This window comes from Pseudomonas sp. JAI111 (assembly GCF_024809425.1).
Classification (GTDB): domain Bacteria; phylum Pseudomonadota; class Gammaproteobacteria; order Pseudomonadales; family Pseudomonadaceae; genus Aquipseudomonas.
This window is the reverse complement of record NZ_JANUCB010000001.1, coordinates 114,859-230,201: the sequence shown is the minus strand read 5'-3', so window position 1 is coordinate 230,201 and position 115,343 is coordinate 114,859. Positions and strand designations below refer to the sequence as shown.

Below are 115,343 nucleotides of genomic sequence, written 5' to 3'. Positions count from 1 at the left end.
CGAGTTGTATTTTATTTTGTCATACGCACCGAGATCGGACTGACCCGCACCGACCAGATCATACAACACGACTTTGAAACGCCCCGTGAAGTGGTCTACGACATAGCGCCACATGGTTTGATCGCAGCCGAAGCCGTGTGAGAAGACCAGCGTTGCCGGCCCGTCGCCCATCACGCGTGTGTTGTTGCGATATTGAAGGTCCATGCGTGTTATCCCGAGCGTGCCGAAGGTGTTTTTGGCGTCTCAGGCAGTGTAGATAGTGAGGGGGTTGCGGTCACGTAGAATAGCCGGATGGGCATCGATAAAAGGCAGTGCCAGGCACTGTCATGTCCTTCGGTCTCTCTTTTACGGTGTCGCGTATTTGGGGGAGTTGGCGTCTAGATCGAGCCGGGCGGATGATTATGCCAATCTGTTGCGTCGACCGGTTGAATCCACAGCCGATTACGGTCAGTCGCAACGGGCAGCAAATGACCTGTTGCTGAGGTATACAACACAGTATCAAAGTAGAGGCTTAACAGGTCGGAGCATAAATTTTTTGGCTCAACACACTGGTTTTGTCGTGCCGAATGCATTGATCCGAATCGGAGGAACACCTACTGGGGGCATGCTGGATTGGTTTGAGCGCTGCCTAAGTCGGGGAGAACTTGAACAAGCTTGTCACTAGCGTCGATTTAATGCCTGTATTGCTGGCTTTATTCAGGTGCGGTGTTATCGCGTGAGTAAGGTCCCTTGGCTGACTGTTTATGCCACGCGTCCAATTCTAAGAGCCATTTTCCACGGCTACACTCCAGCCCATGAAACGCTATCTGCGGTTTTGCATGGTTTTCATGATTAGCCTGGCGCTTCCCCTCAGCGGGATGGCGGGCGTTCAGGCACCGGCAGAACCGTGCCCAACGAAGGCGATGGGCATGGCGCTGCCGTACGGCAGGCTCTAGGCTTTATCGCATTAGATGCCGTTATTTACTGTGAACCCAGATGCCCGTGGCTTGGTAGGACTGGATCCGACACTGCCATTCGACAATGGGCGGTCTTCACGGATAGTTTCCCTTCGGTGCCGAATCGGGGTTGACCGATCCGAGTCGGTACGTTCCGAGAGGCATGGCTGATCGGGCTTTACATGATGAGGTAGCTTTTTGGTAGAAACAGGAGAGGGCGCATAGTCGTGCGGATCATTTTTGAGGTCGTACAGTCAAGCCAGAAACGGCGGACTCGCGAATGACTAAAAGCACCCATGACCGGTTGGCGCAGATTGAAAGCTCACCCGGCAGCCTTTAATTGGGTCAGTTTACGGTCCGCGGCAACAATGTAAGTGGGCACTCTCACTTGGCTCGCTTGCCTGGCATTGAACCGAATTGGTCACCTGAGCGGTTGGTGTTGATTGAGGCCTTAAACATTAGGGGTCGGTAGTCGTATCGTGGACTGGCTTAACAGGCGACCACCTTCCTGATCGGCGAATATTTCACCGGAACCGACACCAACCCGATTTTCACCGTGACCGATGGCCTGATCTGGCTGCGCCAGAGCGTTCAGCGCAACTCCATGGTGCGTAAGATGGAAATCATGACGATGCGCGGTCAGCCGACGCTGCCCGGGAAGATATGTTTGCGCAACTCACAGCTCACCTAACTGCGGGGAGGAGGGAAAGTAGCTCTGGGTTCAAGCCTATAGAGCTTTGGATAGTGGTTTTTGAGTTTGCCCTATTCGGCCTCTGGTAGCAGGAGCCTGGTGTGTAATTGCAGACTTCCCTAAACATGACATTCCACCTGCCCAGTCATTTGCATCAGATTTGATCACCACACTTCGCGGACACGGGGGCAGAGAACGGCCGGTTTCATCCCTTCGCGACGGGCAGTAGTAGACCAATAATTACCATTTATGACAGCAACATCTCGCGATTTGAACAAATAGGCGCTTGGTATTTGATAATAATGATGAATAAGCCCCTAAAAAATCACTAACGCACATGCACGTCTAACATCTATAGACACACATCAGAATTTCTTGAGCCATGTCTAGGTTATGCTCAGATGAAAACGTCCCTCACGATTTTTATCGCGCTTTTGCTGCTGGCGCCGATTTACGCTTGGTCGCAGCTCTCTAGCAGCCCAATTCCAAACTTTACGGCGACTGTGCTGACAGGCGAAAAAGTCAGTTCCGCCCAGTTGATCGGCCAGCCGACGATACTGATAGTTACGCCAAGCACAGAGGCTGCAACGGACACCCGCCTATGGGCCGAGGCGCTGCGTAAAAATGTTAACCAGAGAGAGGTACGCATCATTGACGTGCTTGCGATCGACCTTCCGTTTTTCATGAGCGAGGAAGATGCCATTGGTCGGGCCAAAGAGAAAATCCCGGCGCGCTATCAGGACCAAACCTGGATTTTGAGTAAGTCAAACCTCGAGACCGCTTTGAACATCCCAAGTAGTAGCGCCAAAGCATTCGTATTTGTTCTGAACGCTCAAGGGAACATTCTTGCCCGCGTCGAGGGCAAGCCGGACAATGCCAAGCTCATGGATATAAAACAGGCTCTTCGCTCGATCAAGTAGGAAGAACTTTGTGGGATGCAGCATCACTCATTTGAGGTTGGCGAATTGGAGAGACGCTTTTGAAAACGTTGCTACTGAAGTACTGGTATCGTCTTCGGTCGAGTTTCTGGTTCGTACCAGCAACCATGGCATGCTTGGCCGTAGTTTTGGCTTTCTCCTGCGTCGCGCTCGACAAAACCGTTACTGACGGTTGGTTGCTGCTGGTTGGCTGGAGCTATTCAGGTGGGGCGGAGGGTGCAAGCCTGGTGCTGAGCACGGTTGCGGGCTCGATGATAGCCATAGCCGGCACTGTGTTCTCGATGACATTGGTGGCGCTGTCGCTTGCTTCGTCCCAGTTGGGTCCTCGTTTGATGCGCAATTTCATGCGCGACACCGCTAACCAAGTGGTGCTTGGCACCTTTGTTGCGACGTTTGTGTACTGTCTGCTCGTTCTGCGAACCATCCGTCGTGCCGACGAAGTGGCATTCGTACCTCATCTCTCCGTCAGCATAGGTGTTCTGCTGGCGATTATCAGTGTCGGGGTGTTGATCTATTTCATCCACCACATATCGGTCTCGATCCAGGCAGATCAGGTCGTGGCACGAGTCGGTCGCGAACTCGACGGCGGGATCGACAGTTTATTTCCCGGCGACTTTGGCAGCCCTGGATCCGCAGCCTTAAGATCCTTAAACGAAGCCACCCTGCCAGCGATGTTCGTGCGCGATGCATCTGTGGTGAACGCCCTTGAGGACGGTTATCTCCAACTGATCGATGCTGACGTCCTGATGGCGTTGGCCACCAAAGAAGATCTATTAATTCGGCTTGAGCGCCGGCCAGGGCATTACCTCATCAAAGGCCGGGCGATGCTAATGGTCTGGCCATCTGAGCGTGTTACCGAAACCTTGGCGGCTAAACTGAACGCCGCCTTTGTACTGGGTAATCAGCGAACTGCTGCACAGGATGTGGAGTTTTCCTTCCAGCAGTTGGTCGAGATTGCGTTGAGAGCGCTGTCCCCGGGCATCAATGACCCTTTCACAGCTGTCGCCTGCGTGGATCGCCTAGGGTCCGCCCTCTGTCGATTGGCCCGACGGGACATCCCGTCCCCCCTACGATTTGACAGCGAAGAGCGACTGCGGGTGATCGCGCCAGGATCCACGTTTACAGGCATCGTGGACACAGCGTTCAACCAGATCAGGCAAAGCGGGCGCTCGAACCCGGCGGTGGCTATCCGCATGCTCGATGCCATCGCCCAGATTGCTAACCATGTACATTGTTCGCAAGACGCGGACTGTCTCCAGCGTCACGTCAACATGATCGTCAAAGGGGCGCGAGAAGCAGTGCCGGATCCGGAGGACGTGAGCGCCGTCGAGACGCGTTATACAGCAACAACACTACGGTTGCGTGCGGTTCGGTGCTGACAAAACGATGCGTCTTGTCGTCAGATAGATCAGATGTGTTTCGAGTTTATGTTTCATTCCAGCGATGTCAGACCAACGGTTCAAATAACATGTTGCGATCGATGGCGACCAATTTGGTAGAACGCGAATCCATCCTGTTTTAATGAGCTGAGCATTCGATCAGCGTTCTGCTACATCGCAGGGAATCACCTTCTTTACCAATTTTCCAACCGATATACCCTGTACCAGAATAGAAAAAACCACTACCTGGTACGTCAGGGCCACCACAACATCGCGAGCTTCGCCTCGCGGCAGCGACAATGCCAGTGCCACTGATATTCCGCCGCGCAGCCCTCCCCAGGTCATTACACTCCAGGCGCCTTTGGGAAGCCTGAAGCGTCGACCTAAGACTGCAATCGGAGCCCCGACCGTCAGCAATCGAGACAGTAGAGTCAACGCTATGACCATCATGCCCGTATTGAGCAGTGGACTGGAAAACTGAATCAGAACCACCTCCAAGCCGATGAGCACAAACAACACGGCGTTCAGAATTTCATCGATCAACTCCCAAAACATGTCGAGATTTTTTTCGGTCTGTTCGGACATCGCGTGGGATCGCCCTTGATTACCTATGATCAGTCCCATTACCACCATCGCCAGCGGTCCGGAAACATGCAGGCGCGTCGCCAAGGCATAACCGCCGAGTACAGCAGCCAAGGTAATGAGGACTTCTTCCTGATAGCTGTCGATACTCTTGAGTAGGCGATAGGTGATGTACCCGAAGACGGCGCCTAAAAGGATGCCTCCCCCCGCTTCCGTCAATAAGAGTTGCGATGCGTTGCTGATCGACGGCACGTCCCCGCTTGCGATGATCGCCAGAATTAGTGAAAACAGCACGACGCTGACACCGTCATTGAACAAAGACTCCCCCGAAATCACTAGTTCAACACTATTTGGTGCGCCCGCTGACTTTAGAATGCCCATTACGGCAATTGGATCTGTAGGCGAGATCAACGCCCCAAACACCAGACAATAGGAAAGCGGCAACTCTAGGCTGGTCAGGGATAACAATCCCCAGAGCCCGAAGCCTATGAGCAGTGTCGATAAAGTGGTTCCGACCACTGCTAAGGATGCAATCTGCCATTTGTAAGCACGCAGCTCAGTCAAGTCGATGTGCAGCGCACCAGCAAATAGCAGCAGCGACAACATGCCTTGCATTAGCAACTCGGAAAAATCGATGGACTCAACTAGCGATTGCTCCAAAGTGTGTAACGCGTGGAAACCCAGCGAGTCGGATGCCATGTTTAATAATGACAGACTCAAGGCAATAGCCATTACCCCGATGGCGGAGGGTAGACCGACATAGCGGCGATTGAGATAGGCGAGCACTGCGGTGATACAGAAGAAAGCCGCAATAGTGTCCAGCATGGCCGGAAGTCTCCATTTGGAAGGGCAATTGTTTCGTTGAAAAGAAATTGCCAGCGAACAGACAGATCCTCTTGCGAAGGTAGCGTAGGCACGCAGCGTATTTCCACGTCGTTTTTAGCCTGACAGCCTGTGCTTTCATCGCCAATTCATCGATCAGGATGATTTTCTTTGTGAGATGCAAACACCACCGCTACGGCCTAAGCGTGAAGCCAATGACGCGGTGGTTAGCCGCTCACCTCGGTAATGACAACTACTTTGCGGTGAACGGTGACAACGTTGGCACTTTTCAGACAGGGCTGTTCTGCCGAGGATCACAATTCATCGATTACGAGTAACCCTCCACAAGGTGTTCGAAAGGTCGTCGGCGATGATGAGTGCACCGCGGGGGTCTACGGTTACGCCTACTGGCCGTCCGCGAGTCTTCCCGTCGGCATCACGAAAGCCCGTAGCGAAGTCAACCGGCTCACCATGAGGGTACCCGTTGCTGAACGGTACGAAGACTACTTTGTAACCCACCGGATTATCCCGATTCCAGCTCCCGTGTTCGCCAATGAATACACCTTCCGCGTAATTGTCCCCCATAGCAGGTACGGAAAAGTCTACGCCAAGCGCAGCAGCATGGGAGCCGAGGCTGTAATCAGGTTTGACGGCAGCAGCAACCATTTTGGGCTTCTGTGGTTGCACGCGAGTATCGACATTCTGACCCCAATAGCTGTAGGGCCAGCCGTAAAATGCGCCCTCGCGAACAGAGGTCAAGTAATCCGGTACCAGATCCGGGCCCAGTTCATCGCGCTCATTAACCACCGCCCATAACTGGCCGTTTTGCGGGTGAATGGCTAACGCCGTCGGATTACGAAGGCCGGTCGCATAAGGCTTGTGAGCACCCGTCTCGACGTCCACTTGCCAAACCCTCGCCCGGTCGAGCTCAACCTCCATCCCGCGCTCGGTAATATTGCTATTCGAACCGATGCCCACATAGAGAAAACGCCCATCGGCGCTGACGGTCAACGACTTGGTCCAGTGGTGGTTTATCTCGGAGGGAAGGTCAGTGACCTTGGTCGGAAGGCCGCTGGCTTTGGTCTGACCCTCTTCATAATCGAAGCGAACCAATTCGTCTTGATTTGCCACGTACAATTTGGCATTGGCCAAAGCCAGACCGTACGGCGCGTTGAGGTTTTCGGCGAATACAGTCCTCGTCTCGTAGACACCGTCACCGTCAGCATCTCGCAGCAGGGTCAAACGGTTGCCACCTTTGACCTTGGTGTTGCCTTGCGCCTTGATATAACCGGCGATCACATCCTTCGGTTTGAGTTCCGCGGCATTCCCGCCACGGCCTTCTGCGACGAGAATATCGCCATTGGGCAGCACGAGCGTCTGACGAGGGATTTTCAGGTCGACTGCGATCGCCCTCACGCTGTAACCCTGAGGCACAGTCGGCTTTTGATCGCCCCACATGACCGGTTCTGCAATCTTCATGTTGGGTAAGAGACCGCGCTGGGGAACAGGCATTTTGGGGTTAGGACCAAACGCCTGTGCGCCATCCCTTCCGTCACCGCAACCGCTTAACAATAACACCATGCTTAACGCCGTAACTTTAATCGAGTGTGTCATTGCCCATCTCCTCGACGTTCGCTTGTGAGTCCAAGCCATGCAGTAGAGCAAATCAACAGCGTGGTTAGTACTGAAAGAATGAGGCCCGATGGCATGGCGGCGAACGCGTCCTTGGCATGTTCGAAGGCGTTGACTAGTCCTGGCACCCAAGTAACCACTAGTAAGACGAAGTACATCAAGGGGCGCCCAACTTTGCGGTCAGCCCGGATCAGATTGGCGAGTGCGAACAACAGGGCGAGCCCGCAGAACACCAGCCCCCCAGCGATAAGCCAGGAAGAGAAGTTGCTCCACTGGATCTGGTACGTCTGAAAGTAGGCGATATCACTCAGCAAAGCGCCGAGAAACAGCGGGACGGTTCCGGCAAGCAATATCGAGTGCAGCGGGCTTGGCGGACTCCGATTGTTGGGATTGGCGGTAATGGTCACGGCGGCTCCGTATTATATTGCTGGGGCATATGCTGCGTGCGTATGAACTGGCCCATCAGGGCCGCGCAGAGTGCGCATAGGTTGGGATCAATTCGCCGGGAACATAGTTCACCGTATTTTCTCATCTAAATAGGCGCTTACGGCGCCACTTGCATCGTCCTCAGCACACAAACTAGTAGCTGCCCTGTGTGTGCGGCAGCGAACAGACGCTTGTGGCGTGCGGCCAGACAGTGCCTGAACCAGACCCATTGCCAGAACCGGTTAGCGTAGAAATCAATGTCGGTCTATGATCGTCGAGAAGACACAGTGTTCGTGCGGAGCCATCCAGCGGGAGCATCAAAATGCAAATTGGTATGACGAACCTTGGTCGTATGGGTGCCAGCATGGTCACCCGCTTGTTGCGCGGCTGCCACAGATGAACTCCGACGTTACCGATTCGCACGCGCAATCCGCCGACGCATTGGTCGTCTTTGGCGCCACCGGCAACCTGGCTTATAAGAAGATCTTTTCTGCGCTGTATGCAATGGCCCAAAACGGTGCGCTGAAGGTGCCGGTTATCGGAGTGGCCTCGTCAAAGTGGAGTGTCGAGCAATGGCGTACGCGAGCCCGTGAAAGCATCAAGCACATTGGCGGCGAAGTCGATCCGCATATGCTGGGTAACCTCCTGACTGCGCTGCAATACGACAGCGGAAACTACAAGGACGCTACCACCTTCGATGCGCTGCGACTCATCCTGCACGGCGCGCATGCCCAGCGTTCTACCTCGCGATCCCACCTGCACTGTTCCCCACGATCATCCGCGGCCTCAAGGCCGCCGGCCTGGCCGAAGGCGGGCGAGTCATCGTCGAAAAGCCGTTCGGCCGTGATTTGGCCTCGGCACGCGAACTCAACCAGGTCGCACTGGACGCCTTCTCCGAAGACGCCATCTTCCGCGTTGATCACTTCCTGGGCAAAGAAGCGATCATGAGCATTGTGTACTTTCGCTTCGCCAATTCCTTTCTTGAACCGATCTGGAATCGTAAACACATCGCGAGCGTGCAGATTACGCTGGCCGAGCAGTTCGGCGTTGAGGGACGCGGGGTATTCTACGAAAGCGCGGGCTGCCTTCGCGACATGATGCAAAACCACCAGTTCCAGATCGTCGCGCTACTGGCGATGGAACCGCCAGCGAGCCGCCATTTCGAAGCGGTGCACCGCCACAAAGCTGATGTCTTCGCTGCGATGCGGCCGCTGAGCGGTGATGACATCTTTCGCGGGCAAAACCTGGGCTATCGCGTCGAGCCGCAGGTCGCGAACGACTCCGATGTCGAAACCTTCTGCGTGCTGCGCCTGCATATCGATTCCTGGCGCGGGATCGGCCTGCCCTGGTGCTCGTGCTCAGGCAAGTGCCTGCCGACCAGCGCCTGTGAAGTGGTGGTACGCTTCAAGACGCCGCAGGATCTTTTTGGCCACGCGGCGGTGAGCGGGGGTGTCGACTATTTGCGCTTTCATTTGTCACCGCACTCGACGATCGCACTCGCCACCCGCGTCAGTCGGGCTGGCGAGAAATTCGTCGACGAGCAGCGCGAGTTCTTGCTGTTCGAAGAGGAGCCCGGCGAGCAATCTCCCTATGAACCTCTGCTGACTGACGCGATGGACCGTGACGGCACGCTATTTGCGCGTGAAGACGCCATCGAAACCGCGTGGACCGTGGTCGAAACCGTGCTCGTTGAGACCCCCGGTCCAGGTGTAAACCGCGGGCTCATGGGGACCGCCCGCCGCGGACCATTTCATGGCCGCCGATGGCGGCTGGCGCAATGCCGAAACGGGGAGCTGAATTGTGCCCCTGCCCATTGAAGACTATGCCTTGATCGGTGACGGCCACACCGCTGCACTGGTGGGCCGCGATGGTTCAATCGATTGGCTGTGCTTGCCCCGCTTCGATTCAGGCGCCTGCTTTGCCGCCCTGTTGGGTGGTCCAGAGCACGGGCGCTGGGCGATCGCACCACGCGGTGAAGTGACCGCGGTGAGTCGCCGCTATCGAGAAGGCACCCTGATCCTGGAAACAGACTTCGAGACCGCGTTGGGTACCGTGCGCGTGATCGACTGCATGCCGCTGTCAAACGAACGTTGGGACGTGTTACGCATCGTCGTGGGCCTGCGGGGTTGCGTGGCCATGAGCATGGAGCTCGTCATCCGTTTCGACTACGGCTCCATAGTCCCCTGGGTGTGCCGGCGCGACGGCACGCTGTTCGCGACCGCCGGGCCGGACACGCTCGAGTTGCACACACCGGTGCACGCGCGCGGCGAGCAGATGACCTCGCGGGCCGACTTTGAGATCGGCGCCGGTGAACGTGTGCCTTTCATACTCAACTACCGGCCGTCGCATGAGCCGGCGCAGCAGGCCATCGACGCCGAATGCACGCTGGCGCAGACCGAGTGTCACTGGCATGACTGGTCCCGACGCTGCCGCTTCGAGTGCCATTGGCAGGACGCGGTGCTGCGCTCCCTGCTGACGCTGAAAGCGCTCATCTATCAGCCCACAGGCGGCATCGTTGCAGCGCCAACCACCTCGCTGCCGGAGCACCCTGGCGGTGTGCGCAACTGGGACTACCGCTATTGCTGGCTGCGCGACGCGACCTTCACGCTGAACGCCTTGCTGCTCGCCGGCTACACCGAAGAGGCGGAGGCCTGGTGCGGCTGGCTTCTGCGTGCCGTGGCAGGCAGCCCGGCCGACATGCAGATTCTGTACAGCGTGACCGGCGAACGCCGGCTCGAAGAGACCGAAATCGCGTGGCTGCCTGGCTATCTGCAGGCCGCGCCGGTGCGCATCGGCAATGCAGCGGCCGAACAGTTCCAGCTCGACGTCTATGGTGAGGTGATGGACACCCTGCACCTGGCGCGCGCGGCGGGGCAGGTGCCACAGCCGCATGCTTGGGGCATCCAGTGTGCCTTGCTGGACTTCCTTGACAAGCATTGGCAAGAGCCGGATGAAGGCATTTGGGAAGTCCGTGGGCCGCGACGGCACTTCACCCACTCCAAGGTGATGGCCTGGGTCGCCTTCGACCGCGGGATCAAGGCTGTCGAACGCTATGGCCTGGAAGGCCCGGTCGAGGCCTGGCGTCGCACCCGCGATCAGATCCACGCGCAGGTCTGCGAAGCAGGCTTGGATGTGAAGCGCCAATGCTTCGTTCAGTACTATGGCAGCAAGGCGCTCGACGCCAGCCTGCTGCTGATCCCCTTGGTAGGCTTTCTGCCGCCGGACGATCCCCGTGTTCGGGCTACGATCACCGCGATCGAACGCGAACTGATCGTCGACGGCCTGGTACTGCGCTACCCGGTCGAGACCGCGACGTCTGTCGACGGCCTGCCGCCGGGCGAAGGAGTCTTTCTGCCCTGCAGCTTTTGGTTGGCCGATTGCCTTGCCGTGAGTGGCCGTCGCGCTGAGGCCGAAGCGCTGTTCGAGCGTCTACTCGCTTTGCGTAACGACGTCGGCCTGCTGGCGGAGGAGTTCGATCCCCGCAGTGGACACATGCAGGGTAACTTCCCGCAGGCCCTCAGCCACATGGCGTTGGTCAACACCGCACGGCTGCTTTCGCTGGCGCCGGATCAGATCGATGAATCGAGCCGCAAAGGCGAGCGACCGGTCACCGTTAAGGGGCGGCCATGAACACTCCGCGAAAGGCAGCGCAACCGAAGATCCTGGTCATCGACGTCGGCGGTTCACACGTCAAATGTCTGCTCAGTAGACGACTCGGCGCAAGTTCAAATCCGGGCCTTGGCTCACACCCAAGCAGATGGTTGACGGGGTGCTGGAGATGGCCGCCGACAGGTGCTTCGAGGTGATATCAATCGGTTACCCCGGCGTCGTCAATCAGGGCGCCCCGGCGCGAGAGCCCCATCATCTGGCGCCAGGTTGGATCGGCTTCGACTTCGAGGCGGCGTTTGGCCGACCGGTGCGCATCGCCAACGACGCGGCAATGCAGGCCCTCGGCAGCTATCGGGGCGGCAAGATGCTGTTCCTGGGCCTGGGCACCGGCCTGGGGTCCGCGCTGATCGTCGACGGGCAAATCGTGGTGATGGAACTCGGCCACCTACGGCGCAGCAAGCGGCACGATTACGAAGACCTGCTCGGCAAACGCGGCTACAAGCGCCTGGGCAAGAAGAAGTGGCGGCGCAAGGTGCACGCCGTCGTCGAGGGCTTCAGCGCGGCACTTTTGCCCGACGAGATCGTCATCGGCGGCGGACAGGCCGACCTCCTTAAAACACTTCCACCGCGCAGCCGGCTGGGCAACAACGCGGCAGCCTTTTTCGGCGGCTTTCGCCTGTGGGACGAGTCGCTGCTGGTCAAGTCACCGAACACCTACAAGGACCTTCCATGAACGCGACCTCGGCATTGCATCAACTCGGCCAACATTGTTTATGAGATGCAGCCCTTGATCGATGCCCTGCGTGACGTAGTGATCGGGCAGCAGGTCGTGCACGCGGTTGAAACACCCGTGCAAATGCTCGCTCCGGGCTCGAAGAAAACCCACCGTTCTTATGTTTGGGCTTACGCCACCAGCCAGTTCTGCGAAACAGCCGCTGTCGTCTACGACTTCAGCATTAGTCGCGCCGGTGAGCATGCTCGCAACTTCCTGCAGGGCTGGAAAAGTAAGTTGGTCTGCGACGATTTTGGTGGTTACAAGGCCAGCTTCGAACTCGGCGTGACCGAGATCGGTTGCATGGCCCATGCCCGGCGAAAATTCGTCGAACTGCCCGCTACTAACAAGAGCCAGATCATCGAGCAGGCCCTGCTCTACATCCAGTTGCTGTACGAAAATCGAGAGCGAAGTGCTTGATCTGGAGTCGGATTCACGGTGCCGAATACGGTAAGAAAAAGCCGTACCGGTGATAGATAGGCCGCATGCCTGGATGATCGCCCAACGTGATCTTGTGCCCGGAGGTTCGGCTATCAGCAGAGCTCTCGATTACAGACTTAAACGCTGGGCAGCGCTGTGCGCTACCTCGATGACGGGGCCGTACCATTGATAATAATTGGGCGGGGAACCATAGGCTCTTGCACGTGAAAACTGGCTCTATGCAGGGGCTCTACGCAGCGGAAAACGGGCTCTGGCGATAATGAGCTTGATCTATTCTACGCGGCTGAACGGTCGTGATCCTTATGCTTATTTGCAGGACGTTCTTACGCGCCTGCCGACACAACGGGCGAGTGAAATTGATCAGTGGCTGCCGCATCGGTGGCAGCCGATCTAATCACGCAAGACGTGATGCCCGGACGCATATCACGAATCTAACCGCTTCATCCGGTTTAGCCAGACCATGCATGTCCGAAAACTCACTGACCAAAGAGGGAGGGTTGCTAACTCCCGTCCGTCCTGACGCAGTCGTATACATGTCCCCCACGATAGTGGTTCCGTATTAGACCGGTGCCGAGGTCAGTTTCGCATCGGCGCTCCCAGGCAGCGGCCTTAGCTACCCAATGCAGGCCTTATGGCGCTGTCTCGGGGCCGCGCAAGTTGAACTAGTCCATTGATTTGACGCGTCAGTTGGTGGGGAGCTGCATATGATTAAGTCTGTAGGTTACATGGAGGTTTGTCTGCGCAGCGGATCGTATGCTCCCGATCCCCGATCCCTGTTTTTTCTCGGATTGAGCTGGCTATGGTCTATCGTTGAGGTGAGGGGCCAATCTACATATACCTGATTTCTCCGATGGCATAGAGGTATGCATCGTCGACTGCCAATCTTGAGCGATAGTCCTATGCGCAGAATAGTTCGCTACCTTTTTACCAGCCTGCTTGGGGTCGGGTTGAGTTTTACCATTCCTGTCGTTCAGGCAGTCAGTTCCAGTCTGCCGTTGCAACCTGTAGCCAGCATCGATCTGCCTCGATTCATGGGTACCTGGTACGAGATCGCCCGCACCCCCAACCGGTTTCAGAAAAGGTGCGCCGGTTTCACCCGCACCGATTTCCATCTACAGGTCGACGGTACGGTGCAAGCGGTCAACCGGTGTCGATTGCGCAATGGCCAATTGCATTTTGCGCTCGCCATTGGTCGGCAAGTGGGTGCTCCGAACTCTCCCAGGCTCAAGGTGCGTTTCGCACCAGCTTGGATGTCGTTCGTCCCGGCAGTGTGGGGGGACTACTGGATTATTGATCTTGACGAACAATATCAATTGGTCGCCGTCAGCGAGCCGACACGCAAATACTTGTGGATTTTGTCGCGAACAACTCTGGTAGAGCCGCAGGCTTACGCGGCACTACTGGAACGACTGAAAGACAAAGGCTTCATCGTGGAACAACTGCTGATGACACAGCAATAGCGTAAGCGTCCAGTCCTTGACGACTTAAATTCCAACGAAGGGTGTCTTTCGCCTCCGACACATACCACTTCCCCATGTGCCCTTCAAAACCACGGTCACTTGCAGGGCTTTGCACAAGTGCTGGCAGTAAAGGGCCAGGTCAGTTCGATTAGTGGCTGATGAGCGTTTCGATGGCATCCGGCTTGTCGTGAACACCGAATCGATCCACGAGTGTGGAGGTTGCCCGGCTCATACCGATAACATCGACCTGAACACCCTCACGACGAAGCTTAAGAACTACCTTATCCAACGCAGCGACTGCCGTAATGTCCCAGAAATGGGCGTCGCGAAGATCAATCGTGAGTGTCTCAAGTTTTTCATTGAGGTCGAAGGCGTTGGTGAATCGATCTGCTGAACCGAAGAATACCTGCCCGACCACGTAGTACGTGCGATGGCTATGTTCAGGATCATGTTTCGAGGCAATGTTCAGGTAATGGGCAATTTTGTTAGCGAAGAACATGGCAGCTAGCAATGTACCCGCTACGACGCCATATGCAAGATTGTGGGTAGCGACGACCACGACCACCGTCACGACCATCACAATATTCGTGGAGAGCGGGTACTCTTTGAGGCTGCGGATGGAACCCCAACTGAAGGTACTGATCGATACCATGATCATCACGGCGACTAGGGCGGCCATCGGAATACGGGCTAGCCAATCACCCAGGAAGATCATCATAATCAGTAACAGTACACCTGCGCTCAGCGTCGACAGGCGAGTTCGGCCACCAGACTTCACGTTGATCATCGACTGACCGATCATTGCACAGCCCCCCATACCACCGATGAGACCGCTCGCGATGTTGGCGATGCCCTGACCTTTGCACTCCCGACTCTTATCGCTGGACGTATCGGTCAGGTCATCGACGATGGTCGCAGTCATCATCGACTCCAGCAAACCCACCACCGCCATCGCAGCGGAGTACGGGAGCACGATAAGTAGAGTATTCAGGTTTAGCGGTACGTCAGGCCACATGAAGATCGGCAAGCTATCAGGCAGTGAACCCATATCCCCAACGGTACGGATATGAAGCCCCATATAAACCGAAATCGCGGTGAGCACCAAGATGCAAACCAGTGGCGAAGGGAGCAGCTTGCCCACCATCGGCAACCGTGGAAACAGATAGATGATTGCCAATCCCCCGGCAGTCATCGCGTAGACGGGCCAGGTGACGCCAGTGAGTTCTGGCAGCTGTGCCATGAAAATGAGGATCGCAAGCGCGTTGACGAACCCGGTCACAACCGAGCGTGAAACGAAGCGCATCAACTCCCCTAAGCGAAGGTAACTAGCGATGATCTGCAATGCGCCACAGAGTAGCGTGGCGGCCAACAAATATTGAAGGCCATGATCCTTGACCAGATTCACCATCAATAACGCCATGGCGCCTGTGGCTGCCGAGATCATCGCGGGGCGACCGCCAACGAAGGCGATAACGGTACAGATACAGAAGGAGGCATAGAGGCCAACCTTGGGGTCAACTTCGGCAATGATGGAGAACGCGATGGCTTCAGGAATGAGGGCCAGTGCAACGACGAGACCAGCGAGGACATCCGCCCGGACATTTGATAGCCAAGCGGCTTTGATCTTTGCAAGCATTGAATTTACCCATAGCAGGCACGGCATGACGCGCAGCGTCGAGCGCTGAGCCATGCAGGTGCGTCTGTATTCAGTTGAGTTTTGGGTTAGCCACGGCCAAAAATTGAGCGCAGCAAAGTGAGTCCGCAGCTAGGAGGCGGTCAGAGTGGAGCGAGGGGGCGTTGCGCTATGGCGGCGTAGGCAGCCAGTTGGTACGGAGCAAGGTATTTCCTTCGAGGTGTCGTAAATAGACGACGGAATGATAACCGGCTGCGGCGTGCTCGTACAACCGCAGGCGACAGGAGCGCGTTGTGCGCAACACGGGAACTCATCGGAGTAAGGCGAGCATCAGGATTTTATTCACTTAAACGGAGTACTCGTTGTGCGGTAGCAACTGGGAAATCTCACTCGCACGCTGCGTCGGCAGACGTGTGAGAACATTCTTGAAGTAAGCATACGGATCATTCCCGTTGAGGGCGTTGTAATCGGCGGTCATTTGTTGGAAACGGTTATGCAGTTCCAGCAGCTCTATGGCCGAAAGGATCCGGCTTCGTTCTGCCTCGTAGTCAGTAGGGATCAGAGGGGAGATATCGACCAGTTCCGTCGAATCGCCTTCGGTCAATAAGGCCCGCCAAGGTTGACGCTTTCTGCCCCAGCTGAACATCTGGGTGAGGTCGGCGAAAAAGCTGATGGCTTGGCGATGAGCACCACTGCTGACGACCACGCGGACTAAGGTCCGAACATCGTGCTCGGACACACAGCTGACCGATGTCTTGGCGAGCCGGGGACCAGGGGAGCCTTTGTCTGATTTAGCTCGGACGTATTGTGCGATCAGGCTGACTTGATACTTCGTCCTGAACCCCAGTCATGTACGGAAGTGAGATTGATACGGCCCTGGTGTTGTAAACCCACGAAGGGCCGGCTGATTGCCGCCTGTCTACTCGTTGCTACAGGGATTTAATCGCTCGGAGGCGTCAGTATTGCGAGTGTCATATTGATGAACTCTTCGTTCTTGCTGATTATCTCCAGCGCACCGCGAACGTTGCCGGCGACTTCAACGGCGCCGTGCTGCTCGACCCAAATCGTCAGTTCCATGATCGCAGCCTCAATGGCTAACTGGTTTTGATTGATCTTGAAAAGCAGGGATGGAAGCATGTCTGAATTTGGTGTTGCCGTTCCCCCGTAAAAAAGAACTGCGTAGCACTGAGGATTTTTAGGAATGGATGACCTTCCAGCAAGTCTATGTTCGCTGGCAATCCGCGTCACATGCCTTGTCGGAGGTCTGTCAACCATTTGCTGGCCGTTCGTGCTCTTCATCGGAAACTGCTGGTGTTCGCTTGCCGTGGTGGCTTTTAGCCGCTAATAGTGAGGGTATGTTGGAGAGGGCGTGAAGATGATTTCGAGATTTGTTGTTGTTCCTGCAGTCCCCACGGAAACTGGATCCACACGTAGCGGATCGCGCTTCTACTGCCAAACCGCACCCATAGGTTTTAACCTCTACGACAATGATGGAAAGCTGCGACTTCAGACTACCTATCAGTCCCGTGCAGAGGCTGAGAGCGAGTGCCAGCGGCTTAATTTGGGGCAGCTTGACACGATCTTCTCAGAACGGGAATCTACGCTCGTTCTATAGACATTAACTAATCACAGCTCAGTACGTGAGGCGTAGTATTGGAATATGGGCTCTAGGGGCGTTTACTCGTTTATCCCATTCAGTTTGCAATACTCCTTCCAGTCCATTTCTACCATTTCTGCGACTTCTCGATGGAACTCCAGGATCAGGTATTTCAGTTCTTCGGGAGATTCTGAAATCAGTGTCAGGGTTAGTTCCCACACCTCTATTCCCAGACGCGTAGCCTCTTGCTCAAAGGCTGACTCAATGCACAATTTTTTTTCGTCCTGACTCAGTCCCTGGACTGCATCGTTGAGCGATGAGTCGCCGCTGAAGAATTTCGAGAGCGCTAATTCTCTTCGTAAATCATCTGAGTTCATCAGCTGCTCCAGCCTTATGAGCCGTCTGGGAATTTTTGCCTTGGCGCGATATGGCATTTACCATCGTCAGGCAGTGTCAGTCTCATCGAACCAGCCGCGAACCATTTGGGTAAAAAACAGATGCGTCGTATCCCACCAACGTGTCCACCAACTGCCTTTTTCACCGTCCTCAAGTGCTATCAAGGGCCGGCTCCCCAGTTTTTGCCCAGCATCGTACAGTTCCAGTCTTCCTACGACGGTCCCAATTGCGATAGGCGCTTCGAGTGGCCCATCGATCTCCATGCGTGTCTCTAATTCCCGATTTTTATTCTTGGGCAAGGTGAGGGTCATATCGTCCAGTAATCCCAGAGCGATTGATCGATTTTTACCTTTCCACAGCGCAGACCACGTGAGTATTTCGCCGGCTTTTTTGTAGGTTTTGGTGTCGTAGAAACGAAAGCCGTAACCCATGAGCTTTTCCGTTTCTGCCGTGCGCTGATGTTCGCTGCTTGCACCAAAGATCACACTGATCAAACGCCGCCCGCTTCGGTGCGACGAAGCTACCATGCAATAGCCAGCCGCTTCGGTGTGGCCGGTCTTCAATCCGTCGAAGCTTGCGTCTCGCCACAATAGAAGGTTGCGGTTGGCTTGCCGTATTCCATTCCAGGTGAAGTGTTTCTTGGCGTATAGAGCGTAGGAGCCAGCACCTTCGCTGATGATCGCCCGAGCCAACGTTGCCATGTCTCGGGCCGATGAATAATGCTCGGGCTCAGGCAGCCCAGTGGAATTCATGAAGTGCGTGTTGCTCATCCCCAGTGTAGTAGCGGTCGAATTCATCATCCCAACGAAGACGCCTTCGCTTCCGGCTACATGTTCGGCGAGAGCAACGCTTGCGTCATTACCCGAGTCGATGATCACACCGCTGAGCAAGTCGTGAGCCGAAACCGAGCTACCGGGGTCAAGAAACATGCGTGAGCCGCCGGTACGCCAGGCATTTTCGCTGACAGTCACCCTGTCATCAGCTTTCATACGCCCGGCCTTGATTTCGCGACTGGTGACAAATGCCGTCATCATTTTCGTCAGGCTGGCTGGCGGTAGACGCCTATCACCGCTGTGGCTGGTAATAACGGTACCCGTTTCAGCGTCGATCAGTATCCAGGCTTTAGCGCCGAGCTTCGGCGCAGCAGGGATCATGGCCCCTCGAGTGTTATTGTCAGCCAGAGCAGGGTTAGCCCAGGCAAGAGGCGTTGTTACACAGAGAACGGTTAACAGGAGCCGGAACAACAGGTATTTCACAAGCAAGAGGCCTTGGGTCAGCAGAAAGTGCTGCCAAGCTAGCCTCCAGGGCAGGGGGGCTCAAATTAAGCTGGATTAAGTTAAATTTAATGTTCAGTCTCCGATGAATCCGTAGATCAGTCGGAAACCATCGGGCAGTGAATCAAAACACGGGTGCCACGACCGATGGCGGCGGGCTGGATATCCAGCGAATAACCGTGCAATTTTGCAATGGCAGAGACCAACGATAAGCCGAGGCCGTGGCCGGGTTGCCTACTGCTTGCCTCCCCTCTATAGAGCCTGCGTATGACATGTGCACGGTCCGCCTCGGGTATCCCGGCCCCATCGTCAGCGACTTCAATGATGACCGTTGAATCCTTGATGCTACCGCGCAATTTGATATGCCCGCCCTCCGGCGCAAACTTGATGGCGTTATCCAGTAAATTAACCAGCGCTTCGAACAGCAACGATGAGTCGCCATACAACCTGGGCAAATCACTGGTAATTTCCAGGGAAAGCGTCTGAGAGCGGTCGAGAGCCAGAGGTTCATAAAACTCATGTGCCTGTTGCAACAGCGCCATGATCGGAAAAGGAGTAAATGCCGAGCGGCGCCGAATATCGTCGAGTTCGGCAACCCGAAGCAGTCCTTGAAAGCGCACCATGATCGATTCGCTTTCTTCAAGGGCCTGATTCAATGTGTGCTGGTGATCACTGTTCAGAGGCAATTGTTGGAGCTGATAAAGCCTTGCACGCAACCGTGTCAGTGGCGTTCGTAGATCATGGGCGACCCCATCGCAGACGCTCTTGACCTCATGCATCAGTTGCTCGATATGATCGAGCATCGTATTCACGGCGCTTGCCAGCATATCCAATTCATCACGGCGGGCCGACAGGGGCAAACGTTCCGCCAGGTTGCCTGAAACGATACTTTCTGTACAAAGCTGCAGGCGTTTGACACGTCGCAACGGTCGGCGTCGCAATAACCGCCAGCCAATCAACCCGGGAATCAGTGTTAACGAAAAACCCCACAACAAGGCCTGTTCGATAATCCCGCCCACCGCAGAAATCGAGCCACCGTCACGCGCCAGAATAAGAATATGCCCGTTGGGGCGGCGTGCTAACAGCGCATAACTGCTTCTGGTTTCTTTCTCGGGTAACGCAATGCTCAGTCCGCGCTCAAGATAATAAACCTTGCCATCATCGGGCAGACTGGAGCGCAGTTTGAGCAGGTCTCCGGCAACGTGTTGTCCATCGGGTGCGAACAATCCGTAAGCATCGATCCCGGGCGTTGAATAGGCTTCACTGATAGCCAGTTCTTTCACCAGTTTTTTATCGTCGATCTTTTGATAGTAATGGGCACGCTGCAGTAATGTTCGCTCTGCAACGGTTCCCAGATAGTGGGAGATTTCCCAATACAACACGCCTGTAAAGAGTGCACCCCAGGCTACAAAAAACAGGGCGTAGAAACCGATCAATCGACTACCGGACGAGCGCCACTCCTCAGTCTTTGGCAGCAAGGACATAACCGGCACCGCGTATTGTATGAATGGCGGGAGTTCCTGCATTGCCTTCAAGCTTTTTGCGCAGCCGGCCGATGTGGACATCAATGATGTTCGTTCCCGGGTCGAATCGATAACCCCAGACTTCTTCAAAAAGCATAGTGCGGGTGACCAGTTGGCCGGCACTGCGCATTAGGTAATTGAGCAGTTTGAACTCGGTTGGCAACAGCAGGATGTGTTCGTCATTTCGAGTCAGTTTGTGCTCGACCAGATCCAGTCGAAGGTTTCCGCAACTGAGTTGCGGATGGCTTGCATCTGTACTGGTGCGCCGAAGCAACGCATCAAGACGGGCAACCATCTCGATGGCAGAAAAGGGTTTGGTCAGATAGTCGTCGCCGCCCGCGCGAAGCCCTTGGACGCGCTCATCTACATCGGAAAGCGCACTGATCATCAAGACGGGCGTCTGAATCCCCAGACTACGCAACGTACTGACAATCGTCAGCCCATCAAAGTCGGGAAGCATCCGATCCAGAGTAATGGCGTCGTAGCCTCCAGCAATCGCCAATGCCAATCCGTCCCGTCCGGTGGCAGCCCATTTGGAACTGAACCCATTGCGTTGGAGCGCAGCGATGATGACTTCTGCCGTCACTTCGTCATCCTCTATGACCAACGCGTAACTCATAATTTCCTCCGCTTGAATCTGTTTTCATTCCTCCCGACTCAATGTCGAAAGCCGATACGGCGTACCCTAGAGACCAACGCTGCGGCCGAAAATTAAATATTTCTTAACCTACCTTAACCTTGATGCCTGCCAAAGCACGGATATATTCGCCGAAACAGATGCTCACACGTACTGAGAGACGGAAGAACGTGACCCCATATTTGGCTTTCTTTTTGCTCGCGTTCGGCCTGGTGTGTACCTATGCGAATTGGATTACTGCGAAAAGCAAACCGGCGTAACTGTACCGGATCGATTGTGCTGATAGGCTAGGAGCTGAACGCATAGCGCAGACTTATGCCGTTTTTCTGATGGAGCGAACCATAATCGCTAGCCTTCGATATTCACCCCAAATTCAGTATTGGGAAGGCGGCAGCCGCCTGGAGTGTCACCTGTCATTTTCCAGCCGAGCATCCTAGGGAGTGTTCATCCCATCGCCACGGAGTCTCGGTAGTCTCCTTCCCAACGAGTCATTTTCAATGATTAGATTCACACCAGCATCAACTACGAAATCTACAGCTGAGCAGAGCGGTGCCGATCATGCGTTAGCCAATGCGGCTTGACGCGAACGTCAGGCGTGCTGAGGTATCAAAAAAGCTCATTGACGTGGTCAGGGCATTTTGTATGCTGCTAGTAGCAGAATTGATACTTGCTCAGTACTGACGACACCTGCCACCGGGACGTTGCAACTAATTATGCAGGTGTCGATCGTTTTATGTTTGCGAATCAATGCTCGGTTTTCGTCCCTGGAGAACCCTATGACTCGGCAGCAAGAATTTTTAGCAAAAGCGTTGGAAATACATCATGAATACGAACAGGCTACAGCTGCCATCCACGCCATGATGAGTAAAAACATTGCCGTAGGTCCTGAGTGGGATGCTGCTGTCGCGAGACACCTCGCAGCTCTTGACACCTGGATGGAACTGCCTCGTGGTTACGGCGACCTTCAGGCTGACGACTGACTTCCTTCCATTGATGCCAGATCGTGGGCATGTACAGCCGTCATGCAGAGCTCTACCCGAGCGCCGGCGCGCTTTCGTTCATTCTGTCGGATTCGGTGATCACCGTATGGTAGGACAAAAGCCAGTGGCGGCTTCGCAGATGGTTGAATCTGACAAATATCGATGGTGTGCTTCTAGCGCTAGCGCGTCTAGTTTTTTTGGTTCCTTGGATCGAATGCCTTTTCTTTCCTCGATTCATCTTTGGATGGAGCTAACATTCAGCCTGTTTCTCATGCCCAAATCTGCATAGACGGCTGACTATAAGTCGGTGCTCTGATCCACTTGCTCATGGCGTGACCTTGACCGTCAAAACACAGTTGGTTATCGCCAGCCTCAGGTGTTCGCCCCAGACTCAGTGTTTGTTGAGGCGGCAGCTAAGGGTCTACCCTGAATACACAGCCGGAGGGTGCAATCATGTGCGGACGCCTTTCCCAGTACCGGGGTGTTCACGACTTCGTCGCGGCGCCCAGCCTCCCTAACGCTTTGATCTACTATACCGGCGACCAGCGGTTCGAGCGCTACAACGTCGCCCCCGTCTACGCAACGCGTCCGCATGAATACCTTGACTCGACCAGGACGAGATTTTGTCTCGGGACCGAGTGCAGAATGCAGGTCATCTCGTGTCAAGGGTGGTGTCGGCCTCCAGCGCGCGGACAGCGTCTCCTGTGCACAGACAGTTGATTGCCCTCACTGGCGGTCTGTCTCGCGCCGCAGGCCGTTCAGCGTATGTAGATGCCTATCAGCATCCAGTCCCGCGAATGCTCCAGTCCCTGGCGATCCACGTCGGCAGGTCGGGCTCTGCCGCGTCGGTGGTCGCGAGGGCTTCGGCATAGCGTCTCCCTGTAGCACCTCATGCATCGGACAATTCACGCAGGCGATCGTCAGCCGCGAAGTCCCACAACCGGCTAAGGAGGATAGTCTGGGCCATGGTCAGCACGTCCCGGGTGTGCTGGTCGCGCAGGTAGCTTAGCGCGGCGTCCAGAGCATCGACCAGCTCGTGAGGTGTCGGCGCATACTGGATCGCATTTAAGTGTTTCCGCGATTCCGTGGCGAATGGTTCGGGGACCGGATCGAGCGCGAACGTGCTGGCCATGGTTGTTCCTTTTCGTCAATGGCGATCTGCGCATAAAACCACGCCCGGGTGCGATAGTAGACTAGCCCCCACCTTTCTGGCGTCCAGCCGGCAGCAAAAAGCCCGCCGGCGTGGGCTTAGATGCCGAGGTCATCGGAACGAATGTCCCGTTATGGGGAATACTTACCAGCTCTTCGACCGGCTCTTGCATGGACTCACTCCGGTTTTTCTAACGTATCCGACCGACTACTACTGGCCGATTTCTGACCCCGGCCACTATGCACACTTTCCTCCTCTGGTTTTATCAGTTTCCAACGCTTTTCCTCTTTTGACCTTTCGCGCGATCAGCGGACTTGTCTTTAGGCAAAGCTGGACGCTCGCTGCTGCTTGGCACTGGCTTATCAAAATCTTCCTCGCTCACCGAATTTTCTGCAGTGAACCAGTGCTCCAGATCTTGCCCCTGCGGCTTCCCTTGCTTTTCCCACAGTCGATACGCGGCTTCTCGGATTTTTTGCTCATCCATCTTCAATTCCTCTCATTGTTCGCTGAATGAATGGGTCAAAAAGGAAGTAGGCAGTGCCTTCTTCCTTCGTCAACCAGCATTAAGGATAGGTGGTATGGCTAGCTTGGCCATGGCTGTTGATCAGCCAAGGTATTAAAGTGAGGCGCGATACGGTCACCAAAACCACCGATCACGCAGACGAAGAATTCAACAGCGCTGCTTGCTACGAATACTGCGTCGGACTCCGTATCGAAAATCGCATCGTCCGTTAAAAACGGTATCGTCCCAAACGGCGTGTTTGGCTGCGTTGCAGAGTTGTCGCGTAAATCGGAGCGGTAGTAAGCGGTGAAAGAGTATTACCTCGAAGTGCCTGCTCCGTGGTGCATGCTAGGATCTGTCCTGCGCTCTTATGCGGATGAGATCCAATTGGAGACAAACAGTTGGCAATGCGTTCTCTCTGAAGAGGACTATTGAGATTGTTGGAGAGGCTCTTCGGTTGGAACTGGCGGGCGTGAGGTTACGGCGACCTTCAGGCTGATGGCTGACGTTCTGTCATTTCCATTGATACCAGATTGAGGGCATTTACAGCCTTCATGCATAGCTGTGCCTGAGCATCGACGCGCTTTCCTTCCGTCAGTCGACCCGGTGATCACAGGTTGCTTGGAGCGAAAGTCTCTTTCTTTCCTCGAGTCATCTTTGGATGGGGCTAACATTCAGCCTGTTTCGCATGCCCACATTTGGATGAAAGGTTGGCTGTTGGCTGGCGCTCCAATCCATTGGCTCATGGCGTGACATTGGCCGGAAAAACACAGCTGGTAATCGCCCGCCTCGGGTGTTCGCCCCAAGTTAAGTGGCTGCAGAGGTGGCAACTGACGTCGGTAGTGCCAACTGCCATTTTCCAGCCGAGCATCTTCCGGAATCTCCATCCCCGCACCGTTGCCACGCACACGAGCTTCTTCCAGTACCAGGCCTTGCTCGGTGATGCGGTAATCCTCCTCCCAGCGAATCTTTTCAATGGTGTGATTCAACGCCAGCGTGAAGTGCGAAATCGACAGCTGAGCCCACACGGCGCCGGTGAGGCCCAGACATAATCCGATCATGCGTTGGCGATCCCGGCCTGACGGGAGCGCCAGACGTGTTGGAGTATCATCAATGCCCCAAGAACGAAGCCCAGCTCATCGGTCAGTGGCAACGCCACCACCAGCAAGGCGCCTGCGCCCACGCACAACAGGCGTTCCCAGACAGGCATCTTGCGCTGCAAATAGCCGGTGGAGGCCATCCCCCAGAGCCCGACCGCCAACGTTGTCTTGATCAGCATGTAGGCGGTCATCCACACGTTGTCTCCTTGCAGCATGAGTGCCGGGTTGTAGACCGCCATAAACGGGATGACGAACCCCGCCAGTGCAATTCGCACCGCCCACAGGCTGATTTTGAATCCTGTCTCCTTGGCGATCGGTGCTGCCGCAAAGCAGGCGAGGGCAACCGGTGGCGTCAGGTCGGCGAGGATGCCGAAATAGAACACGAACATATGCGACACGATCAGAGGCACGCCCAGTTCCAAGAGGGCAGGGGCTGCGATCGAACTGGTGATGATGTAGTTGGGGATGGTCGGAATGCCCATGCCCAGTACCAGGCAGGTGATCATCGTCAGTATCAGCGACAGCAACAGGTTGTCCCGGCCAATGGCCAATATGTAACCCGCAAAGGTGGAGGCGACCCCTGTCAGCGACACCACGCCGATGATGATGCCCACCAGAGCACAGGCGATCCCTACCGGTACCGCGTGGCGTGCGCCTTCGACCAACGCATGCAAGCAGATAGTCAGTGTTTCTCGACCGCCCTTGATGAACCCGCACACCACCACCAGCACTGCGATGACCGCAAATATCACGGCGATCCCCAGCTGGAAAAAGCCGGTGCACAGGATGCCTAGCGCTACCCAAAAAGCGCAGCGCAGGCCAAAATTTTGCACTCGAAGAATGATCGCCGAGCCGAGAATCACGATGGCCGTCAGTGCCAGTCCGACCATGCCCGAGAATAGGGGCGTGCGTCCGGAAAACAGCAGATAGACCAATACCAACAGTGGAATCAACAGGTACCAGTTTTCCTTGACCGCGCCCAACGCGCTGGGGCATTGGTCCTTGGGTAACCCCATGAGGTTGGAGCGCTTGGCTTCCAGATGAACCATCCAGAACACAGAGCCGAAGTAAAGGATGGCAGGAATCAATGCCGCCTTGGCAATCTCCACGAACGGCACGTTGATGGTTTCGGCCATGATGAAAGCGACCGCGCCCATCACTGGCGGCATCAACTGACTGCCCATGCTGGAGGTCGCTTCCACCCCACCGGCAAACGCGGCCCGGTAGCCAAAGCGTTTCATCAGCGGAATGGTGAATTGCCCCGTGGTCACGACGTTGGCAATCCCCGAGCCGGTGATGGTCCCCATCAGTGCCGACGAGGCGACCGCGACCTTGGCCGGCCCGCCCAACTTGTGACCGAACAGACCCATGGCGAAGTCGGTGAACAGCTTGATCATCCCGGCCTGTTCGAGGAACGCGCCGAACAAGATAAACAGAAAGATGTAGGTGGCCGACACGTAAGTCGGTGTCCCGTACAGCCCCTCGGTGCCAAATGACAACTGGTTGATGATTTGATCGAAGCCATATCCGCGATGTGCCAGCTCGCCCGGCAGAAACTCGCCGAACAAGCCATAAGCCAGGAACAGGCCGCAGATGATTGGAAGCGCAATGCCCATTACCCGTCGGGCAGCTTCGAACACCAGGGCGACCAGCAGAATACCAATCATCGTGTCGGTAGAGGTCAGATCCCCCGAGCGCTGGATCAGGTCAGCCTCGAACACCCACTGATACATCGCCGTGGCAATGGCTGTGAGGCTAAGCAGCCAGGCCAGCGGCTGCCAAGGACGGTCCTTGCCGTAAGCGGGGTAACTTAAAAACACCACCCAAAGCAAGAAGCCGACGTGTACGGCACGCAGTACCTGACTTGAGAACGGTGCAAACGCCGCGGTGACGATCTGAAAAATCGAGAACAGTAACGCAACGTAAAACAAGGTTTTTGGCCAGTCTCGCGGATTCGCGGAGATGCCCTGATGATCTTCACTCATTAGCTGCCTGCCTCATGACTGCATTGAAAAAGGGCCGAACAGTTGGCGCAGCGATAACCCTGACCGCTGCGCCTGTCGCCGTTACAGCACGCCTTTTTCCTTGTAGTAGCGCTCGGCGCCTGGATGCAGTGCAATCGGCAGGTTCTTGGCAGCGTTCTCCAGCTTGATGTCCTTGGCCGCCGAATGAGAGTTGCCAAGACGTGTCAGGTTTTCGAACAGCAGTTTGGTCATCTGATAAGCCACTTCATCTGGCACATCGGCACGGGTGACCAGGATGTTGGTGATCGCGACAGTGGGCACCGCATCAGGTTGCCCATCATAGGTATTGGCCGGAATCATTGCGCCCTGATAGGCAGGGTTGCCGATTTTTTCGACCACATCAGTCGGAACGGAGACATAGTTCAATGGCATGACCGAGGACAGGTCGCGAATGGCCGCCATGCCCAGCCCGGAAGACTGTAGCGTGGCGTCCAGCTGCCGGTTTTTGATCAGCTCGACCGATTCGGCGAAGGGCAGATATTGCACTTTACCCATGTCTTCGTAAGTCAAACCCGCGGCTTTGAAGATTGCTCGTGCGTTGAGTTCTGTGCCTGATTTCGGTGCCCCGACCGAGATGGTCTTGCCTTTGAGGTCGGCCAGGGTCTTGATTCCCGACTCCTTGCTGGCCACGATTTGGATGTAGTTGGGGTAAGCACCGGCAATCGCGCGCAACTTGGTCAGCGGCGCGTTGAAGCCTGCATCGGCAACGCCATTCTTCGCATCGGCCACGGAGTCACCCAACGCCAGTGCCAGTTCACCTCGACCGGCCTGAAGCAGGTTCAAATTTTCCACCGACGCTTTGGTAGCTTGAACCGAGGTCTTCACGCCCGGGATGCCATTGCTGTAAATCTGCGATAGGCCGACGCCAATCGGGTAATAAACCCCGCTTGTACCCCCGGTCAGAATGTTGATGAATACCGGCGCGGCCTGAGTTGCGGTTGTGACTGCCAAGGTTGCAGCGGCGGCCAGCAGGGTAAAGCGGCTTTTTACTCGCATGGGAAACTCTCCGTCTTGTTATGGCTGTATGCAGAGTGACTCCACTGTAGTTGATAGCGACGCAAAGGTGGCGAGTTGCTGGCCAATCTCTGCACTGGAATACCTTGGCAAGCTGACGTGCACGGCGGACTGCGGGTGAATAGTTTTGTAGACATTTGGCCGGTGCTGGTTGGAGCTCATCTACCTATCCGGTTAGTCTTACTCTCACTACGGTGCTGAACCTCAACTGGAATCCACTCGGGTGATCAAACCGCTTTTATTGATACGCCGTCGTTTTGCCTCGATCCGTTGGCGCACACGAGTCACGCTTTGGGTAGCCGCTACTCTCGCGGGGCTGCTGGTGGTTATGTTCGCTCGACTGGCCGACCTCGCACTGACGCAATTTTCCCAACAGACGGCCGAACGGCCGTGGCTGCCCTTTGTGTACACACCTTTGGTGGGCATGCTGGTGGTGTGGCTGACCACTCGTTTTTTTGTTGGTTCACAGGGCAGTGGGATCCCTCAGGTGATCGCCGCCACCCGGCTGGCGCACCAAGGTAGACCAGTCGATAAACTGGTGTCGTTACGTATCGCCTTCGCCAAGATCGGCCTGGGCACCCTGGCACTCACCGGTGGTTTTTCGGCAGGGCGCGAGGGCCCTTCGGTTCAGGTCGCCGCCTCGATCATGCATTTCTTCCATCGCTACCTGCCCAACGCACGGATCATCCGCAGCGAAGACTTGATCCTCGCTGGTGGCGCAGCGGGCATTGCTGCAGCCTTCAACACGCCGCTGGCCGGTGTGGCCTTTGCGGTAGAGGAACTGGGGCGCAAGCTGGAAACCCGAACCAGCGGGGTCTTGCTCAGCACGATTATCTTGTCGGGGATGGTCGCGATTGCCTTGCAGGGCAACTACAACTATTTCGGCCACTTCGACGTTCAGGACATCCAGCTCGATATCGTTGTTCCGGTGCTGGCGATCGGTATTGGCTGCGGTCTTCTGGGTGGATTGTTCAGCCGGATGCTGCTGTGGCCGCAGCGGCATCATCGATTCATCGTCTGGGAATGGCGCCGTGTGCATCCTGTTTGGTTCGCCGGCATCTGTGGAATGATCGTGGCGATACTCGGGTGGCTCAGTGGCGGGATGTCATTCGGCAGTGGTTACGGGATCACATCTCAGATCATCACTTCCGATATCGGTCTGCCATGGCATGCACCAATTACGCGTTTTCTCGCGACCGTGGTGACTTACTTTTCCGGTATCCCCGGCGGTATATTTGCCCCTTCCCTGGCGGTAGGGGCGGCCATTGGAGCCAACGTCGCGGAGCTCTTCGGACTGGCTGCACAGCCGATGATTGCTTTGTGTATGGTCGGTTTTCTGTCTGCGGTAACGCAGTCGCCGATCACGTCCGCGATCATCGTGATGGAGATGATCGACAGTCATGGCATGGTCATCAGCCTCATGGCCGTGGCGCTGATTGCCAAAGCGGTCAGCGCCAGAATGGGGCCGGAGTTATATCAGCAGCTGGCTCGTGGTTTTCTGCATTCGACAGACAGTGGCGTAGGTCCACGAAAACCTGATTGATCTAACGCACCAGTTGTCGAGCCGCTGCACGGAGGTCGCAGCCGTAGAGCTGGATGTCAGCGCCTTCAGTCAGATTGTTGAGTAGTGATTGGCCGCGCACTTGGCTATCTTGAAGCATGATCTTCATCCTCCATTGCATGGAATCACTCGTTTGATCAATTTACCGATGGACATGCCTTGGATCAGGATAGAAAACACCACAACCAAATAGATCAGGCAAACTACTACATGGCGAGCCTCTCCCGGCGGCAGCGACAAAGCGAGCGCCACTGAAATTCCGCCGCGCAGTCCACCCCAAGGCATCACACTCCAAGAGGCTTTAGGCAGCCGAAAGCGCTGACCCAAGACTGCAATCGGAACCCCGCCGCCGGCAGACACGACAGCAAGTTCAGCACTATCACCATCAATCCCGTGGTGATCAAAGAGTTGGAGAAGTGGATCAAAACGACTTCCAAGGATGAGCACAACCAACATCGCGTTTAGAGTTCCGCTACGTGATGTCCCCGACCACAGTGCCTAGAAGGGCGCCGCCACCCGATACCCTTAGTAAGACCTGAGAGGCGTCGGTGACAGACGACGCTTCACCGCTCGCGATCATTGCCCGTATCAGCGAAAACAGAACGACGTTGACGGCATCTTTAAATAACGACTCGCACGAAATCACCACTTCGACACTATGGGGGGGCACCTGCTGAGTTCAGGATGCCCATCACCGCAATGGGCTGGGTGGGCGATATCAGAGCGCCGAACATCAGACAGTAGGAAAGTGCTAACTCAAGGTTGGTCAGGGACAGCTACTCCCAGAGCCCAAAGCCGATGATCGGCGTTGAACGGGTCGTCCCAACCACGGCCAGGGATGCAATTTGCCATTGATAGGCACGTAACTCCGACAAATTGACGTGCAACACCCCCGCGAACAACAGCGAGGACAACATGCCCTGCATCAACAATTCGGAAAAGTCGACGGACTTAATCAATGATTGCTCAATGGTGTGCAAAGTGTGAAAGCCAAGCGCATCGGATGCCATGTTTAACAACGACAGGGCCAACGCAATGTCCATCACGCCGATAGCGGATGGCAAGCCCACGTATCTGCGATTGAGAAAGGAGAGGGTCGCAGTGATGCAGAGTATTGCAATCATGTCCAGTTTTGGTCAGTTGGCTCCCCGGCGCAAAGCCTCCATGGGACGATAAAATGCCTCGCCAGTGCCACTTAATGTGGCGCAAATTTATCTGATGTCCATTTCGCCGCCTCGATTTCCAAAAAACAGGAGGATGCGGTCAAGGCTGCCGAATCATTGGCACAGACTCGTTTGGAGCAAAGGCTTTTTTCCAGGACATGGCTGTGTGGACACGATGGCATCTATTTTGACTACGCCTTGAACCATCAATAATGATGGCCGTAAATTCTTCTGAACCTTCTGAGATATCGATCGACTAATCCTTTGGATCGCTAAGTTCTGACAGAGCTGGCGGATTTTGTATTAGCTGCGAGTGTTTTTTGCCATTTTTCGTAAGGGGCTCTCGCCGGAGATCAGGTGGGAGTGGGAATGACACAGGAGATTATTAGTTTTTTTACGGAATATCTTTTCCTGGGGATAACCCTCGCAAACTGGGTACTTGCATTCAGTGCCACAACGCTGAGTTTCATACTGGCACGAAGCGCGATAGTTTTCGTTCTCAAAAGAAGTCGAGCGAAAGCATCAAATTCTGAGGCTCATCTGACCCAGATCATGGTCGAGGTGCTTTCAGGTACCAGCAACACCCTTCTGCTATTGGGCTCAATACTCATTGGGGTCGGCTTTCTTGACTTGCCTGAGCGCTGGCTGGGTCGAGTCAGCAGTCTCTGGTTTGTTGTAGTGGCCTTACAAGCCGGCCTGTGGGCTAACCGCGCTATTGCTCTAGCTCTGTCTCATTACTTTCTGCGTCACAGTGCCTCCGACACGTTCCAAGGCAGTGCCCTGGCAACCCTAAGCCTATGGGGAGCAAAGGTATTTCTGTGGATGGTTGTATTGTTGGCAATGCTGTCAAATGTCGGTGTCAACATCACCGCATTTGTGGCAAGCCTTGGCGTAGGGGGTATTGCCATAGCATTGGCAGTCCAGAATATATTGGGAGACGTTTTCGCTTCGCTTTCCATCGCCGTGGATAAGCCATTTGAGGTAGGTGATTTCATAGTTGTAGGTTCGATGTCAGGGACAGTCGAACATGTGGGCCTCAAAACGACGCGCATTCGCAGTTTGAGCGGCGAACAGATCGTCATGGCCAATGCCGAAATGATCGGCAGCACCATCCAGAACTATAAACGGCTTCAAGAGCGCCGAATCGTATTCGAGATCGGGTTGACATACGATTGCTCTACAGAACAGGTCAAACAAGTACCCAAAAAGATCGAGCAGATCATACGAGGTCAAGAAAAGGCCAGGTTCGACCGCTCTCATTTCAAAAGCTTTGGTGAAAGTGCCTTGGAATTTGAGACGGTGTACATCGTTTTGGATCCCAGCTACAACGTTTACATGGACGTCCAGCAGACAATCAATTTTGAGTTGATGGAAGCCTTTGCTGCACTGAATGTTAACTTCGCTTTCCCATCACGCACTGTTTATGTGGCCTCCCTGCCTATTGAAAACAGACCCGTTGCAAAAGATGAGTCACCGCCAGCGTCGGTTGAACTTGCTCCAACAAAAACGGACACCAACTCCCTGTTGAATTGATGTGCCCGACAAGCGCCTGGGCGCCCTCGCAGCAGGATCCAAAACCCGACGCGGTAAGCCGGGCGGCTTGATGCAGTGTTCAAGCAGAAGGCTGTGATCACGCATCGCGGGCAGCAACGGGTTACACGTGCGTGACGCAGCAATCCCTAGACACGATGGTAGCCATAGCTGGGTAACTCGCTGACCCGCTTTACCGGTCGCCCCCCTCCACAAGAGTGCGTGCACAATCCAATTTCTCGCCCGGGCGTTCAGATCCTCGTCGCCACCCTTCGCTGGGGTTATGATCAAGTGACATGAATCGGACTCCCAGACCTATGCCCATAGACCTGCAAGAGCTCTATCCCAAACTGATCCATCTGATGCTGGACACGGTCTTAGTGGTTGATAGGGACAACCAGATTGTATTTGTGAGCGATGCCTGTGAGGCATTGCTGGGTTACCGTGCCGACGAGATGACCGGCAGCGCGATCACCGACTATACGTATCGTGAGGACCTGGCCGCCACACGAGCCTCCATTGTCCGGGTCATGAATGGTCAGCCCCACGTCGATTTCCGCAACCGCTATATCCGCAAGGACGGAGGTGTCGTGTACATCCTCTGGGCTACTTTCTGGTCAGAGGAAGTGGGGGCGCGGATGGGTGTCGCGCGTGATGTGACGGCTCTCAGCTAGGCCGAGGAAGCATTACGTTTCCTCGGCCATCATGATCCGTTGACAGAACTGATCAACCGGTCGATTTTCAATGAGCGACTGGACTTGGCGCTGCAAGCGGCATACAGCAACAAGAGTACGCTGGCTTTGCTTTTTCTGGATATCTATGACTTCAAGGGTATCAATGACTCCCATGGACATGCCGTGGGTGATCGTGTGCTCTGTACCATTGCACAACGGCTGTAAGACTGCGTACGCGAGACGGATGCGGTGGCCCGTATGGTCGGTGATGAGTTCATTGTTTTGTTGACGGACATCGAGTCGCAGAGCGCCGTTTCCAAGAGGGTGGTGGAGATCTTCACGGCCATGGCTGAGCCGCTGGGCGCTGAATTTGGAGAGGTAATAATGCCGTCTTGCAGTATTGGCGTGGCCATTTATCCCGCTAACGGAGAGGATGCCGATACTCTACTCAGCCATGCGGATGGCGATAAGTACCACATGAAAAGGTGCCGCTCTGCGGCTGGATAACGAGCGCGGGTAGGCTTCAGCAGCCACAGCAGGTTTGAATTTATTCAAAAAATCCAATATTGGCGGGTTCCCGGCCATTCATGGGTACGGCGCGTGCTGGTCAAATTCGATGCAAAAGGAGGTCAGAACCGATGCCAATGGCAGGTCAGCTAAAAAGCAGTGCAAATTCGCCGCAGAGGGGCCAAGCGCCACACGCCCTGGTTCTCCTAAGCAATGAGGTATGGCTCGTCGACCGACGGTTTGAGCGATAGCGCTTTGCGCAAAACTCTTCACTACCAATCGATTTCCACCTGTAGGTAGACGGTACAGTGCAAGCGGTCAACCGCTGTCGATTGCACGATGGCCAAATGTATCGTGCTCTCGCCACCTGCCGGCAAGTGGGAGCTCCCGACTCTCCCAAGCTCAAGGTTCGATTCGCACCTGCGTGGTTGTCGTTCCTCTCAGCAGTGTGGGGGGACTACTGCTTTGCAGTGAACAGATGCTGATGACAAGGCAATAGCGTCGGGCGACGTATGTATTGGCGAACTGATGTGGGTTGGTCCCACGTCTCCTTGTCGGATTTCTGGACGGACTACAAAGCCGGAAGAGCGAAGGATATTCGTGGCGTTATCCAGCGCTTTTCGATTTGGCTGAAAGCGGGCATAAACTGGTGCCATAGAGGCTCGCAACTTTCAGATAATTGTCAAAAGTTTGCTAGAGTATGTGAGCAAATATCTCGTTTTTACCATAGGAACAGCGGGGCTATCAGACCAACGCACGCTAATGCGTGTCAATACAAGGAGATGATCGTGCAGAGAGACACTCTAGACGATTCACAAAAAAAACCTAATTCACCCAGCGGAGAAGGGATACCAGCTCCGAGCGGTGAGGCCAATCTGATTGACACCGATTACGTCATCGGTCAGGACAATATCAGAGGCGATTTTTCGTTCTCCTTAGATATTCATGGCAAAGTATTCATCATTTCTGCAGCCACAGTATTGCTTTTTGTCATTATGACGCTGGCTTTACAGAATGAAGTTGAACCTCTTTTCAGTTCAATCCGTAATTGGTTGACCGGCCACTTGGCCTGGTTTTTCATGAGCGTGGCCAACATCTTTGTAGTTCTATGTCTCGCGCTGATTGTTTCGCCTCTCGGAAAAGTTCGATTGGGCGGTAGGGATGCCAAACCGGATCACTCATACATCGGTTGGTTTTCTATGCTGTTCGCCGCAGGTATGGGCATCGGGCTTATGTTCTACGGTGTTGCGGAACCGATGTCTCATTATTCCGCCGCAATGGGAGGCGTCAGCCTCGATGCATCCGGAGCGCGTGTTGACTGGGCACCACTTGGAGGGGCCGCGGGTGATATGAAGGCCTCTGCCGACTTGGCAATGTCTGCGACCATCTTCCACTGGGGGCTCCACCCTTGGGCAATTTACGCAATTGTTGCGTTGTCCTTGGCATTGTTTTCTTATAACAAGGGCTTACCGCTTTCGATACGGTCCATTTTTTACCCATTGCTGGGCGAGCGCGTATGGGGATGGCCGGGTCACATCATCGATATCCTGGCGGTATTTGCCACCTTGTTCGGGTTGGCGACTTCTTTGGGTATCGGTGCAGAACAAGCGGCAGCGGGGATTGAATATCTATTTGGTATCAAGTCGACCAATGTCAGCAAAGTGGTGCTGATTATAGGCATCACGATGATTGCCCTTTGGTCAGTGCTTTCGGGCTTGGACAAGGGTGTAAAGATGCTGTCCCAGATCAATATGGGACTGGCTTTGCTCTTGCTGCTGTTCATTATTATTGTGGGTCCAACAGTGGCTATTTTCACTGGTTTCTTCAAGAACTTGGTGACCTATGTCGAATACCTGCCCGCACTTTCCAACCCTTTTGGTCGCTCGGATGCTGAGTTCACCCAAGGCTGGACCGCGTTCTACTGGGCGTGGTGGATCAGCTGGTCGCCGTTTGTAGGGATGTTCATCGCGCGGGTCAGTCGTGGCCGTACCGTCCGGGAATTCTTGATTTCGGTACTGTTGGTGCCTTCGCTGGTATCGGTATTGTGGATGACCACCTTTGGTGGGACTGCCATCGATCAGGCAACAGTTCAGGGGCTGGTAGGTGTCAAGGACGCCGTACTGGAGCTCAAGTTGTTCGCCATGCTGGAGGGGTTGCCGCTCAAGGAAATCACGTCACTGCTCGGGATTGTCCTGGTGATTGTCTTTTTCATCACCTCCTCGGACTCCGGTTCGCTTGTGATCGATACGATCACGGCGGGAGGGAAGGTCGATGCCCCCGTCCCGCAGCGCGTTTTTTGGGCCATCATCGAGGGCGTGATTGCCATCGCTCTACTGTTGGGAGGAGGCTTGGTCGCACTGCAAGCGATGGCGGTTTCCACGGGGCTGCCCTTCGCCATTGTGCTGATGGTCGGATGTATTTCGCTGGTCAAAGGGCTGATGTCTGAACCCCGATCCTGATCCGTTTTGAAAGGTAGAAAAAAGGTGCATCTGTGAAAATGCACCTTTTTTACAGGCTTTTTTTTGTGCGTCAGTCCCATAGCTCACCAACGGCGATAGAGGGGACGTAGTGGTTGGCAATTTGTGCCTGCAACAACTCCGCCGTGGCGAGGGCATCAGTCAGGGCATGATGAGCGTGATACTGCGGCAGGTTGTACCGCATACGGCTATCAGCCAGCCTGATCGATAGAAGAGGTCGGCGAAAAAGCCTGTCAATCCAACCGCGTTGCTTTCGATGCATTCGTGCCTCCAGTTGCATGGTGTCAATCACTGGGAACTGCAATCCTTCTCCAATGTGACGGCGCAGCGACTGATCTAGAAATCCCCGTTCGATGGCTCGGTAGTGAACGACAATCACTTTTCCAGCCATGGCCTCCAGAAGCGTCTCCAATACGTCGGGCAACTGCGGCGCATTCAAAATATCGCTGTGTGTAATGTGGTGGAAGGTGACTGATTCGCCGCGCAACTCTGACGGTGGATTGATTAGCCAATACAATGCTTCGCCACACCGTATTCGCTTCAGCGTGAAAGGCAGTAAACCAATACTGACAATGCCGTCAGCCTTCGCATTCAGTCCGGTGGTTTCAACATCCATTGCGAGCATTTCAACGTGCTCCAAGGGTGTTTCTGCGCCGACGACGCCGGCCTCATAAAAACGCTTAAGAAGCGGATGTTCAGCTTGCGCCGCGAGCGTATGGAACCGCGCATTCCAATCTATGCTTGCACTGCGTTTCTGAGAAGGTGCATTAGTCATCGAGAAGGCCTGACGCTGCCGGGATACCTGAAACGTAAAAACTTCTGTGCATTGCTCAGCACCCGGAACGCCTCCTTGAGATTGTGACGTTCGCTATTTGAAATACGTTCGGGCTCAATATAGTTATCTGGTATTTGCCCTTGCTCGATCGCATCGGCTTGGTGCCGAATCCGCACCATGGACAAAAATTCCAACGCGTAGCGTAAATGTTTGATGGCCTCCGGCTGCATGAGTTGTGTGGCGCTGATGGCATCCAGTCGATCAAAGGAGTTCTGCGCCGTACTGCCGCACGCCAGGGCATGAATCCGGATCACGTCGGTCAACGGGGCGGTGCCACGACCTTTGAGATTGATCAAATGCTTGTGTTGGCCATCCGTCTCCATAACAAATGTGCGGAAAAAGCCCAAGGGTGGCGTTCTGTTCAACGCGATACGTGCCATTGCGTTGAGAAAGGTCGGCGTAACACTCGACTTTGTCGCACACAGGTTCTTAAGCTGCTCGACCAATGCGAGTTCGCCGTAGACGCCGTCAAGATCGAAGAAGATGCAGCTTTTAAGCAAAGTGGCGGGGTTGGGGTTTTCGATCCACTGGGTGAAATACGATCGCCAGACGCGCAAAGGCTGACGCCATTGAGCATTGGTTGCCATGATGCCGCCCTTGCAATAGCTATAGCCGCAGGCAGCAAGGCCGTCACTCACGTATCCCGCCAGTTTTTTAAAGTACTCGTCGTGTTTTTCGGGATCAAAACGATCGTCCAGTACCAATGCGTTGTCCTGGTCGGTCAGGAGCAGTTGTTCGTCCCGCGCCATTGATCCAAGCACCATGAAGCAGTACGGAACCGGGGGCGGGCCCAACTCTCCCTCTGCCAACTCAAGCAAACGTTGGGTGAAGGCGCGTCCGATACCGGAAATTGCGTTACCGATCATCTGGGCCGTGGCGCCGTCGCGCACCATGCGGATATAGGTGCCACGCAAGTCCCGCAGCAGGGATCGCAAACCTGAGACAGAAGTCTGGTTGGAGATACTGTTGACCAGATACAAGCTGCTCTGCGATTCGTGCCGAATAATGTCAGACAGGTTGATCAGGCCTAAAGCGTGTCCTTTGTGAACGACCGGCAGATGATGGATGTTGCGCCTTAGCATGCACAGCATGGCTTCAAATACCGAGTCATCCGCCTGGATGACAATCGGGTCGCCGGACATCACCTCAGCAACCGTCATGGCGCTGGCACTGCCATTGGTGGCCACCACTCTAGTGCGAAGGTCCCTGTCCGTGACGATCCCCAACATCCTTTCTGTGCCCTGCTGACCAGGCTCTAGTACAACCACGCAGGAAACGCTTTCCCGAGTCATCAATTGCGCGGCTTCATGGATGGAAGTGTGGGGGGCGACCCAGACCAAATCGCGCGAAATTAAAGCGCGTGATTTGAGTTGTATCAAATCGCTTGCCCGACCTTGGGCCTCGACAGCCGACTTGAGTCTGGAGTGACCTTCGGCTTCGACGAAATCAGCAAAACTGTCGTTTTGATCGCACAGTTCGGCGAACACGTTCGCCGGGATAAAGTAGATCAGGCTGTCTTCGAGTGCGCGGGCTGGGAAACGTACTTTGTTGCTGCGCAGTAAGCCCGCCTGGCCAAATATATCGCCCTCCTCAAGACGATTATAAAGCGCACCGTTACGTCGATAGATTTCTACCGCGCCACTGCGCACGTAGTGCAAGTCACGAATAATTTCGCCGGCTTCAAGGATCTTGCTTCCTGCTTTGAAGTAACTGACCTCAACGCGCTGCGCAATCGCTTCCAGGGTGACTTGCGACAGCGTGTCAAAAGGAGCGAACCGGTGAAGATGGTCGCGTATTTCTAGTAACTCTATCTGCATGAAGTCTCGTACCTAACGGGTTTGGAGCAAAGGATGCTGCTCCGTCGCTGCAGTTTCATCAGACGCTGCGGTTCATTCGCTACGGCTTTGTCACCGGCGTCTTGCGTGCTGATGATAGTTGAAACCCACCCCAAAGAACGGTCTCCGTTACGACTGAGGGCAGATGATCTGCTTGCAAAAGAGCAGCATGCCTCGCGCGCGCAGTGGCACCTGTTGCACAAATTCGGGGATCAAAAGGGCAGGGTCATCTATTTTATGTCGACTGATACAAAACCTGTGTTATCGTCGGCCATCAATCTACAGAGCCAATTCAGTCAATGGCCCGTCCTCGCACATTCGATGAGTCGATAGTTCTAACCGCTGCCGTCGAGGCATTCTGGACGCAGGGATACGAGGGCACTTCAACCCGTGATCTCGTCAGGTTCACTGGCCTCAATCAGCCAAGCCTTTACAACGCCTTTGGCGATAAACGCAGTCTTTATCGCCGTGCCCTTGAGCATTATCTGGAGTGCAGCGTGCGCGCTCGGATTCGGCGCCTCGAAGGCGCACCACACGCGGGGAAGGCCATTACCGAGTTCTTTGCTGAAGTGCTGTATCGCACGCTGAACGATCCATTGAACCGTGGGTGCCTATTGGTCAACTCTGCCCTTGAGGCGAATGGAGAGGATGCGGATTTGCGTCAGGCTGTGGCGGATGAACTTGAAGCAATTCGCAGCTTTTTTGAAGACCGGTTGCAGGCTTTCAGCCTGCAACAAGAGGGTGCTGCAGCGATAGAGGCGAAGCAGGGTGCCAGTCATCTTGTCAGCGTCTTGCTGGGTGTTCGAGTGTTGGCACGGATCAACCTCGATCCTGCGTGTGTAACAGACGCTATTGGTATTGCACTTCATAGCCTTGGGCTGCCGCCCTTGAGTTCTTGCGACGTTCACTGAAAGCCAATACACGGAGTCAACATGATCAAGTTCTATTATCATCCGTCACCCAACCCGGCCAAGGTTGCGCTTTTCCTGGAGGAAACAGGTCTTGCATACGAACTCATCCCTGTTGATACGCGCAAGGGTGAACAGCACGATCCAGCGTTTATAAAGATCAATCCCAACGCGAAGACTCCGGCGCTGGTAGATAACGACAACATTGTGTTCGACAGCAACGCCATACTGCTTTACCTGGCTGAAAAGACCGGGAAATTCCTGCCTGCCGACACTCTAAAAGCTCGCGGTGAGATGTATTCCTGGCTCATGTTCGTTGCAACCGGTATTGGTCCGTATTCCGGTCAGGCGGTTCATTTCAAACACTTCGCACCCGAGCCAAAAGATTACCCTGTTACCCGCTACACGTTCGAAGCCTGGCGTCACTGGAGAATCATCAACGATCACCTGGCCAACCAGCCTTACATGCTCGGGAGCGAGTACACGCTGGTGGACATGGCCGTATGGGGTTGGGCACGCGCGGTACCTTTCATCTTGGGTAATGAAGCGTGGGAAAAACTTCCGAACGTTAAACGCCTACTCGACAAGATCAACGAACGGCCGGCTGCACAGCGTTCTGAAGCGCTGAAAGCTCAGCACAGTTACAAGACCGAGATGGATGATGAAGCCCGTAAGGCAATGTTCCCTCAGATAACTCAGTAGAGGCGCCAGACCATGATCGACTTGCATTACTGGACTACCCCTAACGGGCACAAGATTTCAATGTTCCTCGAGGAGTCCGGGCTACCTTATCGCATCGTTCCTGTGAACATTGGCAAAGGGGAGCAGTTCACGGCTTCGTTTTTGAACATTGCTCCCAATAATCGGATTCCAGCCATAGTCGATCATGCGCCACTGGAGGGTAGTCAGCCGTTATCTATCTTTGAATCGGGCGCCATTTTGTTGTACTTGGCTGATAAGACACATCAGTTCATTCCTGATGATCTACGAGGGCGCAACGAAACGTTGCAATGGTTGTTCTGGCAGATGGGAGGACTGGGGCCGATGGCAGGGCAAAACCATCACTTCGTCCAATATGCTCCTGAGCCAATCCCCTACGCACAAGATCGCTATATCAAGGAAACCGCTCGATTGTATGGCGTCTTGAACAAACACTTGGCTGACGGTCGTGACTACATTGCTGGCGACTACAGCATTGCCGATATGGCCAGCTACCCCTGGATCGTGCCGCACACGCGTCAGCAGCAAGACCTTGCCGACTTCCCTCATTTGGCCCTGTGGTTTGAGCGCGTCCTAGATCGCCCTGCGACGAGGCGCGCCTACGCGCTGGTGGAACAAATCAACACCGCACCGGTGGTCGACGAGGAGACTCGCAAACTGCTGTTCAACCAGGATGCGAGTACTGTTCGGTAACGCCTATCTCGGGGAAATGCCTCGCGTTCCGCTGCATTCATCCCTCTATTTCCTGAAGCCAAACGCGATCTCTCGATGTCATGACTTCATGACGTCATCAGTTCATGCCCAGCCAGTTTGGTAGAGCCAGGGAGATCCAAGGCACGTAGGTAATCAGGATCAGGAACAGCAGCAACAGCATTAGCCAAGGCATGGCCGCTTTTATGGTTGCAGGCAGCGTCATGCCTGTCACAGCGGAGGTTACGAACAGATTCAAACCTACCGGCGGAGTGATCAAGCCGATTTCCAGATTGACCACCATGATGATGCCGAGATGAATCGGGTCGATACCCAGCTTTGTAGCAATGGGGAAGAGGATGGGGGCCAGAATCAAGATGATCGCCGAAGGTTCCATAAAAGCGCCCGCAATCAGCAAAACAATATTCACCACTAGCAAGAAGGTTACCGGTGTGAGTCCCGCCTCAATGACCCACGTAGTGATTTGCTGCGGTAGTTGCTCGGTAGTCAGAACATGTGCAAAAAGCATTGCGTTGGCAATGATGAACATCAGCATGATGCTTAATTTGGCAGAGTCCAACAGGACCTTGGGTGTGTCACGAAAGGTCAGGTCCTTATAGACGAACAAGGCGATGAATGCTGAGTAGACCGCTGCCACTGCCGCCGCCTCAGTCGGGGTAAACATCCCGGAGTAGATGCCGCCCAGAATGATGAGCATCAGTAACAGTCCCCAGACCGCCTTGCGGGCTGTGCCAACCCATTCGCGGAAAGTCACGCGGGGCATGGCGGGCAAATTCTTCTTAACGGCAACGATGTAGATCGCCACCATCAGTGCTACCCCAAGCAACAATCCCGGTATAACGCCCGCCATGAATAGTTTACCGACGGACGTCTCGGTGGCGGCAGCGTATACCACCATCACGATCGAGGGGGGAATCAGGATACCTAAGGTCCCGGCATTGCAGACAATGCCTGCGCCGAATGATTGTGGATAACCGGAGCGGACCATGCCGGCAATGGCAATGGAGCCTACTGCCGCCACAGTCGCCGGGCTGGAGCCGGAGAGGGCAGCAAATAGCATGCACGCCAATACTGCAGCAATGGCCAGGCCGCCGCGAATATGGCCGACGCATGCATTGGCGAAGTCTATCAGCCGTCGGGCGACGCCACCGGTGGTCATGAAGGCACCGGCAAGCAAGAAAAATGGAATGGCTAGCAGGGTGTAGTGCTCTGACGTCTCAAACAGTTTGATCGCTAGAGAACGTACGGAGTCCGGGCTGAAAAATACAATGGTCATCGAGCCTGCCAATCCCAGGGAAATAGCAATGGGGACGCCAATGAACATCAGTACGAAGAGTGTCGCGAACAGGAAGGCAATGGTCATTATTTGTCATCCTCGTGTTCGCTCAGTTTCATCACGTCAGCGGCTTCATCGGCCAGGCCCAGACCGGTCTGATGGTGCCTCACGATGCGCACAAGAATTTCAGCGAAACGGATAAATACTAAGGCAAAACCTACTGGGACGATCAGCCCTATGTGCCATTGCATGATGCCGAAGTGGCCCAAATCCTCGGCGCCTATACCCGCCATCATGAGAGTGTGGATCCATTCAAAGCTTGCAACGCTGAGCAAACCTGCATAGATCAGGCAGCAGAAGCAGGCCAAAATACCAATGAGCCGTTGGACTGGTTTGCTGGCCAGTTTGACCAGCGCGTCAACGCCGATATGACCGGCCGTGCGCACTCCGTAAGACAGTCCGAAAAAGATGAGCCAACCAAATAGTGCTTTGGTCAGTGAGGTACTCCAGGTCATGGCCTGAGCCATCGTCATGACCCGGTCGCCGATGGCGAACAAAGATTCGCTGGCGCCTTCCCAGCTCTCGGCAAGTCGGTAGAAAAGGGTATAGAGGTTGTTGAGGATGACGTAAACGAACGTTACCAATGTCATGGCAGCCAGAAGGAAGACGATGAAACCCTCCTCGAAGTGTTCCCAGATGCGCCGAAAGGCATTCATGAATGGCATCTCCTGTCGCGTAATGAGAGGCAGGTGTTGCCGATGGAAGCACCTGCCTGCCGGTCATTGAGCCTTGTTAGCGGCTTCGGCAGCAGTGATCAATTCCGGGCCGATATCCGCTTCGAATTTTTTCCAGACGGGTTTCATCGCGACTCGCCATTCCTCGCGTTGCTCAGGTGTCAAAGTGATAATTTCAGTGGTTTTGGCGGCGAGGATGCTTTTCTTGGCGTCCTGATTGAGTTGCTCAGCTTCTTTATTCACTTGGGCAGTAACCTCCACCAGAATCTTGTCAAGTTCGCTGCGAATATCCGGAGGCAAACCATTCCAGAACTTGGTGTTGGTGATCAGCATGTAATCCAGCACGCCGTGGTTGGATTCGGTGATGAATTTCTGCACTTCATGCATCTTCTGGCTATAGATGTTCGAGTAAGGGTTTTCCGCACCGTTGACCACACCGGTCTGCAACCCCTGATACACCTCGGCAAAGCTCATTTTGCGCGGATTGGCACGCACGGCCTTGAACTGCTCCTCGAGCACGGCAGAGGCTTGCACCCGAAACTTCAGGCCACGGGCATCACCGGGAACACGCAGCGGTTTGTTTGCGGACAGCTGTTTCATCCCATTGTGCCAATAGGCCAGGCCGGTGATGTTTTTGCTTTCCATGGACTTGAGTAGCGCTTGGCCCTGCGGGCTGAGCTGGAAGCGATCAACCGCGGCGATGTCATCAAACAGAAAGGGCAGGTCGAACAGTTGGACGGTCTTCGTATACTGTTCGAACTTGGCCAGAGACGGCGCAATCATTTGTACGTCCCCAAGCAGCAGGGCCTCCATCTCCTTGCCGTCACCAAACAACGAGGAGTTGGGATAGACCTCGACCTGGACCTTGCCTGGCAAACGTTCCTCTACCAGTTTTTTGAACAGCAATGCGCCTTGTCCCTTGGGAGTCTGCTCGGCAACCACATGTGAGAATTTGATTATCACCGGATCTGCAGCCATGACCGTGCTCACCATGCCTAGGGCAAGGGTGCACGCGAGTGCTTTACATATAAATTTGAACATTTAGGGCAATTCCTCTTGTTTTAGTTTTTCGTACGGATCCATGCTCAGAAGTGCAGCCGTACAGCGGACAAGAGCAAGTCTAGGCAGAAAACTTCAATTTGGAGGGTGATAACCAAATATGGTTAGAAAACTGTTGAATTCGAGTTAGCACCTCAGCGCTGTTTTAATCGAGCCGGCTTTGTAAAAAGCAATGGCTACTTTTGGCCTGGGCTACAGCAAACGCGGTGCGTTCAGCTCGATAGACATTTGCGAATCCAACGCGGCTCCTCTGTTTCCGCCGACTGAAACGCTGTCTATGTTTCTGGCTCAAGCGATGTGTGCGAGCCAAGGGCGGCGATGAGCAGACGCTGCTCAGATCAATGCTCGACACGTTGAAACTGACGCCCTTCTGTTGGGCGACGCTTATTACGCTACCTATTTCCTGATGTGCGAGTTGCAACGCCGAATTTGTCGATGGCGTTCTCGAACAATATGGTGTTCGACGGCGCAGCAGCTGACCCGTGGTTTTCTGCATTCGACAGACAGTATCGCAGCGCCACGAAAACCAGATTGATCTAACGCACCAGTTGTCGAGCCGCTGCACGGAGTGTTTGTTTATCTTCATCCAATGTCAGCGACAGGTCTGCGCGTTTGAGCAGAAGGTCTGCGTTCCTGACACAAGCATCGTTGAACATCTGCGGGTTTATCTGCGCCAGACTTACAAGCGCCTTCATCATGCGCAGGTCTACTTCCAGCAAGCTCGCACCGTCTCTGGCAATCGGTGCGAAAAAGTCATCGAACAGGTCATCGACAGTCAGGCCGCGAAGGTAAACCTGCTCGCAGTCTTCATCGATTTTCGCGGCTTGGTCTTGTGGTTTACCCCAACAAGTGAGGCTTCTGACCCCCCGGCCAATGACGTCAATTGCTGTTCCGGGATCGTTGACCGCTGGCGACAACGCGCGTGAGGCGATCTCCGAAAGTACCGACAATCCGAACCGGGGATCGTGTTCAAACGTACGGCGTACGTCTATGGTCAAGGCGCCAAGGATTTTTTCGGCACTGGCGTGCAATTCGTCTTTGCGTTCTTTGTTCAGGTTCACAATTCGGGCGAGCGGCATGCCTACATGCACAAAGCTTCCCGGAAGGATGTCCAGAAAAATCTGCATCTCGTCTGCTTTGGCGATGACGCCTAACGCGTATACGTCAATGTGTTGGACGTATCCGGTTTGGTGACTGGTGATTGTTTGAGCCGAGGATGCAATCATCCACTCGGCAGGGTAGGCGGCACCGCCCAAATGAGGCCATTGGACCCTGTCGTTAATGGCGTCGATGGTCGCCTGTTCGACACGATCAATGGTTTCACCCACTCGTCCGAGTTTGGACAGGTGATCGATCCAGCGCAGAAGCGTGTAAACAATCAGAATCACCACGGCGATGGTCACCGCAAATAGCAGAACCCTTCCTTGTGTGCCGTAGGCTCCGGTACTCAGTGCAATGATTCCCACCAGGCTGAAAAGAAATGAGCCGATAAAGGTCGCGAGGGCATTTTGTGTGGTGGTGTCCTCCATCACCAGCGTGGTGGCGCGAGGCGTCACGCCACTGCTGGCAGCACCGTAGGCGGTCACCATCGTGCTTAACGAAAAAGTGGTCACTGCGAGCATGCTTGAGGCAATAATGCCCAGTATCTTATCCACGGCATCGGCGCCGATACGGGCGGGCAATGATTCGGGAATGTAGTCCTTGAAGACGACGGCGAGCAGCGCTGTTGCCACGCCCAGAAGCGAAAACAGCGTGGCCCTGAACCACAGCCGTTTGGTCAGTTGATGGAGCAGCCAGCGCCAACGAGCGATCATTGTTTATACCTTGTGACAGTGACGTGATCGGTTGGAAGACTCCGAGTCTGAGTCAAAAGGAGGAGGGCTGATCACCCTAGATGGAGTGTTCCTGATGACCGAAGGTTCATTCAGCAGTTTGGAGTTCCATTGCATCTTGCCTAGCAGCTCCTTATCATCGGCCTGGGTGCGTTGTTGCATACAGTACAGCGCAGGTTAAAGCTCAAACGCTGGTCGGGCCGCCGGCGGAGAGTCAATGTGTCTGATAAATACTCGGCGTCCTCCTCTATTCCCCGTCCTCAGGTTTTAACCGCTCGTGCACTTTCCGCTATAGAACGGTTTTCACATATCGAAGCGGTTAGCGGCATCGTTCTATTACTCGCTGCGCTGGTGGCGCTCATTTGGGCCAATAGCCCGCTTGCTGATTCGTATGAGCATTTCTGGAACACCCAACTCACCTTAGGTTTAGGCGACTTTACAGTCTCGTGCTCACTGCATTTTTTGGTCAATGATGGGTTGATGGCCGTTTTCTTTCTCGTGGTGGGTGCTGAAATACGGCAGGAAATTAATGACGGCGCGCTGGCGAATTTCAAGTTGGCGACATTGCCGCTTGGCGCTGCGTTGGGCGGTGTTTTGATGCCGGCGATCATTTACATGGCGTTCAATCACGGTACCGAAGCCAGTACAGGTTGGGCTGTACCGACCGCCACCGACATTGCTTTTGCTGTGGGGGTTCTAGCACTGCTAGGAAAGTCGATTCCAGGTGGCATACGCGTGCTGCTGCTGGCACTGGCCATCATCGACGACATTGTTGCCATTTTGGTCATTGCTGTTTTTTATACCGCGAGCCTGGATTATCTGGGCCTAGTGGTAGCGCTGAGTGGGCTGGTCTTGGTGTTGGTTTTTCAGCGCATGGGCATTGGCAAGGCGTACGCGTACCTGCTGCCTGGCGCCATTGTCTGGTTTGGTCTCCTGAAAACTGGTGTTCATCCAACACTTGCGGGCGTCATTCTCGGTCTTATGACGCCGGTAAACTCAAAGCCCGCAACTGAACGTCCACTAGAGACCATTGGGCGTACGTTCCATGAACTGATGGACAGGTTTGCCCAAACCAACAACAGTCCGCAGGAGGTCGCTAAACCGCTGAAGCAACTCCAGCAAGCCCAGAGGGAAATATTGCCTCCGGTACAGCGCGTTCAGGCTGGACTGCACCCCTGGGTAGCGTTTGGTGTCATGCCGCTCTTTGCATTGGCCAATGCGGGTGTGAGTCTGCAAGGCATCAACCTGGACGATGCTGTCTCGCGGAGTGTCTTTGTGGGTGTGATATCGGCGCTGGTCCTCGGAAAGCCACTTGGAATTGTTCTGGCGAGCGTCGTCCTCGTCAAACTTAACGTCTGCAAGCTGCCTGAGGGCGTGACATGGTGTGGTGTCGGGCTGGTAGGGCTGCTGGCCGGTATTGGTTTTACGATGTCCATCTTCATCTCGTCGTTGGCATTTTCTGATCCGGCATTACTGTCTGCGGCGAAACTCAGTGTGCTTGCGGCTTCGGCGCTGGCTGCAATCGTCGGACTGATCTGGGGGAAGATGAAGTTCTAAGCCTGCTCTCTTCGCACGAATATCCATTGCGAACAACACGGCGCAACGACTGATTGGCCATTACGCCGTGGTGTTTTATGGAGCGTCTTTCGTACTCGTATCCCTCTTAACTCCAGATAAAATTCACCGACTGCTGATCGGGACCGTAATGCTCTTCCCGAATGTCGAACTGATGGTCGCAGTCGGGTTAGACGATGGACCACTGCCGGTGGTGGTTACCGATACCCGCCAGCGCGCCCCTGTACCGGTTGGCGTGAGGATCGCATTGCCCAGGTTGAGTGGCCCTGCGGTCGTCATCGCCGTGACTGTCAGCGTATTGCCGGTCCCCTTCGACGTGGTACCCGCCAGGTCCCAGGTGTAACGGTTGTTGCTGCGGGCCAATACCGTCGCGCTGGTGACCACCAGATCTTCGTTGACCACCGGCGCTGGCGATACTGCTACGGAGACTGTGGTTGGTGGCGAGACCGCGTTCTTGGCGTCGCTGACCTGATAGGTGAAGGTCGCGGTGAACGGCGCGGGGGCGCTGGCCGGTGGCGTATAGATCACACGTACGCCGTCGGTGCTGACCGTGCCCTGACCGGAGTCCGGCTGCTCCAGGCCGACTACTTTGAGCGGCAGGTTGCCGTCAGGGTCGGTGTCGTTGGCCAACACGTTGATGGTCACCGGCTGCCCATTACTGCTGGCGGCGCTGTCCGGGTTGGCGACAGGTTTTTTGTTCGAACCCTGGTCATCATCGTCGTCATTGTTTCCGTTACCGTCGCCGCTGCGAAAAGTCGGCAGCGCGGCGGAGTTGACGTAAGTGACACCGTCCCAGCCAGGCAGTGGCGTTGGCATCAACTGGAACTGGCCCGGATGCTCGATATCCCAACGCAGCAGCATCGACGTGTCCTCGTGCTGAGTGTTGTGGCAGTGCTCCATGTAGGTCCCGGCAAACTCGCGGAAATGGATCGCCATTTCCACATCGACCGAACTGTCGATGCCCTGGCCGATGCGATACACGTCCTTGCGTGCCCATTTTTCCCATTCCGGTGGCGCCTTGCCGTCGCGGCTGAGGATGATGCCTTCTTCGAAATGTACGTGTACCGGATGGTTCCAGCCGTTGCCGCCGTTCTTGATTTTCCACACCTCCAGGGTGCCGTCTCCGACGTAGCCGCCATCGGTCGGGCCGTTGGCCAGTTGCGGGGCCGCGTTGAGCCGGCGTGGGTCCATGCTGTAGCCAAAACCGCCGTCGGTCTTGATGGTCCACGGAGCTTCGTCTGTGCCGTCGGAGCGGCCGAAGATGAACTCGCGGTGGCGCGCCAGTTTCAGCTTGGCCTGAACGGCTGGGTCATCGCGGTCGAGGGTCAGCGGGATCATGACTTTTCCGGCGGCTTTGCCCGGTTTGGCGGGCTCATAGTCAGCCGGGTTCATGCTGACATCTGTACCGGTATAGGGCTGCACGATCATTTGCATGAACTTGCCCACTACCGGATCTCCCTTGTCCCACTCCGGACCTTTGCTGCCTTGCTTGATCACCGCTTTGTACTTCTCGGACAGCACGTCCGCAAGGCTCAGGGTGTTTTTCTCTGGACCCTTTCCGGTCTTGTGTTCCATTAGGTTGACGAAGTACAGCTTGTCGCCGGTCTTGATCCCGTTTTTCGCGAAGTTGACGATGATGTCGAAGCGTTCGGCGATGCCCTGGGTCGGCAGAATCGCGTTGTGGTTCTGCTTATCGCCATCGCCGTCTAGGTCCATGCTGCCGTCGAACGGCACGGCGTGCTCCATGAGGTTGCCGTCGTTGCCGATCATGTGGAACGGCACCCGGGTGTAGGACACGCCGGAGCCCGAGGGGCCGGAGAATTCACCGCCGTTACCGGCCACTTCACGCACCAGGGCAATGCGCAGATAGCGCGACACCGAGCCGTTGAGAATGCGGAAACGGTAGCTGCGCGCCCGCACTTTCAAGCGCGGCTGGTACTGCCAGTTGACCAGGATCTGGTCGCCGAGGAAGCCGTCGGTGTTGAACGGGTTGAACCACAGCTGGCCGTTCTGATCCCAGGCCTTGTCGGCGACCACCAAGTTGACGTCGTAGTCGCGGTTGCCCCAGGGCAATGCCGAACCGCTGGGCAGGCGCAGATTGACGCCATCCTCGATCGCTTCGTTGCCGCGATCCAGGGCGCTATAGTAGTTCATCATCACCGCGTTGCCCTTGTAGACGTTCTGTGCAGTGAAATCGAGCATGTGGTCGTGGAACCAGTGAGTACTCATGGTTTCGCGCCAGTCGCCACGGATCTTAATCGTGCCGTTTTCGCAGGTCTTCAGACCGGGGCTGGCGTCGTTGACGAACAGCTTCTCACCCGGTGCGCATGGGAACGCCGCCCGCGGGTCCTGCGCTGTGGTGTTGATGGTGTCGTAACCGGCCAACTGTAGCGGCCAGCGATAGTCGTAGTACTGCCCCGGAAAGAAAAACGCGTTGGTGTAGCCGTCGCTTTCAGCCGGGGAGTGGCCATTGTGTTCGTGGGTGCTGATGGTGTGCAGGCCGAAGCCCATGTTGGCAGCCGGGTCGATCGGTAAGGCGTTGTAATGCCGCATCAGCACCGGTTGACCGTAACGCACCATGAGTAATTTAGGCGGAAAGGTACCGTCGAAGGTCCATAACGCATTGTGATTCTGTATCGGAAAATTGGGGTGGAAACGGGTGTCGATGCCTTTGGTCGTACCGGTCGTGGTCGGGATATCCGAAGTCTGGTAGTAGAGACCGCCAGGCCCGAACTCACCGACGGCGTAGTTGTGCAATTGCCTGCGGTCGCGCATGCCGCCGTTGAGTTTGGCGCCCGCTTGCACAGTTTTGAAGGCGACCTGTGGGTAGAACTCGCTCCAGCGCTGATGCGACCAACCCTTTCCTGGCGGACGACCCTCGGCGGGCGAGCCAACCGGATGGCGGTTGAGGAAGCTTTCGATCTGCGTTTTCCAGGGGTTGCGGTCCAGCACATTGGAGAACTGCGACGGAAATGGAAACAGCCCCGGCTGGCGCATGAAGGCTTCCAGTGCTGCACTCGACGGACCGCTCCGAGCGATGTTGTCCGGGTCCTGCTGCGGCGATGGGCCGACAGTGGGTACAGGGAAGGTCAGAGGCGGTGCAGGCAGGGTCGGGTCGAGCTTTTCCGTGCCGAATTCTTCGAACAGCAGTAATTGCTGAGTGTAGGGCTGTGCACCGAATAACGGACTGGGTTTCCCGTTGGTGGGAAAGTTGAACGAAGTTTGCAAGCTTGGCGGCAGCACGTTGTTCGCTCGCGGCGTGTCCCGGTCGCCGTACACGCCGTTGGGCAGGGTGATAGCGCCTTGGTTGGTTTCCGTCATGCCTTTGATGGCATCCAACTCGGCAGCCGCTGTCAACGGATCGGCAGGGGGGGGTAGTAGGCCGACGGGTCTGTCGGCGGTGGCTGGCCTTCATCGTCAAGCGGGACAGCACTGGCCGTGGTCAGGGTGAAGAGCATCGCTGCGCAAGCGACACCAGACCTTCGCAAATAGCGGGTTGATTTGAACGGTGGTGTATCAGATTTCATTATGTTCCCTTCGCGTCATGCCAAATTGGCGAAACCCACCATCTCCGTGGAGGCGGCAGCTGCTGCGGTTAAGGAGGGGGAGTGCAACTGTTGGGTCATCATTCGGGGCGTAGAAAAAAGTTCTAATGAATAAGTTGGTTGTTTCAAAGTGTTTCTGGGTGCTTGCAGGTAGCGTTGGGGGATATTCCTCAGAGTTGGTGGTGCCAGTCCGAGCGACTGGGTGTAGTACCCCATTTATAGAAAAAGTGATCAACCGAGGAAATCTGCTTGAATTCTTCTAAATTCGTCCCAAAGAGCGGCCCTTTATAGACGATCAAGCTCAATTGGAGATTGGGATCAATCAGAGCGCTGATGGTTTCTCTGGATTAATGGTTCTTATGTCCAACATTGCCCATGCAATGGCGAAGGCGACCGCTAGCTGGCGTAGCATTTTTATAGATGGATTGCTTTACAAAATATGCTTTGGCAATATCGGCGACCTGTGTTTCTCGTTCAGTTCTCCATCCCTCTCATTTGGGAACTGCGCAGTCGGGGAATATAGGTAAACCCGGCCCTGTGCCGGGTTTTTTATTCGTAGGAGCCATCTCTCAAAAAAGGTCGCAGATATTCTCTAATTTCTTCGATTGCGAGTTGGGTGGTCGTTAACGGTCTGAAGCCTGATTGAAAAGGCTGCTCGGCTTCAATTTGGCAGGCTATTTCTATGTCCATCGCGGCAATGCGGCTTATCGGTTTCATCCTGGGTGTATTTCTGATCACGCTGGCCGTGAGCATGGCCATTCCTATGGCCATTCCTATGGCTACGCTCGTGGCCTACGAGCACAACGATGACATTCCCGCATTTCTATGGTCGAGTTTGATCACCTTCATCTGTGGCCTCTTGTTGATCGTGCGAGGGCGCCCAGATACTGCCCAACTTCGTCCGAGGGATATGTACCTGCTGACGACAGGCAGTTGGGTGGTTGTGTGTACCTTCGCGGCGTTGCCAATGGTGTTCATCAGCCACATCAGTTACACCGACGCTTTCTTTGAAACGATGTCCGGCATTACAACCACAGGCTCGACTGTCCTGAGTGGTTTGGATACGGCTTCACCTGGATTGTTGATCTGGCGCTCGATGCTGCACTGGCTCGGTGGTATCGGCTTCATTGGCATGGCTGTGGCGATCCTTCCACTGTTGCGAGTGGGTGGCATGCGTCTTTTCCAGACTGAGTCCTCAGACTGGTCGGACAAAGTGACGCCACGTTCCCACGTGGCCGCCAAGTACATCCTTATTCTCTATCTGGGACTCACGGGTGCCGGAGCTCTGGCGCTCTGGATGGCGGGGATGACACCTTTTGAAGCGGTCAACCACGCCATGTCGTTGATCTCTACTGGAGGATTCTCAACGTCGGACGCCTCACTTGGGCACTGGACGCAGCCAGCGATTCACTGGGTGGCGGTGGTCATCATGATTCTGGGTAGCCTGCCCTTTACCTTGTACGTCGCAATGTTGCGCGGTCATCGGCGTGCGCTGATAAAGGATCACCAGGTACGCGGATTTATTGGGTTCTTGATCGTCACCTGGCTGACGGTGGGCACTTGGCTGTATTTTCACAGCGATTACGGATGGTGGGATGCGTTTCGTATCGTGGCAGTCAATGTGACCTCGGTCGTCACGACCACCGGAATTGCGGTTGGCGATTACACCTTATGGGGCAGCTTCGCCGTCTTGCTCTTTTTCTATCTGACCTTCGTCGGTGCATGTTCGGGCTCTACGGCTGGAGGTCTCAAAATTTTCCGATTTCAGGTTGCTGGCGCCTTACTGGTAAGTAGTTTGAAGCAGCTGATCCATCCTCGGGCCGTGATTCAGAAGAATTACAACGGTCATCCCATTGACGAGGAGATCTTGCGTTCGCTTTTGACCTTCTCATTTTTCTTCACCATCACTATTGCCGCTATCGCCTTGGGTTTGGCTCTCATTGGGCTTGATTGGACGACTGCTTTGAGTGGCGCCGCTACGGCGGTGTGTAACGTCGGGCCAGGGCTTGGCACTATCATTGGCCCAGCAGGTAATTTCTCATCATTACCTGATGCCGCCAAATGGTTACTGACCGTAGGTATGCTCCTTGGGAGGCTGGAAATCCTGACAGGGTTGGTGCGCGTAACTCCTGTTTTCTGGAGATATTGAGCTTCACAACTATTGAGTCGTAGCTCCCACTTTGTCGGTCTCCATTGGCCAGTTTAAAAGGGGCATGGGTGACGAAAATCAAATCAGCACTAGCATGAGGAATGTGTATTCCGCTTCGCCCTAAACCTTAAGGAACGTTTCCCATGTCTCGTTTGGCTGAATTTCGCAAGCTTGAACAAAAAATGGCCGATCAGCTGGCCGAGCTCGAGTCGATGAAAGGCGATTCTGGCCTGCAGCAAGAAATGGACTTTGAAAACAAGCTCCGTGCCTTGCTGGGTGAGTACGGATTCAGTCTGCGGAACGTCATCAACTTACTTGATCCTCACGCTAGTAGGCGTTCAACAGGTGAAGCCGCACCGAAGGTGGTCCGCATAGCTCGTAATGTGAAGATCTACAAGAACCCGAATTCCGGTGAGTTGATCGAAACGAAGGGTGGTAATCATCGCCAATTGAAAGAATGGAAAACTGAGTTTGGCGCAGATGTTGTCGAGTCATGGCGCACTCAATAAGATCGTTTTGAGTAGAAAGAGCCCTGCGTGGGCTCTTTTTGTTAACGTCGACAATCAGTTTAGCGTCCGGTATGGCGACCTCTATTGTTTATCTATCGGCGCTGCGCCATCCGTAAGCGTCCGGCTAACACGCCTTTCTGACGCCATCCGCTTATCGGCGCGGTGTTGCACACGATCAACCCCCGGCTATTCGCCGAGTAAATCGAGCTCATCGCCAATCACGCCGAGGATCTATATCTGTTTTTCGACTTGTCGTTCGCCGCACTGGTCGAACAGTTGGCGCATAAGTTGAAAACCGTCAAAGCTTTCATTGCGCTGTGTAACCGGGAGCAAATGCCGGCGATTGAGGTGCCTGGTTTGGTTTGCTACGAAGACTTGATCGCAGAGCAAAGCAGTAACTTCATCTGGTCTGAGTTCGATGAGCGCACGGCATCATCGATGTGCTACACCTCAGGCACTTACAGGTAATCCAAAGGGGGGCAGGATAGCTCGATGCGCTGAATGGCGTTCGGGGTAATCACTATCTGTTGGGGGATCTTGGTTGACGGTGGAGCTGTGCAAACCACCCTAAATCCCAAAGAGTACGAAACTGGCGATGAGAAAGTGCAGTAACGGTTCACGCAAGCAGCGCTTGATGAACGGTAATCGCGGTTGATCTGGCCCATAATCGGTAGAAGTCATTTGTCGCCCCACATTCAATCAAATGGTTTTTGATGCGAACTGGAGTATTGCCGCTAGCTCGAAAACTTCCACTTTGATTGATTACGGTCAGCAATCAAACCTATTTGCATTAGCGATCAGCAGACCTAAAACTTGCCGCACAGCGAGTTTTTTATTCCGGTTCAGACCAAGAAATTGACTCCAAAAGTTTATACACAGCTCCGCCGGTATCTATCGGTAGGGTTAGAATGCATCAAGCAGACGCTGGCGCCTCGTCAATCGCGGTTGTCGTCAGGCTTTTTACCAATTGCTCTGCCGTCATAGGGCTGCCAAGTAAAAAGCCCTGCAAGGTGTGACAGCCTAGTTGCGTGAGCAGGTTTTGCTGTTCGGCGGTCTCCACGCCCTCGGCAACAATTTTGAGCCCCAGGGTTTGACCCAGTGCAACGATCGCCGAAACGATCGCCGCATCATCATTGCCTTGTGCCAACTCGGTGATAAAGCCACGGTCAATCTTCAGTTCATTGGCGGGTAGGCGTTTCAGGTAGAGCAGACTGGAGTAGCCCGTCCCAAAGTCGTCAATGGAGATGCTGACTCCCAGTCCCGCCAGTTGCTCAAGAATCACCAGGCTGGCTTCGGCATCGCGCATGGCCGTGGATTCAGTGACTTCCAGAACCAGAAAGCGCGCTTCCAGCGCATGACGCTCCAATGCCGAGCGTACGACATTGACCAAGCTGGCATGCCCTAGTTGAACGGTGGACAGATTGACCGCAATGCTCCAGTCCCGGTGTCCTTCAGCGTGCCATTGGCTCATTTGCCGGCACGCTTCGTCGATCACCCAGTTACCAATCGGAATGATAAGACCGGTCCTTTCGGCCAGTGGTAGAAAACGATCAGGCGGGACCAGGCCCAGCTGCGGATTTTCCCAGCGAATCAGGGCCTCGACTCCGATCATCGGGCCATTGGGGGCAAGCAGTTTAGGTTGGTAGTGCAGGAGAAATTCGCTTCGAGCCAGCGCCTGACGTAGGTCCTGTTGCAATTGCATCTGTTGATGGGCATTGGCATTCATTGCACTTTCAAAGAAACAGTAACCGTTGCGCCCCAGTTCCTTGGCGTGGTACATCGCGGCATCTGCGTTGACCATGAGTTCATCCGCAGTAAGGCCATCGTTGGGAAACAAGGCAATGCCGATGCTGGCCGACACGTATAGGGTATTGCGGGTGATGTTGTAGACATTTCCAATGCTTTCGATCAGCCGTTGAGCTAGTGCTGCGGCATCTTCGGGCTCGCCCGGATCGATCAGCAGAACGAACTCGTCGCCACCCAGACGCGCGGCGGTGTCCTCGCAGCGTTTTGTGTCGAGAATTCGTCGCGAGACCTCAATCAACAAAAGATCGCCTGCGTGGTGCCCATAGGCATCGTTGATGGCCTTGAATCCGTCCAAGTCCATGAACAATAATGCAAAATGGCGTTTTTCCCGCGTAGCTTTCTGAATGGCCTGGTCAAGACGATCATTCAGCAGAACGCGGTTTGGCAGTTTTGTCAGATTGTCATGCAGCGCCAACTGCACCAGTTCGCTTGTGGCCTCTTCGAGTGATGCCGCCAGAAGGTTAGTACGTACGTCGAGCATGGAAATGATCAAGGCAATGGCGAATACCGCAAGGCTCACCACGATCACCAATACGGCCAGCCACTTGGTATCGATACCGCTGTTGGCCGCGCCGCAGAAACTTCCAACGGGAAACTGCGCTGCCGCCATTCCGGTGTAATGCATGCCGACGATGGCACACCCCATTACCAGCGACGCACCGATACGGGCATACGTCGCTCTTTTTGAGTCCCGACGCAGGCGGAAAGCGATCCACAGCGCGGCTCCCGAGGCAAGCACCGCGATGACAATCGACAGGGCAAAGATCCAGGGAATGTAGATGACGCTCGGAGTCATCAACATGGCGCTCATGCCGGTGTAGTGCATGGCGGCAACACCCGCACCCATCAACAGGCCGCCCAGGGCCAGACGCGGCCAAGGCAACTCTTTTTGGCAGACCAACCAGAGGGCAAAAGCCGAAGCAGTGATTGCGATCAATAACGACAGAATAGTGAGCGGTACGTCATAGCCCAGAGAGATAGGTAGGTTGAAGGCGAGCATGCCGATAAAGTGCATCGACCAGATGCCGAATCCCATGGCAAACGAGCCACCTATCAGCCATAACGCTGATGCTCTTCCGGTCGAGCTGGATACCCGACTGGCCATGTTAAGGGCCGTATACGAGGCGAGAATGGCGACAATCACAGAAAATGTGACGAATATACTGTTGTAGCTGCTGAGAAGCATGAACTTCCATCCTAGAGCGCACGCGGCGATGCTGTGTAATTTATACAAAGTGCAACTATAAACTGATTTCTCATATCGACGGAGCAACCTTAACCGCGTTTAATCAGCCAACGTGCCGATCTTGGGACATCTTCATCCGCTCTAAGCGACGGATCACGACGAAGCTGCTAGCGTTGCGCTTCTGCAGATTCGCCCTCGATTCTTCCCGCCGATTTCTGCACTGGGATATGCCAAACATAGTAGCGGAAAAGTTAAGTTAAGTTCCCAAAGGCGGCCCGCGCTCGCCCAATAGCGGCGATAGTTACGATTGGGCTCTGGAGTTAGTTCAATGGAAAGGGGCTGCCTGTCCACCTCGCGAAGTCACACGACGTAACCCACGCAGTCCGCTTCGGCATGTGGAAGGGCACTGCGACCTGGGGCGACCGTTTCCAACGTTGCCGTCCGCCACGGGGTCAACGTCAACGTGATCCGTAAATGCCTGCCGCTTTACCGAGATCAACTAGCAGCGGCCTTGCCGGCTTTTTCTCCTCTGAGAGCTACGCCCAAGCGAGCAGAGGAAGCGCTGGCGACTATCTAGCTTCGCTTGGCGAGCATCAATTTATAGTGAAACGGCCAACTTCCGATCCCGAAGGTTGTGTTCGCTTTGTCTGTGGACTCACACAATGATTAGTATCGAGGCCATCTGGCTAGCCACCGAGCCCATGGATATGCGCGCCGGTACCGAGACCGCGCTTGCCAGAGTCATTGCCGTATTTTGTGCGGCGAAGCCGCACTGCGCTTATCTCTTTGTCAATCGACGCGCGAATAGAATGAAAGTTCTGGTTCACCGGGATTGGTGTTTGGAATGCAAGTCCCGTTAATTGTTCAATTATATTTTTTACACACCTTCATTCAGTGCTTTACTTTGTTCGAAATAACCTGTCAGCCAAAGAGCTTGGCCAAAGGAAGAGTTACGGGCCAGCAATCGCCCCGTATGTTGAGACTGCCCCGGATTAAGAGCTATGTGAGGCTTCGTAAACACACAAGCAAAAAATACACACAAGGAGTGGTATCCATGAAAACGTTCCCCCGCACCACCATCGGACAGGGCAGCGCTGTGATTGCCAGCCTGTTGTTCGCTACCTGCGCATGGGCCGAGACGATCCCTGAGTCGCTCACGACGCCCGCCAAGAGCGAAACCCGCCTCGGTACGCTGGAATTCCTGGACGGCCAGCCGAGCGAGGCGACGCTCGACAAAGTCTATGAGCAACTGGACTTCTCGCACGCGACTCGCGCGTTTTCGGACACTCTGCAAGGCGTCAGCATCCACGCTATCCGCAAGGGTCTGCAGGACATCGGCGTGAAAGACAACGAGGTAATCGTTTTCTCGGAGCTGATGGATTCCAAATCGCTGTTCCTGACGCCCAACGCCGACACGATCTATATCATCTCCGGCTTCGATCTCTCGAAGGGGCCGATGGTGGTGGAAGTCCCGCCGGGAGTCCTCGGTACCGTCCAGGATGCTTGGTTCCGCTGGATTATTGACATGGGCGTGCCAGGTCCTGACCGCGGCCAAGGAGGGAAATATCTGATTGTGCCGCCGGACTACGAAGGCCCATTGCCAGAAGGGGAGTTTAACGTCGCCCACTCCAAGACCACACACGGCGTGTGGTTCGCGCGCGCGTTCATCGAGAACGGCAACGATCCCAAGCCGGTGGTGGAACAGATCAAGAAACTCACCAAGGTCTATCCCTACAAGGCTGGCGGTGTCGGCACACCAATCGCCGAATTCTTGGCGGGCAAGGCCAAGCTTAGCGCGGTCACCCCGCCACCGCCGACCGCGTTCCATGAAGGCAGCGGCAAGGTGATGAACACCATTCCGCCGAACGACTTTTCATATTTCGAAATGTTGAACGAAGTGGTGCAGCAGGAACCGGCCACCAGCCTCGACCCCGAGTTGATGGGGCCAATCGCCGCCATCGGGATCGTTAAGGGCAAGCCCTTTGCACTTGATGCGCGAATGAAGAAAATTCTCATGGAAGCGCTGGTGGTAGCCAATGCGACGTCACGCAGCCTGTTCATGAGTCCGCGCGATAGGTCATGGTATTACTACGACAATGCGAATTGGCAGAACATGCTATTCGCCACCGGCCACGAGTTCGAAACGCCGATTCCGCAGATCACGCCGGAGGGAGTGAAGCCTTTCCCTGCGACCGGTTACCGCCAACTGGATGCGCGTTCAGCTTTCTTCTACGGCGTCACCGGCATTACACCCGCGATGGCCATGCGACTACCCGGCGCTGGTTCCACGTATTTGTGGACCATGGTCGACGCTCAGAATAACTACTTCGATGGCGCCAAGACCTACAAGGTCAGCCTGCCGAAGGACATCCCCGCAGAAAAATTCTGGTCGTTCACGCTTTACGACAACATGACTCGGTCAATGCTCGACACACCACAGCGCTATCCGCGCTCCGGCAGCCAAAGCTTCCCATCACCGGCGGCGGAGCCAAACGCTGACGGGACGACGACGGTCTACTTCGGGCCGCAGCAACCTAAAGGAGTGGCACGCGGCAACTGGATCCAAACCATGCCCGGCAAAGGCTTCTTCCCATGTCTGCGCCTCTATAGCCCGCTAGAGCCCTTCTTCACCAAAACCTGGCGTCCGAGCGAGGTCGAGTTGGTGAAGTAATCGAACTTCGATTTTGAACAGCGTGGATCGGTTCCTACAGGGATCGGCTTCACGCACTCAAACGCGAAGATCACAGCCTTGCACATCCCAGAAACCTTCAACGAATGGTTGCGGTAGGGAAGGCAGTTACCTGCCGCCGCCCGCCCAGTTCCGTACGTGCGGAACTACCGCATACGGCTCCTGACTTGGTTCGTGACGCGAAGCGATTCTCAGGATAAGGATGTGCAATTCCAGGTTTTGGTATGTAGAGGTCGGCAAGGTGTCCGTAGCATGACCTTTGAAGCCGGTGACGCTGGCTGCGTCGCTTGAGGGCTTGCCGCCATAGACGGCATACTGCCAATCGAAAACCACCCAGACGTATCAGGTTCCCCGGTGCGGACACCTTTCCCAGTACCGGGGTATTCACGACTTGTCGCAGCGCCCAGCATCCCTAGCGCTTTAATCTACTATACCGGCGACCAGCGGTTCGAGCGCTACAACGTCGTCCCCGTCTACGCAGCGCGTCCGCATGAATACCTTGACGCGACCAGGACGAGATTTTGGCTCGGGACCGAGTGCAGAATGCAGGTCATCGTGCCAAGGGTGGTGTCTGCCTCCAGTGCACGGACGGCGTCTCCTGTGCACAGACAGTTGATTGCCCTCACTGGCGGTCTGTCCCGCGCCGCAGGCCGTTCAGCGCGGACGACCCTCCGCCGGCGAGCCGACCGGATGGCGGTTGAGGAAGGTTTCGATCTGCGCTTTTCACGGGTTGCGGTCCAGAACGTTGGAAAACTGCGGCGGAAACGGGTAAATCCCGGGCTGGCGCATGAAGGCTTCCAGTGCCGAACTCGACGGGCCGCTGCGGGCGACGTTGTCCGGGTCCTGCTGCGGCGACGGGCCGACGGTAGGCACAGGGAAGGTTAGAGGCGGTGCAGGCAGGGTCGGGTCAAGCGACCTTCTCATTTTTCTTCACCATCACTATTGCCGCTATCGCCATGGGTTTGGCTCTCACTGGGCTTGATTGGACGACAGCTTTGAGTGGTGCCGCTACGGCGGTGTGTAACGTCGGGCCAGGGCTTGGCACGATCATTGGTCCGGCAGGTAATTTTTCATCATTACCTGATATCGCCAAATGGTTACTGACCGTAGGCATGCTCCTTGGGAGGCTGGAAATCCTTACAGGGTTGGTGCTCTTAACTCCTGTTTTCTGGAGATATTGAGCTTCACACCTATTGAGTCGTATCACGCACGTTTTCGGTCTCCACTGGCCAGTTTAAACGGGGCATGGGTGACGAAAATCAAACCCTCACTTTGCATGAGGAATATGTATTCCGCCTCACCCTAAACCTTAAAAGGAACGTTTCCTATGTCTCGTTTGGCTGAATTTCGCAAGCTTGAACAACAACTGACTGATCAGTTGGCCGAGCTTGAGTCGATGAAAGGCGATTCAGGCCTTCAGCGAGAAATGGACTTTGAAAACAAGCTCCGAGCCTGCTGGGTGAGTACGGCTTCAGTCTGCGCAACGTCATCAACTTACTTGATCCTCACGCCAGTAGGCGTTCCAGAGGTGAAGCCGCAGCGAAGGTGGTTCACAAAGCTCGCAATGTAAAGATCTACAAGAACCCGAATTCCGGTGGGTTGATCGAAACCAAGGGTGGTAATTTGTAGTGGCCAACTAATCCCGAACACGACGTTAAGTTTTTCCCGGCCTGAGTTGGCACAAGGCTATCGTTGAATGGGTGGGGCCGGATGACTGAAGACACTACCGTTCGACGGTAATTATGTGAGCTTGAATCTTGCCGTCCACAACGCCAGAGCCGAACCGACTTGTTATAGCTGTTGTCACGATGTCGGTGGCCTGGAGCAAGAGTGAAGGACCGCGCGTCTCGATTTCGTTACGAAGAGGTGTGCCTTGGCAGTACGCCACCGCAGGAATACGCGGCGAGTCCGCGCGACTGTGTGCGGCCAGCGTGGCGATCCCGGGCAAATGAGTAAATCCACTGCGTGCAAGATCCTGAGCGCAAACAGAAGTAGAATGGTAGCCGTGCGGAACTCGAGCCATAAATCGCGGTGGATCGTCCGGGAAGAGAGTTTCGAGCGCCTGAGTCACAGTGTCGGCGAACTCGTTCTGGTCAATTCGATCCCACACGTTAAATATGAATAGCCCACCGGGTTGAAGGACACGCCTTGCCTCGGAGAAAGCTTTTAACTTGTCAGGGAAGAACATAACCCCGAACTGGCAAACGACCACGTCAAAGGCCTCATCGGGATACGGTAGTTGCATCGCGTTGGCTTGGCGCCACTCTACGGGGCGGCTCGAGCCTCTCGCAGCGGCCTGATCGAGCATGGGTTGATTCAGGTCCGTTGCGACTATCGCTACTTCAGGCGGCAAAGTATCCGCAAGATGGCGCGTCACGACACCGGTACCCGCCGCAATTTCTAGCACGCGAGAAGGTTGGCGAAGTGCGATACGAGAAGCCAGGTCAGCAGCGTAGGGCTCGAAGATGAGCGGTACCATGTATTGTTCATAGAGCTGCGGAATCGACTCGGCGAATAGTCTGTCGACGTCTGAGGGATTCATGGTGATCACCCTGTGCTAAGTTGCGCTCTAACCGTATTTAAACGGCCCCGAGGATACAGAGTAGTTGTTTTCATTCCTTTATGTTTTCTGCAACCTACACTATGAGTTTTCGCTTCTGACCGTTTCTGATGAAAAAGTGATCCTGTCAGGTGATTATTCGCTGCCAGATGTACTGAATAGGATCTACCATGATCAACTGGCCCTGAGGTGGCCCTGAGGTGGCCCTGAGGTGGCCGTGATGGAGCTGATGCTCTGGGTGGAGCAGCGGGGTTCAGCGAAAGTAGACCTTGTCTTCGCGCGAATTATTGACATGCTTTCATTGCCTAAACGGCAGGGCATACGTTATTAGCATTGGAGTCAGAATGAGCCGTAAGTCAAGTCACCGTGATGACGCCGCCGCTGCTAAGTCGCACGTCTCCTCCGAGAGTGGGGGACCACTGCCCTCGGTGCCTGATCATCTGGATTTAGCCGACGTTCTCGATGCGCTCCCCGAAGCTGTTTACACCACTGATATAAACGGCCTCATCACCTTTTATAATAAGGCGGCAGCTGTTTTCTGGGGCATCAAACCACAACTCGGCCACAGTGAGTTTTGCGGCTCCTGGAAACTCTACTGGCCCGATGGCACCCCTTTACCTCATGACCAATGCCCCATGGCCATTGCCTTGAAAGAACAGCGCCCCATCAGAGGGCTAGAAGCCATTGCCGAGCGGCCGGATGGCACGCGCATCCGCTTTCTCGCGTTCCCCTCACCGATTTTCAATGCAAATGGGACAATGATTGGCGCCGTCAATATGCTGGTCGATCTTACGGAGCAAACGAAAGCCGATGAAGCCGCACTGAGACATGACGCCATTGTCGAGTCTTCAGACGACGCCATTATTGCTAAGGATTTGATGGGTAGGATCATCAACTGGAACAAAGGCGCCCAAAGACTCTTCGGTTACACCGCCGAGGAAGCCATTGGTAAACCGATTGCCATACTCATTCCCCAGGATCGAGCCAATGAAGAGCCAGGCATTTTGGAGCGCATCCGTCGCGGCGAACGCATCGAACATTATGAAACCATCAGAAGACGCAAAGACGGCAGCCTCGTCGAGATCTCCCTATCGATCTCCCCAATCCGAAATAAACAAGGCTTTATTGTAGGAGCGGCGAAGATCGCCCGCGACATTACCGAACGCCGCCAGGCAGAAGAGCAGAAAAATCTACTCATCCGGGAGATGGATCACCGAGTGAAAAACTTGTTCACACTGGCGAGTAGTGTTGTGGTGTTGAGTGCTCGTACAGCAACGACATCCGCGGGGCTCGCATCCGCCATTTCTGAACGACTGAACGCCTTGGCGCGCGCGCATACCTTGACCATCCCATACGGTGCCAGGAAGCAGCAGCCTACTACGTTGCATACGCTCATCAATACGATTCTTGCACCTTATGCTACTGGCCTCAGCGAATCGCGCGCTGTCGTGACCGGCCCCGACATTTCCATTGCGGGGAATGCGGTAACCAGCTTCGCACTATTGCTCCATGAATTTGCCACCAATGCCGCCAAATATGGAGCCCTCTCAATACCTGAAGGGCGGTTGGACGTCTCCTGCAGCAACATAGGTGATTTTTTCACCATCGACTGGAACGAAAGGAATGGGCCACCGATTGAGTGTGAGCCTAAGGCAAGCGGTTTCGGGACTTTTTTGGCGAAAGCTACAGTGCGCGGGCACCTTGATGGCGAGATTTTTCGCGATTGGAAGCCCGAAGGATTGTCACTCAGGTTAACGTTTCCAGCAAAGTCGCTGCAGGAGACTTAGGGCAGTGCGCGAGTTCACCGCTATGACGTAATCGATCCCGAGGGCATCAAGCTTGGCGAGTTGCGCCAGGGCCGCTATTTCGAGGGAGCCTGGGAAGTGGGCATGATCGAAGGCGAGGTGTTCCATTACAACGGCGAGCCGGGCGGCAAGCTGGAGGGGCTGACCCTGACGCGTAACGATCCGCCGGGCGAGCTGTCAGTCTCGGGGGGGGCTGAATGATCGGCGAGGCGATTCAGGAAGATGTGCTGCGAGCCCTGGTCAGTCAGCACGCGGTACGTGAATGTCTGGTAGCCAAGGCGGATACGAAAGTCGTTGTCGTCGAGGGTCGAGCGCCACTGCTGAAGTCTCAGCGCTAGCTGACAGCCATGGACCATCAAGCCAAGCTGATTTCCCTGCAGTTTATTAAACCTTTCGTGAAGGGCAACAAAAACGATTGCGTCGATGCCGAAGCGATCTGTGAAGCCGCGTCGCGACCATCGATGCGCTTTGTTTCGCCTAAGACCGAGGCCCAGCAGACGCTTTCTGTTTTGCATCGTCTGCGGGAATCGCTGGTGGGTGAGCGCACCAAGGCAGTCAACCAGATGCATGGTTTGTGCTGGCGTTCGGCGTCAGCCTTCCGCAAGGGTTGGCAATGATGAAGCGCTTAGCCAGCGTTCTGGCGCAGCACGAACTGCCCGTGCGGCTGACGCTGCTGTTACAGCGTCTGCACGATCACTCTGTCTACCTGGATGAACAGATCAAGGCACTGGATTAAGAGCTGGTTTGGCCAGCTTGCCGACGATGATTTGGGCAAGTGTTTGCTGGGCATACCGTGTGTTGGGCCAATCACCGCCAGCCTGCTGGCTGTGGCAATGGGCGCTGCCCAACAAACTGGCGCGCATCGCCTGGGCAATAGCGACCAACCATACCGAATATGAAGCAGGACCAAGCACCATGGCTGCCTGACTCTGCGTTCACCTTTCAGGTTTTGCAACAGATGAAATGAACGGCCTACCGGCCTGGCGAAGATCCTGACAGTGAAATCGGCTAGCTAGAAAAGCCAAGCAAGTTTTTAAGGTTCGTCAGGCGCGACTCTCATCGTGGCGCGGGGCATACCCGAATTAGACGCCGGATAGATTTAAGCAAGCCAACCACTTCAACCGGTAATCAGTATTGCAAAAATGGGGGTGACCATAGATTTCACTGGCTAGGCGTTCTGCTTTGAAATGGAATTGGATGCCGCAACGTCAAGCCTTGGTACTGGGCCTGCCATAGAAATGAGTGGGCTCTGGCAACACAATCACACTACTTGAACGGCTACCATTACCCACACAGAGGATGAGCGAGACAGAGCAATTGCTGCCGCATAGCTGGCAGCCTGCCTAATCACGCAAGGTGTGATGCGAACGCATACGCTCATCCCAATTCATGTTCACTAAAGGGCGCTCCTTTACCGGATTAATCGTGGGTTTGAAAATCCAGTGTAAGCGTTATTTGAGGAGCAGTAAGACAAAGGACAATTTTGGTAATGCGGGGCAGGAGGAGGGTTGGAGCTAGCTTCGCTGCTACCTTTTGGCAGAATGATTTGCCGAGTAACAAGGAGCAGCAGTGCTGACGCGTTCGAGGTCGTTTCGCAGATCGGGGAGCTGTAGTAAAGTTTCTGACTTATGAAGGATGTAGAGAACCAGTGGCGGCGTACGCTGGAAAAGACAGCATCGACTCGGTCGGTGGGTGCTCGTAGGTTGAGGAAAGAACGGCACTGAGTCGATCGCCCAACAGGTTCCAGGCACACTTCTTCTCTTCGGCATAGTCGTGATGCAGGTAGTGGCGCCTCACTCGAGAGCCGGCCAGTACATGATTTTGGCAGCGATCGATGACGTCCAGGCTGACACCCAAAGCCTGCATCATGGTCGCGCCCGTGCGGCGCAGGTCATGCGGCGTCCAGTCGCCGTTTTGGCCGTCGGCAAGGACCAGGGTATCGTCATGGCACCGTCTGGAGAGGGCCTTGCGGTTTTTGAACCGGGCCTGGCGATCGCCGACCTGTTTGCTCACCACTTTCACGTCCACATGCCCATCATCCTGCTTGTTCGGAAAGCACCATTGGGAGTCTCCCGTCAGGGTTTTGAGTTCCTGAAAGAAATGCAGGGCAAAGGGGGAGAGGAAGACATGGTGGTCCTGCTTCTTGCCCCGGGTGCCCTTGACGTTTTCACTGGGGAGGAACCAGGTCTGCTGGTCCAGATCGACATTTTTCCATTCGGCCTGCAGCAACTCGCCAATCCGGCACAAGGTGCCCAGGCTTATCCAGAGCGCGAGTTGAGTTTCTTTCTTTAACGGCCGAATGCCTTCGTACTTTTGTCCGACGGGGAGGGCGTTGTAATCGACGGTCATTTGCTGGAAGCGGTTGTGCAATTCCAACAACTCCGCCGGGGAAAGGATGCGGCTTCTTTCCGCTTCGTAGTCGGCAGGGATCAATGGGGAGATGTCGACCAGTTCAGTCGGGTCGCCCTCGACCAATAAGGCCCGCCAGGGCTGGCGCTTTCTGGCCCAACTGAACATCTGAGTGAGGTCCGCGAAGAAGCTGATGGCTTGCCGGTGAGCGCCGCGGTTGACCACGGAACGGATCAGCGCCCGAACATCGTGTTCGGAGACGCTGCTCACTGCGGTCTTACCGAGTGCCGGAAAAAGGTCCTTGTTAAAGCGTCGTTGCAACTCGGCATTGCCGTCTTTACGCGCGACGCCATCCAACAGCCAGGCCTTGGCCAGATCCTGGACGGTCAGCGTTTGCACCTTTGTCGTTTTTACTTGTTCGGTCTCTACGTTAGCCGCGGCGTATGCCTGTGCCTTGGCGGTTTTCTTGTGTTCGTTGGGATTGATCTGCTCGTCAATGAGCGCTCTGGCCTGATTACGCGCCTTGCGGATGTCTGTCAGAGATTTGCGCGGCCAGGTTCCGCAGGCGTACTCTTTGTTCTGGTCGCCCCACCGGTAACGATAGAAAAAGCTGACCGACACACCGTCCTTGCGGACTGAGATTCGACCGGCGAGATTGCCATCCTCCCTGAGGATTCGGCCTGCATCATTGGCGGTCAGCGACTCGAGTTCTTTGATGGTAATTTTAGCCATGAAATAGACTCCCCCTACTTTTACCCCCACAAAAACGTCGGCTCTTGATGGACGTTCCTGGACTCTCGTAGAGCCGAACACCGCTGGAGCTCAAGTAAATACTAGCTTAGAAAAATCCAGAGTAAAATTTTGGAGTCTTTCAAGAAGTATGAAAAAGGAGATGGGGTGCTAGGGGTCGAGTGTTCGAATCACTCCGTCCCGACCATTATTCCTGAGTAAAATCAGACACTTAAGCCGATCAACTAGATCGGCTTTTTTGTGCCTGCGCAAAACCCGCGCAAAACTGGCGCAAAACTACCCGGTGATTTCGCTGATATTCAGGTCCGGAATTGCTTCGGACCAGACGATTTCCTCGTGGTCCCGCTGGTAGTTTCTGGTCATGCCCTCGCTCGCATGGCCAGCTATTTTCTGACCATCCTTTCCGGCTTTCTTGTACAGGTGCAGCGACAGCGCTCGCACTTCGTGGAAGCCCGGCATCTCTTCTTCCTTCCATCCCGCCTAGCAGTTCGCCGCTTCCCTGGCCTCCTTGAATGCTCGCGTCAAATACCGCTCCTCAACCTTTGTCCAGTGATCCTTGGTCTGCGCTACAGCGGCTGACTTTGAAGGGGGAGGGAGTAGAGGTTCACGCTGCGATTCAGCTACTCTCGAGCGAATCGACCGACGTAGGGATACTCAGATGTTTAACGACACGGACACCGTGGGATACGCGTTCAAGCGGGCCTTCTATCGAGTCGACGGCGTGACGATGTATGTCTTTTTGACGATATGGGCCGTAATTGCGGCCTTTTCGGTGTTTGACGAGCAGGCATCGGACGTATTCGTAGAACTGATATTCGGCTCGATCAGTCCAATCCTTTATGTGGTTCTCGGGCTTACGCGGCTGCCCGGCTTAGTGAATGCGCTGATAATTGCTGCGTTTAACGTTCGGTTTTTGTCGGTTCTCGTCTAAGGACGCGACGCAGTCAGCTCATCAATTCGCTGATCCGCTGCGTTCAGGCGCTGCTGCAACTCTTCGTTCTTACGCTTGAGTACATCCGGGTCATTCGGACCGCCCCATTCAGGCTTGAACGCCTGGTGCATGGCATTCTCGGCTTCTTCAGCTCCCCGAGCAGCGTCATGTTCTGGAGCATCCCGCAACGCTCCATCAAAGCGTGCATGGCCTTGTCACTCATGTCGTTCGTCCATTCGCTCATACAAGCTCCTTGTTTTCGATATCGAGGGGATTTGTTTTCTGTGGGCATGGGGCGTCCTATGCCGGGTCATGCCCGGGCGGTGGAGGGTGTTGAGGGATCGGCTACAGTTACCAGCTCAGAAAAGGAGATTTTGATGAACTGTCATATCTGTGGTCAGAGTGTTCAGCCCCTAGAAACGGTGCACGACGGGAATACTTACTGCTGCGAGGGCTGCGGAACGTATGTTTTAAGTGGGTCACTGCTCGCCGAGCAGGCTTCAACTCCTAGAAAGTTTGAAGTTGACCGTACGAGGCTGTGGCTTACAACCGAACGTCTGAAGGGCGTTCAAGCGCCGGTCATAAAAACTACGAATGCTATCTGGGCTTAAATTACGCCGCGACTGCCTGGGCTTCGACTGCTCGCCATGGATCGTTGGCGCGAGCGAGTGCAGCCATCGGGGGCAGGCTGACGCTGTTGCCGCACATGTGGACCTGCTGAGTCTTGGTGAACGGCTTGCCGTCGGCGCCGTGGCTGATGATGTAGTCGGTTGGGAAGCCCTGAGCCTTGTACAGCTCGGCCGGTTGCAGCATCCGCAGGCAGATGTCGACGATCACATAGGGCGTGCCCTTGATGGTGACGGTGATCAGGCCGAGTCGATCCTTGGTAGTGATCGTTGGCGCTGGTGCGTCGGCGGCGCTCATGTTCTCGGTGCCGTAGTAGCTGATCAGGAATGCGGCGACACGCAGTGCACCGGCTTCAACCTCCGGCGAAAGCTGGAACTCAACCAATGAGCTCTTTCCACCACCGCCTGCTGTGATGGTCGGTGCTGGCTCATCCACCGCCTGGCCAACGCTGGCGCCGAACTGACGCTCCATGAATGCGGTGACCAGTCCGTGGTGGGTGCCGCCGGCGCTGATGGTGTGCAGCGGATCGGCAGTGTCCCGCGCATCGCAGTTGCCGCGCAGGTGCACCAGGTTGGCGGTCACCAGTTGCTGCTGGCTGCCGGTATTGGTCACCGTGGTCATCGGGTCTTCAATGCTCTTGGCGTCGGTGGTGTTGAAGCCGCCGTTCATCTGGGCCATGAATACCGTCGAGATGCCCATTGCGTGGGCAGCACCGGCAGGGCGCTGGTAGTTGCCGCCGCTGGTGATGGTTGGCAGCGGCTCGGCGAGAGCCTTGCCTTCATCAGCAAACCGAAATTTCACCAGGTGCGCAGCAGCAAGTGCGTGCTTCACGCCTCCAGCGACTACCGTGCCCAGCGGCTGATCAAGCCCAGGCACTCGCGGCTCTTGTCCTGCGCGTTCGCCGTAACCGGTTTGAATCAAGGTAGGGCTGATCAAAGTCAGTTCGCCTCGGTTGGCGCAGGTGACCGTCGGCAGAGGGGCGTGTGGGTCGTTGATACGATCGCTGACCTGGTGCGTGGCTGGCGCGATGATTGGGCTGGCCATGGCGAACGAACCACCACGGGGCCAGGAGGTAACGGTGCGCAGCGGGTCGTGCGCTGACTGCACGCTTTCCCCGGACCAGTTCGCAATCGGTACGATGAACGGGTCAGCCGCATCGATGACGAACTTCTTCATGCCCTTAGCGATTCGCCGCAGGGTCGCGGGTGCCAGCGGCTTTGACCGGTCGAAGATGCTTTTGCTCGGGATGGTCCAGTCGACGCACTCGGCGGCGGTGCGCCACTTCTGCTGGCCCTTTACTGGGTGTTTAGCGTGCGTCGGGGCTGGCCAGACAACCGGCTCGCCGTCGCACCTGGCGATCATGAATAGGCGTTCTCGGCTGGTGGGGGCGCCGAAGTCGCAGGCCTTCAGGACGCGCCACTCGACGACATATCCCAAGTGCTGCAGCTCGGAGACAAAGGTTGCCCAGGTCTGGCCGCGCCGCTTCGGGTCGGGCACTAAGAACTGCTGGTGGACCGGGACGACTTCACCCGGCTCAGCAATGACGCCGCCCAGCTTCATTACTCGGCCAGTAGCCTTGCAGCGCTTGGCAATCAGCGGCCCCCACTGGAGGATCTGTTTCACGTTCTCCAGGCTGATGACGCGGGGCTTCTTCTTGCCGGCCCACTTGAGGCCTATCCATGACAGATTACGAATCTCACGCTTGCGCGGCTGGCCGCCGGCGGCCTGACTATGGTGCGTGCAGTCCGGTGACATGTGGAACCAGCCAACGGCCTTGCCGCCGCACTCGGTGTCCGGATCACCATCGAAAACGTCGGTGGTGTAGTGCACGGCGCCCGGGTGATTCACGGTGTGCATGCTAATCGCCTGAGGGCTGTGGTTCTTCGCGACATTTACCGCGCGGCCCAGGCCCATCTCCAACCCGGTACCGGCGCCGCCGCCACCACAGAAGAAGTCGACAACGATCTCATCGTCCTGAGTGCTGAAGCCGAGTCCGTATTGAGTTTTGAAATCGAAGGGGTGTTTCTTCTGTTGTGCGGACATAGGAGATCCTCGCCGGTATAGTTCCGGGATCTACAGGGGAGTGGGTTATGAGGCGTGATTGGGTGGTGTGGCTGGGTTGTTTTTTATTGTTCGGATGCGGCGCTGTATGGGCTCAAGTGCCATTGAAAACAAGTTTCTTCGTCATCGATAGCGTGCACGATCTTTTTGAAGTCCTTGGTGCGCTAGCAACCGTTGTTGCCGTGTGCGTGGCGGCGGCGAACATTAATACTTGGAAGCATCAGGTCAATGCGTCTGCAGATCTTGAATTAGCAAGAAAGGTGGTGACGGCTCTGTATCGCTACAAGGACAAAATCATGACTACATGGGGTTGGGCGGAATTTTCAGTCGAGCAATTACATGGCGATGAAAAGCCCACACCCGAACTATCCGACGCCGTTAACGAGACAATCCAGGCCTCTATCGATGAAAGCGATAATGCAGCGCTAGTGCTGAAGGACCTTTTGCTCGAATGTCAATCGGCCTGGCGCCTTAATTTCGACATTGAATCCACCTTCGTCTACATGTTTTCTGATCGATGCTCATTAGTTGCAAAAAGTTATATTCTTTGGTCGCGCACCTATCACTTAGATTCTCAGGTAGCGGCAAGATCGGAAAAATCCATACGAACTCATTGGTCTTGGTTCGAAAAAAATAAATGCGAAAACTATAGTGACGCCATAACGCATCTGGAAAGACTGTTGTCGAAGCTAGAGCGTCGAATTGAGGAAAAGCTCCTACTCAGCTGATGTTCACTTGAACCTGTGGTGGGGTCAGCGATGCAGGCGCCGACCTCCGTGAGCGGTGGTGGCAATTTGGTTAGGGTTGGGGTATTTGTGTTCGGCCCGGCACGGAGACGGAAGGAGAGTGAAATGGTTTTGGTAGATCGGCCGTGGCCAATTGACTGCGAGCATCGCGGCGTTAAGGCGAAAGTTGATTTTCAGTGGGGCGCTGACGACGATCCGGTACCAAAAGGCCTGAGAGTTACTGTTGATAGCGCAGACAGTCCTGTTATTGCCTCTCGTGAAAAAGCGAAATACAGCTCATTCGAGCAGGCAAGAGACCACGGCATAGAGCTGGCTAAGGCAGACATCGACCGTATTCTAGGGCCTGATCCTGACGCTTAATCTGAGAGCGGATCAGGCGAAGATGTCGAGCTGCACCGCCTGGCACTCGCTTTCACCGTGCGGCAGGATTGCCATCTCTTGTCGGGCTGCTTCCACTTCACCAGTGTAGCGGCCTCGTTCGGTGTCGATGCTTACCGTTGTTCCATCTGGCCGGCGAATCGTCCGAGCGCCGCGGTTGCCGCCCTCCGTGACCGGTGGTGGCAATTTGGTTTGGGTTGGGGTATTACGGGGGGACCGACATGGGGTCGGATCAAGGAGTGTTGCAAGTGGCTTTGTACAAATATGTCACCGCCGGGACAGCGTTGAGAATTCTCAAAGGCAGCATCAAGTTCACACAGCCCGGCGCGTTCAATGACCCTTTCGAGCTACTTCCTCAATTTATTATTCCTGCTGATATTGAAGAGAAGGAACGCGGTTTTTCATTTTGTGTAACCAGCCCTAGACGGAAGGGTATTGATCGAAGCCACATCCCTGGTCCTGAGGAGCATCGTAGTGACATTCAGGCCCGTAAAATCGTCAGTTCTTTGAATCGAAGTTTGGGTATTCTCTGCTTGAGTAGAAATCCGGATAGTCTTTTGATGTGGGGGCATTACGCCCAGGATTACGCCGGCGCAATCATAGAGTTTGATGAGTCGCACGATTTCTTTACTGGATTAAACCCAGTTAAATACCAGAAACGTAGGCCGGTATTTAATATTGAAGATTTTTTGACCGTCATGTGCCGATATCAGACCTGTGCGTTAAGTCAAACGTCTGGAGTTATGAGCGAGAAGTAAGACTAGTCCGGTCCTTATCTGACTGCAACGTTGCTGATAGCGAGACCTCGAACTTTCCTATTGTGACTATGGATCTTCCTCGCGAATGTATCAAAGCGGTGTACATCGGCGAGCGTATGAGTATCGAAAATCAGCGACTGGTATGGGACTTGGTTAAGAGTACCGATATAGAGCTCAGCTTGGCTGCAATCGCAAATTGGGACTACGCATTCCGATATGAATTAATAAAATTTAAAGGCCCTCTGGTGGGAAGCCCTGTGATTTCACCCCGAACCGCGCATATTTTCAAAGATGAAGGTGGACAATTAGGCGAGCTCGCGAGGTGGGCGATTGAGAAACATCCCATGTCTGAGTTCGTTAATCACAAGTGCTAACAGCGAAGAAGCTCCGGACGCTATTCGTCTTCATCAGGATCTCTCTCAGCTATGCCGAGCTTTTTCAGTTTCCGCGATACGTTTTCGCTGATAGTGATTTCGTGTCGCGGCGGCGAGAAGAAAGGCGCTGATCCAACCGGTCCAAGTGCGTGCAGATGATGTAGGGCCAGGGTCATTGCTTCGCCCTGTTCCTCGATCTGGTGCCAGGCCATCAGGTCAGCCAGCACTTGTCGTGTGCCAGCCAACGCATGCATCCGCAACTCTTCTTCTTCGCTGCAGCTTTCGCTGAGCGTTCCGCGTTGCTCTTGGCCATTGCCTGCCTCTTCAATTCCGTGGGCCGGTATATCCAGCCATGTCTGTCGTCGGCGCTGGCGCACCTGGTTGCTGATTCGTCTCATGCAGCGACCTTCACCTGATGCCAGGCCCCGGCCGCATAAAACAAATTTGCGGCCTGCGCCTCTTAAAGTGATACCTCCGTAGGAACCGCGATCCATCCAGACGCAACCAAGTGGTTTTGATTGCAGCTGTTCCGCAGCTCCAGGTAGTAATGCTCGATGGCATCCGTCAGGCGCTCCACCTTGTAGATGCCCTCCGGCGATATCTCCACCGACTTGATGTACTCAACGTCGCGCTCGTCTCGACACATGGCGCTGAGGTAAATCGTCCAGCGATAGGAGAAGTCGAACAGAGCATTGGCGATCGCCAAGCTCCGGATCTGCCGGTAGTTCTTCCAGTTCGCCATGATCTGCGCACCGCTGGGGTCGATGTTCACGACGGCGACATGATTCGTCCTGAGCAATGCCCGGCAGCTGCGTTCGGCGCGAGCCAAGCCGTTGTTTGCCTTGCGCTTGCTCATAATGCCTCCGCGAGTTTCCGCAGTGCCTTGCGCTCAGCCGCAGTGATGGCGGGGCGGCGGCGCTTGAGGACGGTTTCAGGATCGATGTTTGTGGAGCGCTCAGCAGGCGGTGGATTGATTTGAGCGGGCTCGGGTCTAGAGAAGCGCCCTCCGGCTGCTAGGTGCTGTTCGACCTGTTGTCACGCCCTTCGACATCATCGGCGCGAGGTCGCTCATTGACTTCATGGTGCCAGGGTTGAGGATGAGCGCTGCAGCGTTGTGCGATGGATCGTGATACGTGGCGAGGCCGGTTTGTGCTTGGGTGTCTGAATCGGTCATTGCGCTCTCCGTGGCCGACGGGTAGGTCGACCTTCAGATGGAAAGGGTGGTTTGAAGCGGATGGCGCGAAGCCAGGCGCGAGCAGTGTCGAGCTCCACGTCGAAGCCCAGGGCTACAACCTCGACAATGTCTTCAACCGGTGGCGCATCCACGGTGACGTCGTCGGACTCAGCTGCGGCTACAAGCGCGCTGAGGGGAGTGCATGCGGATTTTGTCGAGAGGGGTTACGAGTTGCGCGGATCCAGCAGCGGGTATGGCACGCATAAAAAAGCCCGCGAGAGAGGCGGGCTCAGGTGCTGACCTTTAGAGGCAGTCGGAATTGCCTATCTGAAAGTCGGCTATCGGTGAGTTTCTTGAATCGTTGAAGGTGTAGTTGAGGACCAGACCTGATTTAACAAAAGGGCCTAGACCCTTTTCACCACAACTGGCGGTGACTAGTAGCTCTTTTCTCTCAACGGTGAACGCATCAACATCAATTTCGCTTTTCGTCACTTTCGTGAGGGTGAACGGGATATGAAGGACTCTGTCACCGTATGTTATGTGATCAAGGCGGATCGAGTCGTCCGGCATTTGTGGTGGGACGGCATTCATCAAGTGCGCAATCCCCTCATACTGCCGTTCCAGTTCTTGCTTCTTCTCCTCTGGAGCCGCTTTCTTGTGCCAGACTTGGACCAGGGCAAAGAGTAAAGTCATTGCAAAAAAAAAATGATTAATCCGCGGTGCTGCTTCAACTGAGATCTCCATGGCAAAAGGCCATCGCTTATTTGACCATGCCGCTACCATCATCTCAAGTTAGAACACTTGCCGGTCACGTCTCCGGCGCCGAGTTCCACGGCCGTGTTCAGTTCGCCAGCGCTCGATAACAACCGATTCTGGGAATTGATGAAGGTGGGCGGTTACTGATACCTTATTCGCGGCCTCAATCAGTTGGTCCAGCTCTGCGGCTGAGTAGTGACTGGTGATGCTGCCGTTCTTGTGCCCGAACAATGCCATTCGATCCTCTTCTGTAACGCCTGCTGCACGCAACCTTCTGCCAAAGGTGTGCTTCAAGTCGTGACCCCGGATCCTGGTGAACCCTTCGTGCGGTGCTCGAAGATGTTTTTCGAGCTACTTCTTGGTCGCCCTGATCCTTGCTCGCTTCCAAGCCGAGTCGTTCATCCGGTGAATCATGGTCGGATTCCCATTCTCACCCGGCATCCCGAAAGGCAAGACGAAATGCTTGTGCTGCCCGCGCCGCTTTTCGATGATCGACTTGGCCACGCTGTTCAATATCACCAAGCGCTCGTCCCGATTCTTCACGCCGGATCGTTCGCTCCTGCCTCCAAAGCCGGCCGGGATCAGAAACACACTGGTTCCCAGTTCCGGGACCGCAATTTCCCAATCCCACTGAAGCTTGCACACCTCCTGCTCTCGGCAGCCGGTGTTGACCTTGAACATCGCCATGATCTGCAGATGCGCTGGCAGTTCGGAGAACAGAATCGATTGCTCCTCCCATGAAAGCGGGTACCCGAAGAAAAAGGGTCGCAAGGACGCTGCCAAAGCTTGGGCGAAGCTGAGACCGAACGACATTTTGCATCAGACGCTGATCGCCGCCTTGAGCAGCCACTGCATTTCCGAGGACTGGACCAAGGACGGCGGGCGCTACATTCCGAATGCGGCCACCTGGCTGAACGGTGAGCGGTTGCAGGACGTACTTATGCCGACTGGTGCCAGCTCCAGCCCAGCCTTTCACGGTCTGCCGAACCATACGCAAGAGATGTATCCGGAGGTGACGAGTGGCGCGAATTTCTAATTTTTGCAGACAGCCTCGTGTCCGCTTTTTTGATCTCGAGTGTCCGTTGCATGGCTCGGTAAGCAGTTCCGAGATTGAGCAGTTCGACGGCTCTGTGATTACTCGTGGTTGCAAGCATTGCCACTGGGAGGCTTTGCACACAGCTCCGAAATCGACGGATGTACACATCCTGGCGAGGGATAGAAAGAAAACGGAAGACCTGAACAAGCTGCTCGTAGGCTCTGGTACCGCCGCCAGCAGCGTGGTTCATGGAGGAGCGCGCGCCCGACTTGACCCAGCGCATGCTCAACGAATTATCGCCATCACCGACACAGGTGACCGGGGATTGATTGCTTTACAGGCGTGCCAAGCTTACGCAAGAGGAGTGAGTGAAGTTATCTCAACGAAATAGAGTGGTGCGTTGCGCGATCCAGTCGTTCAATTCTACTATTCTGCAGAACTCTGGCTTTCATTGAAGGATCGTTATGCGGCCACTATCGTTAGGACTCATTGCACTCATCCCGCTCTCGGGCTGCACAACAGCTTTCAAAACATACATGCCGGACGTTAGTGTTGGTTACTCCATAAATTGCTCAGGTACAGCTTTTAGCTGGGAGAGCTGCTTTGAAAAAGCTGGAGAGATTTGTGGCAGCCATGGCTACGACATCTTGTCTCAAACTGGAGAGCAGGGCAGTGTTGCCTCTGCAAATCAGTCAGGCATTTATGGAAGTTCGATTATGAAGCGAAGTTTGATTGTTTCTTGTAAGTCCTAGTCGCGTTCATAGAAATTACCAGCCAAATTATCGGTATCACCAACGACGGAGACCAAGGATTAATTGCACTGGCTGTATGCCAGGCTTACGTTCGCGAAGTGAGCCGCTGATTCGACTTTCTCCCGGTCAGCGGATCAGTATCAGTCAACTCTTTGAGTTTTACGCACAACTCGCTGATCAGCTTGTTGTTCGCCATCAACTCCCAATTGCTTTTCGTCTCGATTTCGGTGGCTTTGCGGTTTGAATCCGCGAGGTCGGCCTTGGCCGTCACGCCAGCAGCGCCCGCCCCAACACCATCGCGCTGTGTTATGCCTCCCGATTCCCCTTGTACTAACGGAGCGCGTAGCGACTTTCCGGCGAGCCTGAATGCCAGCACACGCAAAAACTAGGTCAGGCACCCCCCTCCGTGACCGGATGCAGCGAGCTATTATTGGGGTTCTGTATCTGGGGGGGGCGGATGGACGTTATTGACCAGGGGCAAAACATTTTGAAGAAGGCTGGGTTCGACCGCTCCAGCCAGACGAGCAGCCATTACCTGTTTGACGAAACGATCGATGGCGTATTTCTGGTTTTGATTAGCGCAGTCAGGCCTGTAAATAGGGCGGAAGCAGTTAAGCCTCTGCGCGAGGATACAAGCCAGCGCACAGCAAAAATGTTTGCATCACAAAGCTTCGTGCTGCCAGTTGAAGTGTCGCGTTTGGCTGAAATAAATGGGGATTACATTTACTTGCTGCGCGACGGTTACCATCGATTCAACCTATCCTTAGCTGCTGGATTTACTCAGATACCAGCGATACTAATTAATCCGCCAGATTGGTCATTTTTAAATTTGGCTATGTCGGCGAAATGATCTCGTCGCCCGGATCTTTACGTAGCTCGCGCAGGCTTTCGGTACGGAATTCGCGTGACACTTCTTCGGTAATGACAAATGGTGTCGTGGCGCTCCGCAGCATCCGGGCCTGTGTCTCGAAGTCGGCGGCGATGAGGTTGATCAGCAGCCGCTGGTGAATGTATTGCCGGTTGTTGATGCCTTGTGCCTTCATCACTCGCAGCAGGTCAGACTTGAACACCCCGGCCACTTCAATCGTGAATTTCTCGATACCGAGCGCGGCTTTCTTGGCCGCGTCCTTCTCCCTCTTCCTGCGCTGCTTGAAGGCTTCCGCCGTGGGTGGTTGTGCTTCTCGGCCATGGCCTGCCTCTTCAATTCCGCTGGCGGCAAGTCCAGCCAGGTCTGTGAAGGCGGGCCACTCGCTTCTGTGAACGGATGTGCCAAAGTAAATTGAAGTGATTGCTAAATGCCATTACGATGCAACCCCTTCATAAGGGAGTTATACAATGTTTCCAAGGTATTTCCGCTGGATCGCAGGATTTGGAATTCTCGCGGCATTGGCGATGATGGTAATAATGGGGCTACAGGTGTCTTCTGGAATGGCTTCAGCTATGGATCTCATCCGACCTATCATTGCTGTTGTTGCATTTGGCTGGATGTTCACTCAATCGACTAAGGCGTGACAAGGATCGACAACCTAGTCGCCCGGATCGCGCTTCAGCTCAGCAAACTCTCATTCCGAAACATCCGCGCCACGTTTTCGCTTATCTGCACGTTGTGGCGCGGACTTTCCATCGCTTGGAATGACAGGGTCGGCTCAAGCGCATGCGCGTTCAAAATCAGGTTCTGCACCGCCTAGTTGATTTCCTCAATGCCGTTCCAGGCCATCAGTTCATCAAGTTTCTGCCGGGTGCCGAGCCTGACTCGGTGGCGCAATTCCTTTTCGTCGTACTGGATTCGCTTCTCGGCGGCCTTCGCCGAACGCTCTTGGCTATGGCCAATGCCACTGGCCGGCAGTGCCAGCCAGGTTTGTCGTTTTCGTTGTTGGGCGCGGAGCGTCTCACGCTGCTACCTTGACCTGATTCCAGGCTCCGACCGCTTCAAATATCCGAGCCGCGTGAACCTCGTCGAGCGATAACGAGTCGGGAATAGCGATCCAGCCAGAGGCCACCATCTGGCTTTGATTGGCCGAATTACGCAGCTTCTTGTAGCAATGCTCGATCACCTCTTCCAGAGGCGGAGACGCGCCAATCGACTACTGATTTAACCCTTCGACAGATTGGCGCCTGACCGAACTGTTCCTTGCCAGCCGGCGGATTTGCCATAGTTGGATCAGCAACGAGCTGTGGACTGCCTATCTGGTCCGACTTAACGAGCCAACGATTCATGTTCGCGGACCCAGTCCGCTTATTGCGATATGCAGAAGTCGCCGCCTGTGCGAGGGCACGCTAAGTGCCGCCGTGAAGTCGAAAGCCGGCTTAGCAACTTGCTTTTCCAGTTCCTGCCAGCGATCAACCAGATGAGCCGTAAACTCAGGGCTGAGCTGGGCGACCACGACGAAGCTAGCAGCGGGAATGACTAACAACAAAAAACCCGCGCATGGCGGGCTCTCTGTATGGGGTCAAATCCTTTTGTCTGCTTAATCTGCGCTGCGTTCTGTGAGCACTTTTTGAAAAGCATGTCGCTGCAGCGAAAAAACCAGCGCTTGGCCGGGCTCTGTAGATGGGCCAAATCCCTTTGGCTAACTGCATTGTGCTGGGTCGGTGTGACAATGGCGTGACAGGCACATACGAAAAGGCCGGCGCTGGGCCGGGCTCCATGATGGATGCCTATGCTGATACCGCCAAGGCATTACGCCTCACAAGCACCCGGATCTTTGTATGCTTCGCACCAGGCGGTCTTCAGAAGGACTTTGCATTCGGCGTCGTATTTTTCACGTAGCGTGGTAGTGCTAGCTGGCGTCATCGGCCCGGGTGTCTCTTTACCCAAGTCCACCAACTTCTGCGCAACATCATCCTGAGCCTTCGGGGTATCGCCAGCATGCACCAAAAGTGCATAGAAGGCTTTTGAGGACTGTTTGCGGCTTATGTCGGGCTGGTCACCCGCTACTGAAAGCAATTCGTAGTAGGCCGCGCAGTGGATGTCTCTGTCATTTTGTCGCGACAACTGTGAGCCAGCACCATGCCGTAGGCCTTGCTGCATTCTCTATCGGCACCTGAGATTTATCTGGAAAAAAGTGTGCAAAACCCACTCTGGAGGCCGCAATTTCCGTTTGCATAAGCACAAAAAAGTGGATGTTTTGCCACCCTAAGAAATGGAAGTTTTTATTACTAAACAACAGCTTGGGTCGCTAAGGTCCCCGCAATGGGGTGCTAGAGGTCGAGTGTTCGAGTCACTCCGTCTCGACCATATAATCCAAAGGGGCGATCCAATTGGTGTCTATTTAACTGCATACACCTTGCGCACATACCCTGTGCTTTTCCAGGCGCACGGTGCGCCCTGCGCGACGAACACGCTGTCACCGGCGTTGACTGTAACGCTTGATCCGTCAGATCCCTGTAGCGTCACGCTGCCTTCGATCAAGTACATCAGTTCATTGAGCTTGTGCGCTCGGCCGTGGCGCTCGTAAGGCGTCGAGTCCCAGACCCCGACGCGCAGATTGGTTGCCGCATCCTCGAAGGCATTACGTGAACGGCATTGCGGCGTCGGGCCGATCAATATTTGCGGTTCTGGTGGGGAGGAAGGGGACAGCATCGCCAGCGGATCCAGCAAGGTCAGGCCGGGCGTCGGAGTTACGGTGGTCATAGTACAAAACACCCATTGCGTACCGACGTGTGCCTCGATCTGTAGCGCGGTCCCGCGACCGATCACTGCGCTTGCGCCGACACCCAATTGCAGTGTCTGCTCCTCGGTTTTCAGCACGACGTGACCGGCATGGATCACGATCACTTCTGTGTGTGGGAAGTCATCGATATCAAGCACATCACCGATTGCCACAATGCCGGCAGACACGCCGTCGGTCCCGGACCAGGCGACCTGACGACAGTCAATCAACGGATCGGCAGCACTCAATGGCAGCGATTTGAAAGGTGTGACAACGCGACTGCCGTCGGCTCGAGCTAACAGTAAAACGCTAGGTTGGGGCATGCGGGTGACGCTCCATGCAAATAAAAGTGTTGGGTGGTAAGTGGTCTGTCACGGCAAGCGATCAGGCGATGGCTTGGGTGACCAAGGCAAACTGGCGCACGCCGTTGCTGGCTTGCGGCGGTGTGCCACGGGCCATTTGCGCCACGGTATCGACCTGTTTTAGGCCTGCGGTTTCCAGCCAGTCGCTCAAGCCACAATCCGCCGGAATGTCGATACGCACGAAGGTATCCGGCACTTGGGCCAGTAACACGCCGATCAGATGTTGAGCTTGTTCAAGGTTCTCGCAGACCACCGGGCCAATAACGCGACCCCGGCCGTAGGGACGCAACATGGCGAAGGCGCGCAGTTGGCCATCGCGCTCAATGCCTACCGAATGCTCGACGACCTCGAGCAGGTCGGTGATCACGGTACTGCGCTCCAGCCCGGTACCGGCGTTAGCCAGTTCCAGCACGCGCGCCTTATCGGCGTCATGCAGTGGGCGACATTTTTCACCATCGGCCAATGGGGTAATTGCCGGGACTTGCGCCTGACCTTGGTGCTGCAGAATCCGACCGAACTCGACGAAGCCCTGGCTCACGTAAAGCGGTGCTCCGGCCAAGGTTGCGTTCAAAACCGGGATGCGTGGCTGGCACGCATCAAGCGCCCGTTCCATCAATTGGCGTCCGATCCCCTTGCCTTGATAGGCGTCGCTCACGATCACCAACCCAATGGTGGAGAAATCACCCTGGGGGCATGCGAATGCGGTGCCGATCAGGCGCTCGCCATCGAGCGCCACAAAGCCGTCGCTGATCCGCAGCAGCATGGCCCAGTCTTCCAGCCGATGGGGCCACTTCAATTGCACGGACAACGCGTGGGCTGCCGGTAGATCCGCAACCGTCATAGGGCGATAACCATAAGTGGATTGTTGCGAGGCGGACATGGCGAGTCTCCGTTAAAAAGTGTTTACGAGCGGCCGGATTTCCAGCGCGGTGGTGCCTGTATCCCATCTGCATGAAGGACTGACAAGAGGGTGTTGTACATTCGGCAGATTCCGCGAGGCAGAGGCCGCAAGACCACATTTACTACTTAATCGCATGGCAAGGTCGGCAGCAAATGCCTGGGCTTTTTTTCTACTATGGAGACAGAGTAAACGACTCGCCGGCTCATATCTGGGGCGCTCCATGGACAGTTTTGATCCTCGCCTAATCGCTGTGCGCAGCGCTCATTTCATTGGCGGCCAATACCGCGATGCTCAGCCTGTACTGGAGGTGGTGCGGACGACCAGGTGTATGTCGAATTGCCGAAGCCGACCTTGGTGGACGAGGCCGTCAGCCATGCCTGGCAGGCGTTCACTGCAGTGATCTGGCTAGCCGTCCACCTGGGGAGCAGGCGCGGGTCATGCGTCGTTGGGCCGATCTGATCGACGCGGATGCCGAGACTCTCGCACCGCTTGAAGCGGTTTCGACCCGACCACATAAAGACGTGTTGGCCTGGCATTCGAAGCCAATTTGCGTTTCAAAAGGGTGCTGATCGACATCCTCCAATAACATCGCGATCCCGCAGGTAGCTGGCCAGCCGGAGAGAGCTGGCAGGCTCCAAACCACAGCAAACGGGCGCTTCCTCAGGGGGGCGCCCGTTTTCGTTTCATCCGGCGCAGTTTCTGCGGTTAATGACGGCACGCGCGGGTGGTACAGGGTTATAAAGGTCCATAAAAGCGCACAAATACGGGGTTTGCCCAAGGTAGGAGCGCGCCGCAAAGTCTGCTGAGGGGAGTGGCTAAAACGGTGGTTTGTATTGAGTAGAGGTCGCTTTTAACGCCATCTGCTGAATTCACGGTGTTGTAATGACGGTGTGCTGCAGCGTTGCATCACAGCTTCTCGAATGAAGCGAATGCTAGTCACGCCATGACCTAAACGAACTTCAGGACCGCACTCAATGAGCTTTCTTCGCCCCAAATTCATTACGTTCGACTGCTACGGTACACTGACCAATTTTCACATGGGCACGATGACTCGCGAGATTTTCGCTGATCGTGTTCCTGCGGCGCAGATGGACCAATTCGTCAAGGATTTCTCGGCCTATCGCCTGGATCAGGTCATGGGTGACTGGATGCCTTATGACGAAATCCTCAAGACCGCCCTGGCCCGGACCTGCAAGCGTTGGGGTATCGAATACCGCGACGAAGGCCAGCTGTATTACGACGCCGTACCCACCTGGGGCCCGCACCCTGACGTGCCGGCAGGTCTGTCGAAAATCGCCGACAAAATTCCCCTGGTGATTTTCTCCAACGCCAGCGACAGCCAGATAATGTCCAACGTCGACAAGCTCGGCGCGCCATTCCATAAGGTCTTCACCGCCGAACAGGCACAGGCTTACAAACCACGTCTAGCCGCCTTTGAGTACATGCTCGACAACCTCAACTGCGGCCCAGAAGACATCTTGCATGTGTCCTCCAGCTTCCGTTATGACCTGATGCCGGCCCATGACATGAAGATCAAGAACAAGGCGTTTGTCGCCCGTGGTCATGAAGTTCCTGCCAATGCCTTCTACAGCTACCAGCAAATCCCCGACATCGGCGGGCTGGCGGCATTGGTCGGTCTTTGAGTTGTAACGTAATGGCACTTTTCCTGGCATAGGCGGATTAGACATGGGCAGTGAATCCTACTGGCTCGACACCGCACCGGCGTTCACCGGTGCCCAGCTCGGCGCGTTGCCCGGGCAGGTCGACGTGGCCATCGTCGGCGGCGGTTTCACCGGCCTGGCGGCGGCTCGGGCGTTGGCCTTGAAAGGCGCCAGTGTCGTCGTGCTGGAGGCCGGGCGGGTGATCGGTGAAGCCTCGGGACGCAACGGCGGCCAGTGCAATACCGGGGTGGCCCAGGACTTCGCCGGTCTTAGTGCCAGCCTCGGTGTCGACAAGGCTCGGGCCTATTACAAGGCTTACGAAAGTGCGGTGCAGAGCGTGGTGTCGCTGGTAGATCAGGAGCAAATCGCCTGCGATCTGATCCGTAACGGCAAGCTGAAACTGGCAGCCAAGCCGATGCACTACGAAGGACTGGCACGAACCTGCGAACTGATTCGCCGGGAAGTCGATGCCGATGTCGAGTTGCTAAGCGCCGAACAGACCCGCACTGAAGTGCGTTCGGCGCAGTTCCACGGTGGCTTGCTGCAACGCAACGGTGTGCAGATGCACGTCGGGCGTTTCGGTGTCGGCCTGGCGGAAGCGGCGGCACGACATGGTGCGCTCATTCATCAAGGCACCTCGGTAATGGACTGGAAAGCCCGGGCTGGCGGATATCAGGTCAACACAAGCAAAGGTTCGCTGCACGCCGGACAAGTGATGCTCGCCACTGGCGCCTGTCAGCACGGCGGGCTGGGCTGGTATCGGCGGCGGATCGTGCCGGTGGGCAGTTTTGTGATTGTCACAGAAGTCCTGCCGCAGTCTTTGATCGAGCAATTACTGCCCGGTCATCGTGCCTATGTCACCAGCCGCATGATCGGCAACTATTTCCGTTTGACCCCGGACAACCGTCTGCTGTTTGGCGGTCGTGCGCGGTTTGCCATGTCCGACAGCGTCAACGACGCCAAGAGCGGCAAGGTGCTGCAAGCGGCGATGGTGCAGATGTTCCCGCAGTTGGCCAACGTGAAAATCGATTACTGCTGGGGCGGGCTGGTCGACATGACTTCCGACCGTTTGCCTCGGGCCGGTCAGCACGGTGGGGTTTATCACTCCATGGGCTACAGCGGTCACGGGGTGCAGATGTCGGTGCACATGGGCCAGGTCATGGCCGAGGTCATGGACGGCAAGGTAGAGGCCAACCCCTGGCGCGAACTGGACTGGCCGGCGATTCCCGGGCATTTCGGCAAGCCATGGTTCCTGCCGCTGGTGGGCGCTTATTACCGGTTCCAGGATTATTTACATTGAATTTGAAGTTGTGGCTTCACCGTCGTTTGCGTTTCAAGACGCTCCGGACAACCGCGAGCATGAGCCTTCTCATTATCGACAGGTACAGCTGATATGACTGACAACAAGATCGACTCGAAACTGATCTCCGGCCAAGAAAGCCTGAGAGTATTCGAAGGCCTCAATCGCGGCATGTCACGCCGCAGTGCCTTGCAAATGCTGGGGGTGGCCGGGGTGGCTGCCGCAGGCGCCGGTAGCCTGTTCGGTGCCGCCGGCAAACTGTTTGCCGACGAAGCCGCGAGCCCTGGCAAAGGCAAGCCGGGCGGACGGATTCGAGTCGCCGGCATGACCAGTTCCACCGCCGATACGTTAGACCCGGCCAAAGGTTCCTCATCCACCGACTACGCGCGCCATTTCATGTTCTACAACGGCCTGACCCGTTTCGACAGCCATATGGTGCCGCAATTGGAGTTGGCCGAGCGCATCGAAACCAGTGACGCCACGCTCTGGGTGATCACCTTGCGCAAAGAGGTGACCTTCCACAATGGCAAGGCTCTGACAGCCGCTGACGTGGTGTTTTCTCTATTGCGGCACAAGGACCCAATCACGGGTTCCAAGGTCATGCCTCTGGCGGAGCAGTTTGCCGAGATCAAGGCCACGGGCCCCAACGAAGTACAGATCCGTCTGAGCGGTCCGAATGCCGAGCTGCCGTCGATGCTCGCGGTTTCACATTTGTTAATCGTTCCCGAAGGCACCACCGACTTCAACCAGGGAATCGGCACCGGGCCGTTCAAGGCCAAGGAGTTCAAACCGGGTGTGCGTTCGCTTGCTGTGCGCAATGCCGACTATTGGAAACCAGGTCTGCCTTACCTGGACGAAATCGAATTTATCGCCATTGGCGATGAACCCTCGCGGATTAATGCGTTGCTGTCGGGCGACGTGCAGATCATCAACGAAGTCAACCCGCGCTCGACGGTGCGTATCAAGGCCAGCGCCAAGCACCGGGTCGTCGATGCGCCGTCGGGCAACTACACTGACTTGATCATCCGTCAGGATCAGTTGCCCGGCAAAAGCCCTGAATTCACCCAGGCCATGAAGTACCTGATTGACCGCGAGCAGATCAAATCCGCGGTGTTCCGTGGCTTCGCGGTCGTGGGTAACGACCATCCGATTGCCCCGGGTTCGCGCTACTACAATGCCGATCTGCCGCAGACCGTCTACGACCCGGAAAAAGCCAAATTCCTGCTGAAGAAGGCCGGCATGGAAAGCATCAGCATGCCGGTGGCGGCATCGCCGGCCGCCACCGGTTCGGTGGACATCGCGGTGCTGTTGCAACAGTCGGCGAAACAGGCCGGGCTCAAGCTCGACGTCAACCGCTTGCCGAGTGACGGCTACTGGTCCAACCACTGGATGAAGCACCCGCTGAGCTTCGGCAACATCAACCCACGGCCGAACGCCGACGTGATGTTCTCGCAGTTCTTCCAGTCGAAAGCGCCGTGGAACGAATCCGGCTGGCAGAACGATCAGTTCGACCAGTTGCTGATGCTCGCTCGTGGTGAAACCGACGACGCCAAACGCAGCAAGATGTACGCGGACATGCAAACCCTGGTGCATGACCACTGTGGTATCGGCGTACCGGTGTTTATCAGCAACATCGATGGTGTCGACCAGCGCGTCAAGGGCTACGGCAGCAACCCGCTGGGCGGCTTCATGGGCTACATGTTCGCTGAGCAGGTCTGGCTGGACGCTTGATGGATGCTCGGTTGGTACGTCAAGGACAGTGCAGGAGGGTAGGCGATGAATAGCAACACACTGTGGTTGATCGGGAGGCGTCTGGGCGCCGCGATCGTGACTTTGTTGATCGTGTCCATGGTCGTGTTTGCGATCACGGCGGTCCTGCCGGGGGACGCGGCGCAACAATCCCTCGGACAGTTCGCCACGCCGGAACAGGTGGCGGCGCTGCGCCTGAAACTGGGGCTCGATCAGCCCGGTGTGCTGCGTTACCTGCACTGGTTGATGAACCTGCTCAGCGGTGACATGGGGGTATCGGTGTCCAACGCCATGCCGGTCAGCGAGTTGATGGCCGGCCGCGTGCCGAACACCCTGATGCTGGCGGCCGCTACGGCGCTGGTGTCGGTGCCGGTGGCATTGATTCTGGGCATCGGCTCGGCGATGGCGCGCGGTGGCCGCATAGACAGCTTCCTGAGCTTTTTCACCCTGGCCATGGTCGCCGTCCCGGAGTTTCTGGTGGCGACCCTGGCGGTGCTGATTTTTGCGGTAAACCTGGGCTGGTTGTCGGCGCTGTCCTATGCCAGCGACATCACCTCACCCTGGCAATTCATGCGCACTTACGCCTTGCCGGTGATGACGCTGTGCTGCGTCATCGTCGCGCAAATGGCCCGGATGACCCGGGCTGCGGTGATCGACCAGCTCGACAGCCCTTACGTGGAAATGGCTCGGCTCAAAGGCGTCAGCCCGATGCGCATCGTGCTGCGCCATGCCTTGCCCAATGCCATAGGGCCAATTGCCAACGCGATCGCCCTGAGCCTGTCGTACCTGCTGGGCGGGGTGGTGATTGTCGAGACGATCTTCAACTATCCCGGCATCGCCAGCCTGATGGTCGATGCCGTGACCAACCGTGACATGGCGCTGGTTCAGGCCTGCACCATGCTGTTTTGTACGGCATACCTGGGGCTGGTGCTACTCGCCGACCTTTGCGCGATTCTGTCTAACCCGAGGCTGAGAAACCAATGAACAATCTCATTGTGAAATCGACGCCTGCGACCCCCGATCTGTCGGCTGGCAAGAGGGCTCATGGCCCGGGCTGGCTGGGTCTGATCGGGGCTGCGATGTGCGTTATCTGGTTGCTGGTGGCGATCTTCGGCCCGTGGTTGGCACCACACCCGGTGGGCGAAGTGGTCTCCGATAATGTCTTCGACAGCATCAGCGCCCTTTACCCGTTCGGCACTGATTACCTTGGGCGTGACATGCTTAGTCGCATCCTCGTAGGTGCACGGTTCACCGTTGGTCTGGCGTTGATCGCGGCGATGTTGGCCAGCGGCCTGGGTACCAGTTGCGCGCTACTGTCTGTGGTTTCGCCCAAATGGCTGGACGAAGTGATCAGTCGCTTGATGGATGCGTTTATTTCGATCCCGAGCAAGATGCTGGCATTGATCATGGTCTCGGCTTTCGGCTCCTCAGTGACCTTGCTGATTTGCACTGCCGTATTGAGTTTCACCCCCGGCGCGTTTCGCATTGCGCGCAGCATGGCGGTGAACATCGAGGCGCTGGAATACGTGCAAGTGGCCCGTACCCGTGGTGAGCGTCGGTTGTACATCGCTTGCGTGGAAATTTTGCCCAACATGCTCAATCCGGTGTTGACCGACCTTGGCCTGCGCTTTGGCTTCATCGTGTTGCTGCTCAGCGGCATGAGTTTCCTTGGCCTCGGCGTGCAGCCTCCAGATGCCGACCTCGGTTCGCTGGTGCGGGAAAATATCGGCGGCCTCAACCAGGGCGCGCCGGCCATCGTGATTCCGGCGCTGGCCATCGGCACCCTGACCATCGGTGTGAATTTGTTTATCGACAGACTGTCGTCCCGACGTAGTCGCCGTACGGGAGGTCATTGAAATGAGTGAATTGATTCGAGTCCAAGACTTGCGTGTGGTCGCCTGTGGCGAGCGTGGCGAAACGGAAATCGTCAAAGGCGTGAGCTTCGCCCTGGAAAAAGGTGAAGTGCTGGCGTTGATTGGCGAGTCTGGCTCCGGCAAGACCACCATCGCCCTGGCGTTGCTGGGCTATGCAAGACGCGGCTGCAGGTTGTCCGGCGGCGTGGTGCAGGTCGGCGAGCACAACATGCTCGCACTCAGTGAAAAAGAATTGCAGGGACTGCGCGGAAACCGGGTGTCGTACATCGCGCAAAGCGCGGCGGCAGCGTTCAACCCGGCAAAGAAGTTGATCGACCAAGTGGTGGAGGGCGCGCTGATACATGGCCTGGGCACTCGGGCAGAGCTTGAAGCCAAAGCCATCCAATTGTTCCGCGACCTGGCGCTGCCGGCCCCGGACAATATCGGCCAACGCTACCCGCACCAGGTGTCTGGCGGGCAACTGCAAAGGGTGATGGCGGCCATGGCGTTGATCAGCGATCCGTTGCTGGTGGTGCTCGACGAACCGACCACGGCCCTCGATGTCACTACCCAGATCGATGTGCTGCGAGCCTTCAAGCGTGTAGTGCGTGAGCGCGGGGCGACGGCGGTCTATGTTTCCCACGACCTGGCGGTGGTGGCGCAGATGGCTGATCAGATCGTCGTGCTCAACGGCGGCCAGATCTTCGAACAAAGCGCTACCGCGCCGTTGCTCAAAGGCCCTGCCCATGAATACACCCGCAGTCTGCTGGCGGCGGCGCGGCCGGATACGACGATTCGCCCGCCCTGCGATATGGCGCAAGACACGCCATTGCTGACCATCAAGGGCCTGACCGCCGGTTACGGCAACAAGGACATGCACGGCATGCCGGCGATCCGCGTGCTTGAAGATATCGACTTGACTGTGCGCCGGGGCCAGGCCATCGGCGTGATCGGTGAGTCGGGGTCCGGCAAATCGACCCTGGCGCGGGTAGTGGCGGGGTTGCTGACACCGGCCCTCGGTGGGCTGACTTTCGATGGTCAGCCACTGGGCGGCAGCCTGTCCGAGCGCACCGACGAACAGTTCCGCCGCATCCAAATGGTCTTTCAAAACGCCGACACCGCGCTCAACCCGATGCACAGCGTCAGCACCATTCTGAGCCGGCCGCTGAAGATGTATTTCGGCCTTAAGGGCGCGGCGTTGCGTGAGCGTATCGGCGAGTTGCTGGACCTGGTGCGCTTGCCCCGAACCCTGGCCGAACGGCGCCCGAATGAACTGTCTGGCGGTCAAAAGCAACGGGTCAACCTGGCCCGGGCGCTGGCGGCAAAACCTGATCTGATCCTCTGTGACGAGGTGACTTCGGCGCTGGATACCGTGGTCGGAGCAGCCATTCTTGAACTGCTGCGCGACCTGCGTCAGGAGCTGGGGGTTTCCTATCTGTTCATCAGCCACGACATCTCCACGGTGCGGGCGCTATGCGACGACATTGTGGTGATGTACAGCGGCCACAAAGTCCAGGCCGGCACTCGCCAGTCATTTGCCCAGGCACCCTTCCATCCGTACACAGACCTGTTGATCCATTCGGTGCCGGAACTGCGTCAAGGCTGGCTGGAAACCTGCAGCACAACCTGCGGCACGCTGCCGCCGATTGGCGCCAAGGCCAATGTGCCGGAGTTGTGCACCTTTCTCAGCCGCTGTCCGGTGCGGGTCGATGGCTTGTGCAATAGCACGGCGCCGAACCGCCGGACCATTGATGGCGGTAGTGAAATCCTTTGCCATCATGACAGCGCCGAGTTGCTGAAAACCCAGCTGGATTTGATCACCATGACTCAGGGAGCCTATGCATGAAGGGGCGTTTTGTGAGGCTGGCCGAGCAGGGCCGGCCAACCATCAGTTTGAAGGTGGACGGTGTACCCATCGAGGCGTTGCAGGGCGACACCCTGATGGTGGCATTGCTGACCCAGGGCAACGCGTTGCGCCAATCGGAGTTCGATTCCGGCCGGCGCGCGGGTTTCTGTTTGATGGGCGCTTGCCAGGATTGCTGGGTCTGGACCCGCAGTGGCGAGCGTCTGCGTGCTTGCTCCAATGAGGTCCGTGAAGGGCTGGACATCGTCACCACACAACCGGAGGCGACATGGCCACTGCACGGATAGTCATCGTTGGTGCCGGGCCGGCGGGTATTCGCTGTGCCGAGACCTTGTTGGCAGCGGGCTTCAAGCCGATCCTGATCGATGAGAATCGCCGCGATGGTGGACAGATCTATCGTCGGCAGCCCGAAGGTTTCACCAGGGATTACGCCACGCTGTACGGCACCGAAGCGGCCAAGGCTCGGGACCTGCACGAAAGTTTTGATCACCTGCGCGAACGGATCGACTACCGCCCGGACACATTGGTGTGGAACCTGACACCGAGGCAGTTGTGCTGCGTCAGCCAGGGCAAACACTCGACGGTGGATTACGATGCGCTGATCCTCTGTACCGGTGCCACCGACCGCCTGATGCCGATTGAAGGTTGGCAATTGGCGGGCACCTACAGCCTCGGCGGGGCGCAGATTGCGCTCAAGTCCCAGGCAGTTTCCATTGGCCGCAGCGTGGTGTTCATGGGCAGCGGACCGTTGCTGTATCTGGTCGCCAGTCAGTACGTCAAGGCGGGTGCGAAGGTGGCGGCGGTGCTCGACACGTCACCACTGAGCAAACGTATCGGTGCATTGTCGAAACTGCTGGCGCGTCCAGGATTACTGCTCGCCGGGATGAAACTGTTAGCGCAGCTATATCGGGCGAAGATTCCGGTGCACCTCGGCATCAAGCCGCAACAGGTGCTGGGCGATGCGGCCAGTGGTGTCAGTGGCGTGCGGGTGCAAACGGCTCGCGGCGAGACGTTGAATGTGGAATGTGATGCGCTAGCGCTGGGATATCACTTGCGCCCGGAAACCCAGCTGGCGGACCTGGCCGGTTGTCGCATGCGCTTCGACGAGGCGTCAGGCCAATGGTGGCTGGCGGTTGATGAGGAAGGCCGGACGTCGGTCAGCGGTGTGTATGCCGCGGGTGATGGTTCGAAGATTCGAGGTGCGGACGCCGCTGAACACGCCGGACGCCTGGTGGCCATGGCATTGCTGGAAGACCTGCACCAACCGGTGAACGCCGGTTTACGCGATGAACAACGCCATGCCTTGGCGGTGATGGACCAGTTCCGCCTCGGTTTGGCCCAGGCGTTTCCCTGGCCAGCCGAACATGCCAAAGCCTTGCCGGACACCGCCATCGTTTGCCGTTGCGAGATGATCAGTGTTGGTGAACTGCGCCGCACAGTCAGCGAGAAGGGCGCCTGCGAAGTCAATCGGGCCAAGGCATTCAGTCGGGTCGGCATGGGCCGTTGCCAGGGCCGTTATTGCTCCCAGGCCGGTGCGGAGGTGATCGCTGCAGCGGCAGGTGTCAGCGTGCAACAGGTTGGACGCCAACGCAGCCAGGCGCCGGTCAAACCCCTTTCGATGCTCACCGAGGAGGTGTCGCCATGACCGTACATAAAGCCGATGTCGTTATCGTCGGCGGTGGCCTGATGGGCTCGGCGGCAGCGTTTTTCCTGCGCCGGCGTGGGCAATCGGTCATCCTGCTGGAGCGCGACCAGATTGGTCAGTACGCCAGCGGCGTGAATTTCGGCAATGTCCGGCGTCAGGGACGGTATCTCGGCCAATTGGAATTGGCCAACCGTTCCTGGGCGCTGTGGAAGCGCTTGCCGGAGCTGATCGACGACGACCTTGAGTTCATCGCCAGCGGCCACATGCGTGTGTGTTATCGCGAAGATGAAATCGCCGAGCTGGAGGCCTATGCCGCAGCGCCTGAGGCGGCGCAACTGGATCTGAGGATTTATCGCGGTGCCGAGTTGCATCGGCGTTTTCCATTCCTCGGGCCGGATGTGAAGGGTGGCTCCTATGCGCCCCACGACGGCCACGCCAATCCGCGTCTGGCAGCCCCTGCGTTTGCCCGGGCGGCACGGCGTCTCGGCGCGCAGATCGAGGAGCAGACTGAAGTGGCCGAGGTGCAAAAGGTCGGTGGCGAGTTCAGCGTCACCACCACTGACGGTCGCCAGTTCAGCGCCGCACAACTCTTGATCACCGCCGGGGCCTGGGGGCAGAAGCTGTCACTGCAATTCGGCGAACCGGTGCCGCTGGACACCCACGGCCCCCAAATGGCCGTGACCGAACCGGTGCCTTACGCCTTGCCAACAGTGATCGGCGTGTACACCAAGATTCCCGAGGAAGTGATTTACTTCCGCCAGATCCCTCGCGGCAACATTGTCATCGGTGGCGGATATCGCAGTAAACCGGACATGCTCAATCGCCGGGCCTACGTGGAGCCGCGCAGCATCCTCAACCAGGTCAATCAAATGCGCCGCCTGCTGCCGGGTGTCGGCAACCTGAACATCATCCGGGTCTGGAGTGGCATCGAAGGCTACCTGCCGGATTCCCTGCCGGTGATGGGCCCGAGTGGCACCGTCGACGGCTTGTTCTACGCGTTCGGCTTCTGCGGTCACGGCTTCCAGCTCGGCCCGGGCGTCGGCGACGTGATGGCCGAACTGATCAGCACCGGCAGCACCAGCACGTCGATTGAGCCGTTCTCCATTCGCCGATTCGCCCTTTCAGCCGAGCAACGGAGCATGGCCTCATGAAACCCCGTGTACTGGATATCCTCAAACGCTTGATGGCCTTCGACACCGTGTCGTCGGAGTCGAACATGGCCTTGATCGACTACGTGCGCGACCTGCTGCTGACCAAGGGCATCGAGTCGCTGATCGTCAAGGACGAAACCGGCAGAAAAGCCAATCTGTTCGCCAGCACCGGCCCGCGAGAGTTGCCAGGAATTCTGCTGTCCGGGCATACCGACGTGGTGCCGGCGGCGGGGCAGGCGTGGACCTTTCCAGCGTTCCAGGCGACGGTACAGGACGGCAAAATTTACGGTCGCGGCAGTTGCGACATGAAAGGCTTCATCGCCTTGGCCATCGACGCGATGCTCGACGCCGCCGACCATTCCCTGAGCCGGCCGCTGCAACTGGCGCTGTCCCATGATGAAGAGATCGGTTGTGTCGGCGTGCGTCGGTTGCTGGACGTGTTGCACCTGGCACCGGTTCGGCCGTTTCTGTGCATGATCGGTGAACCGACCAACATGCAATTCGTGCTCGGGCACAAGGGCAAGGGCTCCTACCGCACCTACTGTCGTGGCCTGGAAGCGCATTCTTCCCTGGCACCGCGCTCGGTCAATGCTATTCACGTGGCGTGCGATTTCATCACGGCACTTCGCCAAAGTCAGCTCCAACTGCAAGAGCAGGGCGCCCAGGATGCGGACTACGACGTGCCCTACAGCACCGTGCATGTCGGACAAATTGTCGGCGGCAAAGCTCTGAACATCGTGCCGAACCTGTGCACCCTGGATTTCGAAGTGCGCAACTTGCCGGCCGACGATCTGGATCAGTTTCTGGAACAGATGCGAGAGCGTGCAGAGGTGATCGTTCGTGAGGCCAAGCGCCTGTCCAGTGTTGCGGACATCGAGATCGAAACCCTGAACGTCTACCCCGGCCTCGACACCCATCCGAGCGTCGAAGCGGTGCGCTTTCTGAAGAGCTTCGCCGCGCCGGATACCGGTACATCCAAGGTTTCGTTTGGTACCGAAGGCGGGTTGTTCAAGCAACGTCTGGATGTGCCAGTGGTGGTTTGCGGGCCGGGGTCGATTGAACAGGCGCACAAGCCGGACGAGTTTATCGAGATCAGCCAGATGGAGGCTGGGGAACGGTTTCTTGAAGGGTTGCTCGGTTCCCTGAAATTGTAGGACGGTGGTGTTGATAGGTTCTAGGGCAAACAGAGATCAAGTGTGGGAGCGAGCTTGCTCGCGATTGCGGACTATCAGTCAACATCAATGTTGAATGTCGGGCCCTCATCGCGAGCAAGCTCGCTCCCACAGGGTTTTGCGTTTGTCTGACAGGCCTTGTATCCCCTCGGTAGAGCCTGCCGTCCCACCCCGATTTTCAGCATCCAACACCGCCCAAATGGCGCTTTCAGCATCCTCATCCGAAGCACCACCCTAGACTGGAACGTGTCTCGGATCAGGACTCGACCATGCTCAAGAATCGTTTGAAAGACCCCAGCCTTTTGGCAGAACTCGCGTATGTGGACGGGCAGTGGATCGGCGCCGACAACGACGCGACCCTGGACGTCATCGACCCGGCCAGCGGCCAGTTGCTGGCTCGCGTGCCGGCCATGGAAGGCGCGCAAACCCGTTGTGCCATCGAAGCCGCCGAAAAAGCCTGGCCCGCCTGGCGCGCACGACCGGCAGCAGAACGTGCGGCGCTGTTGGAGCGCTGGTATCAAGCCATGATCGACAACCTCGACGACCTGGCGCTGATCATGACCTGCGAACAGGGTAAACCGCTGAACGAGGCCAAAGGCGAAATCCGCTACGGTGCTGGTTTCGTCAAATGGTTCGCCGAAGAGGCCCGGCGGGTCTACGGCGAAACCATGCCGGCCCCCAGCAGTGACCGCCGACTGCTGACACTCAAGCAACCGGTTGGAGTTTGCGCCGCGATTACCCCGTGGAACTTCCCCAACGCGATGATCACCCGCAAATGCGCACCTGCCTTGGCGGCCGGCTGCCCAATCATCGTCAAACCCTCGGACCTGACGCCGTTGTCGGCCCTGGCCCTGGCGGTATTGGCCGAGCGTGTCGGCATTCCGGCCGGGGTGTTCAATGTGTTGACCGGCATGCCCGCCGGGATCGGCGAGGAGCTGACCAGCAACCCGGCGGTACGGAAAATCTCCTTTACTGGCTCGACCGCTGTCGGTCGGCTGCTGATGCGCCAGAGCGCTGAGCACATCAAACGATTGAGCCTGGAGCTGGGTGGCAACGCGCCGTTCATTGTGTTCGACGACGCTGACCTTGAGCAGGCTGTGGCCGGGATCATGCTCAGCAAGTTTCGCAACGCAGGTCAGACCTGTGTCTGCGCCAACCGGATTCTGGTGCAGGACGGCATCTACGAGCGCTTCGCTCAACGTCTGGTGGAGGAGGTGGGCAAACTCAAGGTCGGCAATGGTCTGGACGCCGATGTCACCATCGGGCCGCTGATCAACCCGGCTGCCGTGAGCAAGGTCGCGCGACACATCGACGATGCCTTGAGTCAGGGCGCGCGGTTGCTCTGCGGCGGTATTCCTGAAGGCGACAGCCAGTTTGTGCAGCCCACGGTTCTGGGCGATACCCACGCCGGCATGCTGTTGGCCAACGAAGAAACCTTCGGCCCGGTGGCGCCGCTGATGCGCTTTACCGACGAAGCCGAAGCGCTCGCCCTAGCCAATGCAACCCCTTACGGCCTGGGTGCCTACTTCTTCACCCAGGACCTGCGTCGTTCCTGGCGTTTCGGTGAGGCGCTGGAGTTCGGCATGGTCGGGCTCAACACCGGGATCATTTCCATGGAAGTCGCCCCGTTCGGCGGCATCAAGCAGTCAGGCCTGGGCCGTGAAGGCAGCAAGTACGGCCTGGACGAATACCTGGAAGTCAAAGCCTTCCACATCGGTGGGCTGTAACCCGACCCACCATGGCACAGACATTTTGCGAGGCATGATCGATGAGCAAGACATTCAAAATCGCCGCGATTGCCGGCGATGGCATTGGCAAGGAAGTGCTGCCGGAAGGGTTGCGAGTTCTGGAGCAGGCCGCGAAGAAATGGCAGCTGGATTTGAGTATCGAAGTGCTCGACTGGGCACACTGCGATTACTACCTGGAGCACGGGCAGATGATGCCCGATGACTGGTTTGAACAGCTCAAGGGTTTCGATGCGATCTACTTCGGTGCCGTGGGTTGGCCGGACAAGGTGCCGGACCACGTTTCGTTGTGGGGTTCGCTGCTGAAGTTTCGCCGCGACTTCGACCAGTACGTGAACATTCGCCCGGTGCGGCTGTTTCCTGGCGTGCCGTGCCCACTGGCCGGACGCAAACCGGGGGACATCGATTTCGTGGTGATCCGCGAGAACACCGAGGGTGAATATTCCTCGGTCGGCGGCAAAATGTTCGAAGGCACCGACCATGAGTTCGTGCTGCAGGAATCGGTGTTCACCCGCCGTGGCGTCGACCGGATTCTTAAATACGCCTTTGACCTGGCACAGACTCGACCCCGCAAGCGCCTGACGGCAGCGACCAAGTCCAACGGGATCTCGATCAGCATGCCGTATTGGGATGAGCGCACCGCATTGATGGCTGAACAATACCCGGACATCACCTGGGACAAACAGCACATCGACATTCTGTGCGCGCGTTTCGTGCTGCAACCGGACCGTTTTGATGTGGTGGTGGCATCGAATCTGTTCGGCGACATTCTTTCCGATCTCGGGCCGGCCTGCGCCGGGACCATCGGTATCGCGCCGTCGGCCAACCTCGATCCCGAGCGGCGCTTTCCGTCGTTGTTCGAGCCGGTGCATGGCTCGGCGCCGGACATATACGGGCAGAACATCGCCAACCCGATTGCGATGATCTGGTCCGGGGCGTTGATGCTGGATTTCCTGGGCAACGGTGATGAGCGTTATCGCGCGGCGCATGACGGCATTCTCAAGGCCATCGAGCGGGTTATCGCCGAGGGCCCGATTACCCCCGACCTGGGAGGGCAGGGCTCGACCCAGGATGTCGGTATGGCAATCGTTGCAGCACTTTGAACTGAGGCAACAACAGATCGGCTTGGAAGCCCTCTTCATTTCTGGTGCTTCACCCTTTTAGCCCGCCCACACTGCGGGCTTTTTTATAACGTCCAATATATGAGCCTCGTTTTTCGCTCAAAATAATGAGCCGCAGAGTTCCATGCAGTTCTGTAAGTGAGTGAAATCGGGAGCTGGCGGGAACTACTGAAATGCAGGCTCGTGAGGTAATAACCTCACGGCCTGACACCCGGATTGTTTGTGAGCCGCAATACCGGCAGCGACAAGTGTGTTCTATGCGCGCGAAGGGAGACCTGGCGCTTCGCCAAATCCGATGATTGCTTTGGTTTCCAGGTACTCTTCAAACCCGTAGACACCATACTCACGACCATTACCAGAGCGCTTGTAGCCGCCGAACGGAGCCATTGGATTCCACGCGGGGTAATTCAGATGCACTTGTCCGGCTCGGATACGAGAGGCAACGGTACGTGCAAGATCAAGGTCCTGAGCCTGAACATGGGCACCCAGACCATATACCGTATCGTTTGCGATAGTGACCGCCTCATCGACCGTCTCATAGGGAATGATGCACAGCACTGGACCAAAAATTTCTTCTTGGGCGATCCGCATTCCGGAATCCACCTCGGAAAAAACAGTCGGTCGGGCGTAGAAGCCCTTTTCATGGCCCAGCACACGTCCTGGTCCGCCGCAAACGAGTTTAGCGCCCTCATCAAGGCCAGCCTCGATCATTGCTTGCACGCGATTGAACTGGGCTCCGTTGGCGATAGGACCCAGTACCGTATCTTCCGACTGCGGGTCACCAACGATGATTGCATTGACGGTTGCTGCAGCCAGAGATTCGACCTCGGCCAGCCTGTCCTTTGGGACGATCATTCGTGTCGGGGCGCTGCAGGACTGTCCGACGTTGCGAAACGCAGACATCACTCCCAGCGGGACCGCTTTGGCGAAGTCGGCATCGGGAAGCAGAAGATTCGGCGACTTGCCTCCCAGCTCTTGTGTGACGCGTTTCACCGTATGGGCGGCCGCCTGTGCAACCAGAGCGCCTGCGCGGTTTGAGCCGGTTATGGAAATCATGTCGATATCGGGATGCGCCGCCATGGCTGCGCCGACCTCGGGACCACTTCCGTTCACCAGATTGAAGACGCCGGGCGGTAGGCCTGCGTCATGCACCAATTGTGCAAAAAGAAGGGCGCTCAGAGGCGACAGTTCGCTTGGTTTCAGAACTACTGTGCATCCGGCAGCAATAGCCGGAGCGACTTTCGCGGTGATTTGATAAAGCGGCCAGTTCCATGGGGTGATGAGGCCGCAGACGCCTATTGGTTCGCGTTGGATCGCGGTGCCGTCTTCAACCGTTTGGAAACGATAGGTGGACAGGAGATCACGTGCGACCCGAACGTGTTCGGCCGCCAGTGGCACTTGCATCGCCCGTGCGAATCCGATGGCAGCGCCCATTTCGAGAGAGAGGGCCTGTGCAAGAGCCTCTTTGCGTTCAAGGATAAGTTCGTAGATCTTTCCAAGGATAAGCGCACGCGATTCTGTCGAGGAAGCAGACCAACCAGCAAACGCTGCACGTGCCGCAGCTACTGCCCGATCAACATCTTCGGCAGACCCACGCGCGACCTGCGCAATGACCTCTTCACTTGCCGGATTGACCACCGGCAAACTTGCCGGGATTGCAGGGGAAGACCAACGGCCGTTGATATAAAACTTGTGAGATGTTTCCGGATCAACGCTGTAGCTATTCGAAAATTGTGTTGTCATCCAACTAGCTCCTTGGAGCGGTAATAGGCAATGGCCGGGAGGTAGAAAGTCACCAGAGCATCGCCATCGCGACCAGTACATCCTTATGCCCCGTTACCTCAATAACCTAACAAAGCGGGCCAAGCAACATATGCCGTTATTCAAGTCGGCAAGGGATAATCTGCTGTATCTGCCTGGCTAACGTTGCATCAATTCAACTGAGCCGTTCACGTTGGTATTGCGTGCGATAAACCCCTTGTTGATGCTCGTGATCGCTAGCCGATAGCTTGTGTAACCAGCGCAAACTGCTTGATTCCACCGCTTGATTGAGGGGGGGCTCCGAGAACCATTCGCGGTGCTCTGTCGACGCACTGCAACCCCAGGCTCTCCAGCCAGTCGGCCAACCCGCAATCGGCCAGAATGTCGAAGCGAACAAAGGCACCAGGTATCAAACGCAGAAGGTGGGTAATCAAGTGTTGGGCCTGTTCCAGGTTTTGCGCGACAACCGGACCAATGATATGGCCACGACCAAAACGACGGAGCAGGGCAGTACCTTGCAGTTTTCCATCCACCTCAATGCCGACCACGTACTCGGCCATCGGGAGCAAATCGTTAAGTACCGTTGTGCGGTCCAGGCCGCTACCCGCATTGGCCAATTCAATCAGCTTCGGGTAATCGGCCGGGCCTAACGCGCGACAATACGAGCCCTTGATCAAAGGGATCAGCGCAGGTGCCTGCAGCACGCCTTGATGCTGCTGGATTCGCGCGAAGTCGACGAATCCCATGCTTGCATAAAGTGGTGCGCCTGACTCGGTGGCATTGAGAATTGGCGTGCGTGGAGCAGTGGCTTCCAGGCACAGGTTCATCAGTCGACGTCCGATCCCCTTTCCTTGGTGCTCATCACTCACGATCACTAGGCCGATTGAGGAATAGGCGCCTTGATGGCAGGCGAATGCTATCCCGACCAACTGTCCGTTATGTTCCGTGACAAAGCCTTCGGACGTGCGCTGTACCATGGCCCAGTCTTCTTCTCGGTGAGGCCATTTCAGGTGCAAGGAGAGGGCGTGTGCCGCGGGCATGTCCGCCGCGGTTACAGTGCGGTACAGATAGGCAGAATCTGACGTTGCAGGCATGGAGCCTCCTTGAAGATGGCGATCTTGAGCGGGGCGATCAGGGAGTTGCGGTGTGCGGCTCATATAAGTTTGCCTGTGCTGAGGAGGTTCGCAGATAAAGGCATCACAATCGCGGATGGGTTAGTAAACCGACGTATATCGAATGGACTGATCAAGGTGCTGGTACTGCCGGTGCTGATCAGTTCGGCCATCACGTCGCCGACGCCCGGGCCAAGCTGGAAGCCATGGCCGCAGAAGCCGAAGGCGTAGAACAAGCCGTCGACGGTGCCGCTGGGACCGATGACCGGCAGGGAGTCTGGCGTATAGCTCTCGATACCGCTCCACACCCGGATGATGTTCAGCTTTTCGGCCCCTGGCAGAAGGCGGCGCATTTGCCGCATCTGGTTGAGCAGGCTTTCCGGCTGGAAGTAGGCACGCCGGTTGAGCATGTCCGGTTTGCAGCGGTTGCCGCCGCCGATGATGATGTTGCCGCGGGGGATCTGGCGGAAGTAGATCACCTCTTCCTTGATTTTGGTAAACACGCCAATCACCGTCGGCAAGGCGTAGGGCACCGGCTCGGTCACCGACATTTGCGGACCATTGGGTTCCAGCGGCACCGGTTCGCCGAATTGTTCGGACAGCTTGGCGGCCCAGGCGCCCGCGGTGATCAACAGTTGCTGGGCGACGAACAGCTGACCATCGGTGGTCGTGACGTGGAATTCGTCATCGACCTTCTGCACCTCGGCGACCTCGGTGCGTTCTTCGATCCGCGCGCCGAGGCGCCGGGCTGCCCGGGCAAACGCCGGCGCTGCCAGACGCGGGTTGGCGTGACCATCGTGAGGCGCGTAGGAACCGCCCTTGACCTCCGGGCCGAGGAACGGGAAGCGTGCATGCAAAGCCTTGCCCGTGAGGATCTGCAAGTCCAGTTCACGGGCCTCCGGGGCCGCCGCATAGGCCTCCAGTTCAGCAATTTCATCTTCGCGATAACACACACGCATATGGCCGCTGGCGATGAACTCTAGGTCGTCGTCGATCAGCTCCGGCAGTCGTTTCCACAGCGCCCAGGAACGGTTGGCCAGTTCCAGCTGCCCGAGGTATCGCCCCTGGCGTCGCACGTTGCCGAAGTTCACGCCACTGGCGTACTGACCGATCTGGTCACGCTCCAGCAGGGTGACTGAGTGCCCACGCCGGCGCAGGAAAAACGCCGACGTCGAGCCCATGATGCCGCCGCCGATAATCAGAACATCGCTTTTTTGCGGTTTCATAATGGCTCCTCGATGATCGTCATTGGTAAGGGTTTGACCGCGGCCTGACTCCGTTGCCGACCGACCTGTTGCACACTGACGCCGGCCGCCGCGGCAATCACTTCGGCCCCGGCCTGAGAGCAATACCGGCCCTGGCAACCGTCATTGGTAGATTTCCTTTTGTTCACCGCGGGCCAGCGCTTCGATTTCGATCAAGTAACCATGATGCAAGACCGGAACAGGCACCACGGCGCGTGCAGGCCGATGTTCACCCAGGTAACGGGCATAAATTCGATCAAAGGTGGGCCAGTGTTCTATCCCTACGACATAGACCGTGACCTTCAGGAGATCATTCGTGCTCCGGCCCGCTTTGCTGAGGATCGCCACGAGGTTGTCGAGGGCGATTGATGTTTGAACCTCAAACGGTTGGTCGACACTGTGGTCGCCATTCGCGCGTACCGGCAGTTGCCCGGACACATATAAAACACCCTCGTGCGCTACCGCCTGGGAGTAATGTCCACCCGGAGCTGCGGCGTTAGCCGTTTGGATTAAGTCGATCGAACCTGCTTGATTACCAGCCATGTAAGCGACTCCATGTGTGCACGACGCCCTCGGCGTCACAGGCGTGATAGTCCGGGAATTGCGCGCCTGTGGCACATGCATGGTTGGGCAGAATGCGCAGACGGCTGCCGATGGGGAAGCGCGCTACGATGTTGGCGCTCTCGGCCGCTCCAAGAGTGATGATGCCGTGTTCCTGGTTGGCGCCAGTGACCAGCGCGCCCTCGATCCAGTCGCCATCTTCGGTACACACCTGTCCGTAACCGAAGTCCTGTCGCTGGCGCTGCGTGCCTCGATCACGACTCATGGCCATCCAGCCGGCATCGGTGATGATCCAGCCTTTATCTTTCTGGTGACCGATGACGGTGGTCAGCACGCTCAGTGCCAGCTCGTCTGTCTGGCAGACGCCGATGTTGTGCATCACCAGGTCGAAGAACACATAAACGCCTGCGCGTACTTCAGTGACGTCTTTCAGGCTAAGTGCCGATAGTGCCGTGGGAGTGGAGCCGATGCTGACCTCCGGGCACACCAGCCCGGCTTCGCGGATTCTTTCGGCGGCGCTGACGCAGAGGAAGCGTTCTTGTTCGGCCAAAATCTGCAGCGCTTCAAGATTGTCGAGTTCGTAGCTGGATCCGGCGTGGGTCATCACGCCTCGCAATTGCATGCCCCCTTCGGAAAGGACCCGTGCGACGTCTATGATTGCATTGTCTTCAACGGTCAGACCTGATCGATGGCCGTCGCAATCTATTTCGATCCAGACCTCGAATCGTTCGTCGTTCTGCTGTCCGAAGGAGACGATGGCTTGAGCCCCGATGACGCTGTCGGTGAGCACGCTCAGCCGGCAGCCTTTGCGCCTGAGTGTCAGTGCCTGGGCCAATTTGCCAGGCGCTATTGCAACGGCATAAAAAACGTCGCTGATGCCTTCAGCGAAACAATGCTCAGCTTCTTTCAGGGTGGAAACTGTGACGCCGCTTGCGCCAGCGGCTATCTGTGCCTTGATCACGGGGAGGCATTTGCTGGTTTTGATGTGCGGGCGCAAACGCACACCCAGGGTGTCCATGCGTTGCTGCATGCGCTGGATATTGCGCTGCATTCGCGAGACATCGACTATCGCGACGGGGGTATCGAGGGAGGCAATAGAGGCTGACATGACAGAACTCGGGTGGCTGGGTACAGGGGCCACTCTACTCAGCTGTCATTAAGTTATGGTTCAATGGATAGTCATCAATCATTAAGTAAAATTGAATGATCTCCGTCGAAGACCTACGTCTGGCTGTAACGCTGGCGCGCTCCGAGTCTTTAAGCGCTGCTGCCAGAATTCTGAATGTCTCACCACCGGCGTTGTCCATGCGTCTGCGTAAGCTGGAGACGCTGCTCGGTCTGACCCTGGCTAATCGCGATGCCCGACGCCTGAGTCTCACCGCCGATGGCGAGCGATTTTCCCGAGAAAGCGCGCTCTTGCTGGAACAGTTGGAGGCGCTTCCGGAATCTTTCAAGCAGCAAGACGAGCGGCTAGTTGGCACACTCAGGTTAGCGGCGCCGTTCGGCTATGGGCGACAGCGCATTGCGCCGCTGCTGGCTCGTTTTGCCAAGTTGCACCCACAACTGTGCCTGCACCTGGATTTGCGCGAAACGCCATGGCCAGATCGTCACGACAGCGATGCTGTGATTCACATCGGTCACCTCAATGACAGCCTGTGGATCGCCAAGCCTCTCACGCAAAACAACCGATGGTTATGCGCCAGTCCGGCCTATCTAGAGCATCACGGTGTGCCGTCGTCGCCGGACCAACTCACCGAGCATCGTTACATATGCATTCGTGAAAATGATGAAGATGTCACGCTGTGGCATATGCGTAAGGGGGCGGAGCGGAAAACGCTGCGCATCGAACCCATGTTGTTGAGCAACGACGGAAGCGTAGCTCGGCGTTGGGCCGAGCAAGGCTTGGGGTTGGTTTTACGTTCGCAATGGGACGTAAGTGACGCTATTGCCAACGGTAGCCTGATACGGGTGATGGCGGATTGGCAATTCGACAGCGCTCCGATCAACCTGTTGGTCCCCTCACGCAAACTTCGCAGTCCGCGTGTACAGGCGTTAGTGGCATTTCTGGAAGCTACGTTGAAAGCATGATCGGGGTGATCGCCGAGGTGCCAATCACGCCGGACATGGGCGGGAAGGGCTCAACTTAGAAGGTGGGCGGAGCAATTGCCGAGCGACTTTGATCCACGCCGCTGATCCACCGTGGACTTGAGCATGCCTGCTCCCACAGTGGATTTGCGCTGTATTCAGTAACCCAGCGTGCGGTCGATCTCACCCTCCATCGGCTCTCCACGTTGATGTCGCCGAATATTCTCCAGCAACACCCTGAACGCACTTTCCGGCTGGGTCATGGCCGCGATGTGCGGGGTCAGCAGAATCTTTGGATGGTGCCAGAATGGATGATCCGCCGGTGCCGGCTCTTGCTGCAGTACGTCGATGACCGCGCCGCTGAGTTGCCCGGTGTCCAGGGCCGCCAGCAGATCACTTTCCACCAGATGCCCGCCACGGCCCATGTTGATCAGCGCCGCGCCATGGGGTAGTTGGCGAAACAGTTTTTCATCGAGAATGCCCTGGGTCTGTTCGGTCAGCGGCAGCACGCACAATAAAATGTCGCACTGGCTAAGGAACGCAGGCAGTTGCTCGTTGCCGGCATAGCAATCCACATCAGGAATCCGATGGACACTGCGGGCCCAACCTGACAATGCAAACCCCAGGGGGCGTAACGCCGCCAGAATCTGCTGGGCCTGGGTGCCGAGGCCCATGATCCCGATCCGACGCTTGTTCGCCGGTTGCAGCAGGTGCGCCTGCCAGCAGCGAGCCATTTGTTGCTGGCGATAACGGAGCATGTCCCGATGCAGGCTCAACACAGCGAAACAGGCGTACTCGCACATGCCCCGGGTGATGCCCGGATCCAGCAGGCGCACCAGCGGCAAACTGACGGGCAAGCTGGCGAGGTCCAGTTGATCGACCCCGGCGGACAGGGCGAACAGCACTTTAAGATTGGGCAGCAACGCCTCAAAATCGTCGGGCGCCTGCCAGGCGGCCAGGTACTCGATGTCCGTGGGGTCGCCGATGTCCGGCCAGGCGCGCCATTCGATATCCGGGGCGTGCTCGGCGAACAGCGCTTTCCACTGCTCGCCGCGTACAGGGTCAGCTTTGTAAAGCAGGGCCATGGGCATTTCCTGAAAGGGTGAAGGTGCTCTCCATCCTCGCGCAATGCCAGCGCAGGATCTGTCGAAAGCACCGGGTTAAACGGGTTGCACGAGGTTTTATTGGCGATGCTCCGGCAGATTCGGCCTGCTGAAGGAATCTGCCGTTTGGCAGGGTGAAAACAGTTGATCCGAATTTCTCAGGGGCCAAGTTCGGCGTAGATCGTTTCGCGCAAGGCTTAACCTGAACACCATCGCAACCACCTCCCGGTTGCCGGACTCACGATGGGATATGCCATGAATAGCAAAGTCGACGAAACCCCTCATTTGCTCCGTCAGCGCGATCAATTCGTGCCACGTGGCCTGATTACCGCTCACCCATTGGTGATCGATCGCGCCCAAGGTGCCGAATTGTGGGATGTGGACGGCAAGCGCTACCTGGACTTCGTCGGCGGTATCGGCGTGCTAAACATCGGCCACAATCACCCAAAAGTGGTTGCGGCCGTGCAGGCACAATTGCAAAAGGTTTCCCACGCCTGTTTCCAGGTGGTTGCCTATAAGCCTTACCTCGATCTGGCCCAACGCCTGTGCGAAATGATAGGCGGTCAGGACGCGTATAAAGCAGCGTTCTTCACCTCAGGCGCCGAAGCCGTGGAAAACGCGATCAAGATCGCCCGCGCCCACACCAACCGTTCGGCCGTTATCGCCTTTCGCGGCGGCTTCCACGGTCGCACCTTGCTTGGCACTACGCTGACCGGCATGAGCCAGCCTTACAAGCAGAACTTCGGGCCGTTCGCGCCGGAGGTGTTCCACACCCCGTACCCGAATGCCTATCGCGGTGTCGACAGCGACATGGCGCTCAAGGCTCTCGACGAGTTGTTCGCCACTCAGGTGGCGCCGGAGCGGGTCGCGGCCATCATTATCGAACCGGTGCAGGGCGATGGCGGTTTCCTCGCGGCGCCGGCGGAGTTTCTCCAGGCTCTGCGTGCTCTGACTGAAAAGCACGGCATTGTGTTGATTCTCGATGAAATCCAGACCGGTTTCGGCCGTACCGGCAAATGGTTCGGTTTCCAGCATGCCGGGATCCAGCCGGATCTGGTGACTGTCGCCAAGAGTCTGGCAGGTGGATTGCCGCTGTCGGGTGTGGTCGGCAAGGCAGCGATCATGGACGCCCCGCTGCCAGGCGGCCTGGGCGGCACCTACGGCGGTAACGCGTTGTCCTGCGCTGCGGCACTGGCGGTGATAGAAGCCTACGAGCAAGAACAATTGCTTGCCCGGAGCGAAGCACTGGGCGAGCGTTTGCGCCAGGGGCTGTTGCGTTTGCAGGCTCGTCACTGGCAAATCGGCGACGTACGCGGCACCGGTTTCATGTTGGCGCTCGAGCTGATCAAGGATGACGAGGCTCGCACACCAGACGCCGACTTGAATCAGCGGCTGATCGATGAAGCCCGGGCCGGCGGCTTACTGGTGATCAAATGCGGTGTCCACCGAAACGTGCTGCGCTTCCTCGCGCCGTTGGTGACAACAGATGAACAGGTCGACGAAGCCTTGCAGATTCTGGAAGCCGCATTGGCACGCGTCTTGAAATGAGTTCGTGCCCGCTCGAGGCGGTGCCGCAAGGCATCGCCCGTGCGCGTTTATGGAGCATGGATGAAATGCATCATCGGAGGCTTTGCACATCATGGGGCTGACTGAATATCGAGCGTTGCTCATTCATTGCGACGAGGTTCTGGTCGATCGGGATTCGGGAGTCTGGGCGGCATTGCAACCCTTGCTCGACAGCCGGGGCGGACACCCGGACAAGGAACAGGTGCTGGCCGAATACAGCGAGGTGTTGCGCGCACTGTATCCGCGCTTCGGTGAGCTGGGTTTTAGTGGTCTGCTGTGTTTCGCCCATCGCCAGTTGGCTGAATGCTGGGGGCTCAAAGCCAGCTGGGAGGAGGGCATGAGCTTTGCCCGTTCGGTCGCCAATTGGTCGCTGTTCGAGGATGCGCCGGGGGCGATGCTGTACCTGCGCAAGTTCTATCGCCTGCTGGTGCAGGGCGATCGGGATGTTGAAGATCGAGCGCTGCTCTGTGAGCGACTGGGGATTATGCCCGACGATTTCATTTCACTGGCCAGCGATCCATTGCAGGATCAGGATTGGTTAAAAGCCAACGGACTTGAAGCCGGAGATATCCTGCAAGTGACGCGGCCCTCTGCCGGTTGGCGGTTGGCCGCCAATGTATGCCTGATCAGTCGTGCACGTGAAAATAAGCCATCCCCTTGCGCGGCGGATTACTGCATCAACAGCATGGCGGATCTGGTGGCTCAGCATCAGCTGTCTTTACGGCGCTGATTTTGCTAGAAGATTGTCCTACAAACGGCAGTCATGAGGTACGCAATGGAAGGTTTAGTGAAACTGGACCGGATCGACATCAGCATTTTGGTTGAGCTGCAAAAAGACGGCCGCATGACCAACGTCAGCCTGGCCGATGCCGTGGGATTATCGGCCAGTCCCTGCCTGCAACGGGTCAAGCGACTGGAGTCGGCGGGGTATATTTCCAGCTACAAGGCGCATCTGAACCTGGCGAAGATCACTGACTCGGTCACGGTCTTCACCGAGATCACCTTGAGCGACCACAAGCGCGAAGATTTCGCCAAGTTCGAGTCCAACATCCGCCAGGTGGATGAAGTGCTTGAATGCCATTTGATCAGCGGTGGCTACGATTACCTGGTGCGCTTCATGACCCGCAGCATCCAGCACTACCAGGAAGTCATCGAAAGCCTGCTGGACAAGAACATCGGCATTTCCAAGTATTTCAGTTACATCGTCATCAAATCACCGGTGCTCAAGGACGGCGTGCCATTGCGCAAATTGCTGCGTCACTGACAGACTTCATTCTCGATCCACCCGCCGTCACTGATGTTCCTGATGCTGACGCTCGGGCTGCTCCTGTTCGCATTGTTCGAGAGACTGCAGGACCGCTGGCCCACCTTGATGCTGGCGATCTGAGTAATATCAGACATTTAAGCCGATCAGTCAGATCGGCTTTTTTGTGCCTGCGCAAACCCGCGCAAAACTGGCGCAAAACTACCCGGTGATTTCGCTGATATTCAGGTCCGGAATTGCTTCGGACTAGACGATTTCCTCGTGGTCCCGCTCGGGCTGTGCCCGGATAACCCGGCGGCCCGAGAGGCAGATTGAACATTTACTGGGGAGAGAAGAAGGCGCCGCAGCTTAAGTCCGCTGTGCGCCATCCAGGTATTCCGGTCGGTCAGAGTGCCGAATTTGTATCAACCATTGCCTTCTTGGCTGACTGAAAATCTTCGCTAGAGAAATGAAGGAGAGTGCTTCCCTCGATCTCTACGGTTGCTGGGCCGGCAGTGATTGCCTTCGCCAAGAATGCTTTTCCTTTTACGGTTTCCGGCGACAGGATTCTTTTTCCGTTAATGCAGGCCTGGACGAACTTCACGTTCGTGCCATTCACCTTGTAAGGGCCAGCTGGCCTAACTGCACTGTTTTGGCCTTCTTTACAAAACGAACCCGACATATCCACCAGGTTCATGACGATTTCTTCTCCTTCGAACAGGCTTGCCATAGCAACTACTTGTTGGTTCTCCACGGGGTCGAGAACGTACATAGTGGATGTGAATTGTCGCCATTGGTTGGCTTGAGCGCAAAGGGACAGTGCAGATGTAAGAGCGAAGATAAATAGTCTTTTCAATTAAAACTCCTTTTCTTGAAAGCGGCGTGTGGCTCCGTTGGCGCGTCGTTGGCGCAGGATGCAGGCGAGATGATATTACATCGAGGGGTAGTTGGCAGGACCGGGGGCCAACTGTGGATATCAGTACTTTGCGGTTTTTCCGCGAGCAAAGCCTGACTCTGAGTTGGGCTTTTTGCTTTCTACAGTTCACAGATGAAGCACAACATACCGCGCCTCTCAGTCCGTGAAACTGAAGTTAAAGGTCATAACGAGGCTTGCCTGGCCTCGTTAAAGTGGGTGCATTGATCAGGCTGCCGAGCGGTCAGGGCGACAATGCCTTGAGGTCAAAGGCTGTTGCGCCTGGCAAGGTTGGCCACGTCTGTGGACCTTCCATGATCTCTTGCGGGGTCAGCAGGCAGGCATCCAGTTGCTGCTTCAAAATATCCAGGTCGATACCCTGGCCGATGAGGACGATTTCCTGTCGGCAATCCCCGGTGATGTCGTCCCATTTGGCCAGGACTCCTTGCCGGCGATAGTCGTCCAAGGGCCATTGCGATTGGGGGATGAATGTCCACCAGCGCCCGACGTAGTCCCAACGAAATTGCCCACCACTTTGCACCAGCATGCCAATGTCCAGGTGCCGACTGGCAACCCAGTAGTACCCTTTGCAACGCAGTAGCCGCCCGTTTTGCCAAGGCCGCTGCAGGAACTCCAGCAGACGTTGCGGATGGAATGGTGCCCGCTCTTGATACACCCACGAATCCCAAGCTGCACTGGATTTTGGATTCTCCGATTTTTCCCATTACAGCCATGCTTTTCGCAAAGCTTTTGGTGTGGCTCCTCATACACTCTTGCGCCGGAGTTGAGCACGGCCGCTCGCAATCTTCCCGAGCCAAAAGCATCGGCGATCAGCAGCTGCGTGACAGTTAAACGTACAACCTGCAGAGGCTCGGCCGATGTTGGCAAGCGCTAGTTCCGGCTAGCTCACCCAGCGATTTTCGAAGTGATGTCGTCGAGCTGCCTGTCTATCAGTGATTTAACAGTGGTCATTACCCCCTCCTCGAGTAGAACGCCGAGCTGCTTCTCCTTGAAACCCATGAAGCGCTTTTCGACGATTGACGCGTCTAGATCAATGGTTCTGAGACCTTTGGGGTTGTCACCTCAAGCATTGGCGACTACCCTGAAAATGTTTGAATTATTACGAATAATTTCGTAGTGGCCGCTTTCGGGTCACGCTACTTCAGGATGAGGAACGAAAAATGTTTTCACACGAAGGTCCCGCAATAGAGCTGCTGCTGTTTGTTTTCGGTTTGGCAGTCCTACTTTTGCTCGTCTGGTTTTTTCATCATCAATACGAGCGAAAGACTGGAAGTGGCGTTAAAAAACAACATAATCGTAATGAGAGCCGCTCAACATAGGCCCTTGATCTCTTCCAGATAGTCGTAGAGGCAACCGGCCCTGAACTGGCACTCGTCAACGTCAGCTCAGGGTCGAAAGCTGCTGGCACCGCTATTGCAGCGGAACATACACATCTGTTTGCCATTGATCCTGCGGTGTCTCGGGATAGACGCTCAGGTAATCGAAGAACAGTGGATGGTCGCGAAGTTCTTCTCCACTGGCAGGAAGCCAATCGCGGTAAATCGGATAGATCGTTTCGCCGATGTGATCCGGTGACCCTGTGTGTCGCACGACGACGCAGCGGCCGGCAGGAATGATGATCTCGTGCACGCCGAACTCATTCGGCTTCACGGCCTCGTGAATCTCTCCGCAGATTGCGAAGCGGAATTCTTTTGGAGGAGTCGTATCGGGGTTGCTATAGGGAATGCCAAAGGTGCGACTCGATGCCACCGGCGACTGTCCGCTCTGCATACGCCACTCAATGAACTTGCGCACGCTCTCATTGACGAACCCGGGTGGTCCACAGTGCTCGAGCGCTGCTACCTTGACCTCAGGGAAATCTACGATTCTTACTTGCATGATGATAGTCCTGGAGAAGTGGGGGATTGCGAATACCGCATTCCAGACCTGCCAGTTAGGTTCCTTCCTGAACGCACTCGGCGTCGTACCGAACGCGCGCCTGAACGCCCTGCAAAATGCCTCGGGACTTTCAAAGCCGGCACTGAGTGCTGCGTCCAGTACCGAGTGATCGGTGAAGGCGGCCAGGCGATGTGCCGCGCGACGTAGTCGCATCAGTTGCACATAACGTGAGACAGGCACTCCAACGAACGCTGTGAACTGTCGATGGAAGTGAAACGCCGAAAAGTTCGCCACATGGCTCAACGTCTTCACCGACAGGTCACCTTCGAGATTGGCATCAATGTAGGTGAGTACGGCGTTGAAGCGTTTTGTGTAAGCGAAATTGCTCGGCGTGTCAGACACTGGGAAAAGCTCCTGGAAGTACGGTCGGTCATAGAATCGACTATAGCGGCGCGAACGCGCCTAGCCGCGCTTGCTCAAGGCACGTTGGCCAATGCGATCTCTTCCGGGCGCGCACAGGCGGGTTTGATACGTATTGACTGACCCCAAGTATCTCTTGCGCAAGACGCAACACGACGTTGCGTCCTCTCCATATTCTCCCGAGGTGCACTGCCGCCTATGTTGTTGTCCTGAAAAACATGAATGCGGTTGACCTTCCACTGGAGAGTCACCGCTGTCGAACCTCAGGAGTCTATGGCATGGGCCTTACTACAAGTGATACAGCAGCGACGATACAAAAAGCATCAATGACAAAGGGGCTGGTGCTTCTGTTTGCCTTTTGTTGTGGTGCCATCGTGGCCAACATCTATTACGCGCAACCGATCATTAGCTTGATTGCCCCGGATATCGGCATGTCGAGTGGAAGCGCGAGTTTCATCGTTTCGCTGACTCAGATTGGTTATGCGCTCGGTTTGTTTTTCCTGGTGCCTTTGGCGGATCTGGTAGAAAACCGTCGGCTGATGATCGCGACAATCGTGATTACGATCTTCAGCCTGGTCGCCGCCGGTTTGTCCAAGCAGCCGAGTGTATTTCTAGTGGTGTCGGCGCTCATCGGTTTTAGCTCAGTCTCCGTGCAGATGCTAATCCCGTTGGCGGCACATCTGGCACCGGAAGAGTCTCGCGGTCGGGTGGTTGGCGGGATTATGGGTGGCTTGCTGCTGGGGATTCTGCTTGCGCGGCCGCTGTCGAGCCTGGTTGCCGATCATTTGGGCTGGCGCGCAGTGTTTATCGGGGCCGCTGCCTTGATGCTCGTTATCTCCATCGTGATTGGCATGACCATGCCCAAATGGCAACCGACTCATCGAGCGTCGTACGGTCAATTGCTGATGTCCCTGGGACAACTGTTTTGCCGCGAGCCCGTGCTGCGTCAGCGTGCGCTCTATCAAGGGCTGATGTTTGCGGCGTTCAGTTTGTTCTGGACTGCTGTGCCGTTGATATTGAGTCGTGAGTTCGGTCTTACGCAAAGTCAGATTGCGATTTTCTCTCTGGTCGGCGCCATCGGTGCAGTTGCCGCACCTATCAGTGGTCGACTCGCTGATGCAGGCCATACTCGAAGAGCGTCGCAGCTGGCCATGGTGCTGGGTGTATTGAGTTTTCTCCCGGCCTTCATCAATCCCTTTTACGGTGTGATTGGGTTGGCAGTCACCGGGATAGCGCTGGATTTTGCAGTGCAAATGAACATGGTGCTGGGTCAGCGAGCCGTCTATGCCTTGGGCACTGCCAACAGAGGCCGTCTGAATGCGTTGTACATGATCAGTATCTTTATTGGCGGTGCAATCGGTTCTTCGGTGGCCAGTTCGCTTTATGAACATGCCGGCTGGTTGGCGATTGCTGCGGTGGGAAGTGCATTGTCACTGGTTACTCTAATCGTCTTCTCGGTGGTTTCTCGTCGGACCTGAATTGGCGCAATGATTAAGATGAACAACGGATGAGTCAGGGGGTGTCATGGACAAGCTGCTCGCATTGAAGATGTTCGTCCAGGCTGTGGATTCGAAGGGCTTTTCTTCTGCAGCTCGACAGTTAGGCCTGGCGACGTCTTCGGTGACCAGGATGATCGATGGGCTGGAGGCTGAGTTGGGCGCTGTCCTGCTCAACCGTTCCACCCGTCAAATCTCATTGTCGGACGCTGGGGCCGCCTATTATTTGAAAGCCCGGGAAGTGCTCAATGCTGTGGCCGAGGCGGATGCCTCGGTCACTGACCGTGGGGATCTCCCGGCAGGTCACCTTCGTATTTCCGTACCTGTGGCGTTTGGACGCCGCCTGATTGCCCCTCACATCGCCTCGCTTTTGAAGCGATACCCGCAACTCGTGTTGGACATGACGCTCTCTGATGACATCGTTGAATTACTGGGTGAGCGCGTCGACCTGGCGATCCGATTGGGATCTGCAGCGGCAATGGATGGTGTCGTCAGTCGTCCCGTCGGTCATTTCAGACGCAGGGCGGTAGTCAGTGCTGAGTACCTGAATGCGCATGGTATCCCTGAACATCCCTTGGACCTCATGCAGCACGAGTGCCTGCGTTTCAGTTATGGCCCAAAGCAACAGGTTTGGACTTTCCTGAAGGAAGGTGAGGAGACTCGAGTACCGATTGAGGGCCGCTTCAAAAGCAACAATGCCGAGGTTTTACGTGAGATTGTGCTGGCGGGTGGTGGGGTGGCTCTTTTACCTGACTGGCTCGTCAACGACGATATCGGGAGCGGTGATTTGACTTCATTGTTCGAGTCTTTCGTTATCAATCCGAACGATGCAAGTTCGGCCATTTCTGCGCTTTATCTTCCCAATCATCGTGGCTCCAAACGCGTCAATGCGTTTATCGATTTCATCAGCGAATTGCTGGGGCCTGAAGGCTTGGCGCAGAGCTGATCTCCTCATTCCTGTTTTCGAACGTTTGATCCTCCACATAACGAAGCCCTTTGCCCGTGTAGGCAAGGCAGATCCCGGAGATTTGAATGAACACAGCGACACTGCATTACGTCTACGACCCGTTCTGTGGCTGGTGCTATGGCGCGGCACCGATGATTACGGCGGCCGCTGCTATTCCCGGTCTGGAAGTTCAGGCCCATGGTGTGGGCATGCTCTCGGGGGACAAAAGCAAGTTGATGTCGAGTGATTGGCGTGATTTTGTTCGTCCTCACGAAGCTCGGATTACTGCATTCAGCAAACAAACCTTCGCAGATGCCTATGTTCAAGGCGTACTGGACCATGAAAACGTCCAGCTGGACTCGTCACCACCTATTGCAGCGATGTTGACCGCTCAACAGCTGTCAGGTGGTGGCATCGAAATGCTCAAGCGCCTGCAAACTGCTTACTACCAAGAGGGGCGGGCTATCGCTGATCGAGGAGTAATCGCCGACATTGCCAGTGAGCTTGGGTTTGAACCCGATGCGTTTATGGCAACGTTTGATGCGATCACTGCAGAATCCTTGCAGGACCACATCGACCGCAGCAACGAGATGCTTGAAGCTCTGAATGCGCGCGGCTTTCCAGCATTTGCGCTGGAGATCGATGGTCAAATGGAAGTGTTGGCCATGGGGCATTATTTAAGCCGACCCGCCTTGTTCAAGGAGGATATTGAAAGCCGTCTGGCCAAATAGGTGTGGTTCATAGCCAGTGCGTTCTTTTGTTTTGTATGATGCCTTAATGAAGCTTCAGTGAGGCGTTATGCAAGACTCAAAAAATAGAGACGAGAACGAGTCGGGGAAATCAGCAGACCCCGTCAAATCGACGACTCGACGCCTTTCGCCTGAGGTCAGGGAAAAGCAAATCGTGCAGAAAGCCATTGAGCATTTTGCGACGTGCGGATTCTCGGGCAGTACTCGTGAGCTGGCGCGACAACTGGACATTACCCAACCGTTACTCTATCGATATTTTCCCAGTAAAGAGGCACTGATAGACCGCGTGTACGACGAGGTCTATCAGTGGGATTCCTCGTGGGAGGCGATTATCAAAGATCGCTGCGAACCCCTTCAGTCTCGCCTGGTGCATTTCTACACCTCATACGCTCGTGTGATTCTGCGCCGAGAGTGGATTCGTATCTTCGTATTCGCCGGGCTGACACGTGAAGGTATCAATGATCGGTATCTGGCTAAATTGCGTGAGCGGGTCTTCATTCCCGTCATTGCAGAAATCCGCCACGCTCATGGATTGGCGCCGGCCTCAGGTGAAACGATCAATGAAAAAGAGCTCGAACTGATCTGGAGTCTGCATGCCAGCATTTTCTATATCGGTGTGCGCAAATGGATTTACGATCTTCCAGTGACTGAAGACATTGATGCGCTGATCGAGCAAATGGTCGATGCATTCCTTAACGGCAGTCCCCACGTACTGCAGCAAGTCGATAACGATTTGGGTGAGAAGCCTCACTTGAATTGATCGGTTGCGATTCCGCTATTTCCTGCCTCCTGATCTCCTGTTTTGCCCTTCTTTTTTGTCGACCACTCATCACCTGTTTCAGCCTTCAACTGAGCGGGTGACGAGGGTCGTACGCGCGCCATTCCGCTCTGAAAAGCCCTTTCCCAACGCCTGAAGCTTTTTCTCTTTTTGCGACGCCACGACGTGGCTCAAGCCTGCCCTCAAAAATTTGAGCCTTCACCTATTTACTTCAATTTCCTCAGGTCGTATTGTTTATCAACTGATAAATAAATACAAAAAACTGTTGGAGGCACCATGCAAGTCGTGAAGCTCGCTCATTACTCGATCCGGTCGTTCGACCTGGAAAAATCCACTCGATTCTATGAAAGGGTGCTCGGTTTTACGCCTGGCTACCGGCCGCCATTCGATTTTCCTGGCGTCTGGTTGTACATGGGAGGAGATGAGAAGGACTTCGGCACGGTCCACATCATCGGGATTGATCCTTCCAATCCTGAAGGCCTGAAGAAATACCTGGGCGATAAAGAAGTCCCGCTGACAGGCACCGGAACGATTGATCACATTGCTTTTCTGGTCACCGGTCTGCTCGAGTTCTGGAACGTCTTCAAAGCCGAAGGGATTGCGTGGCGCGATCGCACCGTGCCGAGCCTTGGCCTCCATCAGGTGTTCATCGAAGATCCGTCGGGTGTCACCATCGAGCTCAATTTCCCGGCCTCCGAGATTGAAGCGGTGGGGTCTTACGCCTCCCATGTCGCTGCAACGGCGGGAGAGCAGCCATGATGAATTCCTTGAACAAGCCCCGCGCCATTGTCGTCGGCGGCTCGCTGGGCGGCCTGTTTGCAGCAAACATGCTGTTGCGCAAAGGTTGGGACGTAGAGGTCTTCGAACGCGTTCCGGATGAACTCGCTGGTCGAGGCGCGGGGATCGTTACACACCCTGAATTGTTCGAAGCGATGGCCGCAGCAGGAATTCCCCTCGACGCATCTGTTGGTATTGATGTGCTTTCGCGCGTCACTTTGGCCCAGGACGGCGATGTCGTACTTGAGAACGCACTCCCACAAACGCTAACCGCGTGGGGGAAGATGTACCAAGTGCTCCGCTGCGCATTCCCGGATTCACTGTATCGCTGTGGTGGCAGTGTGGTGTCGGTCGAAAGTACTGAAACCCATGCCAGCGTTACATTGGCCGATGGGACGACTCATCAAGCAGACGTCATTATTGCGGCTGATGGGTTTCGGTCGACGATTCGCCAACATTTTTTACCTGATGTGCACCTGCAATATGCCGGCTATATCGCCTGGCGCGGGTTAGTCGATGAAAGCGCCCTGTCTGACGCTGCCCACTCCGCACTTTTCGATAAATTCGCGTTTTGTTTGCCCCCGCATGAACAGATCTTGGGGTATCCAGTTGCCGGGCATTCCAACAGCACTCTTGTCGGCGAGCGCCGTTACAACTT

At 56.0% G+C, this 115,343-nt stretch carries 92 protein-coding genes and 22 pseudogenes (2 of these 114 only partly in view); 60 read left to right on the top strand and 54 right to left on the bottom strand.

What is annotated here, in order from left to right; all coding sequences use genetic code 11:
- Nucleotides 1-204: the 5' portion of an alpha/beta fold hydrolase gene (locus HNR03_RS01090; RefSeq protein WP_259150177.1), read on the bottom strand. Its footprint begins 612 nt before the window's first position; 204 of the gene's 816 nt are visible here — the first part of the coding sequence; it begins with the start codon at nt 202-204; the stop codon falls past the left edge of the window.
- A gap of 1,224 nt (nt 205-1,428) precedes the next feature.
- On the opposite strand from HNR03_RS01090, the pseudogene HNR03_RS01085 reads away from it, so the two are divergent.
- The 3 genes and pseudogenes from HNR03_RS01085 to HNR03_RS01075 form a co-directional block, all read left to right on the top strand.
- A pseudogene (locus HNR03_RS01085) lies at nt 1,429-1,593 on the top strand (protein kinase); the annotation flags it as partial.
- A 434-nt stretch (nt 1,594-2,027) separates the two neighbouring features.
- Nucleotides 2,028-2,546, top strand: coding sequence for a peroxiredoxin (locus HNR03_RS01080; protein WP_259150175.1), 519 nt, complete (start codon nt 2,028-2,030; stop codon nt 2,544-2,546).
- Nucleotides 2,547-2,605: 59 nt separating this feature from the next.
- Nucleotides 2,606-3,943, top strand: a complete 1,338-nt coding sequence (locus tag HNR03_RS01075; RefSeq protein WP_259150172.1) for a DUF2254 domain-containing protein — start codon at nt 2,606-2,608, stop codon at nt 3,941-3,943.
- A 159-nt stretch (nt 3,944-4,102) separates the two neighbouring features.
- Here HNR03_RS01075 and HNR03_RS01070 read toward each other — a convergent pair whose 3' ends face one another.
- The 3 genes from HNR03_RS01070 to HNR03_RS01060 all read right to left on the bottom strand — a co-directional run bounded on the left by HNR03_RS01070 (nt 4,103) and on the right by HNR03_RS01060 (nt 7,386).
- The gene (locus tag HNR03_RS01070) at nt 4,103-5,350 is read right to left on the bottom strand and encodes a sodium:proton antiporter (RefSeq protein WP_259150170.1); all 1,248 of its coding nucleotides are present in this window, start codon (nt 5,348-5,350) and stop codon (nt 4,103-4,105) included.
- A gap of 318 nt (nt 5,351-5,668) precedes the next feature.
- Nucleotides 5,669-6,961: a sorbosone dehydrogenase family protein gene (locus HNR03_RS01065; RefSeq protein ID WP_259150168.1), complete on the bottom strand. Its 1,293-nt coding sequence runs from the start codon at nt 6,959-6,961 to the stop codon at nt 5,669-5,671.
- Nucleotides 6,958-7,386: a DUF2231 domain-containing protein gene (locus tag HNR03_RS01060; protein ID WP_259150167.1), complete on the bottom strand. Its 429-nt coding sequence runs from the start codon at nt 7,384-7,386 to the stop codon at nt 6,958-6,960. Before HNR03_RS01060 ends, HNR03_RS01065 begins: the two co-directional genes overlap by 4 nt.
- Nucleotides 7,387-7,672: 286 nt before the next feature.
- Here HNR03_RS01060 and HNR03_RS01055 point away from each other — a divergent pair.
- The 6 genes and pseudogenes from HNR03_RS01055 to HNR03_RS01030 all read left to right on the top strand — a co-directional run.
- Nucleotides 7,673-8,289 (top strand): annotated as a pseudogene (locus tag HNR03_RS01055) (hypothetical protein); the annotation flags it as partial.
- A gap of 60 nt (nt 8,290-8,349) precedes the next feature.
- Nucleotides 8,350-9,222, top strand: coding sequence for a hypothetical protein (locus HNR03_RS01050; RefSeq protein ID WP_259150163.1), 873 nt, complete (start codon nt 8,350-8,352; stop codon nt 9,220-9,222).
- Nucleotides 9,206-11,035 carry a glycoside hydrolase family 15 protein gene (locus HNR03_RS01045; RefSeq protein WP_259150161.1) on the top strand — a complete coding sequence of 610 codons (1,830 nt, stop codon included), beginning with the start codon at nt 9,206-9,208 and terminating at the stop codon, nt 11,033-11,035. Before HNR03_RS01050 ends, HNR03_RS01045 begins: the two co-directional genes overlap by 17 nt.
- A gap of 127 nt (nt 11,036-11,162) precedes the next feature.
- Entirely contained in the window at nt 11,163-11,747 is a 585-nt protein-coding gene (locus HNR03_RS01040) for an ROK family protein (RefSeq protein ID WP_259150160.1), read from the top strand.
- Between the two features lie 42 nt (nt 11,748-11,789).
- Nucleotides 11,790-12,621 (top strand): annotated as a pseudogene (gene tnpC / locus HNR03_RS01035) (IS66 family transposase); the annotation flags it as partial.
- 469 nt (nt 12,622-13,090) lie between these two features.
- Nucleotides 13,091-13,687: a lipocalin family protein gene (locus HNR03_RS01030; RefSeq protein ID WP_259150159.1), complete on the top strand. Its 597-nt coding sequence runs from the start codon at nt 13,091-13,093 to the stop codon at nt 13,685-13,687.
- Nucleotides 13,688-13,835: 148 nt separating this feature from the next.
- Here HNR03_RS01030 and HNR03_RS01025 read toward each other — a convergent pair whose 3' ends face one another.
- The 7 genes and pseudogenes from HNR03_RS01025 to HNR03_RS00990 form a co-directional block, all read right to left on the bottom strand.
- Nucleotides 13,836-15,323: a SulP family inorganic anion transporter gene (locus HNR03_RS01025; RefSeq protein WP_259152061.1), complete on the bottom strand. Its 1,488-nt coding sequence runs from the start codon at nt 15,321-15,323 to the stop codon at nt 13,836-13,838.
- A gap of 343 nt (nt 15,324-15,666) precedes the next feature.
- Nucleotides 15,667-15,777: pseudogene (locus HNR03_RS01020) on the bottom strand (transposase domain-containing protein); the annotation flags it as partial.
- Nucleotides 15,778-16,259: 482 nt separating this feature from the next.
- The gene (locus HNR03_RS01010) at nt 16,260-16,457 is read right to left on the bottom strand and encodes a hypothetical protein (protein ID WP_259152060.1); all 198 of its coding nucleotides are present in this window, start codon (nt 16,455-16,457) and stop codon (nt 16,260-16,262) included.
- 540 nt (nt 16,458-16,997) lie between these two features.
- A complete protein-coding gene (locus tag HNR03_RS01005; RefSeq protein ID WP_259150158.1) occupies nt 16,998-17,294 on the bottom strand; it encodes a DUF6388 family protein in 297 nt (98 codons plus the stop codon).
- A gap of 66 nt (nt 17,295-17,360) precedes the next feature.
- Nucleotides 17,361-18,467, bottom strand: a complete 1,107-nt coding sequence (locus HNR03_RS01000; protein WP_259150157.1) for a D-alanyl-D-alanine carboxypeptidase family protein — start codon at nt 18,465-18,467, stop codon at nt 17,361-17,363.
- Nucleotides 18,468-18,685: 218 nt separating this feature from the next.
- Nucleotides 18,686-20,071 carry a HAMP domain-containing sensor histidine kinase gene (locus tag HNR03_RS00995; protein ID WP_259150155.1) on the bottom strand — a complete coding sequence of 462 codons (1,386 nt, stop codon included), beginning with the start codon at nt 20,069-20,071 and terminating at the stop codon, nt 18,686-18,688.
- Nucleotides 20,049-20,729 (bottom strand): response regulator transcription factor, encoded by a 681-nt coding sequence (locus tag HNR03_RS00990; protein WP_259150154.1) that lies wholly within the window; start codon nt 20,727-20,729, stop codon nt 20,049-20,051. Before HNR03_RS00990 ends, HNR03_RS00995 begins: the two co-directional genes overlap by 23 nt.
- A gap of 794 nt (nt 20,730-21,523) precedes the next feature.
- Between HNR03_RS00990 and HNR03_RS00985 the strand changes: the two genes are divergently transcribed.
- Nucleotides 21,524-21,727, top strand: a complete 204-nt coding sequence (locus tag HNR03_RS00985; protein WP_259150153.1) for a hypothetical protein — start codon at nt 21,524-21,526, stop codon at nt 21,725-21,727.
- Between the two features lie 453 nt (nt 21,728-22,180).
- A pseudogene (locus HNR03_RS00980) lies at nt 22,181-22,300 on the top strand (DUF159 family protein); the annotation flags it as partial.
- Nucleotides 22,301-22,616: 316 nt separating this feature from the next.
- Here the strand turns inward: HNR03_RS00980 and HNR03_RS00975 are convergent.
- The 5 genes from HNR03_RS00975 to HNR03_RS00955 all read right to left on the bottom strand — a co-directional run bounded on the left by HNR03_RS00975 (nt 22,617) and on the right by HNR03_RS00955 (nt 27,499).
- Entirely contained in the window at nt 22,617-22,859 is a 243-nt protein-coding gene (locus HNR03_RS00975; RefSeq protein ID WP_259150152.1) for a hypothetical protein, read from the bottom strand.
- Between the two features lie 283 nt (nt 22,860-23,142).
- The gene (locus tag HNR03_RS00970; RefSeq protein ID WP_259150151.1) at nt 23,143-23,361 is read right to left on the bottom strand and encodes a DUF2934 domain-containing protein; all 219 of its coding nucleotides are present in this window, start codon (nt 23,359-23,361) and stop codon (nt 23,143-23,145) included.
- Between the two features lie 692 nt (nt 23,362-24,053).
- Nucleotides 24,054-24,440 (bottom strand): DUF1850 domain-containing protein, encoded by a 387-nt coding sequence (locus HNR03_RS00965; protein ID WP_259150149.1) that lies wholly within the window; start codon nt 24,438-24,440, stop codon nt 24,054-24,056.
- The gene (locus HNR03_RS00960) at nt 24,437-26,464 is read right to left on the bottom strand and encodes a TRAP transporter permease (RefSeq protein WP_259150148.1); all 2,028 of its coding nucleotides are present in this window, start codon (nt 26,462-26,464) and stop codon (nt 24,437-24,439) included. The genes HNR03_RS00965 and HNR03_RS00960 overlap by 4 nt, the downstream gene beginning before the upstream one ends.
- Before the next feature lie 81 nt (nt 26,465-26,545).
- The gene (locus HNR03_RS00955) at nt 26,546-27,499 is read right to left on the bottom strand and encodes a TAXI family TRAP transporter solute-binding subunit (protein WP_259150144.1); all 954 of its coding nucleotides are present in this window, start codon (nt 27,497-27,499) and stop codon (nt 26,546-26,548) included.
- A gap of 241 nt (nt 27,500-27,740) precedes the next feature.
- Here HNR03_RS00955 and HNR03_RS00950 point away from each other — a divergent pair, with 241 nt between their 5' ends.
- Nucleotides 27,741-29,060 (top strand): chloride channel protein, encoded by a 1,320-nt coding sequence (locus tag HNR03_RS00950; RefSeq protein WP_259150142.1) that lies wholly within the window; start codon nt 27,741-27,743, stop codon nt 29,058-29,060.
- 123 nt (nt 29,061-29,183) lie between these two features.
- On the opposite strand, the gene HNR03_RS00945 is transcribed toward HNR03_RS00950, so the two are convergent.
- Both HNR03_RS00945 and HNR03_RS00940 read right to left on the bottom strand, forming a co-directional pair.
- On the bottom strand, nt 29,184-29,534 hold the full coding sequence (locus HNR03_RS00945) for a cation:proton antiporter (protein WP_259150140.1): 351 nt from the start codon (nt 29,532-29,534) through the stop codon (nt 29,184-29,186).
- A gap of 320 nt (nt 29,535-29,854) precedes the next feature.
- Complete coding sequence (locus HNR03_RS00940) at nt 29,855-30,202, bottom strand: cation:proton antiporter (RefSeq protein ID WP_259150138.1); 348 nt, start codon at nt 30,200-30,202, stop codon at nt 29,855-29,857.
- Between the two features lie 408 nt (nt 30,203-30,610).
- Here HNR03_RS00940 and HNR03_RS00935 point away from each other — a divergent pair, with 408 nt between their 5' ends.
- From HNR03_RS00935 to HNR03_RS00925, 3 genes and pseudogenes are all read left to right on the top strand, one after another.
- Nucleotides 30,611-31,774: a mechanosensitive ion channel family protein gene (locus tag HNR03_RS00935; RefSeq protein ID WP_259150137.1), complete on the top strand. Its 1,164-nt coding sequence runs from the start codon at nt 30,611-30,613 to the stop codon at nt 31,772-31,774.
- Nucleotides 31,775-32,088: 314 nt separating this feature from the next.
- Nucleotides 32,089-32,952: pseudogene (locus tag HNR03_RS00930) on the top strand (diguanylate cyclase domain-containing protein).
- Between the two features lie 788 nt (nt 32,953-33,740).
- Complete coding sequence (locus tag HNR03_RS00925; RefSeq protein WP_259150136.1) at nt 33,741-35,411, top strand: BCCT family transporter; 1,671 nt, start codon at nt 33,741-33,743, stop codon at nt 35,409-35,411.
- Nucleotides 35,412-35,481: 70 nt separating this feature from the next.
- On the opposite strand, the gene HNR03_RS00920 is transcribed toward HNR03_RS00925, so the two are convergent.
- Together HNR03_RS00920 and HNR03_RS00915 are read right to left on the bottom strand one after the other, a co-directional pair.
- Nucleotides 35,482-36,204, bottom strand: coding sequence for a 3'-5' exonuclease (locus HNR03_RS00920; RefSeq protein WP_259150135.1), 723 nt, complete (start codon nt 36,202-36,204; stop codon nt 35,482-35,484).
- Nucleotides 36,201-38,081: a DUF294 nucleotidyltransferase-like domain-containing protein gene (locus HNR03_RS00915; protein WP_259150133.1), complete on the bottom strand. Its 1,881-nt coding sequence runs from the start codon at nt 38,079-38,081 to the stop codon at nt 36,201-36,203. Before HNR03_RS00915 ends, HNR03_RS00920 begins: the two co-directional genes overlap by 4 nt.
- A gap of 317 nt (nt 38,082-38,398) precedes the next feature.
- Here HNR03_RS00915 and HNR03_RS00910 point away from each other — a divergent pair, with 317 nt between their 5' ends.
- Genes HNR03_RS00910 through HNR03_RS00900 form a run of 3 tightly spaced genes read left to right on the top strand, consistent with a single transcriptional unit; the run spans nt 38,399 to nt 40,420 of the window.
- Nucleotides 38,399-39,010, top strand: coding sequence for a TetR/AcrR family transcriptional regulator (locus HNR03_RS00910; RefSeq protein WP_259150131.1), 612 nt, complete (start codon nt 38,399-38,401; stop codon nt 39,008-39,010).
- 21 nt (nt 39,011-39,031) lie between these two features.
- Nucleotides 39,032-39,709, top strand: a complete 678-nt coding sequence (locus HNR03_RS00905) for a glutathione S-transferase family protein (RefSeq protein ID WP_259150128.1) — start codon at nt 39,032-39,034, stop codon at nt 39,707-39,709.
- Between the two features lie 12 nt (nt 39,710-39,721).
- Complete coding sequence (locus tag HNR03_RS00900) at nt 39,722-40,420, top strand: glutathione binding-like protein (protein WP_259150125.1); 699 nt, start codon at nt 39,722-39,724, stop codon at nt 40,418-40,420.
- Nucleotides 40,421-40,517: 97 nt separating this feature from the next.
- Here the strand turns inward: HNR03_RS00900 and dctM are convergent, their stop codons facing one another.
- The 3 genes from dctM to HNR03_RS00885 all read right to left on the bottom strand — a co-directional run bounded on the left by dctM (nt 40,518) and on the right by HNR03_RS00885 (nt 43,489).
- Nucleotides 40,518-41,801, bottom strand: coding sequence for a C4-dicarboxylate TRAP transporter large permease protein DctM (gene dctM, locus HNR03_RS00895; protein ID WP_259150124.1), 1,284 nt, complete (start codon nt 41,799-41,801; stop codon nt 40,518-40,520).
- Nucleotides 41,801-42,430, bottom strand: coding sequence for a TRAP transporter small permease (locus HNR03_RS00890; protein ID WP_259150123.1), 630 nt, complete (start codon nt 42,428-42,430; stop codon nt 41,801-41,803). The genes dctM and HNR03_RS00890 overlap by 1 nt, the downstream gene beginning before the upstream one ends.
- A 63-nt stretch (nt 42,431-42,493) precedes the next feature.
- Nucleotides 42,494-43,489 (bottom strand): TRAP transporter substrate-binding protein, encoded by a 996-nt coding sequence (locus HNR03_RS00885; RefSeq protein WP_405046028.1) that lies wholly within the window; start codon nt 43,487-43,489, stop codon nt 42,494-42,496.
- Between the two features lie 320 nt (nt 43,490-43,809).
- On the opposite strand from HNR03_RS00885, the pseudogene HNR03_RS00880 reads away from it, so the two are divergent.
- Nucleotides 43,810-43,983 (top strand): annotated as a pseudogene (locus tag HNR03_RS00880) (IS4 family transposase); the annotation flags it as partial.
- 60 nt (nt 43,984-44,043) lie between these two features.
- Here HNR03_RS00880 and HNR03_RS00875 read toward each other — a convergent pair.
- Nucleotides 44,044-45,321, bottom strand: a complete 1,278-nt coding sequence (locus HNR03_RS00875; protein ID WP_259150122.1) for a DUF2254 domain-containing protein — start codon at nt 45,319-45,321, stop codon at nt 44,044-44,046.
- Between the two features lie 237 nt (nt 45,322-45,558).
- On the opposite strand from HNR03_RS00875, the gene nhaA reads away from it, so the two are divergent.
- Nucleotides 45,559-46,896, top strand: coding sequence for a Na+/H+ antiporter NhaA (gene nhaA, locus HNR03_RS00870; protein ID WP_259150120.1), 1,338 nt, complete (start codon nt 45,559-45,561; stop codon nt 46,894-46,896).
- Nucleotides 46,897-47,019: 123 nt separating this feature from the next.
- Here the strand turns inward: nhaA and HNR03_RS00865 are convergent.
- Nucleotides 47,020-50,441: pseudogene (locus HNR03_RS00865) on the bottom strand (Ig-like domain-containing protein).
- A 700-nt stretch (nt 50,442-51,141) separates the two neighbouring features.
- Between HNR03_RS00865 and HNR03_RS00860 the strand changes: the two are divergent.
- Nucleotides 51,142-52,608 carry a TrkH family potassium uptake protein gene (locus HNR03_RS00860; RefSeq protein WP_259150117.1) on the top strand — a complete coding sequence of 489 codons (1,467 nt, stop codon included), beginning with the start codon at nt 51,142-51,144 and terminating at the stop codon, nt 52,606-52,608.
- Nucleotides 52,609-52,751: 143 nt separating this feature from the next.
- Nucleotides 52,752-53,117: a histone-like nucleoid-structuring protein, MvaT/MvaU family gene (locus HNR03_RS00855; protein ID WP_259150116.1), complete on the top strand. Its 366-nt coding sequence runs from the start codon at nt 52,752-52,754 to the stop codon at nt 53,115-53,117.
- A 913-nt stretch (nt 53,118-54,030) separates the two neighbouring features.
- On the opposite strand, the gene HNR03_RS00850 is transcribed toward HNR03_RS00855, so the two are convergent.
- Complete coding sequence (locus HNR03_RS00850) at nt 54,031-56,109, bottom strand: bifunctional diguanylate cyclase/phosphodiesterase (protein ID WP_259150115.1); 2,079 nt, start codon at nt 56,107-56,109, stop codon at nt 54,031-54,033.
- A gap of 662 nt (nt 56,110-56,771) precedes the next feature.
- Here HNR03_RS00850 and tnpB point away from each other — a divergent pair.
- Nucleotides 56,772-56,969, top strand: a complete 198-nt coding sequence (gene tnpB, locus HNR03_RS00845; protein WP_145318396.1) for an IS66 family insertion sequence element accessory protein TnpB — start codon at nt 56,772-56,774, stop codon at nt 56,967-56,969.
- Between the two features lie 194 nt (nt 56,970-57,163).
- Nucleotides 57,164-58,780, top strand: coding sequence for a DUF1254 domain-containing protein (locus HNR03_RS00840; protein WP_259150114.1), 1,617 nt, complete (start codon nt 57,164-57,166; stop codon nt 58,778-58,780).
- Nucleotides 58,781-59,458: 678 nt separating this feature from the next.
- On the opposite strand, the pseudogene HNR03_RS00835 reads toward HNR03_RS00840, so the two are convergent.
- Nucleotides 59,459-59,710: pseudogene (locus HNR03_RS00835) on the bottom strand (hypothetical protein); the annotation flags it as partial.
- Between HNR03_RS00835 and HNR03_RS00830 the strand changes: the two are divergent.
- Nucleotides 59,704-59,979 (top strand): annotated as a pseudogene (locus HNR03_RS00830) (potassium transporter TrkG); the annotation flags it as partial. The pseudogenes HNR03_RS00835 and HNR03_RS00830 sit on opposite strands and share 7 nt — an antisense overlap.
- Before the next feature lie 146 nt (nt 59,980-60,125).
- Nucleotides 60,126-60,421, top strand: a pseudogene (locus HNR03_RS00825) (histone-like nucleoid-structuring protein, MvaT/MvaU family); the annotation flags it as partial.
- A 100-nt stretch (nt 60,422-60,521) separates the two neighbouring features.
- On the opposite strand, the gene HNR03_RS00820 reads toward HNR03_RS00825, so the two are convergent.
- Nucleotides 60,522-61,340, bottom strand: coding sequence for a class I SAM-dependent methyltransferase (locus tag HNR03_RS00820; protein ID WP_259150112.1), 819 nt, complete (start codon nt 61,338-61,340; stop codon nt 60,522-60,524).
- Between the two features lie 362 nt (nt 61,341-61,702).
- Here HNR03_RS00820 and HNR03_RS00815 point away from each other — a divergent pair, with 362 nt between their 5' ends.
- From HNR03_RS00815 to HNR03_RS00805, 3 genes and pseudogenes are all read left to right on the top strand, one after another.
- A complete protein-coding gene (locus HNR03_RS00815) occupies nt 61,703-63,145 on the top strand; it encodes a PAS domain S-box protein (RefSeq protein ID WP_259150110.1) in 1,443 nt (480 codons plus the stop codon).
- A 96-nt stretch (nt 63,146-63,241) separates the two neighbouring features.
- Complete coding sequence (locus tag HNR03_RS00810; protein WP_259150108.1) at nt 63,242-63,364, top strand: hypothetical protein; 123 nt, start codon at nt 63,242-63,244, stop codon at nt 63,362-63,364.
- A 137-nt stretch (nt 63,365-63,501) separates the two neighbouring features.
- Nucleotides 63,502-64,029: pseudogene (locus HNR03_RS00805) on the top strand (transposase); the annotation flags it as partial.
- Between the two features lie 760 nt (nt 64,030-64,789).
- Here HNR03_RS00805 and HNR03_RS00800 read toward each other — a convergent pair.
- Together HNR03_RS00800 and HNR03_RS00795 are read right to left on the bottom strand one after the other, a co-directional pair.
- A complete protein-coding gene (locus HNR03_RS00800; protein WP_144931753.1) occupies nt 64,790-66,244 on the bottom strand; it encodes a site-specific integrase in 1,455 nt (484 codons plus the stop codon).
- Between the two features lie 294 nt (nt 66,245-66,538).
- A pseudogene (locus HNR03_RS00795) lies at nt 66,539-66,832 on the bottom strand (integrase); the annotation flags it as partial.
- Between the two features lie 88 nt (nt 66,833-66,920).
- On the opposite strand from HNR03_RS00795, the gene HNR03_RS00790 reads away from it, so the two are divergent.
- The gene (locus tag HNR03_RS00790; RefSeq protein WP_259150102.1) at nt 66,921-67,193 is read left to right on the top strand and encodes a hypothetical protein; all 273 of its coding nucleotides are present in this window, start codon (nt 66,921-66,923) and stop codon (nt 67,191-67,193) included.
- Here the strand turns inward: HNR03_RS00790 and HNR03_RS00785 are convergent.
- Nucleotides 67,190-67,324 carry a hypothetical protein gene (locus HNR03_RS00785; protein WP_259150100.1) on the bottom strand — a complete coding sequence of 45 codons (135 nt, stop codon included), beginning with the start codon at nt 67,322-67,324 and terminating at the stop codon, nt 67,190-67,192. The genes HNR03_RS00790 and HNR03_RS00785 overlap by 4 nt on opposite strands.
- Nucleotides 67,325-67,805: 481 nt before the next feature.
- On the bottom strand, nt 67,806-69,863 hold the full coding sequence (locus HNR03_RS00780; protein WP_259150099.1) for a DNA cytosine methyltransferase: 2,058 nt from the start codon (nt 69,861-69,863) through the stop codon (nt 67,806-67,808).
- A 47-nt stretch (nt 69,864-69,910) separates the two neighbouring features.
- Here HNR03_RS00780 and HNR03_RS00775 point away from each other — a divergent pair, with 47 nt between their 5' ends.
- From HNR03_RS00775 to HNR03_RS00765, 3 genes are all read left to right on the top strand, one after another.
- On the top strand, nt 69,911-70,609 hold the full coding sequence (locus HNR03_RS00775; RefSeq protein ID WP_259150096.1) for a hypothetical protein: 699 nt from the start codon (nt 69,911-69,913) through the stop codon (nt 70,607-70,609).
- A gap of 123 nt (nt 70,610-70,732) precedes the next feature.
- Nucleotides 70,733-70,987: a hypothetical protein gene (locus tag HNR03_RS00770; protein WP_259150095.1), complete on the top strand. Its 255-nt coding sequence runs from the start codon at nt 70,733-70,735 to the stop codon at nt 70,985-70,987.
- Between the two features lie 266 nt (nt 70,988-71,253).
- Nucleotides 71,254-71,763: a DUF2971 domain-containing protein gene (locus tag HNR03_RS00765; protein ID WP_259150094.1), complete on the top strand. Its 510-nt coding sequence runs from the start codon at nt 71,254-71,256 to the stop codon at nt 71,761-71,763.
- A gap of 394 nt (nt 71,764-72,157) precedes the next feature.
- Here HNR03_RS00765 and HNR03_RS00760 read toward each other — a convergent pair whose 3' ends face one another.
- The 5 genes and pseudogenes from HNR03_RS00760 to HNR03_RS00740 form a co-directional block, all read right to left on the bottom strand.
- Complete coding sequence (locus HNR03_RS00760; protein WP_259150092.1) at nt 72,158-72,535, bottom strand: hypothetical protein; 378 nt, start codon at nt 72,533-72,535, stop codon at nt 72,158-72,160.
- A pseudogene (locus HNR03_RS00755) lies at nt 72,532-72,993 on the bottom strand (hypothetical protein). The gene HNR03_RS00760 and the pseudogene HNR03_RS00755 overlap by 4 nt, the downstream one beginning before the upstream one ends.
- Nucleotides 72,994-73,128: 135 nt before the next feature.
- A complete protein-coding gene (locus HNR03_RS00750) occupies nt 73,129-73,311 on the bottom strand; it encodes a hypothetical protein (protein ID WP_259150090.1) in 183 nt (60 codons plus the stop codon).
- Between the two features lie 303 nt (nt 73,312-73,614).
- Complete coding sequence (locus HNR03_RS00745) at nt 73,615-74,055, bottom strand: hypothetical protein (protein ID WP_259150089.1); 441 nt, start codon at nt 74,053-74,055, stop codon at nt 73,615-73,617.
- Nucleotides 74,056-74,103: 48 nt separating this feature from the next.
- Nucleotides 74,104-74,817: pseudogene (locus HNR03_RS00740) on the bottom strand (tyrosine-type recombinase/integrase); the annotation flags it as partial.
- A 64-nt stretch (nt 74,818-74,881) separates the two neighbouring features.
- On the opposite strand from HNR03_RS00740, the gene HNR03_RS00735 reads away from it, so the two are divergent.
- The 3 genes and pseudogenes from HNR03_RS00735 to HNR03_RS00725 form a co-directional block, all read left to right on the top strand.
- Nucleotides 74,882-75,103, top strand: coding sequence for a hypothetical protein (locus HNR03_RS00735; RefSeq protein WP_222585751.1), 222 nt, complete (start codon nt 74,882-74,884; stop codon nt 75,101-75,103).
- Nucleotides 75,104-75,323: 220 nt separating this feature from the next.
- Nucleotides 75,324-75,494 (top strand): annotated as a pseudogene (locus HNR03_RS00730) (lysis protein); the annotation flags it as partial.
- Between the two features lie 384 nt (nt 75,495-75,878).
- A pseudogene (locus HNR03_RS00725) lies at nt 75,879-75,965 on the top strand (lysis protein); the annotation flags it as partial.
- Here the strand turns inward: HNR03_RS00725 and HNR03_RS00720 are convergent.
- Nucleotides 75,941-76,237 carry a hypothetical protein gene (locus HNR03_RS00720; protein ID WP_259150087.1) on the bottom strand — a complete coding sequence of 99 codons (297 nt, stop codon included), beginning with the start codon at nt 76,235-76,237 and terminating at the stop codon, nt 75,941-75,943. The pseudogene HNR03_RS00725 and the gene HNR03_RS00720 sit on opposite strands and share 25 nt — an antisense overlap.
- A 75-nt stretch (nt 76,238-76,312) precedes the next feature.
- On the opposite strand from HNR03_RS00720, the gene HNR03_RS00715 reads away from it, so the two are divergent.
- A complete protein-coding gene (locus HNR03_RS00715; protein WP_259150086.1) occupies nt 76,313-76,705 on the top strand; it encodes a hypothetical protein in 393 nt (130 codons plus the stop codon).
- Here the strand turns inward: HNR03_RS00715 and HNR03_RS31805 are convergent.
- The 7 genes and pseudogenes from HNR03_RS31805 to HNR03_RS00685 all read right to left on the bottom strand — a co-directional run bounded on the left by HNR03_RS31805 (nt 76,689) and on the right by HNR03_RS00685 (nt 80,750).
- Complete coding sequence (locus HNR03_RS31805) at nt 76,689-76,925, bottom strand: hypothetical protein (RefSeq protein ID WP_405046027.1); 237 nt, start codon at nt 76,923-76,925, stop codon at nt 76,689-76,691. The two genes, HNR03_RS00715 and HNR03_RS31805, sit on opposite strands and share 17 nt — an antisense overlap.
- 456 nt (nt 76,926-77,381) lie before the next feature.
- Nucleotides 77,382-77,686, bottom strand: a pseudogene (locus tag HNR03_RS31800) (hypothetical protein).
- Nucleotides 77,687-77,744: 58 nt separating this feature from the next.
- Nucleotides 77,745-77,927, bottom strand: a pseudogene (locus tag HNR03_RS31795) (hypothetical protein); the annotation flags it as partial.
- Between the two features lie 231 nt (nt 77,928-78,158).
- A pseudogene (locus tag HNR03_RS00700) lies at nt 78,159-78,272 on the bottom strand (DNA-binding protein); the annotation flags it as partial.
- Between the two features lie 263 nt (nt 78,273-78,535).
- Nucleotides 78,536-78,886, bottom strand: a complete 351-nt coding sequence (locus HNR03_RS00695; RefSeq protein WP_259150084.1) for a hypothetical protein — start codon at nt 78,884-78,886, stop codon at nt 78,536-78,538.
- A 237-nt stretch (nt 78,887-79,123) separates the two neighbouring features.
- On the bottom strand, nt 79,124-79,831 hold the full coding sequence (locus HNR03_RS00690) for a cupin domain-containing protein (protein WP_259150083.1): 708 nt from the start codon (nt 79,829-79,831) through the stop codon (nt 79,124-79,126).
- Between the two features lie 61 nt (nt 79,832-79,892).
- Entirely contained in the window at nt 79,893-80,750 is an 858-nt protein-coding gene (locus tag HNR03_RS00685; RefSeq protein ID WP_259150082.1) for a GNAT family N-acetyltransferase, read from the bottom strand.
- Between the two features lie 995 nt (nt 80,751-81,745).
- On the opposite strand from HNR03_RS00685, the gene HNR03_RS00680 reads away from it, so the two are divergent.
- The 12 genes from HNR03_RS00680 to HNR03_RS00625 all read left to right on the top strand — a co-directional run bounded on the left by HNR03_RS00680 (nt 81,746) and on the right by HNR03_RS00625 (nt 96,014).
- Entirely contained in the window at nt 81,746-82,414 is a 669-nt protein-coding gene (locus HNR03_RS00680; RefSeq protein WP_222585757.1) for a haloacid dehalogenase type II, read from the top strand.
- 43 nt (nt 82,415-82,457) lie between these two features.
- Nucleotides 82,458-83,732 (top strand): FAD-binding oxidoreductase, encoded by a 1,275-nt coding sequence (locus HNR03_RS00675; protein WP_222585758.1) that lies wholly within the window; start codon nt 82,458-82,460, stop codon nt 83,730-83,732.
- A gap of 93 nt (nt 83,733-83,825) precedes the next feature.
- The gene (locus tag HNR03_RS00670) at nt 83,826-85,463 is read left to right on the top strand and encodes an ABC transporter substrate-binding protein (RefSeq protein WP_259150081.1); all 1,638 of its coding nucleotides are present in this window, start codon (nt 83,826-83,828) and stop codon (nt 85,461-85,463) included.
- 45 nt (nt 85,464-85,508) lie between these two features.
- Complete coding sequence (locus HNR03_RS00665; protein ID WP_222585760.1) at nt 85,509-86,465, top strand: ABC transporter permease; 957 nt, start codon at nt 85,509-85,511, stop codon at nt 86,463-86,465.
- Complete coding sequence (locus HNR03_RS00660; RefSeq protein WP_259150080.1) at nt 86,462-87,337, top strand: ABC transporter permease; 876 nt, start codon at nt 86,462-86,464, stop codon at nt 87,335-87,337. The genes HNR03_RS00665 and HNR03_RS00660 overlap by 4 nt, the downstream gene beginning before the upstream one ends.
- A gap of 1 nt (nt 87,338) precedes the next feature.
- A complete protein-coding gene (locus HNR03_RS00655) occupies nt 87,339-89,180 on the top strand; it encodes an ABC transporter ATP-binding protein (protein WP_259150079.1) in 1,842 nt (613 codons plus the stop codon).
- Nucleotides 89,177-89,485, top strand: a complete 309-nt coding sequence (locus tag HNR03_RS00650; protein ID WP_222585763.1) for a (2Fe-2S)-binding protein — start codon at nt 89,177-89,179, stop codon at nt 89,483-89,485. Before HNR03_RS00655 ends, HNR03_RS00650 begins: the two co-directional genes overlap by 4 nt.
- Nucleotides 89,467-90,843, top strand: coding sequence for an NAD(P)/FAD-dependent oxidoreductase (locus HNR03_RS00645; RefSeq protein ID WP_222585764.1), 1,377 nt, complete (start codon nt 89,467-89,469; stop codon nt 90,841-90,843). Before HNR03_RS00650 ends, HNR03_RS00645 begins: the two co-directional genes overlap by 19 nt.
- Nucleotides 90,840-91,994, top strand: coding sequence for an FAD-binding oxidoreductase (locus tag HNR03_RS00640; RefSeq protein ID WP_222585765.1), 1,155 nt, complete (start codon nt 90,840-90,842; stop codon nt 91,992-91,994). The genes HNR03_RS00645 and HNR03_RS00640 overlap by 4 nt, the downstream gene beginning before the upstream one ends.
- Nucleotides 91,991-93,148 (top strand): acetylornithine deacetylase, encoded by a 1,158-nt coding sequence (argE, locus tag HNR03_RS00635; RefSeq protein ID WP_222585766.1) that lies wholly within the window; start codon nt 91,991-91,993, stop codon nt 93,146-93,148. The genes HNR03_RS00640 and argE overlap by 4 nt, the downstream gene beginning before the upstream one ends.
- Nucleotides 93,149-93,435: 287 nt before the next feature.
- On the top strand, nt 93,436-94,893 hold the full coding sequence (locus HNR03_RS00630) for an NAD-dependent succinate-semialdehyde dehydrogenase (protein WP_259150076.1): 1,458 nt from the start codon (nt 93,436-93,438) through the stop codon (nt 94,891-94,893).
- A gap of 41 nt (nt 94,894-94,934) precedes the next feature.
- Nucleotides 94,935-96,014 (top strand): tartrate dehydrogenase, encoded by a 1,080-nt coding sequence (locus tag HNR03_RS00625; RefSeq protein ID WP_222585768.1) that lies wholly within the window; start codon nt 94,935-94,937, stop codon nt 96,012-96,014.
- A 273-nt stretch (nt 96,015-96,287) separates the two neighbouring features.
- Here the strand turns inward: HNR03_RS00625 and HNR03_RS00620 are convergent, their stop codons facing one another.
- From HNR03_RS00620 to HNR03_RS00600, 5 genes are all read right to left on the bottom strand, one after another.
- Nucleotides 96,288-97,775 carry an aldehyde dehydrogenase family protein gene (locus tag HNR03_RS00620; RefSeq protein WP_259150073.1) on the bottom strand — a complete coding sequence of 496 codons (1,488 nt, stop codon included), beginning with the start codon at nt 97,773-97,775 and terminating at the stop codon, nt 96,288-96,290.
- Nucleotides 97,776-98,029: 254 nt separating this feature from the next.
- Entirely contained in the window at nt 98,030-98,887 is an 858-nt protein-coding gene (locus tag HNR03_RS00615; protein ID WP_259150071.1) for a GNAT family N-acetyltransferase, read from the bottom strand.
- Between the two features lie 59 nt (nt 98,888-98,946).
- Nucleotides 98,947-100,131 (bottom strand): FAD-binding oxidoreductase, encoded by a 1,185-nt coding sequence (locus HNR03_RS00610; protein WP_259150070.1) that lies wholly within the window; start codon nt 100,129-100,131, stop codon nt 98,947-98,949.
- A gap of 141 nt (nt 100,132-100,272) precedes the next feature.
- A complete protein-coding gene (locus HNR03_RS00605; RefSeq protein WP_259150068.1) occupies nt 100,273-100,692 on the bottom strand; it encodes a RidA family protein in 420 nt (139 codons plus the stop codon).
- Complete coding sequence (locus HNR03_RS00600; protein WP_259150066.1) at nt 100,682-101,818, bottom strand: DSD1 family PLP-dependent enzyme; 1,137 nt, start codon at nt 101,816-101,818, stop codon at nt 100,682-100,684. The genes HNR03_RS00605 and HNR03_RS00600 overlap by 11 nt, the downstream gene beginning before the upstream one ends.
- Before the next feature lie 95 nt (nt 101,819-101,913).
- On the opposite strand from HNR03_RS00600, the gene HNR03_RS00595 reads away from it, so the two are divergent.
- Nucleotides 101,914-102,798, top strand: coding sequence for a LysR family transcriptional regulator (locus HNR03_RS00595; protein WP_259150065.1), 885 nt, complete (start codon nt 101,914-101,916; stop codon nt 102,796-102,798).
- Between the two features lie 155 nt (nt 102,799-102,953).
- Here HNR03_RS00595 and HNR03_RS00590 read toward each other — a convergent pair whose 3' ends face one another.
- On the bottom strand, nt 102,954-103,880 hold the full coding sequence (locus HNR03_RS00590) for a glyoxylate/hydroxypyruvate reductase A (protein WP_259150064.1): 927 nt from the start codon (nt 103,878-103,880) through the stop codon (nt 102,954-102,956).
- A gap of 273 nt (nt 103,881-104,153) precedes the next feature.
- On the opposite strand from HNR03_RS00590, the gene gabT reads away from it, so the two are divergent.
- From gabT to HNR03_RS00575, 3 genes are all read left to right on the top strand, one after another.
- Nucleotides 104,154-105,446: a 4-aminobutyrate--2-oxoglutarate transaminase gene (gene gabT / locus HNR03_RS00585; protein ID WP_259150063.1), complete on the top strand. Its 1,293-nt coding sequence runs from the start codon at nt 104,154-104,156 to the stop codon at nt 105,444-105,446.
- Nucleotides 105,447-105,537: 91 nt separating this feature from the next.
- Nucleotides 105,538-106,194 carry a 2-haloalkanoic acid dehalogenase gene (locus HNR03_RS00580; protein WP_259150062.1) on the top strand — a complete coding sequence of 219 codons (657 nt, stop codon included), beginning with the start codon at nt 105,538-105,540 and terminating at the stop codon, nt 106,192-106,194.
- A gap of 45 nt (nt 106,195-106,239) precedes the next feature.
- On the top strand, nt 106,240-106,728 hold the full coding sequence (locus HNR03_RS00575) for an Lrp/AsnC family transcriptional regulator (protein WP_090182530.1): 489 nt from the start codon (nt 106,240-106,242) through the stop codon (nt 106,726-106,728).
- A 385-nt stretch (nt 106,729-107,113) separates the two neighbouring features.
- Here HNR03_RS00575 and HNR03_RS00570 read toward each other — a convergent pair whose 3' ends face one another.
- Nucleotides 107,114-107,563 carry a hypothetical protein gene (locus tag HNR03_RS00570; protein ID WP_222585778.1) on the bottom strand — a complete coding sequence of 150 codons (450 nt, stop codon included), beginning with the start codon at nt 107,561-107,563 and terminating at the stop codon, nt 107,114-107,116.
- Nucleotides 107,564-107,864: 301 nt separating this feature from the next.
- A pseudogene (locus HNR03_RS00565) lies at nt 107,865-108,302 on the bottom strand (GTP-binding protein); the annotation flags it as partial.
- A gap of 1 nt (nt 108,303) precedes the next feature.
- Here HNR03_RS00565 and HNR03_RS00560 point away from each other — a divergent pair.
- Nucleotides 108,304-108,408 (top strand): annotated as a pseudogene (locus tag HNR03_RS00560) (AraC family transcriptional regulator); the annotation flags it as partial.
- Nucleotides 108,409-109,051: 643 nt separating this feature from the next.
- Here HNR03_RS00560 and HNR03_RS00555 read toward each other — a convergent pair.
- Complete coding sequence (locus tag HNR03_RS00555) at nt 109,052-109,921, bottom strand: GyrI-like domain-containing protein (protein WP_259150061.1); 870 nt, start codon at nt 109,919-109,921, stop codon at nt 109,052-109,054.
- A 296-nt stretch (nt 109,922-110,217) separates the two neighbouring features.
- Here HNR03_RS00555 and HNR03_RS00550 point away from each other — a divergent pair, with 296 nt between their 5' ends.
- From HNR03_RS00550 to HNR03_RS00525, 6 genes are all read left to right on the top strand, one after another.
- A complete protein-coding gene (locus HNR03_RS00550) occupies nt 110,218-111,417 on the top strand; it encodes an MFS transporter (protein WP_222590382.1) in 1,200 nt (399 codons plus the stop codon).
- Nucleotides 111,418-111,463: 46 nt separating this feature from the next.
- Entirely contained in the window at nt 111,464-112,381 is a 918-nt protein-coding gene (locus HNR03_RS00545) for a LysR family transcriptional regulator (RefSeq protein ID WP_259150060.1), read from the top strand.
- 86 nt (nt 112,382-112,467) lie between these two features.
- Nucleotides 112,468-113,112 carry a DsbA family protein gene (locus tag HNR03_RS00540; RefSeq protein WP_259150058.1) on the top strand — a complete coding sequence of 215 codons (645 nt, stop codon included), beginning with the start codon at nt 112,468-112,470 and terminating at the stop codon, nt 113,110-113,112.
- 67 nt (nt 113,113-113,179) lie between these two features.
- Nucleotides 113,180-113,890, top strand: coding sequence for a TetR/AcrR family transcriptional regulator (locus HNR03_RS00535; RefSeq protein WP_259150057.1), 711 nt, complete (start codon nt 113,180-113,182; stop codon nt 113,888-113,890).
- 294 nt (nt 113,891-114,184) lie between these two features.
- Nucleotides 114,185-114,667, top strand: coding sequence for a VOC family protein (locus HNR03_RS00530; protein ID WP_259150056.1), 483 nt, complete (start codon nt 114,185-114,187; stop codon nt 114,665-114,667).
- Nucleotides 114,664-115,343, top strand: partial view of an FAD binding domain-containing protein gene (locus HNR03_RS00525; protein ID WP_259150055.1) — the 5' portion only. It continues 541 nt past the right edge of the window; only the first 680 of its 1,221 coding nucleotides appear in the window; the start codon lies at nt 114,664-114,666; the stop codon falls past the right edge of the window. The genes HNR03_RS00530 and HNR03_RS00525 overlap by 4 nt, the downstream gene beginning before the upstream one ends.

Excerpts from the sequence above, each read along its gene's own strand:
- HNR03_RS01080 (WP_259150175.1), top strand. The coding sequence starts at position 2,028 with ATGAAAACGTCCCTCACGATTTTTATCGCGCTTTTGCTGCTGGCGCCG.
- HNR03_RS01070 (WP_259150170.1), bottom strand. The coding sequence starts at position 5,350 with ATGCTGGACACTATTGCGGCTTTCTTCTGTATCACCGCAGTGCTCGCC.
- HNR03_RS01065 (WP_259150168.1), bottom strand. The coding sequence starts at position 6,961 with ATGACACACTCGATTAAAGTTACGGCGTTAAGCATGGTGTTATTGTTA.
- HNR03_RS01050 (WP_259150163.1), top strand. The coding sequence starts at position 8,350 with ATGAGCATTGTGTACTTTCGCTTCGCCAATTCCTTTCTTGAACCGATC.
- HNR03_RS01040 (WP_259150160.1), top strand. The coding sequence starts at position 11,163 with ATGGTTGACGGGGTGCTGGAGATGGCCGCCGACAGGTGCTTCGAGGTG.
- HNR03_RS01030 (WP_259150159.1), top strand. The coding sequence starts at position 13,091 with ATGCATCGTCGACTGCCAATCTTGAGCGATAGTCCTATGCGCAGAATA.
- HNR03_RS01025 (WP_259152061.1), bottom strand. The coding sequence starts at position 15,323 with ATGCTTGCAAAGATCAAAGCCGCTTGGCTATCAAATGTCCGGGCGGAT.
- HNR03_RS01010 (WP_259152060.1), bottom strand. The coding sequence starts at position 16,457 with ATGCTTCCATCCCTGCTTTTCAAGATCAATCAAAACCAGTTAGCCATT.
- HNR03_RS01005 (WP_259150158.1), bottom strand. The coding sequence starts at position 17,294 with ATGAACTCAGATGATTTACGAAGAGAATTAGCGCTCTCGAAATTCTTC.
- HNR03_RS01000 (WP_259150157.1), bottom strand. The coding sequence starts at position 18,467 with ATGATCCCTGCTGCGCCGAAGCTCGGCGCTAAAGCCTGGATACTGATC.
- HNR03_RS00995 (WP_259150155.1), bottom strand. The coding sequence starts at position 20,071 with ATGTCCTTGCTGCCAAAGACTGAGGAGTGGCGCTCGTCCGGTAGTCGA.
- HNR03_RS00990 (WP_259150154.1), bottom strand. The coding sequence starts at position 20,729 with ATGAGTTACGCGTTGGTCATAGAGGATGACGAAGTGACGGCAGAAGTC.
- HNR03_RS00985 (WP_259150153.1), top strand. The coding sequence starts at position 21,524 with ATGACTCGGCAGCAAGAATTTTTAGCAAAAGCGTTGGAAATACATCAT.
- HNR03_RS00975 (WP_259150152.1), bottom strand. The coding sequence starts at position 22,859 with ATGGCCAGCACGTTCGCGCTCGATCCGGTCCCCGAACCATTCGCCACG.
- HNR03_RS00970 (WP_259150151.1), bottom strand. The coding sequence starts at position 23,361 with ATGGATGAGCAAAAAATCCGAGAAGCCGCGTATCGACTGTGGGAAAAG.
- HNR03_RS00965 (WP_259150149.1), bottom strand. The coding sequence starts at position 24,440 with ATGATCGGATTATGTCTGGGCCTCACCGGCGCCGTGTGGGCTCAGCTG.
- HNR03_RS00960 (WP_259150148.1), bottom strand. The coding sequence starts at position 26,464 with ATGAGTGAAGATCATCAGGGCATCTCCGCGAATCCGCGAGACTGGCCA.
- HNR03_RS00955 (WP_259150144.1), bottom strand. The coding sequence starts at position 27,499 with ATGCGAGTAAAAAGCCGCTTTACCCTGCTGGCCGCCGCTGCAACCTTG.
- HNR03_RS00945 (WP_259150140.1), bottom strand. The coding sequence starts at position 29,534 with ATGTTGGTTGTGCTCATCCTTGGAAGTCGTTTTGATCCACTTCTCCAA.
- HNR03_RS00940 (WP_259150138.1), bottom strand. The coding sequence starts at position 30,202 with ATGATTGCAATACTCTGCATCACTGCGACCCTCTCCTTTCTCAATCGC.
- HNR03_RS00935 (WP_259150137.1), top strand. The coding sequence starts at position 30,611 with ATGACACAGGAGATTATTAGTTTTTTTACGGAATATCTTTTCCTGGGG.
- HNR03_RS00920 (WP_259150135.1), bottom strand. The coding sequence starts at position 36,204 with ATGACTAATGCACCTTCTCAGAAACGCAGTGCAAGCATAGATTGGAAT.
- HNR03_RS00915 (WP_259150133.1), bottom strand. The coding sequence starts at position 38,081 with ATGCAGATAGAGTTACTAGAAATACGCGACCATCTTCACCGGTTCGCT.
- HNR03_RS00910 (WP_259150131.1), top strand. The coding sequence starts at position 38,399 with ATGGCCCGTCCTCGCACATTCGATGAGTCGATAGTTCTAACCGCTGCC.
- HNR03_RS00905 (WP_259150128.1), top strand. The coding sequence starts at position 39,032 with ATGATCAAGTTCTATTATCATCCGTCACCCAACCCGGCCAAGGTTGCG.
- HNR03_RS00900 (WP_259150125.1), top strand. The coding sequence starts at position 39,722 with ATGATCGACTTGCATTACTGGACTACCCCTAACGGGCACAAGATTTCA.
- dctM (WP_259150124.1), bottom strand. The coding sequence starts at position 41,801 with ATGACCATTGCCTTCCTGTTCGCGACACTCTTCGTACTGATGTTCATT.
- HNR03_RS00890 (WP_259150123.1), bottom strand. The coding sequence starts at position 42,430 with ATGAATGCCTTTCGGCGCATCTGGGAACACTTCGAGGAGGGTTTCATC.
- HNR03_RS00885 (WP_405046028.1), bottom strand. The coding sequence starts at position 43,489 with ATGTTCAAATTTATATGTAAAGCACTCGCGTGCACCCTTGCCCTAGGC.
- HNR03_RS00875 (WP_259150122.1), bottom strand. The coding sequence starts at position 45,321 with ATGATCGCTCGTTGGCGCTGGCTGCTCCATCAACTGACCAAACGGCTG.
- HNR03_RS00860 (WP_259150117.1), top strand. The coding sequence starts at position 51,142 with ATGTCCATCGCGGCAATGCGGCTTATCGGTTTCATCCTGGGTGTATTT.
- HNR03_RS00855 (WP_259150116.1), top strand. The coding sequence starts at position 52,752 with ATGTCTCGTTTGGCTGAATTTCGCAAGCTTGAACAAAAAATGGCCGAT.
- HNR03_RS00850 (WP_259150115.1), bottom strand. The coding sequence starts at position 56,109 with ATGCTTCTCAGCAGCTACAACAGTATATTCGTCACATTTTCTGTGATT.
- tnpB (WP_145318396.1), top strand. The coding sequence starts at position 56,772 with ATGATTAGTATCGAGGCCATCTGGCTAGCCACCGAGCCCATGGATATG.
- HNR03_RS00840 (WP_259150114.1), top strand. The coding sequence starts at position 57,164 with ATGAAAACGTTCCCCCGCACCACCATCGGACAGGGCAGCGCTGTGATT.
- HNR03_RS00820 (WP_259150112.1), bottom strand. The coding sequence starts at position 61,340 with ATGAATCCCTCAGACGTCGACAGACTATTCGCCGAGTCGATTCCGCAG.
- HNR03_RS00815 (WP_259150110.1), top strand. The coding sequence starts at position 61,703 with ATGAGCCGTAAGTCAAGTCACCGTGATGACGCCGCCGCTGCTAAGTCG.
- HNR03_RS00800 (WP_144931753.1), bottom strand. The coding sequence starts at position 66,244 with ATGGCTAAAATTACCATCAAAGAACTCGAGTCGCTGACCGCCAATGAT.
- HNR03_RS00790 (WP_259150102.1), top strand. The coding sequence starts at position 66,921 with ATGTTTAACGACACGGACACCGTGGGATACGCGTTCAAGCGGGCCTTC.
- HNR03_RS00785 (WP_259150100.1), bottom strand. The coding sequence starts at position 67,324 with ATGCACCAGGCGTTCAAGCCTGAATGGGGCGGTCCGAATGACCCGGAT.
- HNR03_RS00780 (WP_259150099.1), bottom strand. The coding sequence starts at position 69,863 with ATGTCCGCACAACAGAAGAAACACCCCTTCGATTTCAAAACTCAATAC.
- HNR03_RS00775 (WP_259150096.1), top strand. The coding sequence starts at position 69,911 with ATGAGGCGTGATTGGGTGGTGTGGCTGGGTTGTTTTTTATTGTTCGGA.
- HNR03_RS00770 (WP_259150095.1), top strand. The coding sequence starts at position 70,733 with ATGGTTTTGGTAGATCGGCCGTGGCCAATTGACTGCGAGCATCGCGGC.
- HNR03_RS00760 (WP_259150092.1), bottom strand. The coding sequence starts at position 72,535 with ATGAGACGAATCAGCAACCAGGTGCGCCAGCGCCGACGACAGACATGG.
- HNR03_RS00750 (WP_259150090.1), bottom strand. The coding sequence starts at position 73,311 with ATGACCGATTCAGACACCCAAGCACAAACCGGCCTCGCCACGTATCAC.
- HNR03_RS00745 (WP_259150089.1), bottom strand. The coding sequence starts at position 74,055 with ATGGAGATCTCAGTTGAAGCAGCACCGCGGATTAATCATTTTTTTTTT.
- HNR03_RS00715 (WP_259150086.1), top strand. The coding sequence starts at position 76,313 with ATGGACGTTATTGACCAGGGGCAAAACATTTTGAAGAAGGCTGGGTTC.
- HNR03_RS00695 (WP_259150084.1), bottom strand. The coding sequence starts at position 78,886 with ATGCAGCAAGGCCTACGGCATGGTGCTGGCTCACAGTTGTCGCGACAA.
- HNR03_RS00690 (WP_259150083.1), bottom strand. The coding sequence starts at position 79,831 with ATGCCCCAACCTAGCGTTTTACTGTTAGCTCGAGCCGACGGCAGTCGC.
- HNR03_RS00685 (WP_259150082.1), bottom strand. The coding sequence starts at position 80,750 with ATGTCCGCCTCGCAACAATCCACTTATGGTTATCGCCCTATGACGGTT.
- HNR03_RS00680 (WP_222585757.1), top strand. The coding sequence starts at position 81,746 with ATGAGCTTTCTTCGCCCCAAATTCATTACGTTCGACTGCTACGGTACA.
- HNR03_RS00675 (WP_222585758.1), top strand. The coding sequence starts at position 82,458 with ATGGGCAGTGAATCCTACTGGCTCGACACCGCACCGGCGTTCACCGGT.
- HNR03_RS00670 (WP_259150081.1), top strand. The coding sequence starts at position 83,826 with ATGACTGACAACAAGATCGACTCGAAACTGATCTCCGGCCAAGAAAGC.
- HNR03_RS00665 (WP_222585760.1), top strand. The coding sequence starts at position 85,509 with ATGAATAGCAACACACTGTGGTTGATCGGGAGGCGTCTGGGCGCCGCG.
- HNR03_RS00660 (WP_259150080.1), top strand. The coding sequence starts at position 86,462 with ATGAACAATCTCATTGTGAAATCGACGCCTGCGACCCCCGATCTGTCG.
- HNR03_RS00655 (WP_259150079.1), top strand. The coding sequence starts at position 87,339 with ATGAGTGAATTGATTCGAGTCCAAGACTTGCGTGTGGTCGCCTGTGGC.
- HNR03_RS00650 (WP_222585763.1), top strand. The coding sequence starts at position 89,177 with ATGAAGGGGCGTTTTGTGAGGCTGGCCGAGCAGGGCCGGCCAACCATC.
- HNR03_RS00645 (WP_222585764.1), top strand. The coding sequence starts at position 89,467 with ATGGCCACTGCACGGATAGTCATCGTTGGTGCCGGGCCGGCGGGTATT.
- HNR03_RS00640 (WP_222585765.1), top strand. The coding sequence starts at position 90,840 with ATGACCGTACATAAAGCCGATGTCGTTATCGTCGGCGGTGGCCTGATG.
- argE (WP_222585766.1), top strand. The coding sequence starts at position 91,991 with ATGAAACCCCGTGTACTGGATATCCTCAAACGCTTGATGGCCTTCGAC.
- HNR03_RS00630 (WP_259150076.1), top strand. The coding sequence starts at position 93,436 with ATGCTCAAGAATCGTTTGAAAGACCCCAGCCTTTTGGCAGAACTCGCG.
- HNR03_RS00625 (WP_222585768.1), top strand. The coding sequence starts at position 94,935 with ATGAGCAAGACATTCAAAATCGCCGCGATTGCCGGCGATGGCATTGGC.
- HNR03_RS00620 (WP_259150073.1), bottom strand. The coding sequence starts at position 97,775 with ATGACAACACAATTTTCGAATAGCTACAGCGTTGATCCGGAAACATCT.
- HNR03_RS00615 (WP_259150071.1), bottom strand. The coding sequence starts at position 98,887 with ATGCCTGCAACGTCAGATTCTGCCTATCTGTACCGCACTGTAACCGCG.
- HNR03_RS00610 (WP_259150070.1), bottom strand. The coding sequence starts at position 100,131 with ATGAAACCGCAAAAAAGCGATGTTCTGATTATCGGCGGCGGCATCATG.
- HNR03_RS00605 (WP_259150068.1), bottom strand. The coding sequence starts at position 100,692 with ATGGCTGGTAATCAAGCAGGTTCGATCGACTTAATCCAAACGGCTAAC.
- HNR03_RS00600 (WP_259150066.1), bottom strand. The coding sequence starts at position 101,818 with ATGTCAGCCTCTATTGCCTCCCTCGATACCCCCGTCGCGATAGTCGAT.
- HNR03_RS00595 (WP_259150065.1), top strand. The coding sequence starts at position 101,914 with ATGATCTCCGTCGAAGACCTACGTCTGGCTGTAACGCTGGCGCGCTCC.
- HNR03_RS00590 (WP_259150064.1), bottom strand. The coding sequence starts at position 103,880 with ATGGCCCTGCTTTACAAAGCTGACCCTGTACGCGGCGAGCAGTGGAAA.
- gabT (WP_259150063.1), top strand. The coding sequence starts at position 104,154 with ATGAATAGCAAAGTCGACGAAACCCCTCATTTGCTCCGTCAGCGCGAT.
- HNR03_RS00580 (WP_259150062.1), top strand. The coding sequence starts at position 105,538 with ATGGGGCTGACTGAATATCGAGCGTTGCTCATTCATTGCGACGAGGTT.
- HNR03_RS00575 (WP_090182530.1), top strand. The coding sequence starts at position 106,240 with ATGGAAGGTTTAGTGAAACTGGACCGGATCGACATCAGCATTTTGGTT.
- HNR03_RS00550 (WP_222590382.1), top strand. The coding sequence starts at position 110,218 with ATGGGCCTTACTACAAGTGATACAGCAGCGACGATACAAAAAGCATCA.
- HNR03_RS00545 (WP_259150060.1), top strand. The coding sequence starts at position 111,464 with ATGGACAAGCTGCTCGCATTGAAGATGTTCGTCCAGGCTGTGGATTCG.
- HNR03_RS00540 (WP_259150058.1), top strand. The coding sequence starts at position 112,468 with ATGAACACAGCGACACTGCATTACGTCTACGACCCGTTCTGTGGCTGG.
- HNR03_RS00535 (WP_259150057.1), top strand. The coding sequence starts at position 113,180 with ATGCAAGACTCAAAAAATAGAGACGAGAACGAGTCGGGGAAATCAGCA.
- HNR03_RS00530 (WP_259150056.1), top strand. The coding sequence starts at position 114,185 with ATGCAAGTCGTGAAGCTCGCTCATTACTCGATCCGGTCGTTCGACCTG.